108 protein-coding genes and 6 pseudogenes (2 of these 114 running past the window's edge) are annotated in these 110,908 nt (G+C 69.7%); 60 read left to right on the forward strand and 54 right to left on the reverse strand.

Annotated elements, in window-relative coordinates:
• From ACIRQH_RS12065 to ACIRQH_RS12075, 3 genes and pseudogenes are all read left to right on the forward strand, one after another.
• Positions 1–196, forward strand: the 3' portion of a protein-coding gene (locus ACIRQH_RS12065) for an SDR family NAD(P)-dependent oxidoreductase (protein WP_404225496.1). Its footprint begins 518 nt before the window's first position; the window shows 196 of its 714 coding nt (coding positions 519–714); its start codon lies off the left edge, out of view; its stop codon occupies positions 194–196.
• Positions 197–308: 112 nt separating this feature from the next.
• Positions 309–677 (forward strand): YybH family protein, encoded by a 369-nt coding sequence (locus ACIRQH_RS12070; RefSeq protein ID WP_404225726.1) that lies wholly within the window; start codon positions 309–311, stop codon positions 675–677.
• Positions 678–731: 54 nt separating this feature from the next.
• A pseudogene (locus ACIRQH_RS12075) lies at positions 732–1,136 on the forward strand (DUF6884 domain-containing protein); the annotation flags it as partial.
• A gap of 458 nt (positions 1,137–1,594) precedes the next feature.
• Here the strand turns inward: ACIRQH_RS12075 and ACIRQH_RS12080 are convergent.
• Positions 1,595–2,857: a TDT family transporter gene (locus ACIRQH_RS12080; protein ID WP_404225498.1), complete on the reverse strand. Its 1,263-nt coding sequence runs from the start codon at positions 2,855–2,857 to the stop codon at positions 1,595–1,597.
• A gap of 939 nt (positions 2,858–3,796) precedes the next feature.
• Here ACIRQH_RS12080 and ACIRQH_RS12085 point away from each other — a divergent pair.
• From ACIRQH_RS12085 to ACIRQH_RS12095, 3 genes are all read left to right on the forward strand, one after another.
• The gene (locus tag ACIRQH_RS12085) at positions 3,797–5,356 is read left to right on the forward strand and encodes an alpha-L-arabinofuranosidase B (RefSeq protein ID WP_388878212.1); all 1,560 of its coding nucleotides are present in this window, start codon (positions 3,797–3,799) and stop codon (positions 5,354–5,356) included.
• A gap of 190 nt (positions 5,357–5,546) precedes the next feature.
• The gene (locus ACIRQH_RS12090; protein WP_388878215.1) at positions 5,547–6,713 is read left to right on the forward strand and encodes a serine hydrolase domain-containing protein; all 1,167 of its coding nucleotides are present in this window, start codon (positions 5,547–5,549) and stop codon (positions 6,711–6,713) included.
• A gap of 239 nt (positions 6,714–6,952) precedes the next feature.
• Positions 6,953–7,324, forward strand: coding sequence for a GNAT family N-acetyltransferase (locus ACIRQH_RS12095; protein ID WP_404225501.1), 372 nt, complete (start codon positions 6,953–6,955; stop codon positions 7,322–7,324).
• 49 nt (positions 7,325–7,373) lie between these two features.
• On the opposite strand, the gene ACIRQH_RS12100 is transcribed toward ACIRQH_RS12095, so the two are convergent.
• The 5 genes from ACIRQH_RS12100 to ACIRQH_RS12120 all read right to left on the reverse strand — a co-directional run bounded on the left by ACIRQH_RS12100 (position 7,374) and on the right by ACIRQH_RS12120 (position 12,646).
• A complete protein-coding gene (locus ACIRQH_RS12100) occupies positions 7,374–8,264 on the reverse strand; it encodes an STM4011 family radical SAM protein (protein ID WP_404225503.1) in 891 nt (296 codons plus the stop codon).
• Between the two features lie 7 nt (positions 8,265–8,271).
• A complete protein-coding gene (locus ACIRQH_RS12105) occupies positions 8,272–9,627 on the reverse strand; it encodes an STM4012 family radical SAM protein (RefSeq protein ID WP_404225505.1) in 1,356 nt (451 codons plus the stop codon).
• Positions 9,624–10,430: an STM4013/SEN3800 family hydrolase gene (locus ACIRQH_RS12110; RefSeq protein WP_388878382.1), complete on the reverse strand. Its 807-nt coding sequence runs from the start codon at positions 10,428–10,430 to the stop codon at positions 9,624–9,626. Before ACIRQH_RS12110 ends, ACIRQH_RS12105 begins: the two co-directional genes overlap by 4 nt.
• Positions 10,431–10,491: 61 nt before the next feature.
• Positions 10,492–11,649, reverse strand: coding sequence for an STM4014 family protein (locus ACIRQH_RS12115; RefSeq protein WP_404225728.1), 1,158 nt, complete (start codon positions 11,647–11,649; stop codon positions 10,492–10,494).
• 34 nt (positions 11,650–11,683) lie between these two features.
• Positions 11,684–12,646, reverse strand: coding sequence for an STM4015 family protein (locus ACIRQH_RS12120; protein ID WP_388878231.1), 963 nt, complete (start codon positions 12,644–12,646; stop codon positions 11,684–11,686).
• A 296-nt stretch (positions 12,647–12,942) separates the two neighbouring features.
• Between ACIRQH_RS12120 and ACIRQH_RS12125 the strand changes: the two genes are divergently transcribed.
• The gene (locus tag ACIRQH_RS12125; protein ID WP_358818565.1) at positions 12,943–13,269 is read left to right on the forward strand and encodes a hypothetical protein; all 327 of its coding nucleotides are present in this window, start codon (positions 12,943–12,945) and stop codon (positions 13,267–13,269) included.
• A gap of 127 nt (positions 13,270–13,396) precedes the next feature.
• Positions 13,397–14,425 (forward strand): DUF6745 domain-containing protein, encoded by a 1,029-nt coding sequence (locus ACIRQH_RS12130; RefSeq protein WP_404225509.1) that lies wholly within the window; start codon positions 13,397–13,399, stop codon positions 14,423–14,425.
• A gap of 197 nt (positions 14,426–14,622) precedes the next feature.
• Here the strand turns inward: ACIRQH_RS12130 and ACIRQH_RS12135 are convergent, their stop codons facing one another.
• Positions 14,623–15,237: a dihydrofolate reductase family protein gene (locus tag ACIRQH_RS12135; RefSeq protein WP_404225511.1), complete on the reverse strand. Its 615-nt coding sequence runs from the start codon at positions 15,235–15,237 to the stop codon at positions 14,623–14,625.
• Between the two features lie 339 nt (positions 15,238–15,576).
• On the opposite strand from ACIRQH_RS12135, the gene ACIRQH_RS12140 reads away from it, so the two are divergent.
• A complete protein-coding gene (locus tag ACIRQH_RS12140) occupies positions 15,577–15,867 on the forward strand; it encodes a cupin domain-containing protein (protein ID WP_404225513.1) in 291 nt (96 codons plus the stop codon).
• 58 nt (positions 15,868–15,925) lie between these two features.
• On the forward strand, positions 15,926–16,534 hold the full coding sequence (locus ACIRQH_RS12145) for a GNAT family N-acetyltransferase (RefSeq protein ID WP_404225515.1): 609 nt from the start codon (positions 15,926–15,928) through the stop codon (positions 16,532–16,534).
• 35 nt (positions 16,535–16,569) lie between these two features.
• Here the strand turns inward: ACIRQH_RS12145 and ACIRQH_RS12150 are convergent, their stop codons facing one another.
• On the reverse strand, positions 16,570–17,463 hold the full coding sequence (locus ACIRQH_RS12150; protein ID WP_404225517.1) for an alpha/beta fold hydrolase: 894 nt from the start codon (positions 17,461–17,463) through the stop codon (positions 16,570–16,572).
• 84 nt (positions 17,464–17,547) lie between these two features.
• On the opposite strand from ACIRQH_RS12150, the gene ACIRQH_RS12155 reads away from it, so the two are divergent.
• Positions 17,548–18,126: a CGNR zinc finger domain-containing protein gene (locus ACIRQH_RS12155; protein ID WP_388878253.1), complete on the forward strand. Its 579-nt coding sequence runs from the start codon at positions 17,548–17,550 to the stop codon at positions 18,124–18,126.
• A 249-nt stretch (positions 18,127–18,375) separates the two neighbouring features.
• Here ACIRQH_RS12155 and ACIRQH_RS12160 read toward each other — a convergent pair whose 3' ends face one another.
• Positions 18,376–18,879, reverse strand: a complete 504-nt coding sequence (locus ACIRQH_RS12160) for a hypothetical protein (RefSeq protein WP_388878256.1) — start codon at positions 18,877–18,879, stop codon at positions 18,376–18,378.
• A 343-nt stretch (positions 18,880–19,222) separates the two neighbouring features.
• Here ACIRQH_RS12160 and ACIRQH_RS12165 point away from each other — a divergent pair, with 343 nt between their 5' ends.
• Complete coding sequence (locus ACIRQH_RS12165; RefSeq protein ID WP_404225519.1) at positions 19,223–20,101, forward strand: SDR family oxidoreductase; 879 nt, start codon at positions 19,223–19,225, stop codon at positions 20,099–20,101.
• A 117-nt stretch (positions 20,102–20,218) separates the two neighbouring features.
• Positions 20,219–21,346 carry a low-specificity L-threonine aldolase gene (gene ltaE / locus ACIRQH_RS12170; RefSeq protein WP_404225521.1) on the forward strand — a complete coding sequence of 376 codons (1,128 nt, stop codon included), beginning with the start codon at positions 20,219–20,221 and terminating at the stop codon, positions 21,344–21,346.
• Between the two features lie 186 nt (positions 21,347–21,532).
• On the opposite strand, the gene ACIRQH_RS12175 is transcribed toward ltaE, so the two are convergent.
• A complete protein-coding gene (locus tag ACIRQH_RS12175) occupies positions 21,533–21,832 on the reverse strand; it encodes a helix-turn-helix domain-containing protein (protein ID WP_388878265.1) in 300 nt (99 codons plus the stop codon).
• Between the two features lie 65 nt (positions 21,833–21,897).
• On the opposite strand from ACIRQH_RS12175, the gene map reads away from it, so the two are divergent.
• On the forward strand, positions 21,898–22,668 hold the full coding sequence (gene map / locus ACIRQH_RS12180) for a type I methionyl aminopeptidase (protein WP_358818553.1): 771 nt from the start codon (positions 21,898–21,900) through the stop codon (positions 22,666–22,668).
• 148 nt (positions 22,669–22,816) lie between these two features.
• Positions 22,817–23,410, forward strand: coding sequence for an MBL fold metallo-hydrolase (locus ACIRQH_RS12185; RefSeq protein ID WP_404225523.1), 594 nt, complete (start codon positions 22,817–22,819; stop codon positions 23,408–23,410).
• 155 nt (positions 23,411–23,565) lie between these two features.
• On the opposite strand, the gene ACIRQH_RS12190 is transcribed toward ACIRQH_RS12185, so the two are convergent.
• The 4 genes from ACIRQH_RS12190 to ACIRQH_RS12205 form a co-directional block, all read right to left on the reverse strand.
• Positions 23,566–23,946, reverse strand: a complete 381-nt coding sequence (locus ACIRQH_RS12190) for a VOC family protein (RefSeq protein WP_388878273.1) — start codon at positions 23,944–23,946, stop codon at positions 23,566–23,568.
• A gap of 232 nt (positions 23,947–24,178) precedes the next feature.
• On the reverse strand, positions 24,179–25,084 hold the full coding sequence (locus tag ACIRQH_RS12195) for a GNAT family N-acetyltransferase (RefSeq protein WP_388932705.1): 906 nt from the start codon (positions 25,082–25,084) through the stop codon (positions 24,179–24,181).
• A 245-nt stretch (positions 25,085–25,329) separates the two neighbouring features.
• Positions 25,330–25,653, reverse strand: coding sequence for a hypothetical protein (locus tag ACIRQH_RS12200; RefSeq protein WP_388878278.1), 324 nt, complete (start codon positions 25,651–25,653; stop codon positions 25,330–25,332).
• Positions 25,654–25,938: 285 nt separating this feature from the next.
• Complete coding sequence (locus ACIRQH_RS12205; protein ID WP_404225526.1) at positions 25,939–26,517, reverse strand: dihydrofolate reductase family protein; 579 nt, start codon at positions 26,515–26,517, stop codon at positions 25,939–25,941.
• A 303-nt stretch (positions 26,518–26,820) separates the two neighbouring features.
• Here ACIRQH_RS12205 and ACIRQH_RS12210 point away from each other — a divergent pair, with 303 nt between their 5' ends.
• Complete coding sequence (locus ACIRQH_RS12210; protein ID WP_404225528.1) at positions 26,821–29,163, forward strand: helix-turn-helix domain-containing protein; 2,343 nt, start codon at positions 26,821–26,823, stop codon at positions 29,161–29,163.
• A 40-nt stretch (positions 29,164–29,203) separates the two neighbouring features.
• Here ACIRQH_RS12210 and ACIRQH_RS12215 read toward each other — a convergent pair whose 3' ends face one another.
• The 4 genes from ACIRQH_RS12215 to ACIRQH_RS12230 all read right to left on the reverse strand — a co-directional run bounded on the left by ACIRQH_RS12215 (position 29,204) and on the right by ACIRQH_RS12230 (position 32,741).
• A complete protein-coding gene (locus ACIRQH_RS12215) occupies positions 29,204–30,184 on the reverse strand; it encodes a helix-turn-helix domain-containing protein (protein ID WP_388878286.1) in 981 nt (326 codons plus the stop codon).
• 165 nt (positions 30,185–30,349) lie between these two features.
• Positions 30,350–31,069, reverse strand: a complete 720-nt coding sequence (locus ACIRQH_RS12220) for an alpha/beta fold hydrolase (RefSeq protein ID WP_404225530.1) — start codon at positions 31,067–31,069, stop codon at positions 30,350–30,352.
• Between the two features lie 22 nt (positions 31,070–31,091).
• Complete coding sequence (locus tag ACIRQH_RS12225) at positions 31,092–32,054, reverse strand: alpha/beta hydrolase (protein ID WP_404225532.1); 963 nt, start codon at positions 32,052–32,054, stop codon at positions 31,092–31,094.
• Positions 32,055–32,270: 216 nt separating this feature from the next.
• Positions 32,271–32,741, reverse strand: coding sequence for an MSMEG_6728 family protein (locus tag ACIRQH_RS12230; RefSeq protein WP_404225534.1), 471 nt, complete (start codon positions 32,739–32,741; stop codon positions 32,271–32,273).
• Positions 32,742–32,984: 243 nt separating this feature from the next.
• Here ACIRQH_RS12230 and ACIRQH_RS12235 point away from each other — a divergent pair, with 243 nt between their 5' ends.
• Complete coding sequence (locus tag ACIRQH_RS12235) at positions 32,985–33,407, forward strand: hypothetical protein (RefSeq protein WP_388878298.1); 423 nt, start codon at positions 32,985–32,987, stop codon at positions 33,405–33,407.
• A 45-nt stretch (positions 33,408–33,452) separates the two neighbouring features.
• Here the strand turns inward: ACIRQH_RS12235 and ACIRQH_RS12240 are convergent, their stop codons facing one another.
• The gene (locus ACIRQH_RS12240; RefSeq protein WP_404225536.1) at positions 33,453–34,085 is read right to left on the reverse strand and encodes a TetR/AcrR family transcriptional regulator; all 633 of its coding nucleotides are present in this window, start codon (positions 34,083–34,085) and stop codon (positions 33,453–33,455) included.
• A gap of 146 nt (positions 34,086–34,231) precedes the next feature.
• Here ACIRQH_RS12240 and ACIRQH_RS12245 point away from each other — a divergent pair, with 146 nt between their 5' ends.
• Positions 34,232–34,981 carry an SDR family oxidoreductase gene (locus ACIRQH_RS12245; protein ID WP_388878304.1) on the forward strand — a complete coding sequence of 250 codons (750 nt, stop codon included), beginning with the start codon at positions 34,232–34,234 and terminating at the stop codon, positions 34,979–34,981.
• 26 nt (positions 34,982–35,007) lie between these two features.
• Here ACIRQH_RS12245 and ACIRQH_RS12250 read toward each other — a convergent pair whose 3' ends face one another.
• From ACIRQH_RS12250 to ACIRQH_RS12265, 4 genes are all read right to left on the reverse strand, one after another.
• A complete protein-coding gene (locus ACIRQH_RS12250) occupies positions 35,008–35,415 on the reverse strand; it encodes a GNAT family N-acetyltransferase (RefSeq protein WP_358818539.1) in 408 nt (135 codons plus the stop codon).
• Positions 35,412–36,575: an acyltransferase family protein gene (locus tag ACIRQH_RS12255; RefSeq protein ID WP_404225539.1), complete on the reverse strand. Its 1,164-nt coding sequence runs from the start codon at positions 36,573–36,575 to the stop codon at positions 35,412–35,414. The genes ACIRQH_RS12250 and ACIRQH_RS12255 overlap by 4 nt, the downstream gene beginning before the upstream one ends.
• 364 nt (positions 36,576–36,939) lie before the next feature.
• Positions 36,940–37,557, reverse strand: coding sequence for a VOC family protein (locus ACIRQH_RS12260; protein ID WP_388878309.1), 618 nt, complete (start codon positions 37,555–37,557; stop codon positions 36,940–36,942).
• A 113-nt stretch (positions 37,558–37,670) separates the two neighbouring features.
• Entirely contained in the window at positions 37,671–38,441 is a 771-nt protein-coding gene (locus ACIRQH_RS12265; RefSeq protein WP_404225541.1) for an SDR family oxidoreductase, read from the reverse strand.
• 390 nt (positions 38,442–38,831) lie between these two features.
• Here ACIRQH_RS12265 and ACIRQH_RS12270 point away from each other — a divergent pair, with 390 nt between their 5' ends.
• The 3 genes from ACIRQH_RS12270 (at position 38,832) to ACIRQH_RS12280 (ending at position 40,856) form a co-directional block, all read left to right on the forward strand.
• Positions 38,832–39,434 carry a GPP34 family phosphoprotein gene (locus ACIRQH_RS12270; protein ID WP_404225543.1) on the forward strand — a complete coding sequence of 201 codons (603 nt, stop codon included), beginning with the start codon at positions 38,832–38,834 and terminating at the stop codon, positions 39,432–39,434.
• Positions 39,435–39,477: 43 nt separating this feature from the next.
• On the forward strand, positions 39,478–39,927 hold the full coding sequence (locus ACIRQH_RS12275) for an SRPBCC family protein (RefSeq protein WP_358818534.1): 450 nt from the start codon (positions 39,478–39,480) through the stop codon (positions 39,925–39,927).
• Between the two features lie 68 nt (positions 39,928–39,995).
• Complete coding sequence (locus ACIRQH_RS12280) at positions 39,996–40,856, forward strand: endonuclease/exonuclease/phosphatase family protein (protein WP_388878320.1); 861 nt, start codon at positions 39,996–39,998, stop codon at positions 40,854–40,856.
• Positions 40,857–40,877: 21 nt separating this feature from the next.
• Here the strand turns inward: ACIRQH_RS12280 and ACIRQH_RS12285 are convergent, their stop codons facing one another.
• Positions 40,878–42,041: an FAD-dependent oxidoreductase gene (locus tag ACIRQH_RS12285; RefSeq protein ID WP_404225546.1), complete on the reverse strand. Its 1,164-nt coding sequence runs from the start codon at positions 42,039–42,041 to the stop codon at positions 40,878–40,880.
• A gap of 112 nt (positions 42,042–42,153) precedes the next feature.
• On the opposite strand from ACIRQH_RS12285, the gene ACIRQH_RS12290 reads away from it, so the two are divergent.
• Complete coding sequence (locus ACIRQH_RS12290) at positions 42,154–42,855, forward strand: TetR/AcrR family transcriptional regulator (RefSeq protein ID WP_388932722.1); 702 nt, start codon at positions 42,154–42,156, stop codon at positions 42,853–42,855.
• A 34-nt stretch (positions 42,856–42,889) separates the two neighbouring features.
• Here the strand turns inward: ACIRQH_RS12290 and ACIRQH_RS12295 are convergent, their stop codons facing one another.
• Entirely contained in the window at positions 42,890–43,444 is a 555-nt protein-coding gene (locus tag ACIRQH_RS12295; RefSeq protein WP_388878329.1) for an STAS domain-containing protein, read from the reverse strand.
• Between the two features lie 211 nt (positions 43,445–43,655).
• Here ACIRQH_RS12295 and ACIRQH_RS12300 point away from each other — a divergent pair, with 211 nt between their 5' ends.
• The 3 genes from ACIRQH_RS12300 (at position 43,656) to ACIRQH_RS12310 (ending at position 49,487) form a co-directional block, all read left to right on the forward strand.
• A complete protein-coding gene (locus ACIRQH_RS12300) occupies positions 43,656–47,834 on the forward strand; it encodes a SpoIIE family protein phosphatase (protein ID WP_404225548.1) in 4,179 nt (1,392 codons plus the stop codon).
• Positions 47,834–48,121 (forward strand): STAS domain-containing protein, encoded by a 288-nt coding sequence (locus tag ACIRQH_RS12305; RefSeq protein ID WP_358818528.1) that lies wholly within the window; start codon positions 47,834–47,836, stop codon positions 48,119–48,121. Before ACIRQH_RS12300 ends, ACIRQH_RS12305 begins: the two co-directional genes overlap by 1 nt.
• A 208-nt stretch (positions 48,122–48,329) precedes the next feature.
• Positions 48,330–49,487 (forward strand): N(5)-(carboxyethyl)ornithine synthase, encoded by a 1,158-nt coding sequence (locus ACIRQH_RS12310; protein WP_388878336.1) that lies wholly within the window; start codon positions 48,330–48,332, stop codon positions 49,485–49,487.
• Between the two features lie 72 nt (positions 49,488–49,559).
• Here ACIRQH_RS12310 and ACIRQH_RS12315 read toward each other — a convergent pair whose 3' ends face one another.
• The 3 genes from ACIRQH_RS12315 to ACIRQH_RS12325 all read right to left on the reverse strand — a co-directional run bounded on the left by ACIRQH_RS12315 (position 49,560) and on the right by ACIRQH_RS12325 (position 53,340).
• The gene (locus ACIRQH_RS12315; RefSeq protein WP_404225551.1) at positions 49,560–51,752 is read right to left on the reverse strand and encodes an MMPL family transporter; all 2,193 of its coding nucleotides are present in this window, start codon (positions 51,750–51,752) and stop codon (positions 49,560–49,562) included.
• A 231-nt stretch (positions 51,753–51,983) separates the two neighbouring features.
• Complete coding sequence (locus ACIRQH_RS12320) at positions 51,984–53,099, reverse strand: methyltransferase domain-containing protein (RefSeq protein ID WP_388878343.1); 1,116 nt, start codon at positions 53,097–53,099, stop codon at positions 51,984–51,986.
• A gap of 34 nt (positions 53,100–53,133) precedes the next feature.
• Positions 53,134–53,340: a hypothetical protein gene (locus ACIRQH_RS12325; RefSeq protein WP_404225553.1), complete on the reverse strand. Its 207-nt coding sequence runs from the start codon at positions 53,338–53,340 to the stop codon at positions 53,134–53,136.
• Between the two features lie 605 nt (positions 53,341–53,945).
• Here ACIRQH_RS12325 and ACIRQH_RS12330 point away from each other — a divergent pair.
• Positions 53,946–55,562 (forward strand): hypothetical protein, encoded by a 1,617-nt coding sequence (locus ACIRQH_RS12330; protein ID WP_404225555.1) that lies wholly within the window; start codon positions 53,946–53,948, stop codon positions 55,560–55,562.
• Between the two features lie 64 nt (positions 55,563–55,626).
• Entirely contained in the window at positions 55,627–57,084 is a 1,458-nt protein-coding gene (locus ACIRQH_RS12335) for an amidase (protein WP_404225558.1), read from the forward strand.
• 99 nt (positions 57,085–57,183) lie between these two features.
• Here the strand turns inward: ACIRQH_RS12335 and ACIRQH_RS12340 are convergent.
• Positions 57,184–57,486 (reverse strand): annotated as a pseudogene (locus tag ACIRQH_RS12340) (2-phosphosulfolactate phosphatase); the annotation flags it as partial.
• Between the two features lie 238 nt (positions 57,487–57,724).
• On the opposite strand from ACIRQH_RS12340, the gene ACIRQH_RS12345 reads away from it, so the two are divergent.
• The 3 genes from ACIRQH_RS12345 to ACIRQH_RS12355 all read left to right on the forward strand — a co-directional run bounded on the left by ACIRQH_RS12345 (position 57,725) and on the right by ACIRQH_RS12355 (position 59,388).
• Positions 57,725–58,468: a VOC family protein gene (locus ACIRQH_RS12345; protein ID WP_388878366.1), complete on the forward strand. Its 744-nt coding sequence runs from the start codon at positions 57,725–57,727 to the stop codon at positions 58,466–58,468.
• Between the two features lie 183 nt (positions 58,469–58,651).
• Complete coding sequence (locus ACIRQH_RS12350) at positions 58,652–58,867, forward strand: hypothetical protein (RefSeq protein WP_388932737.1); 216 nt, start codon at positions 58,652–58,654, stop codon at positions 58,865–58,867.
• A gap of 137 nt (positions 58,868–59,004) precedes the next feature.
• The gene (locus ACIRQH_RS12355; protein ID WP_388878372.1) at positions 59,005–59,388 is read left to right on the forward strand and encodes a DUF488 domain-containing protein; all 384 of its coding nucleotides are present in this window, start codon (positions 59,005–59,007) and stop codon (positions 59,386–59,388) included.
• Positions 59,389–59,490: 102 nt separating this feature from the next.
• Here the strand turns inward: ACIRQH_RS12355 and ACIRQH_RS12360 are convergent, their stop codons facing one another.
• Positions 59,491–60,468 (reverse strand): RimK family alpha-L-glutamate ligase, encoded by a 978-nt coding sequence (locus tag ACIRQH_RS12360; protein ID WP_404225560.1) that lies wholly within the window; start codon positions 60,466–60,468, stop codon positions 59,491–59,493.
• Between the two features lie 87 nt (positions 60,469–60,555).
• Complete coding sequence (locus ACIRQH_RS12365) at positions 60,556–61,866, reverse strand: MFS transporter (protein ID WP_388932742.1); 1,311 nt, start codon at positions 61,864–61,866, stop codon at positions 60,556–60,558.
• A 751-nt stretch (positions 61,867–62,617) separates the two neighbouring features.
• Here ACIRQH_RS12365 and ACIRQH_RS12370 point away from each other — a divergent pair.
• A complete protein-coding gene (locus tag ACIRQH_RS12370) occupies positions 62,618–63,808 on the forward strand; it encodes a GNAT family N-acetyltransferase (protein WP_404225562.1) in 1,191 nt (396 codons plus the stop codon).
• Between the two features lie 17 nt (positions 63,809–63,825).
• Here the strand turns inward: ACIRQH_RS12370 and bla are convergent, their stop codons facing one another.
• Positions 63,826–64,704, reverse strand: coding sequence for a class A beta-lactamase (gene bla / locus ACIRQH_RS12375; protein WP_404225564.1), 879 nt, complete (start codon positions 64,702–64,704; stop codon positions 63,826–63,828).
• A 138-nt stretch (positions 64,705–64,842) separates the two neighbouring features.
• Here bla and ACIRQH_RS12380 point away from each other — a divergent pair, with 138 nt between their 5' ends.
• Together ACIRQH_RS12380 and ACIRQH_RS12385 are read left to right on the forward strand one after the other, a co-directional pair.
• The gene (locus ACIRQH_RS12380) at positions 64,843–65,391 is read left to right on the forward strand and encodes a GNAT family N-acetyltransferase (RefSeq protein WP_404225566.1); all 549 of its coding nucleotides are present in this window, start codon (positions 64,843–64,845) and stop codon (positions 65,389–65,391) included.
• A gap of 213 nt (positions 65,392–65,604) precedes the next feature.
• On the forward strand, positions 65,605–65,868 hold the full coding sequence (locus ACIRQH_RS12385) for a hypothetical protein (protein ID WP_388932746.1): 264 nt from the start codon (positions 65,605–65,607) through the stop codon (positions 65,866–65,868).
• An 11-nt stretch (positions 65,869–65,879) separates the two neighbouring features.
• Here the strand turns inward: ACIRQH_RS12385 and ACIRQH_RS12390 are convergent, their stop codons facing one another.
• Positions 65,880–66,560: a TetR/AcrR family transcriptional regulator gene (locus ACIRQH_RS12390; RefSeq protein WP_404225568.1), complete on the reverse strand. Its 681-nt coding sequence runs from the start codon at positions 66,558–66,560 to the stop codon at positions 65,880–65,882.
• Between the two features lie 51 nt (positions 66,561–66,611).
• On the opposite strand from ACIRQH_RS12390, the gene ACIRQH_RS12395 reads away from it, so the two are divergent.
• Both ACIRQH_RS12395 and ACIRQH_RS12400 read left to right on the forward strand, forming a co-directional pair.
• Positions 66,612–67,484: an SDR family NAD(P)-dependent oxidoreductase gene (locus ACIRQH_RS12395; protein ID WP_388882715.1), complete on the forward strand. Its 873-nt coding sequence runs from the start codon at positions 66,612–66,614 to the stop codon at positions 67,482–67,484.
• 137 nt (positions 67,485–67,621) lie between these two features.
• Positions 67,622–68,128 carry a hypothetical protein gene (locus ACIRQH_RS12400; protein WP_358818507.1) on the forward strand — a complete coding sequence of 169 codons (507 nt, stop codon included), beginning with the start codon at positions 67,622–67,624 and terminating at the stop codon, positions 68,126–68,128.
• Between the two features lie 131 nt (positions 68,129–68,259).
• On the opposite strand, the gene ACIRQH_RS12405 is transcribed toward ACIRQH_RS12400, so the two are convergent.
• The 3 genes from ACIRQH_RS12405 to ACIRQH_RS12415 form a co-directional block, all read right to left on the reverse strand.
• Entirely contained in the window at positions 68,260–68,844 is a 585-nt protein-coding gene (locus ACIRQH_RS12405) for a hypothetical protein (RefSeq protein WP_404225570.1), read from the reverse strand.
• 393 nt (positions 68,845–69,237) lie between these two features.
• Positions 69,238–70,044, reverse strand: coding sequence for a thioesterase family protein (locus ACIRQH_RS12410; RefSeq protein WP_404225572.1), 807 nt, complete (start codon positions 70,042–70,044; stop codon positions 69,238–69,240).
• Positions 70,045–70,327: 283 nt separating this feature from the next.
• Positions 70,328–70,675, reverse strand: coding sequence for an immunity 53 family protein (locus ACIRQH_RS12415; RefSeq protein ID WP_404225574.1), 348 nt, complete (start codon positions 70,673–70,675; stop codon positions 70,328–70,330).
• Between the two features lie 218 nt (positions 70,676–70,893).
• Here ACIRQH_RS12415 and ACIRQH_RS12420 point away from each other — a divergent pair, with 218 nt between their 5' ends.
• The 3 genes from ACIRQH_RS12420 to ACIRQH_RS12430 all read left to right on the forward strand — a co-directional run bounded on the left by ACIRQH_RS12420 (position 70,894) and on the right by ACIRQH_RS12430 (position 74,326).
• Complete coding sequence (locus tag ACIRQH_RS12420; protein ID WP_404225576.1) at positions 70,894–71,655, forward strand: L,D-transpeptidase family protein; 762 nt, start codon at positions 70,894–70,896, stop codon at positions 71,653–71,655.
• A 131-nt stretch (positions 71,656–71,786) separates the two neighbouring features.
• Positions 71,787–72,485 carry a response regulator transcription factor gene (locus ACIRQH_RS12425; protein ID WP_358818502.1) on the forward strand — a complete coding sequence of 233 codons (699 nt, stop codon included), beginning with the start codon at positions 71,787–71,789 and terminating at the stop codon, positions 72,483–72,485.
• Entirely contained in the window at positions 72,482–74,326 is a 1,845-nt protein-coding gene (locus ACIRQH_RS12430; protein ID WP_404225578.1) for a sensor histidine kinase, read from the forward strand. The genes ACIRQH_RS12425 and ACIRQH_RS12430 overlap by 4 nt, the downstream gene beginning before the upstream one ends.
• Positions 74,327–74,376: 50 nt before the next feature.
• Here the strand turns inward: ACIRQH_RS12430 and ACIRQH_RS12435 are convergent, their stop codons facing one another.
• On the reverse strand, positions 74,377–75,315 hold the full coding sequence (locus tag ACIRQH_RS12435) for an RNA polymerase sigma-70 factor (protein WP_404225580.1): 939 nt from the start codon (positions 75,313–75,315) through the stop codon (positions 74,377–74,379).
• 165 nt (positions 75,316–75,480) lie between these two features.
• On the opposite strand from ACIRQH_RS12435, the gene ACIRQH_RS12440 reads away from it, so the two are divergent.
• Entirely contained in the window at positions 75,481–75,966 is a 486-nt protein-coding gene (locus ACIRQH_RS12440; protein ID WP_358818598.1) for a carboxymuconolactone decarboxylase family protein, read from the forward strand.
• A 105-nt stretch (positions 75,967–76,071) separates the two neighbouring features.
• Positions 76,072–76,473 (forward strand): DUF6234 family protein, encoded by a 402-nt coding sequence (locus tag ACIRQH_RS12445; RefSeq protein WP_404225582.1) that lies wholly within the window; start codon positions 76,072–76,074, stop codon positions 76,471–76,473.
• 45 nt (positions 76,474–76,518) lie between these two features.
• Here the strand turns inward: ACIRQH_RS12445 and ACIRQH_RS12450 are convergent, their stop codons facing one another.
• Positions 76,519–77,007: a GNAT family N-acetyltransferase gene (locus tag ACIRQH_RS12450; RefSeq protein ID WP_404225584.1), complete on the reverse strand. Its 489-nt coding sequence runs from the start codon at positions 77,005–77,007 to the stop codon at positions 76,519–76,521.
• A gap of 174 nt (positions 77,008–77,181) precedes the next feature.
• Here ACIRQH_RS12450 and ACIRQH_RS12455 point away from each other — a divergent pair, with 174 nt between their 5' ends.
• From ACIRQH_RS12455 to ACIRQH_RS12475, 5 genes are all read left to right on the forward strand, one after another.
• Positions 77,182–77,628, forward strand: a complete 447-nt coding sequence (locus ACIRQH_RS12455; protein ID WP_404225586.1) for a MarR family winged helix-turn-helix transcriptional regulator — start codon at positions 77,182–77,184, stop codon at positions 77,626–77,628.
• Between the two features lie 44 nt (positions 77,629–77,672).
• The gene (locus tag ACIRQH_RS12460; RefSeq protein ID WP_404225588.1) at positions 77,673–79,436 is read left to right on the forward strand and encodes an MFS transporter; all 1,764 of its coding nucleotides are present in this window, start codon (positions 77,673–77,675) and stop codon (positions 79,434–79,436) included.
• A 58-nt stretch (positions 79,437–79,494) separates the two neighbouring features.
• The gene (locus tag ACIRQH_RS12465) at positions 79,495–80,061 is read left to right on the forward strand and encodes an isochorismatase family protein (RefSeq protein ID WP_404225590.1); all 567 of its coding nucleotides are present in this window, start codon (positions 79,495–79,497) and stop codon (positions 80,059–80,061) included.
• Positions 80,058–80,630 carry a YbhB/YbcL family Raf kinase inhibitor-like protein gene (locus ACIRQH_RS12470; protein ID WP_404225592.1) on the forward strand — a complete coding sequence of 191 codons (573 nt, stop codon included), beginning with the start codon at positions 80,058–80,060 and terminating at the stop codon, positions 80,628–80,630. Before ACIRQH_RS12465 ends, ACIRQH_RS12470 begins: the two co-directional genes overlap by 4 nt.
• Positions 80,631–80,834: 204 nt before the next feature.
• Positions 80,835–81,773 (forward strand): hypothetical protein, encoded by a 939-nt coding sequence (locus tag ACIRQH_RS12475; protein WP_404225730.1) that lies wholly within the window; start codon positions 80,835–80,837, stop codon positions 81,771–81,773.
• Between the two features lie 108 nt (positions 81,774–81,881).
• On the opposite strand, the gene ACIRQH_RS12480 is transcribed toward ACIRQH_RS12475, so the two are convergent.
• Positions 81,882–82,532 carry a TetR/AcrR family transcriptional regulator gene (locus ACIRQH_RS12480; protein WP_404225594.1) on the reverse strand — a complete coding sequence of 217 codons (651 nt, stop codon included), beginning with the start codon at positions 82,530–82,532 and terminating at the stop codon, positions 81,882–81,884.
• A 185-nt stretch (positions 82,533–82,717) separates the two neighbouring features.
• On the opposite strand from ACIRQH_RS12480, the gene ACIRQH_RS12485 reads away from it, so the two are divergent.
• Positions 82,718–83,836, forward strand: coding sequence for a serine hydrolase domain-containing protein (locus ACIRQH_RS12485; RefSeq protein WP_404225596.1), 1,119 nt, complete (start codon positions 82,718–82,720; stop codon positions 83,834–83,836).
• 90 nt (positions 83,837–83,926) lie between these two features.
• Positions 83,927–84,040 (forward strand): annotated as a pseudogene (locus ACIRQH_RS12490) (dihydrofolate reductase); the annotation flags it as partial.
• A 143-nt stretch (positions 84,041–84,183) separates the two neighbouring features.
• Here the strand turns inward: ACIRQH_RS12490 and ACIRQH_RS12495 are convergent.
• Positions 84,184–85,626: an MFS transporter gene (locus ACIRQH_RS12495; RefSeq protein ID WP_404225598.1), complete on the reverse strand. Its 1,443-nt coding sequence runs from the start codon at positions 85,624–85,626 to the stop codon at positions 84,184–84,186.
• 114 nt (positions 85,627–85,740) lie between these two features.
• Between ACIRQH_RS12495 and ACIRQH_RS12500 the strand changes: the two genes are divergently transcribed.
• Positions 85,741–86,370 (forward strand): TetR/AcrR family transcriptional regulator, encoded by a 630-nt coding sequence (locus tag ACIRQH_RS12500; RefSeq protein ID WP_404225600.1) that lies wholly within the window; start codon positions 85,741–85,743, stop codon positions 86,368–86,370.
• A gap of 9 nt (positions 86,371–86,379) precedes the next feature.
• Here the strand turns inward: ACIRQH_RS12500 and ACIRQH_RS12505 are convergent, their stop codons facing one another.
• Positions 86,380–87,783: a glycoside hydrolase family 76 protein gene (locus ACIRQH_RS12505; RefSeq protein ID WP_404225602.1), complete on the reverse strand. Its 1,404-nt coding sequence runs from the start codon at positions 87,781–87,783 to the stop codon at positions 86,380–86,382.
• 251 nt (positions 87,784–88,034) lie between these two features.
• Between ACIRQH_RS12505 and ACIRQH_RS12510 the strand changes: the two are divergent.
• A pseudogene (locus ACIRQH_RS12510) lies at positions 88,035–88,174 on the forward strand (DUF664 domain-containing protein); the annotation flags it as partial.
• Between the two features lie 15 nt (positions 88,175–88,189).
• On the opposite strand, the gene ACIRQH_RS12515 reads toward ACIRQH_RS12510, so the two are convergent.
• From ACIRQH_RS12515 to ACIRQH_RS12525, 3 genes are all read right to left on the reverse strand, one after another.
• Positions 88,190–88,834, reverse strand: a complete 645-nt coding sequence (locus tag ACIRQH_RS12515) for a GAP family protein (RefSeq protein WP_388882557.1) — start codon at positions 88,832–88,834, stop codon at positions 88,190–88,192.
• A gap of 617 nt (positions 88,835–89,451) precedes the next feature.
• Positions 89,452–89,754: a hypothetical protein gene (locus ACIRQH_RS12520; RefSeq protein ID WP_404225605.1), complete on the reverse strand. Its 303-nt coding sequence runs from the start codon at positions 89,752–89,754 to the stop codon at positions 89,452–89,454.
• Between the two features lie 142 nt (positions 89,755–89,896).
• Entirely contained in the window at positions 89,897–90,289 is a 393-nt protein-coding gene (locus ACIRQH_RS12525; RefSeq protein WP_388879213.1) for a hypothetical protein, read from the reverse strand.
• Positions 90,290–90,646: 357 nt separating this feature from the next.
• Between ACIRQH_RS12525 and ACIRQH_RS12530 the strand changes: the two genes are divergently transcribed.
• Positions 90,647–91,000, forward strand: a complete 354-nt coding sequence (locus tag ACIRQH_RS12530; RefSeq protein WP_358818490.1) for a DUF805 domain-containing protein — start codon at positions 90,647–90,649, stop codon at positions 90,998–91,000.
• A 197-nt stretch (positions 91,001–91,197) separates the two neighbouring features.
• Here the strand turns inward: ACIRQH_RS12530 and ACIRQH_RS12535 are convergent, their stop codons facing one another.
• The gene (locus ACIRQH_RS12535) at positions 91,198–91,746 is read right to left on the reverse strand and encodes a GNAT family N-acetyltransferase (protein ID WP_404225608.1); all 549 of its coding nucleotides are present in this window, start codon (positions 91,744–91,746) and stop codon (positions 91,198–91,200) included.
• 55 nt (positions 91,747–91,801) lie between these two features.
• A complete protein-coding gene (gene sigJ / locus ACIRQH_RS12540) occupies positions 91,802–92,707 on the reverse strand; it encodes an RNA polymerase sigma factor SigJ (RefSeq protein ID WP_404225610.1) in 906 nt (301 codons plus the stop codon).
• A 100-nt stretch (positions 92,708–92,807) separates the two neighbouring features.
• Here sigJ and ACIRQH_RS12545 point away from each other — a divergent pair, with 100 nt between their 5' ends.
• Together ACIRQH_RS12545 and ACIRQH_RS12550 are read left to right on the forward strand one after the other, a co-directional pair.
• Entirely contained in the window at positions 92,808–93,170 is a 363-nt protein-coding gene (locus tag ACIRQH_RS12545; RefSeq protein WP_358821094.1) for a hypothetical protein, read from the forward strand.
• A gap of 511 nt (positions 93,171–93,681) precedes the next feature.
• Complete coding sequence (locus ACIRQH_RS12550; RefSeq protein ID WP_404225612.1) at positions 93,682–94,902, forward strand: GNAT family N-acetyltransferase; 1,221 nt, start codon at positions 93,682–93,684, stop codon at positions 94,900–94,902.
• Between the two features lie 62 nt (positions 94,903–94,964).
• Here ACIRQH_RS12550 and ACIRQH_RS12555 read toward each other — a convergent pair.
• Positions 94,965–95,126, reverse strand: a pseudogene (locus tag ACIRQH_RS12555) (transcriptional regulator); the annotation flags it as partial.
• Positions 95,127–95,178: 52 nt separating this feature from the next.
• Here ACIRQH_RS12555 and ACIRQH_RS12560 point away from each other — a divergent pair.
• The 3 genes from ACIRQH_RS12560 (at position 95,179) to ACIRQH_RS12570 (ending at position 96,839) form a co-directional block, all read left to right on the forward strand.
• A complete protein-coding gene (locus ACIRQH_RS12560) occupies positions 95,179–95,640 on the forward strand; it encodes a hypothetical protein (RefSeq protein ID WP_404225614.1) in 462 nt (153 codons plus the stop codon).
• 155 nt (positions 95,641–95,795) lie between these two features.
• Complete coding sequence (locus ACIRQH_RS12565) at positions 95,796–95,978, forward strand: hypothetical protein (RefSeq protein ID WP_358821098.1); 183 nt, start codon at positions 95,796–95,798, stop codon at positions 95,976–95,978.
• Between the two features lie 51 nt (positions 95,979–96,029).
• Positions 96,030–96,839, forward strand: a complete 810-nt coding sequence (locus ACIRQH_RS12570; protein WP_358821099.1) for an inositol monophosphatase family protein — start codon at positions 96,030–96,032, stop codon at positions 96,837–96,839.
• A gap of 125 nt (positions 96,840–96,964) precedes the next feature.
• Here ACIRQH_RS12570 and ACIRQH_RS12575 read toward each other — a convergent pair whose 3' ends face one another.
• A complete protein-coding gene (locus ACIRQH_RS12575; RefSeq protein WP_404225617.1) occupies positions 96,965–97,708 on the reverse strand; it encodes a nucleotidyltransferase domain-containing protein in 744 nt (247 codons plus the stop codon).
• 70 nt (positions 97,709–97,778) lie between these two features.
• The gene (locus tag ACIRQH_RS12580; protein ID WP_404225619.1) at positions 97,779–98,291 is read right to left on the reverse strand and encodes a MarR family winged helix-turn-helix transcriptional regulator; all 513 of its coding nucleotides are present in this window, start codon (positions 98,289–98,291) and stop codon (positions 97,779–97,781) included.
• 39 nt (positions 98,292–98,330) lie between these two features.
• On the opposite strand from ACIRQH_RS12580, the gene ACIRQH_RS12585 reads away from it, so the two are divergent.
• The 4 genes and pseudogenes from ACIRQH_RS12585 (at position 98,331) to ACIRQH_RS12600 (ending at position 102,054) form a co-directional block, all read left to right on the forward strand.
• Positions 98,331–99,311: a DMT family transporter gene (locus tag ACIRQH_RS12585; protein ID WP_404225621.1), complete on the forward strand. Its 981-nt coding sequence runs from the start codon at positions 98,331–98,333 to the stop codon at positions 99,309–99,311.
• Positions 99,312–99,584: 273 nt separating this feature from the next.
• Positions 99,585–100,260 (forward strand): annotated as a pseudogene (locus ACIRQH_RS12590) (hypothetical protein).
• Between the two features lie 289 nt (positions 100,261–100,549).
• Positions 100,550–101,014 carry a hypothetical protein gene (locus ACIRQH_RS12595; protein WP_404225623.1) on the forward strand — a complete coding sequence of 155 codons (465 nt, stop codon included), beginning with the start codon at positions 100,550–100,552 and terminating at the stop codon, positions 101,012–101,014.
• 101 nt (positions 101,015–101,115) lie between these two features.
• Positions 101,116–102,054, forward strand: coding sequence for a hypothetical protein (locus ACIRQH_RS12600; protein WP_404225625.1), 939 nt, complete (start codon positions 101,116–101,118; stop codon positions 102,052–102,054).
• Positions 102,055–102,100: 46 nt separating this feature from the next.
• Here the strand turns inward: ACIRQH_RS12600 and sbnA are convergent, their stop codons facing one another.
• From sbnA to ACIRQH_RS12625, 5 genes are all read right to left on the reverse strand, one after another.
• A complete protein-coding gene (sbnA, locus tag ACIRQH_RS12605) occupies positions 102,101–103,102 on the reverse strand; it encodes a 2,3-diaminopropionate biosynthesis protein SbnA (protein ID WP_404225627.1) in 1,002 nt (333 codons plus the stop codon).
• Between the two features lie 93 nt (positions 103,103–103,195).
• The gene (gene sbnB, locus ACIRQH_RS12610; RefSeq protein WP_404225629.1) at positions 103,196–104,266 is read right to left on the reverse strand and encodes a 2,3-diaminopropionate biosynthesis protein SbnB; all 1,071 of its coding nucleotides are present in this window, start codon (positions 104,264–104,266) and stop codon (positions 103,196–103,198) included.
• A complete protein-coding gene (locus ACIRQH_RS12615) occupies positions 104,263–105,270 on the reverse strand; it encodes a TauD/TfdA family dioxygenase (protein ID WP_404225631.1) in 1,008 nt (335 codons plus the stop codon). The genes sbnB and ACIRQH_RS12615 overlap by 4 nt, the downstream gene beginning before the upstream one ends.
• Positions 105,271–105,294: 24 nt before the next feature.
• Entirely contained in the window at positions 105,295–107,772 is a 2,478-nt protein-coding gene (locus tag ACIRQH_RS12620; protein WP_404225633.1) for an amino acid adenylation domain-containing protein, read from the reverse strand.
• Positions 107,769–110,309, reverse strand: a complete 2,541-nt coding sequence (locus ACIRQH_RS12625) for a Pls/PosA family non-ribosomal peptide synthetase (protein WP_404225635.1) — start codon at positions 110,307–110,309, stop codon at positions 107,769–107,771. Before ACIRQH_RS12625 ends, ACIRQH_RS12620 begins: the two co-directional genes overlap by 4 nt.
• 479 nt (positions 110,310–110,788) lie before the next feature.
• On the opposite strand from ACIRQH_RS12625, the gene ACIRQH_RS12630 reads away from it, so the two are divergent.
• On the forward strand, positions 110,789–110,908 hold the 5' end (the start) of the coding sequence (locus ACIRQH_RS12630) for an SRPBCC family protein (RefSeq protein WP_388879268.1). Its footprint extends 327 nt past the window's final position; the window shows 120 of its 447 coding nt (coding positions 1–120); its start codon is at positions 110,789–110,791; the stop codon falls past the right edge of the window.

Here is a 110,908-nt window from a genome sequence, read left to right on the forward strand (position 1 = left end):
CAACGCGGTCGCGCCGGGCACCATCAAGACCCCCATGCACCCCGAGGACACCCATGAGGCCCTCGCGGGGCTGCACCCGGTCCGCCGTATGGGCGAGTCCTCCGACATCGTCGACGCGGTGATGTATCTGCAGCACGCGCCGTTCGTCACGGGCGAGATCCTCCATGTGGACGGCGGGATGAGCGCCGGTCACTGACCCGGCGGGTCCACCCTTGGAGGTGTGGGGTGTCCCTGGTGGCGCACCCCACACCGTCCACCACACCGGCAGGCCTCAGGCCCCGATTACCAGGAGCACCCTGATGGACACCATGAAGACCAAGGACGACGAAGCGGTCCTGCGTGACGTCCTGGACCGGTGGAAGTCCGGCGTCGACGCCCACGAGCCCCAGCAGGTCGCCGCGCAGTTCACCGACGACGCCATTTTCCAGGGCCTGCACCCCTACAGCACCGGGAGGCGAGGTGTCGCCGCCTACTACGACTCGCAGCCCCTGGGTATGGAGGCCGCGTACCAGGTGCTCGAGACCAGACGGCTCTCCGAGGACCTCGTCCTCGGCTACCTGGCCGTCGACTTCTCCTTCACCGACCGCCCCACCGTCGGCGTCAATCTCAGTGTCCTCGTACGTCGGACGGCCGAGGACTGGCAGATCGCCCACTACCACGTGTCCCGCCTCCCGTAGGGACCGTCGGCTCCTACCGGCCACCACGCCACACACTGGAAGAGGACGACAGGCATGACAGCGAACGGCCATCTCGACTGCTTCGAACCCGAGCTGGTCGTCATCCCGTGCGGTAGCCGCAAACTGGGCCGGCGCGCACCGGCGGGGGACCTGTACGTGGGTTCTTACCATCGTGCGTGCCGGAGGGCGGCGGAGGCGCTGGAGCCCGGCCGGCTGCTCATCCTCTCCGCGCGGTACGGTCTGCTCGACCTCGACGACGTCATCGAGCCGTACGACACTCCCCACGGTGCTGCCGACTCCATCACGGCCGACGCCCTCTTGGAGCAGGCGCGGCAACGCGGCGTCGTCCTCCGCGGGCCTGTCGTGGCCCTCGGAGGCGCCCGGCACGTGAGCCTCGTCCGCGCGATCTGGCCGGAGGCCTTGACCCCCCTGGCCGGGACGCGCGGCATGGGGGAGCAGATGGCTCGACTCGCGGCGTTGCGCACGGCGAGGGCGGGCAGCCGCAGCTACTCGGCGGATCGTGAGTCGGTCACGCCCGTGAACGGGACGATCGAACAGCCCCTTGCACGTCCCACCGGGCGGATGACGGGGCCAACTCATCCCAAGGCGTTACAGCGGCGTCAGCACGACGACCATCGCCAACGGCGGCGGCCACGGGGCTGCCCACCTCCCCCAAACGCGCCAGGTGCGCAGCGGTGGTTGGAGCGGAGACACCAGGCGGTGCCTCCCTCGGGACGCGCCACGCTGCGACCGAGCAGGGGCATCGGCCGGCCCTCCACGCACCGACCGAGTTCGCCCACACCGACCAGACAACGACCGACTCGGTTCCCGTCGATCTCGGCAGGGGGATCGTACGAAAGCCACGATGGGCCTGCTCCCACGCTCGGAGCAGGCCCATCATCAACTTTCGGGGGCCGTCAGCCCTCCTCGTCGGCGGTCAGGGTGACGCAGACGGACTCGCCCGCAGGGTCGAGAGGAGTCACCCGGGCCTCGGCGACAGCAAGTCCGCGGGCGCGGACGGTTCCCGTGAGCGGGGCGGTCCCGTCGACGCGAGTCGCCGCCCCGACGGCAGGACGGCGCCCATGTCCTGCGACGATCCTGCGGCACATGTGGTCGACGGCATGGAGTGCGGAGCGCCCGGCCACGACGATCCAGGCGAGGACGAGAAGCCCGTAGGACGCCACGGCGATCCACTTGAACGCATCCGAACCCGACTGTGCGGCAAGGGTGTTGGTGGCCGTCACGCAGGCACCGACCGGAAAGATGAACGACCACCAGGTGGCCGCGAAGGGCAACCCGATCCGGATCGTCCGTACCGTCAGCCCCGCGGCGAGCGTGAGCCACAGCATGGCGAAGCCCCACACCCCGAGCCCGCCCAGCAGTGCGAACACCGCGGTCCCTTGTGCGTAGGGCGCGGGGAGCACGCCCGGCGACGCCGCGGCCAGCGCGCCGAGCGCCGCCACGGACTGCCCCAGGGCACCTGCTCCGATCCACACCGTGGGCACCACTGCTCCGGTGGGTGCCTCGTGATGGATCAGGCGGCCGTAGATGAGGGTTATCACCAGCAGTGCCGCGACGAGACCGAGTCCGAGCATCGCGTAGCAGCCCAGTAGCAGAGCGAGGCGTAGCTGCCCCGCCGGTGCGTGGGGGATGAGCAGCGCGCCTGTCGCGGCCGAGACCATCGGCGGCACCACGGGCATCAGCCAGCCCCCGAACGCCGCGTCCGGCGCGAAGCGGTGCCGCGTGACCATCAGGTACGGGATCGTGCAGGCCGTGACAAGACCGAGCACCGTTCCGAGTGACCACAGCACCCAGTCCACGCTCAGTGCCGCCTCGCTTCCGATCAGCGGGCGGCCGAGCAGCAGTGTCCCGGCGCCCACCGTGAGCAGGGCCACCGGGGGCGCGCCCAGGAACTGCGCCATCACCGGATCACCGGCGTGAAGCCGCAGGGCTCGCTGCCGGAGGTAACCGGCAGCGAGGAGGACCAGCAGGAGCGCGGCGCCCAGCCAGACCACCATGGCGCCGGTTCGCAGCCCGGGGAAGGTCCATGGCAGCGTGACCGCGGCGTTGGCGACGATGCCGGTGCCCATCACGGCAGCGAACCAACTGGGACCGAGGGGTGGACGCGTCGTCCTGTTTGCCGCAGGCGCCATGGGAGGGGCGGACGGGGAGGAATTCATTTCTCGAACCCTATGGGCGGGTTGAGGCAGGGCAGTCGCTGATGTCCTGATGTGAGCGCTGTACGGCACACACTGAGGGCGGGCATAGATCCCGTCCGAGCTTGAGGTCGTCGGGTGCCGCTCGGGGGCTGGATCATCGGTCCGGTCGACGCCAGGAGGGTGGGGCCTCCAACGCTCCGGCGGGTCGTTCCGCGACTGGGTGCCGAGCCGGGGCGAGCCTGGACCCGTAGGTCCCGACGGGAAACTCCCGACCGTGCGGAGGACGCTGAACGGCGCTGATTTCAGGCGCACTTCGGAGGAGTTGGAAGAAACTCTTGCGCACCCCACGGACGCGGTTTAGCGTCTGTGCCACTTGAGCACCCACCCCTCCTGCTCGACATTGCAGCAGATTGTTAGCGCTAACAAAGCGGTTCGGGAGCCTCGCGTGGGACGACGCGAGGCCCGTTCCGTCTGGCAGAGCCTGACGACCGCTCTCCGCCCGACCGGGGCCCCGCCGGGGTGCTCTCCCCGTTCTCGGCGGTGACCTGCCTTGCCCGGGCCGACCCATGAACATGTGCGGCACGACCATGTCGCCGTAGCGGCATCACCAGAACGGCTGCCCCCCAGACGCCGGATGGGCCCCACCCACCTGACGGCGTACCACGCATGCTGCCGGACCGTATCCACGGCCGGTCGTCACTCGCGCCCTCCGGGGGCGCGACGTAGGCACAAGCGCGGAACAGCACCCGAAAGTCGGACGGACCGGGGCGTACCTCACCTTGCGGTCGACCAGCACGGTCGACCGTTGCCCGCAAACGTCAAGCCCTGCCCTGCCTTGCCGTCCCCTGCCCCTGCCCTGAGCTGTGCGGTCGCGACCATCGGCCTGCCCGGACGGGAGCCCGATCCAAGCCATCCGGTGCACGGGAATCTCCGGAAACCACCCAGGAATCGAGGACACAGATGAGAGGACTTCGGTCCGTTCTTCGCCGCCGTGCCGCCACCCTGACGGCAACCCTTGCCGCCGTGCTCGTCGCGGGGGCCCTCACGGGAACGACGGCCTCCCAGGCCGCGACGTCCCAGCCCTGCGACCTGTACGCCGCCGGGGGCACCCCGTGCGTGGCCGCCCACAGCACGACCCGCGCCCTGTACGGCGCCTACAACGGGGCGCTGTACCAGGTGCGCCGTGCCTCGGACAACGCCACGCGCGACATCGGGGTCCTCAGCGCGGGCGGATACGCCAACGCCACGGCACAGGACTCGTTCTGCGCCGGAACGAGCTGCGTCATCACCGTCATCTACGACCAGACCGGCCGGAACAACCGGCTCACCCAGGCACCCCCGGGCGGATTCAACGGGCCGGCCGCGGGCGGCTACGACAAGCTCGCCAACGCCACGATGGCGCCGGTCACCCTCAACGGCAACCGTGCCTACGGTGTCTTCGTCTCACCCGGAACCGGCTACCGCAACAACGCGACCAACGGAATCGCGACAGGTGACCGGCCCGAGGGCATGTACGCGCTCTTCGACGGCACGCACTACAACGACGGTTGCTGCTTCGACTACGGCAATGCCGAGACCAACAGCCGCGACAACGGCAACGGCACGATGGAGACCGTCTACTTCGGCAACAGCCGAGGGTGGGGATCCGGCGCCGGCAACGGCCCCTGGGTCATGGCCGACCTGGAGAACGGCCTGTTCTCCGGAGTCAACCCCGGCAACAACGCGAACGACCCGACCGTGAACCACCGCTTCCTCACCGCGATCGTCAAGGGCGAGCCGAACCACTGGGCCATCCGTGCCGGAAACGCCCAGTCGGGCGGACTGTCCACCTATTACAACGGAGTCCGGCCGAACGCCTCCGGCTACAACCCGATGAAGAAGGAGGGCGCGATCATCCTCGGCATCGGCGGCGACAACAGCAACAGCTCCGCCGGAACCTTCTACGAGGGCGTCATGACCTCCGGCTATCCCTCGGACGCCACCGAGAACGCCGTCCAGGCCAACATCGTGGCGGCCGGCTACGCACAGGGCTCAGGCGGCGGGACCGCGCTCAACTCCGGTTCGACGATTTCGCTCCGCGCGACCACCGCCTGCTGCACCAGCAGCTTCCTCAGCCACTCCGGCGCGAGCGTCGCCACCGCGGTGGTCACCTCCGCCGGCGCGGCGACCGACAAGGCCAACGCCTCCTGGATCGTGCGGCCCGGCCTGGCCAACAGCGCCTGCCGCTCCTTCGAGTCGAAGAACACACCGGGCAACTATCTGCGGCACCAGAACTTCCAGCTCTACCTGCACCCCAACGACGGCAGCGCCCTGTTCGCCAACGACGCCACCTTCTGCTCGCAGGCCGGTGTGAACGGGCAGGGCAACTCGCTCGTCTCCTACAACTTCGCCGACCGATACATCCGCCACTACGCCAGCACCGGATACGTCGCCTCCAACGGCGGTTCCAACACCTTCGACGCCACGGCCCTCTGGCCCGACGACGTCAGCTGGGCAGTCGCCGCTCCCTGGACCCCCTGATCCCCGGGCGGGGCTGGCCGTCCCCGTCAGGGCGTTCACCCCCGCCCGCACCCCCAGCACCGGCGTTCGTGCCGCCTGCCGCGCCACGGACCGGCGCGGGCTGATGACCCATCGCGCCGGGGGCTATCCCCACGCGGCTCCGGGGGTGCGCCGGATGCCCCTCTCCGTCGGGTGAACCTAGCGTTCGGCCATGACCTCGACTCCGCGCAAGCACCTCGCCCTGGCGCTAGGCATCGCCGCGCTGCTCGCCGCCGAGGTGGGCACCGCCGCCGCCCAGCCCCAGAGTTCCTCCTCCGCACGGCAGTTACGCCAGGACACCCAGGCGATCCACACCCTCGGCGTCAGCGGTGTCCAGGCCCGCATGATCGAACCCGACGGCCGGCAGACCGTCGCGATCAGCGGAACCGCCGACCTGAACACAGGTCACCCGGTCCCCGCCGACGGGTACTTCCGCATGGCCAGCACCTCCAAGACGCTGGTCGCCACTGTCATCCTCCAACTGGAGGCCGAGAGGCGGCTGTCCCTGGACGACACCGTCGATCACTGGCTGCCGGGAGTGGTGCACGGCAACGGCAACTATGGCAGCCGGATCACCATCCGGCAGCTCCTCCAGCACACCAGCGGCCTTCACGACGACCTGCCCGGCTACAGCACGCCGCAGGAGTACTACGAGCAGCGCCACTACGTCTACAGCTCACGGCAGTTGGTCGCCCGCGCCATGGAGCACGCGCCGGACTTCCCTCCGGGTGAGGGCTGGCAGTACTCCAACACGGGTTACATCCTGCTCGGCACGATCATCCGCCAGGCCACTGGCCACCCCGCCCACCGGGAGATCGAACACCGCGTCCTGCGCCCGCTCGGTCTTGCCCGGACCCGGTGGGGCGGCACCGCGTCATCCCTTCCCCGACCGCACGCCGAGGCCTACCAGCTGTTCGGCCCCCGATCACGGGTGGACGTCACGGACCAGGTCCCCGTGGACCACGAGAACCTCTCGTTCGTCACGACCACACGGGACGAGAACCGCTTCCTCCGCGCGCTGCTGGGAGGCCGCCTCCTGCCGCGCCGGCAACTGGCCGAGATGAGGCGGACCGTCGCCGTGAACGCGGAGGTCCAACAACTCTGGCCCGGCGGCCGATACGGGCTCGGGCTGGTCGAACGCCCCCTGAGCTGCGGAGGGACCTACTGGAGCCATGAGGGCGGCGACGGCGGCTACATCACGCTCAACGGCGTCACGGCGGGCGGAAGGCGAAGTGTCGTGGTCTCCATGTCCGAGGCGCGCGGCGACAGCCTGGAGCACATCCTGGAACAGGAGCGGGCAGCCAGTGGCCTCGTGGACCACGCACTGTGCGGCCCCTGAATCAGCTCGACGGTCCTGCGGGGCCCTGACACAGTGACGCGGTATGGCGAACTTCGAGCTGGTGACCGCCGAGGACGTGCAACTCATGCAGGGGCTGGCGCAACGTGTCACGGCGACTCGTCCGGACCTGGTGAACGCCGAAGCCACCTATGGTGAGTTGGCCTGGAACTGGGGCAAGGGGTACGCCGGGGCGGGTGCGACCTGGCCGCGTCGGCTGTGGTTCTCCGACGGGATCCCGCTTGGACGCCTGGGCCCCGTCGACGTACACGGCAGAGGCCCACGAAGGCGTTCGGCAGACCGTGGGGTACCGCGGCGACCTGCACGTCCTGGTGCAGGCGCCGGACGGAACGATGGAGGCCTCGACCATCATGTGGCTGGACGAGGTGAACAGCACCGCCGAGTTCGAGCCGGTCGGGACCCATCCGGACCACCGACGTCTGGGACTGGGCACGGTGATGATTCTCCACGGCATGCTGCTCGCGCGCACGGCGGGGGCCGTGCACGCGACGGTCCCCTGCCTCGGCGCGCCGGGGCATCCGAGGGCACGCGGTCTGTTCCACAGCGTCGGGTTCTGGGAACTCTCCCGGGACGCCCCGCTCGTCAAGGTCTGAACCGCGTGATCCAGAAGTTGCCTGAAGACGGGGCGCGGTGGTGCTCGGTTCAGACCGACCGGCGTGCCGAGATCACCGGCAGAAGGTCCCGGTCCGACAGCATTCGGGGCACGCGTTCCAGTACACCGCCCGCGAAGACGTCGTACAGCGGCAGCGTCTCCAGATGCACATAGCCGATGTGGCAGTCGCACTCGGTCAGCGGACAGGGGCGTGGCGCGAGCGCGGTCCGGTAGGAACCGTCGTACAGGTTGCCCAGTTCGCTGCGCACGAAGTGGCAGCGGCGGACGACTCCGTCGCCGTCCACCGAGATGACGGACTCTCCGGTGCGACAGGGCAGGCCGGCCGAGCGGTGCGGGTGACGGCTGAAGGAGAAGAGCGGGTCGAGCGCGGTCCACTCGGCGGCCCGCTCGTCCGAGTAGGTGTGCCCTTCCGCGGCGTTCACCCACAGGTACACCTGCTCCGGGAGCTGCTCGCGCAACCGTCGTGCCGGTTCCAGATGCTCGGGCAGGCCGACGATGCCGACACTGAAACGCACGCCCAGGGAGGCGAGTTGGCGTGTCTTGGCGAGGAAGCGTTCGTGTGGCGTCTGCCCTGGGTGGTACGTGCACCACAGCGCCACCGTGTCCCGGTCCGCTTCCTCGAGCCAGTCGGTCCGGCAGCTCAGGTTCGTCTGGATCGCGACACGCTGGATGTGGGGTCGGTGGGACAGCTCCACGAGAGCACGGCGGTACCAGGACCGGACCAGGCCCTCGCCCCACGGGGTGAGGAGCACCGACAGCCGGTCCCCCCGCTGCTCGCCCGCCCACGTGGTGAACCGCTGCAACGCCGCGCGGTCGGCGCGTAGTTGGGCTGTTGTGTCCCGGCGCTTGGCGAACGGGCAGTACGGGCAGTCGTAGTCGCAGGAGGCCAGCGGGCCGCGGTACAGAATCGTCAGGTCCACGGCGGTCTCACTTCAGTTCGTAGGCGGTCATGGCGTCCCGCACGGCCGGGGAGAAGAACTCGGGGCCGATCGCGTCCGAATGGGCGAGCCCTGCGGGTGACAGGCGCAGCCGACCGTCGCCGGGAGGCGTGAGCCATCCCCGTGCGGCGAGGGTGTCCAGTTCGGAACGGAAGTGGTCCGAGGGATCGGAGCCGAAGCGGCGACGATAGTCCGCCACGGACAGTCCCTCGGCCTGGAGCAGGGACTGAAGCAGGTGTCTGCGCCGGGCCTCGTCCTCGTCGACGCGGCGGCCGTGCAGGACACGGGAGAAGTCCTCGGTGGCGGTGTAGTCGTCGATGATGCCGCGGATCTCCCGCATCGACACGGCGTAGTCGAAGGAGTAGTGCAGCGTCGAGGTGTACGACCGGGCGCCGCAGCCCAGGCCGATCATGCCGTCGGTCTGGCAGGCGTAGTCGTCCGGTCCCTGGGGTGGTGCGTCCGCGCGGCGGAACATGCGCATCGACACCTGTTCGTAGCCGTGTGCCAGCAGGTGTTCGCGCCCTTCCCGGTACCGGCGCAGCCGCTGTTCGTCCCACTCCCGGTCGGCGCTGTGCGGGCCGGTGTGCCGGCCGAGGCCGGTGAGAGGGCGGATGTAGAGCGGGTAGAGGTAGATCTCTTCCGGCTGCCAGGCCAGGGCGGCGTCCAGGGAGTGACGCCAACTGGCCGCCGTCTGGCCGTCGATGCCGTAGATCAGGTCGATGTTGAGGACCGGTACCGCTGCCTCGCGGATCCGCGCGAGTGCCGCTTCCACCTCGGAGCGGCGCTGCGGCCGTGCCGCCGCGCGGGACTCCTCCTCGATGAAGCTCTGCACTCCCAGGCTGAGACGCGTGGTGCCACGCGCGACCAGCACGGCCAGCCGGTCGGCGGTGGCGGTGGAGGGAGAGGCCTCGACGGACAGGGGGATCGAGCGGAGGTCGGCTCCCATCTCCTGCTCGGCGATGTCGCACAGCCGCTCCAGTTCGCCGGCGTCGAGGAAGGTGGGTGTTCCACCACCGAACGCGGCGTTGGCGAAGCGCGGAGCCTCGTCGTCGCCGAGTGCCTCGCGTACCGCCACGGCCTGGCGTCGCACCGCGTCCAGGTAGCGTCCGGTCAGATCGTCGGGCGCCCCGATCCGGGTGAACAGGTTGCAGAACCCGCAGCGGACCTCGCAGAACGGTATGTGCACGTACAGCGAGAGGGAACTCCGGGACTCGCCCGCCCACAGGTCCTTCAGCGCGGGGCGCGGGGTCAGGGGACGGTAGGCGGTCTTGTGGGGGTAGGCATAGGTGTAGCTCTGGTAGGGGCGCGGTGTCTCGGTCGTGGCGGCCACGGGAATGAGGGTCATACGGTCGGCTCCAGGAAGAAGTGGCTGTAGGGCACGGTCCACACGCAGTCGTGGCCGAGGCGGTGGCCCGTGTAGCCGTCGTCTCCGTAGGCGGTGCCGTGGTCGGAGCAGACGATGGCGAAGCAACGGCGCCGGGAGCTCATGGCGGCGAACAGTCGGCCGACGTGCCGGTCGACGTACTCCAGGGCTGCCGCGTGGGTGGCCCGGTTGTCGCCGGTCTCACGGGTCGCGCCGGGCTGGTGGAACCAGTTCGGCTGGTGCAGTGCCGACACGTTCAGGAACAGGAACAGCCGCTGCTGGGGCGGAAGTTCGGCGACCGTCTTCTCGGCCTGCGCGACCTGGGCCTCGAACGAGGTCGGAGAGGCCACCGAGAACTCCGGCTCCCAGTGGCTCTCCTGGAAGAGGCCGGGCAGTACGTTCCCGAGCGCGCCCTGCTTGTTGAAGAAGCCGACACCGCCGACGCACACCGTGCGGTAGCCCCGGGCGGCGAGGCCGGACACCAGGTCCGGGGTGTCGAAGACGAACGTGCGGCCCGCTGTTGTCTCGCTGCCCGCGAACCGTGCCGCGAACAACCGCGGATGCTGTCCCGGGGAGGCAGGCGTGGGGAGGAATCCAGCGAACATCGCCTGGTGGGAGGCGTAGGTGAAGTTGCCCGGCGCGTGCCGTCGCTCCCAGGTGCCCCCGGGCAGATGGGCCGCGAGGTTCGGAAGGCGGCCGGCGGCGGCGAGTTCGACGGCCACGTCGTGGCGCAGGGTGTCGAGCGTGAGCAGGAGCAGGTCGTCGCGGCCCACCACCTCGTTCATGTCCGGCGTGTCGGCCGCACCGGGGGTGGAGGGCGTCTCGTGCGCGGTGGCCCGGTCGGAGTCAGTCGGGATCATGTGCTGTCCTCGGTGGTGCGTCGAGCGGGCGAGCGGGGCGTGCGGGGAAGCGGTCGGGTGAGACGGACTGGACCGCCGCGACCTGGGCCGCATACGTGTCCAGGCCCTCAGCGCCACTGCCGGGCAGTCCGGTCAGGCGGGGGAGCAGGTCACCGAAGGCGTTGACCTCACCGACGGTGAAACGGCGCCAGCCGATCGCGGGAAGCAGATCGACGCCCACACACAGGGTCCCGGGGAAGCAGGCGGCGGCGCGCTCGCTGATGTCGAGCGCCCACGCCCACCGGTCGCCCGCCAGAGCGCGTACGGCCGCGAGATCACCGCGCGCCCCGCCCAGATGCAGATTGGTGAGGGGAGAGCGACTCGTCCTGACCACGGCGTGGGTGGCGCGCCCCGCCACGACCACGACCCGCAGATCGGCGGACCGGTCTCCGAGCGAGGCCTTCGGCAGCCAGCGCTCGATGTGCAGCCCGTCCGGCGCGAGCGTGTCCACGATCGCCGCGACCTCCGCCTCGTCCGTGTAGCGACGGATCCGCAGGGAGTTGTGGAGACCACCGTCCGCCGTGCGCTCCACCGAGGTGGTCGCCCGGACCCGGCCGGTGGCGCTCGTCTCGACGGCCAGCACCCCCGAAGCGGACGAACCGTGAGCGAGTTTGACGAACGCCCGCCGCAGGCCGGCCTCCTCCATGCGGACCCGCACGTCGCTCCAGCTCTCGACGGGCCGCTGGACACCGGAGGTGGGCGACTGCGGCACCGGCACGCCCGCCGCGTCGAGACGGGCGTGGCACAGCCGCTTGTCGAAGAGCACGGCCAGATCCGCGGGGTCGTCGAGGCGCCGGCCGCCGCGCAGCGACCGCACGCCGTTCAGGAAGCCCGCGTACCAGCGGGCGGAACCCTCGACCCGGGTCGGCTCGTCGGTGCCGCGCAGCAGGCGGTCCACCTCCGCGTTCTCGCCGGGGGAGTCGAGCCGGACCATCTCGTCATCGGCGAAGTCGTGCCCACCGTCCCGCAGGACGTCGAGCCATTCGACGACGCGGGGCGTACCGCAGCCCGCCTTCTCGACCGCTGCCGTGAACAGGTCCACCCGTCGGTTCTCCCCGTTCGCGACGACCGCCCACTTCACCGGCGCTCCCGGCTTCTCGCCCATCGTTCTACCTCGTCGCGCGTCGCGGCGGTCGGTGTCACTCACCCACCGCGACGAAACGCCAGACGGTCCCGTCCTCCTCCTCGTCGGACTCCGCGTCACCCTGACCCGCGTCGACCTGCACGCCGGCGGGCTCCAGCGTCTCAAGGAGGCGGGTACGAAGCGCCGAACTGAGGTAGTTGTGGTGGAGATCGAGCGTCTTGAGGTGCGTCAGCGGCTGGCCCGACAGCAGCGCTGTCGCGCCGTCGTCGGTGAGCACGCCCATGGAGACGTCGAGATCCTCCAGGCGCGCCACGACGGGGGCCGAGGCCAGTGCCCGGCACACGTCGTCCTGGATCTCGCTGTTGCGCAGGCCCAGGCGGATCAGACCGGGCAGCCGGTCACCCGCGAAGAACGGCTCCAGGTCGGAGACGTCGGCATCGCCTCCGTACTCCGAGGTGCCCAGCCACAGGTCGAGTGCCACGAGGGCCGGCAGGTCGCTGCCGGCGATACCGCGCACCACCTCGACGGGCATACCGCCCGTCTCGACGACCAGACTGCGCAGCCGCTCGTGCCGGACGGCCGGGAAGATCAGCTGATTGCCACCCCGGACGCCGAACTGCTCCAGGGCGGGGAAGGCCTGGAGGAGGGGAGAGACGTCCCCTTGGACGATCCAGGAGATCTCACACTCCTCCATGACGATGTCGCCGAGGAACAGACCGCGCAGCGCGGGCAGTTGGTCCCGCGCTGCCACCAGGGCCCCGATCACCGCGTCCGGAGCCGTGTCGTACACCTCGCTCCACGCGCCGACGATCAGCGCCCGCACCTGCCGTGTGTCCACGGTCGCCAGGAAGCGGGCGAAGGCGTCCTGCCACTCCTCCTGACTGTCGTAGGAGTCCACGCCGATGCGCCAGGCGACGGAATCGGGAGCGGGAAGCGACGCCGATGACGAGTCGTCGGCGTCGGGGAAGGTGAAGGCCGGCAGGCCGTGGAACTCCTTGAGGTGGCTACCGATGGTCATGCGGACCCGCTCCTTCGTACTGCTTCCGGTGGATCGACGATCGTGGTGAGTCCCGCTCCGCGGACCGCACCCAGGTAGAGGAGTTCTACCAAGTCCCACTGACATCGCGGCCAACAGGGGTCGCCACTCGGGGGCGGAAGGGCGACGAAAGCGGTGGGCGGCGGTTCGAAGGCGTACCAGGACCGTATTGATGCCCGCTCGACGGTGAGCTGTGCACACGCCGGAGGCCGATTGTCAGTGGTCACCCCTACCGTTTTCTCCACGGCACATCCCGTGCCGCGTCGGGAGGGAGACCCATGTTCCGCCAAGGAGACGTGCTGATCGTGCCGTTGGACGAGGAAGCGGTGCCGGAACACGCCCTCGCGGCGCCGTCCGAACCACGGGACGGCCGAGGGCGGCTCGTCCTGGCACTCGGTGAAGTCACCGGCCACGCCCACGCCGTGGTCGGACCGGGGCGGCTGATCCGGGAAGCCGGAGTGTTCGGCCCGATGCTGCTGCACGTTCCCGACGGCGCACGGGTCGTCCATGAGGAACACGGGCCGATCTCGCTGCACAAGGGCTGGTACCGGGTGATCCGTCAGCGGGAGTACGTGCCGGGCTCGGTACGGATCGTCGCCGACTGACACCTCGGGGGCGGTGTGTGCGGCCGACGCGGATGGGCTCGCAGGAGCGCGTGGACATCCCCTCGGTGGCGGAACCCATCAGCTCCGCGTGCAGGGCGGGCACGGAGACACCTCGGAGAGGAACGGCGTGATGGAGCAAGCAAGTTGGCGGAGCGCGGCAACCCGAACGGGAGCGGGGGACCGGACCGCTGCCGAGGAAGGCGTCCGGCTCGCCTACCGGCAGGCCGGGCTGGACGCGCCCGCGCGTATCGTCTGGGTGCGCTCGCCCCATGAGGCCGTACGCATCCTCATGGGGGCCGCGCCCGCCGAGGGTGCGGGCCTGGGTGACACCGGCCCCAGCATGCGTGAGACGGTCGTCGGCCGGCCCTGGGCCGCGGCACGCGATCGTGCCCACCGACAACTCGGCCCCGAAGGATGGAGCGGTCACTGGCGAGCCACCGGAGCCGCTCTGTGGGAGTCGACCCGCACCCTGACCGAGCGCGTACGGTCGGGGATCGTCGAGGACCTCGCGACCGACCGGCGCGAGGAGAGCCGGATCCGGCTGCTGCTCCTGGACGCGACCCTGGGCCAGCACGACGCGCCTTGGCTCAGCGCCTTCGATTCCGACGACACCGACCCCCTTGCCGGAATCGCGGCGGTGGCCCGCAATGCGGGCTGGTGGTGGCCGTACGAGAAGGTGGCCGTCATCAGCGAACGACCGCTGAGCCTGCACCGCGACGAGGCCGGCCGCCTGGACAGAGGAGACGGCCCGGCACTGCGCTACGGCGACGGCTTCGCGCTGTACGCGTGGCGTGGAATGCCCGTCCCCGCCACCTTCCTCGACGAACTCACCGCGCTGACACCTGAACGGATCCGCGGCGAGGAGAACGCCGAACTCCGTCGCGTGATGCTGGAGCACTACGGCTACGACCGCTACCTCGATGAGTCGGGCGCCGTCCCGGTGCACCGCGACGAAACCGGCGTACTGTGGCGCGTCGAACTGCTCGGCGACGAGGACGTGGTGATGGTGGAGGTCGTCAACTCCACCCCCGAACCGGACGGCACGAGTCGCACCTACTGGCTCCGCGTCCCACCCTCGACCCGCACGGCTCGAGAGGGCGTGGCCTGGACGTTCGGACTCGCCGCGGAAGTGTATGAATTGGCCCGGCAGACGTGACGGCGGGTGGTGGGCGGGGCGCGCAGTGAGGCCACCCCGTCAAGGAAGGGCCACTCAGCGGCCGGCGAGTGCCTTCTGCGCTCCGTCCCCGGTCGGGGCGATGACAGGAGTGCTGCCAGGAGCACCGGCGATCGCGCTGATCTGACCGTCGCACGCGTGCTGCCCGGCTGCGCCGTGTCACCTGTGCGGCGGCAGCGTCAGCTGATGTCGTACGTCAGGTGCGTGGCGGTCGACGTCACGATCACGCTTCGCTGTGTCAGGGTCAGCGGTGCTCCGCCCGTGAACAGGGGCGTCCCGGCACCGAGTACGACCGGCGAGAGGTGGAGCGTCAGCTCGTCGATCAGACCCGCGTCGAGTGCCGAGCCGATCGTGGCGCCACCTCCCATGAGGACGACGTCCAGGTCCCGGCCGCGTTCCTTCGACGCCGCCTCGGCACGGGCGCGTGCGGTGCTGACGGCGTCCGAGAGACCTGTCGTGACGAACGTCCAGTCGAGGCCGGTGAGCCTCACCGATTCCGGCGGCGAGCCGGTCACGACGACGAACGCGGGCTTGCCCACCTCGCGGGCGCCGTAGCCGGTGGCGTCGTCCCAGCCGTTCGGTCCGTCGACGATGTCGAAGAGGGCGCGGCCGAGGACGACGGCACCCGAGCGGGCGGTCGTCTCGCGCAGGACCTGGCGGTCGTCGGGGTCCTCGGAGAACACCCAGGTGTGGAGTGCCTCGCCGCCGGTGCCGAGGCCGTTGTCCGCGCCGGGGTCGGGTCCGGTGACGAAGCCGTCGAGAGAGACCGAGATATCAGCAATGATGCGCGTCATACCAGTGCAGACCGGATCCACGGGCCGAACTCATCGCTCACGCGTCGAGGACGGGCACGGCCTCTTCGGGTCGGCCCCGCCACCCGCGCCGTGCCTGGGTCACCAGATTCCCTTCGAGCAGCCCTTCTCGTTGGTGTACAGGTGGGTGACGCAGACACGGGAGCCCGCGTTCGTGCCGTTCCAGTGGTATCCGGTCTCGACCGTGCCGGAGCCGCACGGCCGGTGTCGGGATCTCCCCGGGTCGTAGCGTTCGGAAGGGCGGCAGCTAGCCTGCCACCCGGGATGTCGTGCCCGCCTGCCGCACACCGGGTGCGGCAGCCGATGACGAGGAGATGTCCGATGACGACCACCGCCCGCGCGAGCGTGCAGCACGAGGACGAGCGGGTACGCGTCACCCGCTGGGACTTCGAGCCCGGGGAGAGTACGGGCCGCCACGTCCACGCGTACGACTACGTCGTCGTCCCCGTCACCGACGGCCGGACCGACGTCATCACCCCCGACGGCACCACCACCGCCTCGGAGCTGCGGGCGGGAGTGTCCTACGCGCGCCAGGCGGGCGGGGAACACGAGGTCGTCAACGCCGGCAGCTCGGCCCTGGCCTTCGTCGAGATCGAACTCAAGTTGAAGTAGCCCCCGCACGACGAAATCCGTCGAGCGCCCGGCGGCCGAGCGCGGTTACGGTACGGCGATGACCAGCGAGCACAGTCCCGTACCCGCGCGGGCGGCCACTCCCGCGGACATCGACGCCATGGTCGCCACACTGACGACCGCCTTCTTCGACGACCCGCTGTGGGGCCCGGCCTTCCCCGACGCGTCACAGCGCGCCGCGCAGGCGGCTGCCATGTGGCGCCTCCACGTCACCTCCGCCTTGCGCTACCGCTGGACGCTCGTGACACCGGGCGTGGAGGCCACGGCCGTGTGGATCCCGCCGGGCGGCGTCGAACTCACCGCCCCGGAAGAGGAGGGACTGGAGGAGCTGCTGACGCAGGCCGCCGGCCCTGACGACGCCAAGGCGATCCTGGCGATCTACGACCAGTTCGAGGCCGCTCGTCCCAGCGAGCCGTGCTTCTACCTCACGCTGCTCGGTGTCCACGACGATCACCGCGGAAAGGGCCTGGGCATGGGCCTGCTGGCCCACAGCCTCGACCGCATCGACACGCTCGGCGCTCCGGCCTATCTGGAGTCGTCCAACCCCGTGAACATCGCCCGCTATGAGGGCGTGGGCTTCAGCCCCCGCGACACGTTCACCGTCGTCACGGGGCATGTGGTCACCACCATGTGGCGCCCGGCCCGCTGACCGGACGGGTGGGTAGCCCGGCCGGGAACAGCGACTCATGCAGGGAGCTTGTCGAGGAAGTCGGCGATCAGCGGGGCGATCTCGGGCAGGTGGTCCTCCAGAGCGAAGTGCCCGGTGGGGAACAGGTGCACCTCGGCGCCAGGTACGTCCCGCATGTAGGCGCGGGCACCGGCCTCGACGAAGAACTGGTCGCCCGTGCCCCACGCGACCAGCATGGGGGGCTGCTGTTCGCGCAGCCATGCCTGCCACGCCGGGTAGGCGGCGACGTTGCTCTTGTAGTCGTAGGCCAGGGCGAGTTGGGCTCGCTTGCGGCCCGGCTGATCGAGGAAGTGCTGGTCCAGCAGCCAGCCGTCGGGCGCGATCAGCTCGGGGCGCGCGGTTCCGGTCTCGTACTGCGCCCGGGTGGCTCCCAGGGTGAACAGATCGAGGATCGTCTGTTCGGCGTCGGGGGTGTCCGGGGTGAGCGCGGTGAAGGCGCGGGCCATGTCCGACAGGCCCTCCTCGTAGGCGTTTCCGTTCTGGACGATCAGTCCGGTGATCCGTTCCGGATGGCGCAGCGCGTGGCGAAGCCCGACGGGTGCGCCGAAGTCGAACACGTAGAGCGCGTACCGGCTCAGGCCGAGGACGTCGGTGAAACCGTCGAGAACATCGGCAAGGCGGTCGAACGTGTAGACGAAGTCCGCGGGGGCTTCGGTGTGACCGAAACCGGGGTGGTCGGGGGCGATGAGCCGGTAGTGCCGCCCCAAGGTGTCCATGAGGCGACGGAACTGGTGCGAGCCGGACGGGAAGCCGTGCAGGAGCAGCAGTACGGGCGCGTCGGCGCTCCGGGGGAGTGACTCCCGGTAGAAGACGTCCACGTCTCCGACAGTGACGCGGCGGTGGGCGGTCGGGGCAGGGAGGGCCGGCGGGAGCGAGCTTCGGGATGTCACGTCACATGCCTCCTTGGCGGGATGATGCATTAGTTCTAGTCGTAGAGCTCTAATGCGTCAATGACCTCATGTAGCATTAGCCTCATGGATGATCGCGGAGCCCTGATCGGCGAACCGCTCGCTCTCGACCTGATCAACACGCGTCCGATCGATCCGAGCGGGCGGGCCGACCTGATCGCCACCCCTCGACGACTGGCCGCGTGGCTGGCGCTGCAGGATGACCGGATGCCGACCGCGGCCCGCGGCCTCACGCCGGGGCCGGCCGACCTCGCCGCGCTCCACGCGGTGCGCGCCGCCGCCGAAGCGGTGGTGCGGGCGCTCCTGGACGACGACGAACCCCCACGGTCGGCCTTGCGTGAGCTGACCGCTGCCCAGCGCGCGGCGCCGTCCGTCCGTGAACTCGCCTGGGACGGAAGCGCGGTGACGGCCGAGCCGTGCCGCGCGGGTCCACCCGAGGCGATCCTCGCGGCGGTCTTCGCCGAGGCTGTGACAGATCTCCTCACCGGCTCCGGCCTGGAGAAGGTCCGAGAGTGCGAGGCCGCGGACTGCGTCATGCTCTTCCGGCCGGCCCACCCGCGGCGCCGCTGGTGCTCCCCGACCCGCTGCGGCAACCGCGCCCGCGTGGCTCGCTACTACCAGCGGCACAAGCCCCCGGTCGGATAGTCCGCGGGATCTCTTGGCGGGCCCGGTCGCGCGGCGGAGTCGCGAGGGAATGCGACCGAACGTGAACGGTGAAGGAAACATCGGGCCACCGCCGGCAACGCCCGAAATGCAGCTTCGTCCCGGAAATCCAGGCCGGACGAGCGCGGTGCCGAATGCGAAAGCGAGACAAAGAGACACGGTGCAGGGCGAGCGCCCGGAGCGCCGTTGATTCCCGGCCCTCCGGGCGCGCGGCCCGTGCGTGCGACCCCGTCAGCCAGCCGGCTGAAGGTCGGTGATCTTGCGCGTCTGGAGGTCCGTCTGCACCTTGATCTTGGTGACTTCCGGGTTCTGGCCGTCGCTCCAGGTCAATGTGACCAACGACGTGGCGTGTCCGGCGCCGGAACCGGTGTAGGCGACGCTCCACTTCACCGGCACGTTCTGGGCGAACAGGATTCCGTCGGCGTGCTCCTTCGCTTCGAAGGCGGCGACCTTCTTCTGTTCCGCCGCGCTCAGGTAGAACTGCCGCAGCGCCTTGGCGTTCGCGGACGCCGCCGGGTCCTCGTTGTCCCAGACGGAGTCGATGTAGGCACCGTAGAAGTTGGAGACACGTGTGGTGGCCGCGCGAGGGTCGCCTTGGGTGGTCGTGGACGCCGCCGCACTCTGCGTGCCCGTCTGCTGAGTGGTACCGGCAAGGGCGGGGGTGATCGCGCCGAGCGAAAGGGCGGCGGCGATACCGACGGCGGCGAACAGTGTGGAGTGGGCACGAGTGCGCATTTGAATGAAAACCTTCCCCGTAATTCAGTCCCGATGAATCCCGCGACATTCCGGCGGGCGCTTGGTCACCCTCTAAGAGCGCTGAAGCGATGGAAAGGTTGCGCACTGGCGATGCCGTTTTTGCTCAACAGCGAATTCGGCAAGGGTTGTAGGCGCTTGGGGAAAGGAACTGCAAAAAGGGGCTGGGGGGGGTGAAACGTGAGCTGGACGCGCGCCGGGTGTGCCCCATGGCGCCCCTTGTCGCGGGATGACCGATGGCCGGTCGGTGACCGATCATGAGGCATCGGGCCGAGCCCGGTGCCGGGGGCGGGACTGGAGCGTCACGAACGCGACGGGGGGATCCATGGTGCGACGGTGGCTGGTGACGGGGTGTTCGTCGGGACTGGGGCAGGCGTTGGCCGAAGCGGCGGCGCGGGCCGGAGACATGGTGGCGGTGACCGCTCGTAGTGTCACCAGGCTGGAGGACCTGCGCAGCGCGTGGCCCGGGCAGATCGTCCCGATCCCCCTGGAACTGCGCGACGCCGGCCAGTGCGAGGAGGCGGTTCGGACAGCCGCCGACCGGCTGGGCGGCATCGATGTGCTCGTGAACAACGCTGGGGCGGGCCTTTTCGGCGCGGTCGAGGAAGTCTCGGATGCCGAAGTGCGCGACCAACTGGAGACGCTGGTCGTCGCACCCTGGCGTCTCGTGCGGCTGGTCCTCCCGTTCATGCGGGCCCAGGGCCACGGACACATCGTCAATGTCTCGTCCCTGACCGGCCGGATCGCGTTTCCCGGACTGGGCGCGTACGCGGCGGGAAAGTACGCCTTGGAGGGCATGAGCCAGGCGCTGGCAGCGGAGGTGGCCGCCGACGGCATTCGGATCACGGTCGTCGAACCCGGCTGCTTCGCCACCCACTATGGAACGACCGTGTCCGAGTCTGAGCGCCGCTTGTCCGCCTACACGGACACGATCTCCGGCACGCTCGACGGCCTGCGCGGGATGGCGGACGATCCCGCCACCGGACGCCCGGAGGACTACGCCGCCCGCGTTCTCGACATCGTCACCGGTGACGGACCCAGTCCCTTGCGCATCCCGATCGGCGACGACGCCTACGCATACCTGGAAGCGGCGGAGCTGGCTTCCCGCGAGGAGCTTGCCGCCGCTCGCGCTCTCGTACAGGGGGCGCCGGTCCAGCCCGTACCGGAGTCGGCAGAGGCTCGGTCGGCGGAGCGTGCCGCCTGAGCCTCCCGGAAGCGCGGGGACGGGCATCCTCCGGCCGAAGTCCGGAGCGGGCCATGCGCTCCGGACCGTCGGCCACCCCGACGGCCGAGGCACCTCCCGGCGTGGCAGAGTGTGCGTGTGCCGACCACTGATCCCGCCCGCGCGACCGACGCCGTCGATGTCCCCCACGCCGCGAACGAGGCGGGCGCGGCCCACGACGTGTCCGGTCACCCCATCGATCTGCGCAGCGACACCGTCACCCGGCCCGGCGAGGCGATGCGGCGGGCCATGGCCGAGGCCGAGGTGGGAGACGACGTTTTCGGTGACGATCCCACTGTCAACGCGCTGCAGGAGCGGATCGCCGGGCTCCTCGGCTTCGAGGCCGCGCTGTTCGTCTCCTCGGGGACGCAGAGCAACCTGTGCGCTCTGCTGACCCACTGCGGCCGCGGGGACGAGTACATCGCCGGCCAGATGGCCCACCTGTACCGGTGGGAGGGTGGTGGCGCCGCGGTGCTCGGAGGCATTCAGCCCCAGCCGCTCCCGCACCGGGCGGACGGGACACTGGACCCGCAGGACATCGCGGCCGCCGTGAAGCCGGACGACCCGCACTTCGCCCGCACCCGTCTTCTCTGCCTGGAGAACACCATCGGCGGCCGGGCGGTGTCCCCGGACTACCTGAAGGCCGCCACGCGGCTCGCCCGCGATCACGGACTCGCCACGCATCTCGACGGGGCGCGGCTGTTCAACGCCGCGGTGGCCGGCGGGGACGACCCGTACGAGCAGGCACGACTGATCGCCGGACACTTCGACAGTGTCTCGGTCTGCTTCAGCAAGGGCCTGGGCGCGCCGGTCGGCTCGGCGCTCCTGGGGTCCCGGGAGTTCGTGAACGGGGCACGGCGCTGGCGCAAGGTCCTGGGTGGCGCGATGCGGCAGGCCGGCGTGCTGGCGGCAGGGGCACTCCACGCGCTCGACCACCACGTGACACGACTCGCGGACGACCACGCGCACGCGGCACTGTTCGCCGAGGGCCTGAAGGGTCTGGAAGGCCTGATCGTGGAGCCCACCGGCACCCACATGGTCTTCGCGACGTCCGCTCCCGGCCTCGACGTCGACGACCTGAGCGACCGACTGGCGCGTCGTGGCCTGCTGTGTGCGGGGTACCCGGGACAGCTGCGCTTCGTGTTCCACCTCGACGTGACCCGCGCCGATACGGAACGCGCGGTGCGGATCGTCCGCGAGACCTTCGCCGAGACGGCAACTCACTGATTCTGTAGAGCTGTTGGCTCATACGTTCCCCCCCCGCTGCCTTCGTGGGGGCGTTGACGGGGGCGGGGCTCGGCATGCGGCCAACGGCTGACGCCCGGCATGGTCGGTACGCCCTTGCCGGGCCCACGTCCTACCTCGCCGAGGCATTCGACCGCGTTGTCGGCGTGAGGCCCGCAGCGTGGGGGCTTACGAGGTCAGTTGCTCCCGCGCGCTGTGCCCGATGTGCGGGCTGACGCCACATTCCGGCTCGCTGATCTCGGTCCACACCGCGTCGAGGGAGAGGCCGAGGACCTCGGCGATCGCCGCGATGGTCGAGAAGGCGGGAGTCGCCACGCGGCCCGTCTCGATCTTCCGGAGGGTCTCCGGTGAGACGCGAGCGTCGAGTGCGGTGGCGAGCATCGAGCGGTTTCCCCTGGCCCGGCGCAGGAGAGCGCCGAGGCGCTGTCCACGTGCGACCTCTGCGGGAGTGAGCGGCGTCCTGACCATGAGGCGATTCTAGTACCGGTATAGTTCAACCGGTATTGTTATTGGTTACGTGAGAAGGGCGTCGCATGATCGAGATCCTGAACCCCACCCTGCTGACCCGGGCGAGAGTCACCGGTGCCCTGGTCGCCGACATCCTGCAGACGCTGAAGAGCCGTTGCGTGATCGGCACGAACCTTCTGGACGTCGACCGGTGGGCCAAGGCCATGATCCTCGACGCCGGGGCGCAGTCCTGCTACGTCGACTACGAACCCTCCTTCGGCCGCGGTCCGTTCGGCCACTACATCTGCACCGCCGTCAATGACGCCGTGCTCCACGGTCGTCCGTACGACTACACCCTTGCCGACGGTGATCTGCTGACACTCGACCTCGCCGTCTCCCAGAGCGGCGTCGCCGCGGACGCTGCCATCAGCTTCCTCGTGGGCGATGTGAAGCCCCCGGAGAGTGTCGCGATGATCAGTGCCACCGAACGCGCGCTGGCCGCAGGGATCGCCGCTGCCGGGCCGGGGGCTCGCATCGGCGACCTCTCCCACGCGATCGGCACGGTGCTGAGCGAGGCGGGATACCCGATCAACACCGAGTTCGGCGGTCACGGCATCGGGTCGACCATGCACCAGGACCCGCATGTTGCGAACACCGGCCGCCCCGGCCGGGGATACAAGCTGCGCCCGGGACTGCTGCTGGCACTGGAGCCGTGGGTCATGGCGGACACCGCCGAACTCGTCACCGACGACGACGGGTGGACGCTCCGAAGCGCGACCGGCTGCCGGACGGCGCACAGTGAACACACGATCGCCATCACCGACGACGGAGCCGAGATCCTCACCCTGCCGAGGTAGTCGAAGCCGCGAGGAGGTCGCGGTGCGATGCCGGGAGCGGTGCCGTGCACCGCATCGAGGGCCGGGTCAGGCCGGTGGATGACCGCGTGCGCGCCGAGTCGGGGAACGGTGGGCGCCGTGTGGCGCGGCCGCAGTAGGTTGGGCTGCCATGCGGATCACGAAGTACACCCACGCTTGTGTACGGCTGGAGCACGAGGGCAGGGTCGTGGTCATCGATCCGGGTGTGTGGAGCGAGCCGGCCGCCTTGGCCGGTGCGGACGCCGTGCTGGTGACCCACGAGCACGCAGATCACATCGACGTCCTGCGCCTGGCCGGTCTGGGTGTGCCGGTCTACGCCCCTGCTGACGCGAACATCGCGGGGCTGGAGACCGTAGGGGTGACCGCAGGTGCCGACCTCACCGTCGCGGACTTCCGCGTACGGACGGTCGGCGGACGCCATGCGTTCGTCTACGGCGGCCGGCCGGACTGCGCGAACCTCGGCTACATCCTCGACGAGGGGATCTACCATCCCGGTGACTCGTTGCACGTGCCCGATCGACCGGTCGAGACGCTCCTCGTCCCGGCGCAAGGGTCGTGGGTGAAGACGGCCGAGGTGATCGACTTCGTCAAGGCGATCAATCCGCAGAGATCGTTCGCGATCCACGACGCCCAGGTCAACGAGCGCGGCCTCAGCAGCGTCAACGGCTGGCTCGCGGAGGAGACGGACGGCTACCGGTATCTGAGCCCGGGCGAGTCGCTCTGAGGGGTGTGCGGGTCCAGTCGGCCGGGTGTGGACGCGTGGCTACCCGTTCGGGTATGCCGACGGTTGAGCCGGCGCGTGAACACGGGCTCAGGGAAGAGTGGTTGCGGTCGGTCCACTTGCGTCGATCGCAGGTGCCGGGGACGGTGCGGCGGGGATCAGAGGGGATTGAGGCGGGCCTTGAGCAGGCAGAACTCGTTGCCCTCGGGGTCGGCGAGGACGTGCCACTGCTCGTCGCCGGTCTGACCGATGTCGGCGGGACGGGCGCCGAGCTTGAGAAGGCGTTCGAGTTCGGCGTCCTGATCGCGGTCGGTGGCGTTGACGTCGATGTGCAGCCGGGACTTCCCCTTCTCCGGCTCGTCCCTGCGACTGAGGAAGATCGTCGGCTGCGCACCGCCGAACCCCTCGCGGGGACCGATCTCCATCGAGCCGTCCTCCTCGCGATCGAGGACGACGAAGTCCAGGACCTCGCACCAGAACCGTGCCAGTACCTCGGGGTCCCGGCAACCGAGCACGAGCTCGCTGATGCGACACGCCATTGACGAAAACCTACTCTCAGCCCGGGAGCTGCCGGCAAGCCCCAGAGTGATGCGCATGGCTCCCGGCAGCGAAGACAATCCCGCGACCGTACCGGACGGGACGAGCACGGGCGAAGGGATTTCGCCCACGTCCCTGTCCGGCCTGTCCGGCCTGCGCGGCTGGGCCGCTGCGGCCCTCGCGAGACCTTCCGGTCAATCGCAGGGCCCCCTGTCGCCGAGCCGCGTGCCGAGTTCACGTACCTCGTCGGGTGTCTTCCGGCCCGGCCGTGGAGGAAAACCTGTACCCCGTGAAGTCGGCGAGATGGACGTAACCGATGCGCTGGTAGAGGGCGTTGCTCGTCGGGTTGTCGGGGTCCGCGAACAGGACGACGTCCGTCGCGCCCGCCGCCAGCGCGGTGCTGCTCACCTCGACCGTCACCGCGCCCGCGTAGCCGCGGCCCCGGAAGCGGGCCGGGGTGGAGACGGGGTCGACCCGGACCATCCCGCCGATCATCGAGGTCGAGCCCGCCAAGGAGACGGGAGCGCCGTCCGGGGTCTCCCAGAACGTGAAGTGCTTGTCCGCGAAGCGGGTGTCGGCCCAGGAGCCGGCGTCAATGGCGTCGATGGAAGGTCGCTCGTCGACGGCGACACAGAACTCCCGGCACCAGCGCACGACTTGTTCATGGTCCGCCGTGCTCGCGACACGACCCCGGCCCTCCGGGCGTGGTCGCGGTGGAGTGGGCGTGCCGAGACGGTAGAGATGCGTCCGCCAGAAGGGCGACGGCACGGCGGCGGTGTGCCGTTGCCATGCCTCGGCGAATGCGGTGGCGGTGTCGTGGTCCGCGATGACGGTGGCGGGGGCGTGTCCGAGGCCTGCCAGATGTGCGGCCAGGCCCTCGGCCTGCTCGGCGGAGAGGGGAGTGAGACCCAGGCGGCCGCGCGGCGTGCAGTAGAAGACGGCACGGACTTCGCCTGCCGACATGAGGCGGCCGAAGACGGGGGTGAACTCGGCACCGCGCGGGTCCCCGCCGCGTGTTCGCAGCTTCTCGATGTCCGTGAGCGCTGTGTTGTGCATGGCCGCGCGCGAGCGCAGGAAGTCAGCGGCTCGGGCGAGGAAGTCGTCCATGTCTTGGGTGAGTTGCCAGTCATCCGGGAGCATGCGTCATGATCTCGGAGGTGCTCGCCCTGGGGGAAGCCCTTGCTCGGAGACGAGCAGTCCCCGTCACTGGAGCCACGTCTTCAGCCATGTGACGAGACCGTTCCGGGGTCTCTGCCGCGAGGGCCGTCGGGCTGCCGACGAGGTGCCGACGAGGTGCAAACAGGATGCCGGGCCGGGCGTCCGGTCCAGCTGTCGCCGGACCGGACGCCCACAGCCTCGGGCCACCCACTGCCCCTAAGAGTCCGCTATGACACCGGGTGGCCTTCCAACTCCCGCTGCCGGGCGACCAATGCCCTCTTCAACACCTTCGCCCGGTACGGATTCGCGACGTCGAGCGCCGTCGCCACTGCCACCGCCTCGTCGAACAGGGCCAGCCGTCGCTCCGGCAGTTCGCTGACCAGAGGAGAGCCGCCGGCCTCCACCAGGACGTACGCCAGCTTCGACCCGTACACCTCCGGTTCGACCTGGGTGAGAAGACGATAGATCCACAGCCCCTCCGTACCGCGCACCACCCGTCGGTTGGCACTGAGCAGCCTGACTCTCGCCAGCAAAACCATGTCCTGATCCACCCATCCCCCTTCGTTCCCCACTCCCGAGCCGCACCGCCGCGCGACGGGACAGCACAGCGAACGCACCGGCAGCCGAGAACGGATGCCGGAACGAACGCCGGAGAGTGGATGACGACGAGTCTGGGGGTGAACCACCACCGGCGACAAGCCCGAACGGACGTGCGCTCCGTCCTACCGGAACAGCCTCCGAACAGGCATGATGGACCTGACACTCACCAAGATGCGGCCCGCGGACAGCCCGACCCCGACGGCGCACCTCCCGCGGAGCACCTGCTCGGTCCCGATTCAGACATGCAGGGTGGGCCGGTAGATGAGCTCTTGGATGTGGCCGTCGAGCGTGCGGTGCTCGATCAGTTCGAGGTCGAAGTCGGACGCACCCTGGAAGATCGGTTCCAGTCCGGACTGACCGGTGATGACGGGGAAGAGCGTCACCTGGACGCGGTCCACCAGGCCGGCGGCCATCAGCGCCCTGTTCATCGACAGACTGCCGTGCGAGCGCAGCGGCACGTCGGAGTCCTTCTTGAGCCGGGCGACGACATCGACGGCGTCGCCGCTCGCAATCGTCGCGTCCGGCCAGTCGAGGGGCCCCTCCAGCGTGCTCGACACCACCGTCGTCGGCAGGTTCCTCATCCGCGTGACCCATGGATCACGGACGTCGGAATCCTCCGTACTGGCCGCCAGCATCCGCGCGAACGCGCGATAGGTGTTGGCCCCGAAGACCATCCGCTGCTCCTCGTCGTACAGGGCGAGGCGGTGGTCCAAGAGCTCCGGCCCCTGCTTGCCCCAGTAGCCGGTCCAGTCTCCGTTGGCTGCGCCGAATCCGTCGAGACTGGAAAAGACGTCGAAAGTGTAGGTCGCGGTCACGATGGCCTCCTCGGGTGCGGTTGCTCGCGTGCTGTGAATACAGACTGGCAAAAGCGGTGAGACTCATCGCCGTCCGACTCGCGAGTCGGATCTCCCCCGTCGGACATTCGGGCATGGCCCCGGATTCCTGCGGTGGAAAGAGCGGAAGGTCGGCGTGGCCGGTGGGACGCCGGCCCGGGACGGTCCCGGCGCCGGGTCCGACGAAGAACCGCGACCACCTGAGAATTGAATGAATGGACGGAACACCGCGCAGAGTAAGATGAAACGACAAATATGTGTGGGTAGTGCCGACGGCGGGGTGTGGTGGAAAGCAGTAGCGGGACGCCATTCGGCCGTCGGCTGCGGGAGCTGCGTCAGGGGCGCGGTCTGACGCTGGAGGAGTTGGCCGAGGCGTCCGGTGTCTCGGGCCGCGCCATAGGCGACATGGAGCGAGGGCGGAGTCTTCGTCCTCGACGCGGGACGATCGCCGCCCTTGCCCAGGGCTTGGGACTGGACGAGTCGATCCACGCAGACCTGTTGTCGATCGCCCGGGCCTCCCGTCCGGCCGGGAGCTCCTCCGATGCCGTCGTCCCCCCACATCAGCTGCCCCGGGGTGTCCGTGACTTCGTCGGGAGGCGCGCCGAACTGGACCTGCTGCGTGCCGTCGCCCATCGCCACCTCGAAGACGCCGGCGCTCCGGACCAGGGTCGGTACGCCGTCGCACCCCCGGTGGCCGTGGTGTTCGGCTGTCCCGGAAGCGGGAAGACCACCCTGGCGATCCGGCTGGCCGAAGAGTGCCGAACGTCCTTCACGGACGGGGCGTTCCTGGTGGACATGCGCGGCTTGGACGCCCACCCTCTCTCGGTGGACGACGCGGTGGTGCGTCTGCTCGGAGCCTGGGGCGTCGGTGACCTCGACGTGGCGCAGCTGAACGGCGAAGAACGTCTGGCGCGCTACCACGCGTTGGCCGCGGATCTCCGCGCCCTCGTGATCCTGGACAACGCCGGCAGCGAGTCTCAGGTACGCCCACTCCTGCCGCGCACGGGCCGACTGCTGATGGTGGTGACCAGCCGTCGCACCCTGGCGGGCCTGGAAGGAGTCCAGCGTGTCGAACTGGGCGCCCTGAGCGAGCCGGAGTCCGCCTCTCTGCTGCGAGCGGTGGTGGGCGCCGGACGCGTCGATGCGGAGCCGGAAGCCGCGCGCTCGGTGACTGAGCTGTGCGGTCACCTTCCCCTCGCGCTGCGCGTTGCCGCCAACTGGGCGGCCACACGCTCGAACTGGAGCCTCCAACGTCTGGCCACCCGTCTCAACGACGAGAACCGCAGACTGGACCTGCTCAGCGCCGGCGACCTGCGCGTGAACTCGGCGTTCTCCCTCTCGTACTCGCGTCTCGCGCCGGGGGCGGCAAGGATGTTCCGGCTGCTCTCGCTCGTACCCGGAGGCGATTTCAGCGTCCCGTCGGCCGCCGTGCTCGCCGACACGACGATTCCTGAGGCCGAGGACGTACTGGAGGAGCTGCTGGAGGCCGGACTGCTCGCGACGCGCCACGAGGACCGGTACCGCCTCCACGATCTGCTGCGGCTGTACGCGAGGTCACGGCACCAACTGGAGGACAGCCCCCAGGAGTCGGCCGCCGACGCGGCACGGCTGAGGACCTGGCTGCTCGATACGGCCGTCCTCGCCGGCCGCTGGTACGAACCCGGTTACGGTGCGCCCGCGCCGGATCCGCTGCGTCCGGTCGCCCTGGACAGCCGCCGGCAGGCGCTTCAGTGGATCAAGGCGGAGAGCGACAACTGGTCGGCCGCCTTCCACGCGGCCGCCGCGGACGGCGAACACACCAGGGTGGTCGAGGTCGCCGAGGCCATGCACTGGTTCTCCGACAACTGGGTCTCGTCGGGGCTCTGGGTCGACATCTACGAGCGTGCGGCCGAGGCGTCCGCCTCTCTCGTTGATCCCGTCCTCGAAGCCACCCACCGCAACTATCTCTCGTGGGCCTACTGGGCCTGCGAACGCCGCCACGACGACGCGGTCGCCGCCGCCGAGCTTGCCCTGGATCTTGCCGGCACAGCGGGAGACGTCATCCAGGAGGCGTGGGCTCACACCTATCTCGCCTCCCTTCTGAGCCGCGTCGGCGATCTGTCCCGCGCCGCGGACAGCGCACGCCGAGCCATGGACCTGTTCTCCAAGGCCGACGAGATCAACGGATACCTCCAGGCCTGCAACGTGGCCATCGACAGCCTGACTGCGGCCGACCGGACCGACGGGGCCATCGAGACCTACGGGGAGGTCATGGCCGTACTCGCCGACGCCCGGAATCTCGACCGCATCCCGTCGAACGTACGTGACGTCACGGCTCTGATCGCCGCCTACCACGTCTCGTTCGCCTATCTCGCCCAGGAGCGCTGGCAGGACGTCGTCGACGTTCTCCGTCCGATCGGTGGGCTGTTCGAGGCTCTCGGATGGGACAAGCAGGAAGGCAAGGTCCACCTGTACCTGGCCCGCGCCTTGACCCGTCTGAATGAACTCGCCGCTGCCGCAGCCGAGTTGCGGTGCGTGCTCGTGCTGGAAGGCCGTATCCCGCCGGAGTTGGTGGAAGAGGGGCGCTCCCGCCTCGAGGCCCTGACGGAGGGCGGGTCCTCATCCGTCGGCGCCGATCCGAGCTCCTGACGGCCGACGCGTTCACGGCGCGCGGGCGACATCATGCCGCTCAAAGCTCCCGAGTGGGGTGCTGTCCACCCGTCAGACCTGCGGCCAGCCAGTCCCGTGGCGCCATTCCGTACGCCGCGCGGAAGGCACGGCTGAAATGGCTGGCGCTCACGAAGCCCCAGCGGTGAGCGATCGCCGCCACGCCCTGGTCCCCGGCCCGGGGCCGCAGGAGATCTCGGCGGCACCGTTCCAGCCGTTGCGCCCGAATCCATCCACTCACTGTCGTGCCTTCGAGCTGGAACAGCCTGTGCACGTATCGGACGGACATGAAGTTCGCCTCGGCGATCTTGGACGGCGAGAGATCGCGGTCGGAAAGGTTCCCCGCGATGTGCTCTTTCACGCGAACAAGTGATGCAGCCGCATTCTGCGTCGCGTCGGGAACGAAGCGTCCGCATCGCTCGTCGATGAGCAGGACCAGCAGGTCGAGGGCCGTGGCGGCGACACGGCTCCCGACGCCCTGGTCGAAGGCCGCTGCGTCGCGGGCGGCCTGAGCCAGGTACGTGGCGAGCAGCGCCGACGTGCCCGCGGTGCCGGTGAAGGAGGTCGCGGTCACGGCCCGCAGATCCTCGTCCCGGACACGCAGCTCGTCGCGCGGGAACTGGAAGGACGTGAAGCTGAAGCCGTCGGCGAGCTTCTTCCTGAACGGCCGGGACGAGTCGCTGAGGGAGAAGCCGCCCGGTGCTATCCGGGACTCCCGGCCGTCTTGTTCCTTCAAGGCGGTGCCACAGTTCTGAAGGCTGAGGATCACCGTCTCCCGGCTGTCCCGCGAGATCAGACGCTTGTCGCGCCTCACCACCTGCGGTCCGGCCTGGACGGTGGAGATCCGCAGCGGACCGAGCCGATGGCTGACGATCGATCCGGGCGACGGCTCGCGTTCGAGGAGTTCGACATCCAGGGGTACGAAGGTGCGGTTGACCGCTTCGTGCCAGCGTGCCGTCCGTTCCGAGGCGGACAGGGGTGCGGTCGACAGGACGGTGGACACCAGGAACCTCCCACGGGCAGCGTGATCGCTCGGCAATGCAGCCTGTACCGCAATCACACAGCGTTGACGTGGGAGAGACCAGGAAGAGACGGAGGAAGTTTCGCGGCGCGGCCCCCGCGGACGCTCTGGAGCGGACGCCTCCGCGGGGCCGCCTCGACTACGGGGTCAGCTCGTCGCGCGGACCGCGTCGCGGATCAAGCCGGCTACTTCCTCGGGCCGCGACACGGCGACGGCGTGCGAGGCGCCCTCGATCTCGATGGTGGTCGCGCCGGCCCGCTTGGCGCCGAAGCGCTCGACCTCGGGGTTGATCGCCTGGTCCGCTCCGGCGACGAGGGCCCAGGCGGGCTTCGTCCTCCAGGCGGCCGTCGAGGCGGTCTCCGTGAACGACGCCGCGGCCAGCGGGCGTTGGCTGACCGCCAGGACCTTGGTGACGTCGGCCGGCACGTCGGCTGCGAAGACGTTCGGGAAGGCGTGCGCCTCGATGGTCACCTCGGCGGCGGCCCCGCCGCCCTCGACGGGATACGTCGACTGCTTCAGGCTGCTCGCGAGCGGTGAGTCGGCGAAGCGGCCCTGGAGTTCGCCCAGGCTCTCGCCCTCTTCGAGAACGTAGGCGGCGACGTAGACGAGCCCTACGACGTTGTCCGCCGCACCGGCCACGGTGATGACCGCTCCGCCGTAGGAGTGACCGACGAGGACGACGGGACCGTCGATCTGGGCTGCCACGGACGCCACGTACGCGGCGTCGGCGGCGAGCCCGCGCAGGGGGTTCGGCGGTGCGACCACGGGAATGCCGTGGTTCTGCAGTTCGGTGATGACTCCGGACCAGCCGGCGGCGTCCGCGAACGCGCCGTGGACGAGGACGACGGTGGGTGTGGAGGTGGTCATGTGCAGTTTCTCCCCGTGGGTGTCAGACGGTCTTCAGTGCCGAGCGCAGCGTGCCGATGGCCTGGGTGATCGCGGCCTCGGCGGCGTGGGTCTCGCGCAGGGCGTTGAGCATCACGAAGTCGTGGATGATGCCCTGGTAGCGGACGGCCGTGACGGGGACGCCGGCCTCGCGGAGCTTGTTGGCGTACGCCTCGCCCTCGTCGCGCAGGACATCGGCCTCGCCGGTGATGACGAGGGCCGGGGGCAGCCCGGTGAGCTGATCGGTCGTGGCGCGCAGCGGGGAGGCCGTGATCTCGGCGCGCTGGCTCTCGTCGGTCGTGTACTGGTCCCAGAACCACTGCATGCCGTCACGGCGCAGGAAGTACCCCGTCGCGAACTGGTGGTAGGAGCCCGTCTCGAAGTTCGCGTCCGTGACCGGGTAGAAGAGCACCTGTGCCACGAGCGGGACGTCGCCCCGTTCCTTCGCCATCAGGGTCAGCGCGGCGGTCATGTTGCCGCCCACGGAGTCACCGGCCACCGCGATCCGAGAGGCGTCCAGGCCCTTGGCCGCGCCCTGTTCGACGATCCAGCGGGCGACGGTGTAGTTCTGCTCGATGGCGACGGGGTAGCGGGCCTCGGGCGAGAGGTCGTACTCGGGGAAGACCACGGCGGCCCGGGCGCCGACGGCCAGTTCACGCACCAGGCGGTCGTGTGTGTGGGCGTTGCCGAACACCCATCCGGCGCCGTGGATGTAGAGGATCACGGGAAGGGTGTCCATCGCGCCCGCGGGCCTGATGAGGCGAGCGCGGACGCTCCCCGTCGGCCCGCCGGAGACGGTGATCCACTCCTCGTCGACGGCAGGCTTCGTGATGTCGCCGGCCTGCACCTCGTCGACCGCCTTGCGGCCCTCGGCGGGGGCCAGGTCGAAGAGGTACGGCGGATTGGCGGTGGCCGCGGCGAAGGCGGCAGCCGCGGGTTCCAGCACCGGTTTGATGGCGTCAGCCATGAGAATCTCCTGGAGTCTCGCTCATACGCCGGTCCGTCCGGCGTGACGACGGCGAAGGTCTGTGCCAGGGGCCGTCCACGCCGTCACTCGTCACGCTAGATCCGCCCAGCGGCCCGCATTTGCCCATGCCTGCAGCGGTACTTGCCCGACAGCGCACGGACGCGTGCGGGCGACCGAGCCCGCCCCGAGCGGAGCGCGGGGGTGCCGCCATCTGTTCTACGAAGCGGCCCGGTCGGACGTCGGCCAGACATAGGGCAGGTCGTCGGGAACGTCCGGGAAGGACGAGGCGTAGACCTCGGGCGCCTTGCGGAGCAGAGCGGACTGGTGGCTCTGATGGAAGGCGGGGTCTCCGAGCCAGGGCGGCAGCTCACCGGCGTCGGCGAGCCGCTGTTGGTCACGTACGGCGGTGCCGGGTCGATGCCTGGCGAAGTCGGTGGTGAGCGTGGCCGCACACGTGTCGGCGTGTCCGCTCCTCACCCACACCGCGCACACGTCCAGGCCGTAGCGTACGAGAGCCTCCTCGTAGCCGGTCCACATGCGGACCGCGGGATGGTGCCGCCACCCGTAGCCGGGCACGGTCAGGCCGCGCAGCACCTGGAGCGCTTCGACCCGCTGCTTGCCCAGACGGGCCTGATCCAGGACTTGGGCCGACCGCGTGAACTCGGGATACGGAAGAAAGGTCTGCACGAAGGATGACTACCGTGGCCGGTCTCTTCCTACGCGGGCGAGCCGAGTACGGAGGCCCCGGCCCTCGCGCCCCGGTGGTGACGCACGCCCTGCGGGGGACCCTCTCTATGCGACAGGAGCTGTGCTGTCCCGGGTTTCCTCGAAGAACCACGACATCCAAGGAACTGGTGCGATGTTTCCGGCATGGTTAGGACAACACTCGCGCCCCTCATCGGCGTTCTGCTCGGCGGACTTGTCTCGTGGGTGGCCCAGCACGCGTTGGGACGTGCGACGGAGCGGGCCGAGACGCGGAGAAGTGTTCGTGAACGTGCCGAAGCACGTCGGAGCGAGCGCCTGACCCAGCTCATCGATTTCCTGCGGACGGTGCAGGAGGGGGAGCGGGTCGCGGTGGATCACTATCACCACCATGTGGCCGACGAGCAGTGGCAGGCGCGGGCTCGGCAGACCATCGACAGGATGTGGGTCGCGCAGAAGACGATTCACATGCTGTGCGCGCCGGAGGTGAACGAAGCGGCACGGAGGCTCGCGTTCGCTGTGCAGAACGTGATCAGGGACGGGCCCAGCGGTGCCGGTGATCCCGGAGAGTCCAAGGACGAGCAGGTCTGGGCTTCCATCCGGCCGAGCCGGCGGACGTTCCTGGACGTGGTGCGCGACCACGTCAGCTGAGGGCCTTCACGTGGAGTCTCCCGCCCGTGGCCGAGCGGCCGCGGACTACGGCGCCGGGTCGGGAGAGGCCGGCGCGACACCATGGAAGAGATTGGCGATCAGTCGATCGACGAACTCCGCGGTCAACGGCTGCGCCGGCATCAGCAACCGGTGGTAGACGGCGCCCCAGAGCTGGTCGACGATCGTCTCCAGGTCGACCCCTTCGCGGATCTGACCGGCCTGCCGCGCGAGCGTCAGGCGTTCGACGGCGAGGGCGCGACGCTGCGTGACGTAGTGCGTGGAGAGCGCCTGCGCCAGGTCGGGGTCGCCCTGGGCGGCTCCGATGATCCCGGCGATGACGGAGCCGTTGCGGTCGAGGAGATCGACGAAACTGCGCAACTGCGTCGTCAGATCACGCCTGATGTCGCCCGTGTCGGGGAAGGTGAGGGTCTCCCTGGACGTGTTGAAGTAGGCGTCGAAGGCCAGGGCGCCGGGGGAGGGCCACCACTTGTAGAGGGTCATCTTGCTGACGCCCGCGCGAGCTGCGACCTTCGAGAAGGTCAGGGCGTGCACTCCCTCGGTGAGCAGGAGCTCGGCTGCTGTGGTCAGTACCGCGTGGCGGACGTCCTCCGCCCGGCGGCGCCCACGGCCCGGCTTCAGCGCGCCGGTTCCGGCTCCCTCGGTGTCTCCGCGCTCCACGCGTCGCCTCCTCGTCCAGCTCGGCCGGCCGGGGCGGCGCGACATCCACCGAGAACTATATGGACCCGAGGGCCATATGTATATGGACCATCGGTCTACATACTGCTAATGTACTCATCGTCCACAAAAACGCGAGGGAGATCATCATGACCACGAATGAGCAGCCCGCCGCCCGGGTGGCGATCGTGACCGGAGGTTCGGGCGGGATCGGCAGCGCGGTCGCGCAGACGCTGGCCGCCGACGGCATGTCCGTGGTCGTGCACTACTCCGGTAGAGCCGAGCGTGCCGAAGAGGTCGTCGCCTCGATCCGGAAGGCGGGCGGCGCGGCAGTCGCCGTCTCCGGCGACGTCGCGGACGAGACGGCGATGACGGCCCTGTACGACGCGGCCGAGGAACACTTCGGCGGGGTCGACGTGGTGGTCAACACCGCCGGGATCATGGTGCTGGCCCCGCTGGCGGACATGGATCTCGACGCCTTCGACCGGATGCACCGGGTCAACGTCCGCGGCACGTTCGTCGTGTCCCAGCTCGCGGCCCGCCGGCTGCGGCCCGGCGGAGCGCTGGTGAACTTCTCCACCTCCGTCACCCGGCTCCAGCAGCCGACGTACGCGGCCTACGCGGCGACCAAGGGCGCGGTCGAGGCGATGACCCTGATCCTCGCCCGCGAGCTGCGCGGCCGGGACGTCACCGTCAACGCCGTCGCTCCCGGGCCGACCGCCACCCCGCTCTTCCTCGAAGGCAAGAGCCCCGAACTGGTCGAGCGGATCGCCGCGGTCTCCCCCCTGGAGCGGCTCGGCACGCCGGAGGACATCGCGAAGGCGGTCGCGTTCCTGGCCGGACCGGGCGGCCGGTGGGTCAACGGTCAGGTCCTGTTCGCCAACGGTGGCGTCGCCTGACCGCCGCAATCCTGTCCCCGGCGGGTCTACGGGCGGTGCTGGGTGAGCAGGCCGCGCAGGAGCCCCGGACGATGCGCGGAGAGCATGTGCGTGCATCCTGCGGCGCCTGCTGGGAACGCCAGGCCCGTCTCCTCCTGCATGGCCGCGAAGAAGCGGCGGCCCTCGGACGTCTGCCGTGACGTGGACCAGGCGTAGCCCATGCACGGACCCAGAGCCGCCTGGATGGCCCGTCTCCCGACGCCCTGGCCCTGCCAGTGGGCTGCGACGACGATGCTCTCCACGTAACCCAGCCCGCAGCAGTGGCAGACCTGAAAGTCGACGCGTCCGGCCGCCCGTCCCTCGACGTCGCGTACGAGGACGGCCTGAAGGCCCGCCGGTGTCGACGCGGCGACGCGCTCGCAGTGAACCGCGGGTGGTCTGGCCGGCCCGGTCATCCCGATCGCCGGGCCTTGGCGGCATCGACGGCGTCGTGCCGGAACGCCCACCTCATCTTCGGTTCCATGACGAAGCGGAAACTCCGCTGCACGGGTGGGGTGCACAGCAGGGTCATCGCCGCGGCGGCGACGACGGTGACAGCGATCTCGCCGAGCGGCCGGTGGATCCAGGCGTGGTCGTACCAGTTCCAGAAGCGGGAGCCCTTGGCGAGGAAGCCGTGCAGCAGATAGCCGTACAGGGTCCCGGCGCCGAGCGCGGTGAACCACATCGTGCGCCGCGGGACCCAGGCGAAGAAGCAGGCGACCAGGATCACGGAGCAGGCGAAGAGGGCCAAGGTCATGGCGGCGCCGGTCCAGCCGGGGGCGGCCAGTTCCTGCGCACTGTCGCGGCGGTAGAACCAGGCCGCGTTCATCCGGGGCGCCGCCCAGTAGGCGACGGCCAGTGCGATCGCGAAGACGGGCACGGACAGGATGCGCGCTTCGCGTCGGCGCACCAGTTGGAAGTGCTCCGGCTTCAGAAGGAGCCCGAGGACGAAGAACGGCAGAAACTGCAGGACACGCTGCAGGTCGAGGTCGTCACCGATGTCGGGGGACGCCGCCGCGAGCGCCGCGACGCCGAGTGCCAGGGGCAGGGGCCGGCGCACGGCCTTCCACACCGGAGTGGTCAGCCGCCATATGAGCAGGGCACCCAGGAACCAGGTCAGATACCAGGGATCCAGCAGACTGATCGCGAAGCCAGGGTCGTCGTCCGCCCACCTCTTGAACAGCGAGTACGCCACCTCGAAGACCACGTACGGAACGGCGACGCCGGTCACCAGGCGCCTGATCCGGTGCGGACGCGCGTCGAAGTTCCGCGAGAAGTAGCCGGAGACGATGATGAACGCCGGCATGTGGAAGGTGTAGACCGTGATGTAGAGAGCCGCTGCCGCCCGGCTGTCGCCCCGCAGCGGTTCCCAGGCGTGGCCCATGGCGACCAGCACGATCGCCAGGTACTTCGCGTTGTCGAAGAAGGCCTCACGCTGTGCTGTCCGCTTCGGTCGGGCATCCTCGCCGGACGGCTCTCGGGGCTCTTCACCGCCGGCTGTCCCCTGGGGGGCGCCTTCGTGCGGTGGACGGGCGCGAGCCTCTTGTCGGCTCGAGCGTTGCAGCGCCTCCCTCACGAGCACCCCCTCATCGGAATCCCGTCAGACTTCTCAGCGTGTTGCCTGATTCGCGCGAGTCATGCGGGCGCGATACCTCGCAGGCACCGTAGCCACCCCCGGAGCGCCTCGTGGCCCGAACAACCACACTCACCACACGGCGAAGGCGACGATCCTGGCGTACTCGCGAAGCGCGAGTGACGTACAGGAACGTCGCCTCTGAGCCGGTCGGCCCCACCCCACCGCATCGGGCGGGGAGCGAACTGCCGCTACGGGCACCTCCGTTGAGCGGGTCTGGCTCACGCGATCAGCAGGTAACCGGCGGGAGATGCGAACGCGAGAGTCTTCGACAGTGAGGGCGTCGACGGACCGTGGGTCCGACCGCTCACGTGGGCGGCTCCGTCCCGGCCTGTTCACTGACCATGTACCGCGCGTACCAGTCCGGCCAGTCCGGATCCTCCGCGCCGGTGCGTGCCTCGTGCTCACCGTGCGCGGCCGCGGCCCGCCGCAGTGCGCTCGCCAGGTCGTCGGACGAGGAGTACGCGGTGGTCGTGGGATCCAGTCGGCCCGGAAGCCGTGTGGTGATCTCCTGGAGAAGCCAGCCGTTGCCGTCCGGGTCGCTGAACGACAGGAAGGATCCGTAGCTGCCGCGTTCCGGAGCGGGGCCGGGCACCCGGGCGTCGGTGCCCGCGTGGTGGAAGACGCCGCCGGCGTCGTGGAACACCTCGCTCGGGTCTGCGCCGCCCTGCCGCAGTTCTCCGCGGGCCGCCTCGATGTCGTCGACGATCAGGTGCAGTCCGCGCGCGGAGCCCGGGGCCTGATCGGTGACCGACGTGCCGAAGATGACCGACGCCGGAGAGCCGGGAGGGGTCATCTGGACCACCCGGAAGTCCTCGCCGGTCGGGACGTCCGCGTCGAGCCGCCAGCCCAGCCCCGAGTAGAAGTCCTTGGCGCGGTCGACGTCGGACACCGGCACGACGACGACCTCGAGTTTCATGTCCATCGTTTGTTCCTCTCGTCTCGGACGCGAAGGCAGACACGGATGACGACCTGCTCACCGAACGGCGCCGGACCGCGCTCCACGGCCGGCCGCGGTCCGAACCCCGGGCCATGGCGTCAGTGCGCTACGAGCTGCTGACCGCCGTCGATGTCGTATGTGGCCCCGGTGAGTGCGCTGTTGACCATGATGTGCAGCGCGAGAGCGGCGACATCCTCAGGTCCGACCACTCGCCCGATCGGTAGCGTCTTCCTCAACTCTTCGCGCCGTGCGTCGAGTTGGTCGCCGAGGAGGGAGGCCGACAACGGAGTGTCCACGAACCCGGCAGCGATGAGGTTGACCCGGACAGGCGCGATCTCCAGCGCCAGGTTGGCGGTCAGAGCAGGGAGCGCCGCGGTGACGGCACCCGTCACGGCCATCCCCAGCGCGGGGCGCCTACCGCCGGTACCGCCGATGAACAGCAGTGTTCCCCCCGGCCTGACCTTCTCCCGGCTCGCCCGCGCCACGGCCAGGACCATCGCGATACGCCCGCCGAAGTCGGCTCCTGCCTTGGCCAGGTCGAGTTCGGCGATCGGGGTGTACGACGGGCTGCCCGCCGTGACCAACACGTGGTCGACCTGCCCGGGGAGTTCTCCGATGAAGTGCTCCAGGCGCTCGACGTCCCGGGCGTCGAACGCGGCGGTGCTCAAGGGGTTCAGCTGGTCCGCCGCCCGCTTGAGGCGCCCGGGGTCGCGCGCCACGAGGACCAGGTCACCGCCGGCCGCCCTCACCTGGCGCGCGGTCTCCAGACCGATGCCCGCGCTGCCTCCCACCACCACGACTGTTTGCCCGGCAAGCCGTCCAGGTGCTCCGTCGGCTGCTCCATCGGTCCCACTCACAGGGGTCACCACTCTCAGTACGCGGATTTCGTGCGATCCCCCACGGCGTGACGTGTCGGCTTCGGGCCCTGCCGAAAGGGTGGGCAAGGCGCCACTCCGCTCGACCGGCTGCGCGGCCGACTCGATTTTCAGTCTGTCACTCGTTGGACAGGACGGCATCCGCTCCGGGCTGTGCCACGGATCAGGCCTCGGCGATGGTCCCGCCAGGCACGCGCTCGGCACCGAGCGCGAGGCGGGATGCAGGGGTGGTGCACGCTGCGTAAGATCGGAGGCGGATGTGCTCAGACTTGCTTGTAGAGGGCGCCGGTTGCACCGGCAGGCTGACCCACGTCCGGCGTTCGGAGTGACCTCCGAGTCCCTCAACAACGTTCCGTTGCCGACGCATTGGACGTGACACCGCCCATGAGCACGCCGCAGGACCTGCTGATCGTCGCCCTCGATGCCGAGGGGACCCGACCGGTGCGGTCCGGCGAGCTGTCCCTCGCCCTCGCCGGGGCCGAACTGCTCGATCTGTCGAAGAGCCGGGCCATTCGCCTGGACGGCGACCGGATGGTCCCGGGTGACCTGACCGCGCCGACGGATCGCCTCCTGAAGGAAGCCGTGGCCTCCCTCGTGGTGGCCGAACCGTTCGAATCGGTCGGCGATTGGCTGTGGCGCAGAGGAAGAGATCTGGCCGCGACGTACATGGCCGCCTTCGAGTCGGAAGGCTTGGTTCAGAAGCAGGGAGGACGGCACTTCCGCGGCGGACACACCGCCCTGGTCGACTCGGTCCCCCGTCGTCGGGCGGCGGAGCGCTGGTCCTCCGCCGAGCCCGTCCTTCGCACGCTTGCCGAGGGACTCGGGATCACCGCGGAGCCGGCCGGGGAGATCCAGGAGATCGCGGACGACGCCGCGGAAACGGTACTGGCCGCTGTCAACGGTGCGCTCCAGGAACTGGAGGCCGAAAGGCAGCGGCGCAGTATCGAGGAGGCCGCGTACGACAACGTGTGGCGCAGCCCCGAATGACCCTTGCTCTCGTTCAGGGGTCGCACTCTTCAAGGAGAGGCGTATGAGCACCCGGGTTGAGGTGACCGTCGACATCGACCGGCCTATCAATGACGTCTACACCTACCTCGCCGACGGACTTCACGACCCTGAATTCAATCCGCGGGTACTCGTCATGGACCGAAGCCCCTACGGTGAGACAGAACTCGGAACCGTATTTCACAGCACGGTCAAGAACGCCGGTCTGAAGACGCACCGAGAATTCGAGATCGTCGATGTGGCCGCTCCGAACCGTATCCGCTGGCACGAGACGTCCTATCACTCCATCACCGCCAGTGAGGGCGGGTACGACCTCGAACCGACCGCCGACGGCGGGACCCGGGTTCACCTCTTCAACATCCTCGAAGGCCGGGACATCGGGAGACTTCTGCTTCCTTTGGTCGGCGGGCGCGCACGCAAGGACGCTCCGGCGCTCGGCCGGCGGATGAAGGCCGCGGTCGAGGGATCGATCTGATCGAGCGGTGGCTGTGGAGCCCGGCCGGCCTCCCTTTATCCTCGTGCGAGGAGACTCGCACGTCATGGATGTCCGCTGTGAGGGGGCCGCTGGTGTTCAAGGGGCGCACGCAACTGCTCGCGGGCGCCTTGATCGTGGCGTGCATGGTGCTCATCGGCCCTACTGCGCCCAGTGGTTCGCCCTTCGTCAGGTCGGGGGCCGTCGAGTCCGCCGTCGATGTCGTACCGAACCGCGTCATGACGTGGAACCTCTGCAACCCCTGCGAGGGGAGCAACGTCGACCGGGCGGCGGAGATCGCCGCGTATGCCCCTCAGGTCATCGGGCTGCAAGAGGCGTGCGTGCCGGACGTCGAGAGGATCGTGGACTACCTGGAGGATCTGTACGGGCTGACCTACCAGGTCAAGTACGGTTCCGTTCTTCGGAATTGGGGCCGTTGCGGGGGAGCGCCGTGGAGTCCGGGAGGTTACGGCCAGGCGATTCTCTCGGCGGCACCCATGAGGGATCTCGTCACCGCGGAGTACCCCGACGGGGGATCCGAGGACCGTGGGTACATGGCGGTCACCACCACGGTGGACGGCCGGCCCCTGCGGGTCTTCAACACCCACCTTGCGGAGCGACGCCAAGAGACGGTCCGAGCGGGTCAGACGCGCGTACTCGCCGCTGAAGTCGTACGGCACGAGCGCGCCGTCGTCCTCGGTGACTTCAACGCCGTACCCGATGCTCCCGAACTCGCCCCGATGTGGAGATCGGCCACGGACGTGGACCCCCGGTGCGGTCCCTCGTCGACCGGCAACTGCGAGCCGACGACCGACTGGCAGAGCACGTTCGACTACGTCTTCCTCCGAGGCCTCGTGCCGCTGGAGCATGCCGTGCGCCCGTCGTCGTACTCGGACCACCACATGCTGTACGGCGACCTGGACGCCTCTTGAGAGCGACTGTCCGAGAAGGATTCAGTGCTGCCCCTGAGCCCTGTCCCCGCTCTGGGGAACACCGTTGAAGAGGTCGATGAGTCCGAACGGCGCGCGGTCGCCCAGGCAGAGGTCCAAGATCTCGTGGGCGTCGGCGTAGAAGGCCTCGGTACGGGCGAACAGCGTCGTCTCGTAGGTGGTGAGGGCCGCTTCGAGGTCCGCGCCGTGTGAGGCGATCGCCTTGGCGAGTTCGGCGCCGTCGAACATCGCCAGGTTCGCGCCGTCGCCCGACGGCGGCATCAGGTGCGCGGCATCGCCGAGGAGCGTTACCCCGGGCGCACGGTCCCAGCGGTGGCCGTCCGGGAGGGTGTGGATCATGCGCGCGACCGGAGCGGTCTCACCGTCGGTGATCAGCGCGGTGAGTTCCGGTGCCCATCCGTCGAACTCGGCCGCCACTCGGGCGGTCGCGGTGGCGGCATCGGTGAAGTCGATGCCGGCGATCCATTCGGCGGGGCGGTTCAGCTCGATGTACGTGTGCAGGACGTTCCCCGCCTCGCGGTGCGCGATGATCCCCTTGCCCGGGGTCAGTGCGTACATGGCGCCGACACCGACCGCCTCGGCCGTCGCGGTGTGCTTCTCGTCGACGTCGTAGAGGTAGGTGTCGATGAACGTCGTGCCGATGTACCGGGGCGTGGCGTCGGAGAGCAGGGGACGGACCTTGGACCAGGCGCCGTCGGCGCCGACGAGCAGACCGCTCGTCATGGTCGTGCCGTCGGCGAAGGTCAGCTCGTGCCGGCCGTCGCCGAGCGACTGGACGTCGGTGACCTTGCGTCCCCACTGGACGGTCCGGTCCGGCAGGGAGTCGAGCAGGATCCGGCGCAGGTCTCCGCGCAGCACCTCGGGTCGCCGCGTCATGCCGTCGTCGGGCTCGTCGTGCAGCAGCTTTCCGTTCTGGTCGAGCACGCGCAGCGCCTCGGCGCCTTCGTGAATGATCGCGCGGAACGCGTCGGTGAGGCCGGCGTCGGCGAGCGCGCGCTGCCCGTCGTCCTCGTGGATGTCGAGCTGGCCCCCCTGCGTGCGGGACGCGGCCGAGGGATCGGCCTCAAGAACCGTCGCGGGGATGCCGTGGACGTGCAGGACCCGGGCGAGGGTCAGGCCCCCGAGGCCGGCACCCACGATGACGATCGGGTGGTGGTTGGTGGTCATGGCTTCCTCGTTCCCGTGCCCGCGGAGCGCTGGGCGGCCGCCGGGCAACATTATGGATCGGTGTTCCATAACCAATATGGAACACCGATCCAGGGTGTGTCAAAATGTGCTCATGCCGCGCACACGAGGAAGAGCACCCGACGGGAAGGGGCGCCCCGACGCCCTGTCACAAGAGATCATCGTGAGCGCGGCCGTCGCCCTCCTGGACGAGCACGGTGAGCGGGGACTGACCTTCCGGCTGCTGGCCAAGCGGCTCGACACCGGACCCGGCGCCCTGTACTGGCATGTGGCGAACAAGGACGAACTCGTCGCTCTCGCCGCGGATCAGGTGCTCGGCCACGCCTTCGCCGCGGACCCGCGCGTCGAGGGGGACGCCGTCGCCGGGCTGCGCGCGCTCGCCGTCGCCGTATTCGACGCCCTCGACCGACACCCGTGGGCGGCGTCCCACGTCACCGCGCCGGCCACGCTGGAGAACGCCCTGCGTCTGCTCGACCGCATCGGCACCCTCGTCGCACGGACGGGGCTGCCCGCCGAACGGCACTTCGCCGTCTCCACCGCGATCTCGTACTACATCACCGGCGTCAGCGCCGAGATCATCGCCCCGGGCGTCACCGTCGGCACGGCCACCGGCCGCGCCGCGTTCCTCACCCGGACCGCCGAACACTGGGCCACACTCGACCCCGCCGAGTACCCCTTCCTCACGGGCACGACAACGGACCTGCGCGACCACGACGACCGCGACCAGTTCACCACCGGTCTCGACCTGCTTCTGGACGGCCTGAGCGCGACCGCGGGTCGGCGACCGCTCGCGTGATGCCGCGCTTCAGGCACCCTGCTCAGATCGCTGTCTAGGCGAGGAGGGCGTCGATGGCGTCCTCGACGGTGGGCTGGAACGTGAAGAGCTGATCGAGGCCCACGATGCGGAAGAGATGCGTCATGTCGGAGGTCATCCCGACCAGGAGCAGACGCGATTCGGCCTTGAGCGCGCGGTCGTAGGCGCTGACGAACACGGTGAGCCCGGTGGAGTCGCAGTAAGTCAGTTCGGAGACGTCCATCAGCAGGGGGACGTCCGGGCTGAAGGGTGTCTCCTGGACGACCCGGGCGAGGTCCGGCGCGGTGTGGTGGTCGAGTTCACCGGCTACGGTCAGCACCGTGGCGCCGCTGGCGTGGTGGTGACAAGTGGCGGTCAGAGTGCGGTCGTTCACCGGTTCTCCTGGGCAGGTGGGCGTGTGGGGCGGGACGGACAGGGCGAGCAGCGCGGCGTCGTCGCTCGGTCCGGTTCCCGGATCGCTGAGGAGGCTTGCGGCGATGCGCGGGTCGGTGAGTGCCTCGGTGACGACGTACGGGTGGGCCGTCGCCGCCTCGTTCGTGTCCTGGTGAACGGTGTGGAGGGACCACGTCATGGCCCGTCCCTCCCCTCCCGTCGGCCGTGCCTGTTGGTACGCGGCGTGGCTGCCCTATCCTACGGAGCGCGTCAACGAGCTTCGTCCGGGTGCTTCCTCAGTCGCGCGGTTCTCACCGTTATGGTGACCCTTGCGCGCGGAGGGGACCGCACAGTGGACACCGACAGACCGCCCCTCGGGCATCGGCCTGTCGTGAAGGAAGGGGTGGACTGTGACGCGTTCCGAGGATGCCGTGCCGGAAGCGGAAGCGGAGGCAGCGGCTGGCGGCGGTGTGTTCGCCGCGGACGTGGCGGTCGGCCGGGACCTGGCACTGGTGGACTGGGCGGGGACCACCTCGCTCGGCGACCCGGAGAGCTGGCCGCAGAGCTTGAAGACCGCCGTCAGCATCCTTCTGTCGTCGAAGTTCTCGATGTGGATGGCCTGGGGGCCGGAACTCACCTTCTTCTGCAACGCCGCGTACCGGCGCGACACCCTCGGCCGGAAGTATCCGTGGGCTCTGGGACGGCCGGCGGGCGAGGTCTGGGCGGAGATCTGGGACGACATCGGTCCCCGTATCGACACGGTCCTCGTCACCGGCGAAGCGACCTGGGACCAGGCGCTGCTGCTCTTCGTGGAACGCTCGGGGTACCCGGAGGAGAGCTACCACACCTTCTCCTACAGCCCGTTGCGCGACGATGCCGACCAGGTCGTCGGGATGCTGTGCGTGGTCAGCGAGGAGACCGAACGCGTCATCGGCGAACGACGGATGACCACCCTCCGCGACCTCGGCTCCGACCCCAGTGTGGTGCGTACCGAGCAGGAGATGCTCGACTTCGCCCGCCGGCAACTGAGCCGCAACCCGCAGGATCTGCCCTTCACGCTGACCTACCTCTTCCAGGACGACGGCAGCGCCGCCCTGGCGGCGGTCACCGGAGTGGAGAGCGGTCACCCCGCCGCTGTGGAGTTGCTCCCTCCGGGCTCCGAGACGGTGTGGCCGACGGCCGCCGCGGCCCTCGGCGAACCTGCGCTCGTGCCGTTGGAAGGCGCCCCCTTCGTGAATCTGCCGGCGGGGGAGTGGCCTCAACCGCCCGTCCAGGCACTGGTGGTGCCGCTGAAGCAGCAGGGAGGCTCCCCGTACGGATTCATGGTGGTCGGCCTGAACCGCTACCGCGCCCTGGACGAGGGGTACCGCGGCTTCGTCGAACTCGTCGCCGGCCATGTCGCCACCGGAGTCGCCAGTGCCCGCAGTTACCAGGCGCAGCAGCGGCGCGCGGAGGAACTCGCGGAACTGGACCGGGCGAAGACGACGTTCTTCTCCAACATCAGCCACGAGTTCCGTACGCCCCTGACCCTGATCATGGGGCCCGTGGACGAACTGCGCGACAAGCTCGCGGGCGCGGATCCGGGCGTGCGGGAGGAACTGGACGTCATCCACCGAAACGGCCTGCGCCTCGGCAAGTTGGTCAACACACTGCTGGACTTCTCCCGCATCGAGGCCGGCCGGATGCAGGCGCGCTACGAACCGGTGGACCTGGCCGCGGTCACCGGTGAACTCGCCAGCGTTTTCCGTTCCGCCGTCGACAGGGCCGGCCTGGACTTCCAGGTCGACTGCGTCCCGCTGCCCGAACCGGTCCACGTCGACCGGAACATGTGGGAGAAGGTCGTCCTCAACCTGCTCAGCAACGCGCTGAAGTTCACCTTCGAGGGCTCGATACGCGTCACCGTGGACGCCGAGGACGGCCGGGCCGTCGTCACGGTCGACGACACCGGCATCGGCGTCGCCGCAGACGAGATGCCCCGGCTGTTCGAGCGGTTTCACCGGATCGAGAACGCCCGTTCCCGCTCCAACGAGGGCAGTGGCATCGGCCTGGCCCTGGTGAAGGAACTCGTCGGACTGCACGGCGGCGACATCACGGCCACCTCCGCGGAAGGCCGAGGCACCCGGTTCACCATCCGGCTGCCGTTCGGCTCCGCGCACCTGCCGGACGAGGCCGTCCATCCGGAGCCGGCCACCGGCTCCGCCTCCACGACGACCGACCCCTTCGTACAGGAGGCCCTTCGCTGGCTGCCCGGCGAACGGGCCGGGACGGAGCCCGTCGAGGCCGCGAGCACCCCCGACGGGGGAGCCGACGGTTCCGGCACCGGCTCCGCGCTCCCCGCCCGGGTACTGGTCGCCGACGACAACGCCGACATGCGCGGATACCTCATCCGACTGCTGCGCGGCGCCGGGTACGCGGTCAGCGCGGTCGACGACGGCCGGGAGGCCCTGGCGGCGATACGCACGAACGCCTACGACCTGGTGGTCAGCGACGTGATGATGCCGCACCTGGACGGCCTCGCCCTGGTCGCGGCACTGCGCTCCGACCCGCGCACCGCCTCGCTCCCGGTGCTGCTGCTGTCCGCCCGCGCCGGACAGGAAGCGTCCATCGAAGGACTCCGGGCCGGTGCCGACGACTACCTCGTGAAACCGTTCGCGGCCGCCGAACTCCTCGCCCGGGTGCGCGCGAACATCGAGCTGGCGCGGCTGCGCAGCCACCACGCCCGCTGGCGCACCGCACTGGTGGACTCCCTGCAGGAGGCCTTCTTCGTCTGCGACGAGGAAGGCGCCGTCATCGAGATCAACGCGGCGTTCACCGACATCCTCGGCTACGGGCCCGAAGGCCTGCCGTACCGGCCGGTCCACCCCTGGTGGCCCGACGCCGCCACCGACTCCGCGGCGTATGAGCAAGTCAGTGAGGCCTTCGCCCTGCTGCTCGGCAACACCAGGGGCTCGTACACCATCCCGATCACCCACCGGGACGGGCGACGTCTGTGGGCCACGGCCACCTTCAACCAGGTCGACGACCCCGACACCGGACGCCGCGTCACCGTCGGTACCTTCCGCGACGTCACCGCCGACCACTACGCCATCCAGCGTGAAAGCGCCCTGGCAGCCCTGGGTACCTGCCTGTCCCGGGCCACCAGCCTCCCCGAGGCGCTGACCGGCGCGCTGGACGAGCTGAAGAAACTGTGGCGCGCCCGGTCGGTCCTGGCAGCGGTGTTCGACCACGGCGACGAACCCACCCTGACCTCGACCAGCGCGTCACCCAGCTGGGCGGGACTCCCCGCCGAACGCCGTGAGCGGCTCGGCGCCCTGCGCCAGGGGCCGATTCTGACCCCGGTGGCCGACCGCACCGGGGCAGGCATACTCCTGGAGTTCCCCAACGGGCCCCTCGCGCTGTGGATCGACCTCGGCGAGAACCGGCCCTTCACCGGAGAGGACCAGCTGTTGCTGTCCCTCCTGGCCGGCCACCTCGCCCAGGGTCTGCAGCGGGCACACCAGATCGACCAGCAGCGTGAGACCGCCATCGCCCTGCAACGCGCCATCCTCGGCCCGGCCCGGCTCCCCGACGGATTCGCCGTCCGCTACGAGCCCGCCACGCAGCCCCTGGAGGTCGGCGGCGACTGGTACGACACCGTCACCCTGCCCGATGGGCGGATCGGCATCGTCGTCGGTGACTGCGTCGGCCGGGGTCTCGAAGCCGCCAGCGTCATGGGCCAACTGCGCAGCGCCTGCCGCGCCCTGATGCTGCAGGACGCCAGTCCTGCCCGGACTTTGATGGCCCTAGACCAGTTCGCCGCCGGAGTTCCGGGCGCGGCCTGCACCACCGTCTTCTGCGGCGTCCTCGACACCGACACCGGACAGCTGACGTACTCCAGTGCCGGCCACCCGCCCGGCATCCTTGTCCAGCCCGAAGGCACCACCCGGCTCCTCGAGGACGGACGCTCCCTGCCCCTCGCCGTCCGTCCCGGCAAGGAGCGGCCCGAAGGTGCCTGCACCATCCCGGCCCGGTCGACCCTGCTGCTGTACACCGACGGGCTCGTCGAACGTCGTCGCCGCCCGCTCAGCGCGGGCATCGACCAGGCCGGCGAAGCACTTCAGGACGGGCGGGGCACCGCGGTCGACGAGCTGGCCACCCACGTCATGGCCCGGCTCGCCCCCGTCGACGGCTACGACGACGACGTCGCCCTGCTGCTCTACCGCCACCCGGCCCCGCTGGAGATGTCCTTCCCCGCGGAGTCCTCCCAGCTCGCCCCCGTCCGCAAGTCACTGCGCAGCTGGCTCGACCAGTGCGATCTGCCGCCCACCACCGTGCAGAACGTCCTGGTGGCGGCAGGCGAGGCGTGCGCGAACGCCATCGAGCACGGCCACCGCGACGCCCCCGGTGACGCCATCCACATCCGAGCCGAGGCATTCGTCGACAACCTGCACCTGACCATCGCCGACACCGGCCGCTGGAAAGCGCCGCAGCCGGAACTCAACACCCACCGCGGTCGCGGGATGGGTCTGATGCATGCCCTCATGCAGCAGGTGACCATCACCCCCGGCCCGTCCGGCACCACCGTCGACATGCATACGAGGATCGCCTGATGACCACTTCCCTGACCCTCACCCGCGGACGACGGCCCGACGGCATCGCGCTCCTGACGGCCGTCGGCGAGATCGACATGAGCAACACCGAGGAACTGGCCGACGCCCTCACGGACATGACCGGACCTCTGGTGCTCGACCTCACCGGTGTCGAATACCTCGACAGCGCCGGACTCAGCGTGCTCTTCCCCCACGCCGACCGCCTCGAACTGGTCACCAATGCGCTCCTGGAACCCGTCCTGACCATCTCGGGCCTCACCGACCTGACCACCGTCCACCCCACATAACCGCACGTGGTCGTAGCGGGCGAGCGGCGTCGGGTGCGGTGGACCCGCGCGTCGGCGCAGGACGATCATGAGCGTTGGGAGGCGACGGGACGGGAGTACGGTGGCGGTACCGAGCGCACCTCGCACGCCGTCATCCGTTTCGGCGTCGCCCTCGGGGAACGGCAATGGCCGGAGCACACCGCGTCCGGTCGGAGATGAGCCGCCCCACATGAGTCTGATGAGTCTCGGAGTACTCGCTTCCTCCCGCAAGGAGAACGAGTTCCGTCTGCCCCTGCACCCCCGACACCTCGACCGGATCGCTCCGGACATACGCGAGCGCATCTTCCTCGAACAGGGCTACGGCGAACGGTTCGGCGTCGCCGACGACGCCCTACGACCACTCGTGGCAGGTCTGCGCACCCGTGAGCAACTCCTCGCCGAGTGCGACGTCCTGCTGCTGCCCAAACCGATGCACGAGGATGTCGCCGAGCTGCGCGAGGGGCAGGTGCTGTGGGGATGGCCGCACTGCGTCCAGGACGAGAAGATGACGCAGATCGGTATCGACCGACGGCTGACCTTCATCGCCTGGGAAGCCATGAATCACTGGACGTCCAGAGGCGCCTTCAGCGTCCACGTGTTCCACAAGAACAATGAGCTCGCCGGCTACTGCTCGGTGCTGCACGCCCTTCAGCTCGGCGGGCTGACCGGCAGCTACGGGCGCCGGCTGCGGGCGGTGGTCATCAGCTTCGGCGCCACGGCGCGCGGGGCGGTCACGGGCCTGGGCGCCATGGGGATCTCCGACGTCACGGTGCTCACGCAGCGCGCCGCCGCAGCGGTGGCTTCGCCGATGCCCTCGGTCGTGATGGGCCACTTCGCGGAGCGGGAGGACGATCCCTCGCAGCTGGAGGCCGTCACCGCGAACGGTTCCGTGCCGCTGGCGGAGTACCTGGCCGGGTTCGACGTCATCGTCAACTGCGTCCTGCAGGACACGGACGCGCCTCTCATGTTCGTCACCGAGGAGGAGCTCGCCCTGTTCCGCCCCGAGACCTTCTTCGTCGACGTCGCCTGCGACGAGGGCATGGGCTTCGAATGGGCCCGCCCGACCACGTTCGGCGAGCCCATGCACTCCGTGGGTCCGGGTTGCCACTACTACGCGGTGGATCACAGCCCGTCCCACCTGTGGAACTCCGCCACCTGGGAGATCAGCGAGGCGCTGCTTCCCTACTTGCGCAAGGTCTTGAGCGGCCCCACCGCATGGGACTCGGACGTCACGCTCAGAAAGGCCATCGAGATCCGCGACGGAGTCGTCCAGAACCCGAAGATCCTCTCCTTCCAGCACCGGTCGGCCGCCTACCCGCACGCGGCCGAGGTTCCCGCGGTCCGCTGAGCCGAGAGGCAGTTCGGCAGGTCTGCCGGGCCGCGTGTTGCCGGCCCGGCAGACCTGCCGACTGTACGGATGCTAGCCGCGCCGTCCCGAGGGATCGTCGGCGAAGACGTCCTGGTCCTCGTCGGTGACCGGTCCGGTGCCGACGGCGTCGGCTCCGGTGCCGGCCGGCTCCTCGTGGGCCCGGTCCGCGTGGCCCGGCCACCATGCCGCGTGGCCGATCAGGGCGGTGAGGCTCGGCGTGAAGAACATCGCCATCACGAAGGCGGCGACCGCGATGCCGAACGAGACCGCGAATCCCATCTCCGTGAGCAGTGCGTTGCCCGCCAGCATCATCGTGGCGAACGTCGCCGCGAGGATGAAGCCGGCCGCGGCAACCGTCGGGCCGGCGTGCCGTAGCGCCATGCCGGCCGCTTCACGTGGATCTCGGCCTTCGCGGGCCTCCTCACGAAGCCGGGCGATCATGAGGATGTTGTAGTCCGTGCCGATGGCGACCACGAACAGGTACATGATCACGGGCAGCATGAACATCAGGCCCGAGTGCCCCTGCCCATCCTGGAAGATCCACACGGTGGCGCCGAGGGTCGCGCCGAACCCGAGCCCCACCGAGGCCATCAGGTACAAGGGCGCGACCACACTGCGCAGCAGGAGTCCCAGGATGATCATGATCAGGATCGCGGCGACGGGGAAGACCGTCCGGTAGTCGTGGTTGACCGCCGCGTCGATGTCCTTGTAGATCGAGGACATGCCACCGACGAGGGCCTCGGTGCCCTCGGGCGCGTCGGCGTGTGCGACGTCCCGCACCCTGCCCACCGTGTCGATCGCCTGGTCCGTCGACGCCTCGTACTTGAGCGTGACCGTGAAGTCGGCGGTCGTGCCGGCCTTGTTCACCTGGGTCATGCTCGCGCTGGCGACACCGTCGACCCCGCCGAGGCTCTTCTCGTAGGCGGGGAAGGCGGCCCTGTCCAGCGGCTTGCCGTCGGTGCTCGACAAGTAGACGTCGGTGGGTGCGGCGGCGCCCGCCGAGTACGCCTTCTGCATCTCGTCCTGGACGACCATGGACTCCTTGGTCTTGGGCATGGAGCCCGACGCCAGGTCGAACGTGGCGTTGTATCCGAACACGCCGAGGGACAGGGCGACCAGGACGAGACCGGAGAGTGCGGCGGTCAGTGCCGGGCGGCGCTGCACACCGCGGCCGAGGGCGGCGAACCGGGCGTTCTCCGGCTCCTGTTGCCAGGACTTCGAGGGCCAGAAGACCTTGGGTCCGATGAGCGAGACCACGGCCGGGGCCAGGGTCAGACCCGCGACCAGGGTGACAGCCACCGAGATGGCGAGTGCCGGACCCATCTGCTTGAGGAAGCCCAGCGTGGACAGCACCAGCGCCAGGAAGGCGATGATGACGGCGCCCGCCGCCGAGGCGATGGCCTCACCGACCCGGCCCACCGCGTTGATCATCGCCTCCTTCGACTCGTCTCCTGCCCGCAGGCGTTCGCGGTAGCGGAAAATCAGGAACAGGAAGTAGTCCGTGCCCACGCCGAACAGCACGACGATGAGGATCGAGGACACCGAACTGTTGGCCTGGAGGTCGAAGAGCTTGGTGGCGTAGGCGATCAGCCCGTTGGCGATGGCGGCCACCACGCCGATCAGGATCAGGGGGAGTACGGCCAGGATCGGCGCCCTGAAGATGATCAGCATGGTCACCAGGATGATCAGGAAGGTGCCGATCCCGATCAGGGCCTGACCGCGCTTGGACGAGTCCTGTTGGTCGAGCGCCTGCGCGGCGGAGCCGCCGAGCTTGACGTCGAGATCCGTGCCCTTGGCCAGTTGCTTGACGTCGTCCCGCAACACCTTGGCCGCGTCGGCCTGTTTGGGCTGGCCGGCGTTCTTGCTGTCCATCTGGACCAGGGTGAGGTCGTACCTGCCGTCCTTGGACGGCTGGCCGGGGACGACCTTCTGCACCTGGTCGATGTTCTTCTTGCCCAGCTCGGTGGTGATCCGGGCGACGTCCTTCTTGTCGGCGGCGGTGAGCTTGCCGCCGTCGGTGCGCTGGTACAGCGCGATCGCTGACGGGGTGAAGGCACCGGGGAACGCCTTCGCCTGGAGATCCGCAGCTTTGATGGACTCGTAACTCTTGGGCAGGAAACTGCTTTCGTCACTGTTCGAAGGCAGGCCCGGAGCCGTGGCGACGATCGCCACGGCCGCGATGAGCCATGCCACGATCGTCCAGACGGGATGTCGGACGACGGTGATCCCAATACGTCGAAACATGCGGGGGGTCCTCCTGGGCAGGAAGATCACCACAGCCCGGGGGCGGACCCCGGCATCGGCGACCCTGACCGGCCTTCCCATCGAGCCGGTCGAATGGTTGTCTTGGGCTCTGATCGTAGTGACCGCAGTCCTCGCTCGCCGCATCGGGCCGTTACTGGGGTGAGTCTCGTGTCGGTGGAGGGTGTCGGGGCCACGCGACGCTCCTCGTGCGGTGTCCTCGCACATGGCGGATCAGGCTACGAGGAGGCGAAGGCCGAGTTCGGCAGCGTCGAGAGCGACGAGGTCGCGGTTGCGCTCGGCCCACCGGCCCGAGGAGAGGTCGTCGCGCAGTCTGTCCACCGCCCGCCGCTCCGCCTGGGGGCCGACTCGGGTCCAGACCGACACCGCGCGGCGCACGGGTTCGTCCAAGTAGGCCTCGGGCCGCCGCCAATGGGCCTCGAAGAAACCGTCGGCGCAGTCCCACGGCACGAGCACCGGCTCCGCGCGCCCCCCGATCGCGCGGGTCAGGTCGGCCAGCGAGGGCCAGTCGACAAGAAGGTCGGCGAACTCGGGCAGGTAGTCGCGGGTGAGCCAGAACCTCTCACGCCGGCCGGTGTCACCGGCGTCGTATGTGAACACCACCACGCGGCGGGCCACGCGCCGCATCTCCCGCAGGCCCGCGATCGGGTCCCGCCAGTGATGAACGGTGCTGAAGGCCATCGCCGCGTCGAAGGACTTGTCCTCGAACGGGAGGCTCTCCGCCGCGGCGGCCACGCACGGCGCCGCGTCCGCGGGACGCTGCGACCGCATGACCGCCGACGGCTCCACCGCGACGACGTCGCGATCGGGCGGCTCGTACGAGCCGGTGCCGGCTCCGACGTTCAGCACTGTCCGCGCGTCCCCGAGCGCGTCCCAGACTCGCGCGGCGATCCGCGGCTCGGTTCGCCGCGTCGCCGGGTAGGCGGACCCGATGGCATCGTACAACTGTGCTCCGAACACGTTGAGTTGCTCCTCCGGCGTCGTCCTGATCCCCATCGCCCGTGCCCCCAGTTCCCTGTCGATCGCCGTCACCATGGCGACAGCACGGTCGCTCTGTTCCAGCAGCAGGCCGCGCAGTCGGCGCAGGTGAGCGACCGCGTCGGTGGCCGGGTCGTCGACCAGGTCCGCGATCTCGCGTAGCCCGAAACCCAGTCGCCGATAGGCCAGCACCTCCCGCAGCCGCTCCACATCGCCCGCCGCATAGGCCCGATAACCGGCCCCGGTTCGCGCCGACGGACGCACGAGGCCGATCTCGTCATAGTGATGCAGCGTGCGGACGCTCACGCCGCCCAGCGCCGCCACCCGTCCCACCGTCAGATGCTCCTCCACGCCGCCGACTATGCGGCATGACGCCACGTGAGGGTCAACGGCTCCGTGCTGGGCGGCTCCGGTGCAGGGTCTCGTCGTGCGTGCACACAGGTTCGGGATCCTGGGCGAGGCAGAGGGTGAACACCTGCCCGTCCTTCCTCGTGACGGCGATGAAGGTGCACATGTCGTCCTTGCCGTCCACGGCGATCATGCCGCCTCGTGTGAGGGACTCGTCGGTGAAGGAGGAACCCGAGTCGTTCATGGGCCCGAAGAACTCCCAATGGCCCTTCGTCGCCGCTGGGCATGAGCCCGGCTCGGCGCCCGGGGCGTGATCGAGCCCGACCCCCCTCAGCGTGTGATCGCCGGCGAAGTCGATCCGCACACCCTCGTCGTTGGCCCATTTCGCGACCAGCGACGCCTGGCTGATGGGCGGAGGCGGCGGTCCGACGCCGCATGCCACCCCGACGCAGCCCAGCACGCCGACCAAGGTCGCGATCCGCCGGCACCTGACAGTTCCCCGCATCGTGTTCACCCTCCCCAGATTTTGAACGTGTTCAGAATAGTCCTCTCGGTGTCGCCGGCCGGAAACGGGGGTGCGCCCGCGCGACGCCCGGGCGTTCGGGCGGAGGTGAGCGGATGACAGGACGCTCTCGGATGTCCTGTCGGCCCTCGACCTGGTCGAGGCAACGGACCGGACGAGCGCAAAGGGGCGCCAATGCTGTCCGGGCCTCAGCGAGATGCCCGTCGGGCGGGCAGTGCTGAAATCGCAACGATCCGGAGCGCAACCATCCCTTCCCGTGGCGAGTCCAGCCATCCGAACGACACGTGTGTGCGTTCCGGACGGCGCGGGTGAGACGGGTGTGGGGTATGGGACAGGTACGGCGATGGACTCGACCGGCGGCACTGCTGATCGGAGCGGCCGGACTCGGTGTGGCGGTGCTGCCGGGAACGGCGAACGCGGCCGACACGAAGCTGTCGATCGACGCCCAGGAGACGTACTACGCCTACCAGTACGGCGAGGGCCCGCCCGGTGACGGTGATCTGTTCCTGCTCGACCTGAACCTGAGCGCCCCCGAGGGCACCGAGCCGCTGGCCAAGAACGTCAAGCTCACCATCGACGCCACCGACCTGGAGGGCAAGGCCCTCATCACGGGCGACGGCGGAGCCTGCTCGCGTTCGGGGTACGTCTACACCTGCACGTACACCTCGATCGACGGCCTGACCAGCGTCCAGCCCTTCTACATCAAGGGCGCCAAAGGCGTGAAGGCCGGTGCCTCCGGCGACATCCGCTACACCGCCGTCTCCAGCGACGCGGGCACGGCCACCGCCACGACGCACGCGATCATCGGTGGCCCCAAGCTGCTCACCCAGCGGGAGAAGAAGGTCACCGGCGTCGCGCCCGGAGGAAGCTTCGACATCACCCCGGCCATCGCCAACACCGGCCCGCTGGCGGCGCCCCAGGGCATCGGCGTGAAGTTGTTCGGCGAGGAGGGACTGAAGGTCGCCGAACAGTACAGCAACTGCCGGTACCGGCCGATGCCGCAGCCCACCGCGTACTGCACCTTCGACACCCCCATCGAGCCCGGGACGGCGTACGCGTTCGACAAGCCGTGGCACTTCACCGCGTCGGACGACCTGATGTACGCCACCATCAGCTACCTCACCTGGCCGCTCGGCAGCGGCAACCCGTGGCAGTACGACAATCCGGCGGACTACACCGTCACCGGCAGCGGACCGGCGCTCGGCCTCAAGCCCGTCTCCGCCTCCGGTTTCCCCGACTTCGGCGGCTTCGTCGAGGTGTCCACCACCCAGCGCGCCGACTACCAGGCGCTGGGTGGTCAGGTCACCGGCGAGGTGGGCCAGACGGTGCCGGTGACCCTGGGCGTGAAGAACGGCGGCCCGGGCTCCATGAACCTCTACAGCCGCCCCGGCCAGGGCTCCGGCGTCTACCGCGTCACCCCGCCCGAGGGCACCGTGATCACCAAGATCCCCTTCCCCGGCGAGGACGACGACCACGCCTGCGGATCGCCGATCAAGGGCACCCTCACCTACGAGTGCGGGATATCGGACACCTTCCCGGCCGGCGACACCGACCAACTCACCTTCTACGTGCGCATCCAGAAGGCGGTCGCACACCCGAAGGCCGGTTCCATCGAGGTCATGGGCCGCACCGACTTCCCCAATCGCGACGATCGGCCGGGCAACGACTCCGCACCGGTCACCCTGAAGGTCACCGGCGGCGCCTCGTCCGCCTCGCCCTCCCCGTCCCCGTCCGCCTCGGCATCCGCCGGTACCGGCGCAGGCACCGGCGGTTCCGCCTCGACGTCCGGCGGCACCAGCACGACCGGCGGGGCGGACCCGCAGAGCGGCTCGATGGCCGCCACCGGTGCGGGCGGACTGCTGTGGATCGAGGCCGCGGCGGCTGCGGCGCTGGGGACCGGCGCGGTGGGCGTGGCGGTGTCGCGCCGCCGGGCACGCCGATAGCTCCATCCCCGTTGCGCGAAGCGGCATTTCATGGCCTGAACGGGGGGCAGGTACGTTCCGCGGCATGGACGAGAATCTTCAGACGGCCGAACAACTCGCGGCCGCTTTGCGTGCCGGCGAAGTGACCTCGGCGGAACTGACCGACGAGGCGATCGCCCGTATCGAGCGGGACGACACCGCGATCAACGCGATCTGCGTGCGGGACTTCGACCGTGCGCGGATCGCCGCGCGTGGTGCCGACGACGCGCGTGCCCGCGGAGAGGACCGCGCGCTGCTCGGCATCCCGGTGACGGTCAAGGAGTCGTACAACGTGGCCGGGCTGTCCACGACGTGGGGGATCCCGATACACCGGAACCACCTTCCGGCCGAGGATGCCGTGCAGGTGTCACGGCTCAAGGCCGCCGGGGCGGTGGTGCTCGGCAAGACCAACGTGCCCTTGGGGCTGCAAGATGTGCAGACCTTCAACGGGATCTACGGCACCACCAACAACCCCTGGGATCCCCGTCGTACGCCGGGTGGATCATCCGGCGGATCGGCGGCGGCCCTGGCATCCGGATTCGGCGCGCTGTCCATCGGCTCCGACCTCGCGGGTTCGTTGCGGACCCCAGCACACTTCTGCGGCATCTACGCGCACAAGCCGACACTCGGGCTGGCGGCGACGCGCGGAATGGTCCCGCCTCTCGCCCCGGCACTGCCGGACGCACACGATCTCGCCGTCGTCGGTCCGATGGCACGCTCCGCCCGAGATCTCACGCTCCTGCTCGACGTCATGGCGGGACCGGACCCTCTCACGCTCGGTGTGGCCTACGACGTGACGCTGCCGCCCGCGCGCCACGAACGGCTCCGCGACTTCCGGGTCCTGGTCCTTGACGAGCATCCGCTCATTCCGACGGGGGGCGCCGTGCGGGCGGGCGTGAAGCGGGTTGCCGACGTGCTCGTCGACGCGGGCGCCCGCGTCGAACGGCACAGCTCGTCGCTGCCCGACCTGACCGAAGCCGCCTTGCTCTACACGCAGTTGCTGTTCTCGGGCTCCGTGGCACAGTTTCCCGTCGAAGCGTACGAGCAGTTGAGGACTCGCGCCGCGCGACTGAGCGCGGACGACCGGAGTCTCGACGCGGCGCGACTGCGTGGCATGGCGTTCAGCCACCGCGACTGGATCGAGGCGAACGGCCGTCGAGAGTTCCACCGGCAGGGCTGGCGGCAGTTCTTCGCCGAGTTCGACGTCGTCGTGTGTCCCATCACGCCTACTCCCGCGTTCCCGCACGACCACCACCCCAATCCGATGGAGCGCCGGATCGACATCGACGGCGTCGAGTACCCGTACTTCGACCAGCTCGCCTGGGCCGGTCTGGCCACCATGCCCGGCCTGCCCGCCACTGCCGTACCGGCGGGCCGATCTCCCGACGGACTGCCGGTGGGAGTTCAGCTCGTCGGTCCGATGCTGGAGGACCGCACCCCCTTGCGGCTGGCCGAACTGCTGGAGGAGACGATGGGCGGCTTCCAGGCACCGAAGAAGGGCTGACCACTGTCCGTCTCCCTGCTCTCGCCGGGGCCACGGTGAAGCCGGAGTAGGCCGGGCACCACCCGGTCGTCGCGTCGGTGCGGGTGGTGGCCGGCGAACTCAGTCGGTCAGTGAGGGAACGGCGTGCGGGCGGAGCACCATGAGCGGGTCTTCCAGGGTCGCCACCATGGCAAAGGGGAACCGGTCGAGCTCAAGACAGAGCGCGACGTCATCGGGGTGGACGCCTTGACGCACGCCGTGCGCCAGCTCGGCGGCGGCGCGCGACTCACCGGCGCGGCGGAGGAACGCGGCGGAGTCCGTACCCGTCTCGGTGGCCCTCCGGGCGATGTACTCGGCGCACGCCAGATCTTCGTCGGCGAGCCCGTCCTCGCCGGTGACGACGAACGTGACCTGGTCAGAGCCTTCTTCGACGGAACGCGCGCCGGTCTCCCCGCCCTGGTCCTCACGGCCTGGATCGTCATCGGGGTCGCCTTCGTGCTCCTCGCCGACCGGCGCGGGCGCCGCTCCGCGGTGTCGCAGTCGGACGCCACCGACTCGACCGAGGCCGCCGATGCCTCGCATCCCGCGTCCGTCTCGCCCTGACCTGTTCGGAGGCAACGCCTGCTGACGCCGTCGCGGAGCGGTGCATAGGATCGGCGGCATGGCTCTGCGACCCGTGCAGGTGAACGTGAAGGCTGTTGATGTCTCGGCGGTCGGCCGGTTCTGGGCGGAGGCGCTCGACTGGCACGTCTCCAGCGGGGAATCCGGCGTGACCCGCCTCGTGGCGCCCGCCGGTTTCGTCTGGCCGGACCCGGACGTCGTCGGTGTCGACGTCGTTCCTGTCCCGGAACCCAAGACGGCAGCGAAGAACCGTGTGCACCTCGATCTCGCCACCACCTCCGCGGCCCATCAGACGGAGTTGGTCGCGCGCCTCCAGGCCCTCGGGGCGACGCCCGCCGACGTGGGCCAGGGCGACGTGCCCTGGACGGTCCTCGCCGACCCGGAGGGCAACGAGTTCTGCGTCCTGGAGCCTCGGGAGATCTACCGGGACACCGGTCCGATCGCCGCGGTGGTCGTCGACTGCGCGGATCCGCGGGCCATGGCCCGGTTCTGGGACGCGGCGATGGACTGGACTCCGCACGAGGTGAGCGACGATCACGCGTCGTTGCGCTCCGCCCGGGGCACCGGTCCGTATCTCGAGTTCCTTCGGACGCCAGAAGCGACGGCTGGGGAGGACCGCGTCCACCTCGACCTGCTGCCGTACCCCGGCGACGACAAAGAGGCGGAGGTCGCCCGGCTGCGGGCTCTTGGCGCCACCGACCTCGACCTCGGGCAGGGCGACGTCCCGTGGACGTGCCTGAGCGACCCGGAAGGCCATGCTTTCTGCGTCCTCGCGCTGTCCTGACGCGGAGTCGCGTCGTCGAGGCGCGGCCCGTGTACCGAGGGACGAGCAGGGTCCGCGGATGCCGACGGTCATCGGGAGTCGGGGCCATCCGAGTGTGCCGCGGCTGTGTCGGGCAGCGGTCGCCGGGTCGATTGACCATGCTGAGCCGGGATCCACACCACACCCGGCGATGAGAGGCCAAGCATGCCGAACGACTCGGTCGCACGCTTCCTGGCAGCACTGACCCCGGAGGACAGGGAGGCCGTCACCGCCAGACCCGGGGAGGAGCAGGAGAGGCTCGCTGCCGCCTGGGAAGAGGAGTTGGAGGGCGACGACGAACTCGACACCCTCGACGAGGTGTCCCCGCCGGCGGCCGAAGCCGAGGCCGCCCGCCGTGTCCTGGGCAAGGAATCCGACTAGCAACCGGGTGGAGTCCGCCCACCGGGCGTCGGCACGCAGCCGCAGCCACCTACCAGTCGGGCGGTCAGGCTGCGGAGCGGCGGCCCACGGGTCGGGATGGGTCCGTTGCCCTGACACACCGTCCGAGAGGAGACGAGATGGAGTCGGATTCGGGGTTCCGAGTGCGCCGGGTCTACGACCCGCCGGAGACGGCGGACGGTCGACGGATCCTGGTGGACCGCCTGTGGCCACGCGGGCTGTCGAAGGAGAGGGCGAGTCTCGACGAGTGGCTCAAGGACGTCGCGCCCTCGAACGGCCTGCGCGTGGCCTACCACGCCGGTGAGTTGGACTTCGCCGCCTTCCGAGGCCACTACCAGGCGGAGCTCGACGACCCTGAGCACGCCGCCGCGGTCGAGCACCTCCTCGACCTGGACGGCGAGGAGACCGTCACCCTCGTCACCGCTGTGAAGGAGCCGGAGAACAGCCACGTAGGGGTTCTCATCGCTCACCTGGTTGAGCAGGGGCGCAAGCCGCGCCGGTGAGGTGCCCTGGACGCCGACACGGCGTCGCGCGTACGGCCACGGGCAGGTCGTACGGGGCCGTCCGGGGCGGCCCCGTCGGGGCGACGCCCCGGACGGCAGTCGTCAGGAGCCCGCCGCGATCCGGTCCCGCACATAGGTGACGAGTGCCGCCGCCACTCGGGAGCGGTGCGGCTCCGGCAGGTCCTCGTAGGCGGCCGAGACGGTCATCCACTCGTTGAAGACAGGTCCCCCGCGGGTGAGGAGCCAGTCCACGCACAGGTAGTCCGCGTCGACTCCCGCGGCCAGCCGTTCGCTGAGCGTGCGCACGCGGTCGTCCCCCTCGAAGGAGGCGCCGGACCCACCCTCACTCACGTTGGCGAGGTACGAGCCCGCCTTCGGGCGGCGCAGCATCACGGCGACCGCTTTCCCTCGGTGCACGTACACCCGTACGTCGCCGTCGTTCTCCTGGAACGGCTGCACCACCGCGCCCAGCGCCGCCGGGGCGAGGAGGTCGACCGCGGCGGTCAGTTGCTCGGGGCCCTCGGTCTTGAGCACCCCGAAGCCCATGGCCATGGCGCGGGGCTTGACCACGTAGGGGCCGGGGCCCAACTCCCGGTCGACCACGGTCAGTACCCGGCGGGCGTACCGTCCGAAGGGCACCGCGACCGTGGGCGGGACCGGGATGCCGAGTGCTGCCGCCGTGTGGCACATGGCGAGCTTGTCCGATCCCAGGGACTCGGCGTCCCGGATGCCGTCGTTGAGGAGCACGCGACCGGCCGCCCTGATGGTCCGCGTGATGGCCTGGACGTGGCGCCCGATACCCGCGTCCCACGTCCAGTCCGACAGCAGGAAGGCGTGACCGCCGTCGAGCAGGTCCTCCTCGTCCAGGTACAGGCGCGGAGCTCCGCCGGACCAGGCCGGTACGAGGTCCCCGGAGTGCACCACGCGCACCGGCAGACCGTTGCGCTCGAAGAGGTTCACGCGGTCGGAGCCCTCCTTCTGCAGCAGGAGGTGGCGTCGCGGGTCGTAGTTGTCCGGATTGGTGATCCACACGATCGCGGGGGCGCGGGGCTCGTCGGTCCGGGAGAGTGCGTCGGTCACGGCAGGGGTTCCGTTCGTCGGGCGGACGGGTGGGAGGGCAAGAGCAGCGGTGATCGGCCATGGTGGGGCGGGCAGGGGCGGCGCTGATCAGGTGGCCGCCAGGGGTTCGCCGGCGGGGGCGCCGGTCGGCAGGGTCCGCATCCGGCGCAGCGGGGAGAGGAAGAGCCAGAGGAAGGCGAGCGAGGTGCCGACCGCCCCGGTGAGCACGGCACCGCGCGCACCGAACACCTCGGCCAGCACACCGCCGCAGAGGCTGCCGACGGGGCGTGCCCCCCAGGCGAAGAACCGCACGGTGGCGTTGACCCGGCCCAGCCGGTCGGGCGGCACGGCACGCTGGCGGAAGCTGACCTGGGCCACGTTGTAGACCACGAGCGCGGCCCCCAGCCCGAACAGCGAGACGCTGACCAGCGCGAGTCGCCACCCGGGCTGGACGAGGGCCGCGAGCAGGGTGAGCGGGGCGCCGCACGCCACGCTGTACTTCACCGCCGTCGCGTCCCCCAGCGTCTCGATGAGCCGGCGCACCACGAGTGTGGCGAGGACGCCTCCGAGGCTTCCCGCCGTGAGGAGCAGACCCACGGTGGTGGCGGGTACGGCGAGATCGCGGGCGAGCAGGACCAGGAGCATCGCGTAGGACATGCTCCAGAACAGGGTCAGCGTCGTGGAGCACAGGACGATGGGCCGGAGCAGCGCGTCCCGTGTCACCAGCCGCACGCCCTCGGCGATCCCCCTGACGAGTTGGGGACGGTCCTTGCGGGACGGGAGCGGCTCCGGCCGCCGGATCAGGGCGACGCACAAGGCGGACCACACGTACCCGAACGCCGTCGCGACGATGGCGAGCGGTGCGCTCGCCAGTTGGATGAGCAGACCGCCGGCGCTCGGGCCGACCACGCCGGCCACCTCCTCCACGCCGGTGAGCCGGGCGTTGGCGGTCACGAGGCGGTCGCCACTGACCACGTGCGGGAGATAGCTCTGCTCGGCGACGTCGAAGAAGACGGTGAGGACGCCGGTGACGAGCGAGACCGCGCACAGGTGGACCACGTCGAGGGTGCCCAGGGTCCACGCCACCGGAATGCTGCCCAGTGCGGCGGCGCGGCCGAGATCGCAGGCGACCATCACCGGTCGCTTGCGCATCCGGTCGACCCATACGCCCGCGGGCAGTCCGACGACGAGGAACGCCACCGTCTGGCAGGCCGCGACGGCACTGACCTCGAACGCGGAGGCGTGCAGCGTCGTGGTGGCGAGGATCGGCATCGCCAATCCGAGGAGTCGGAAACCGAGTTGGCTCAGCGCCTGCGCGGTCAGCAGCAGGCGCAGGGCGCCCACCTCGCCCGCGCCGGCGGTGGAACGGGGTGGTCCGACCATCACCAGGCCTTTCCAGAGGGCGTGGTCCCGTGCCATCACGGAACCGCGGCGCTGCGCACACCGAAGGCGGGGCCCGTGGACGACGGTCTCCGGAGGACGGATCGCAGCCGCCCGGGTCCCGCCGGGGAGCGCGACGACGCTAGAGGCGGCACGGGGGTGCCGCAAGCGGCGGAGAGGCGAAGGAGAGCGGGCGGAGAGACGTGAAACGGCCCGAGGCATAAGGGAGTTGGGGATACCTCGCGAACCTCCCCGCATCACTGCAGGTCATCATCCCCCATCGGTTTTCCGCCGATTTTCGCCGACGAGCCGCGACAATGGCGGAGACGTCCCTTCAGTGGCATACGAGTGCTTGCGTCGCAGGGGGCGTTGACCTACGTTGTCCTCGCCGCCGCGCCGCGGGTGACGGCACGACCACCCCCGCCGCGGTTCGTACCGCTCCGCACCCCTGATCCCGGCCCTCCCGCCGTGTGCCGGTGCGATGCTCCTCCCCGCCCGCCGGACGTGACACCCCCTCCACTCCTGTGCTGTGCCCTGCCCGCGACGGTTCCGCCCGCTCCCGCACACCTCGTGCGGCGGCTCGGCCCGTCAGGGCGCTGCGCAGGCACGGGTTTGCGGCATGCCGCTGTGGGAGGGGTCTGACGAAACGGCACCATCGACCAGCACAGAAGACTCCGTCAGAAGCACTGGCCGACGGGAGCCTCCGACGGCTCCGGAAGCCCGGCCGGCCGCCGGACCCGCACACGACGGCACCATCACCGGCCGCCGTGACGCCGATCAGGAGAGCACCGTGCAGATTCCGGACGTGGACATCAGGGCCACCGAACGCGCCCGACTCAGACCGCCGTTACCGCGCCCGATGGACGAACAGCCCCTGACCGTCGGCACGTCCGGCCTTCCTCCCGCTCTCGGGGTCGTCCGGCACGCCGCGCATCTTCCCCGGGCGTCCTGGGACCGTCTCGCCGGCCCCGACGCCGCCTACCTGGCGACCCGTTGGCTCGACGTGGCGGAGGACACCTCCGGCGCGGCCATGCGCTACATCACCCTCACCGACGGCCAGGGCCTGGCCGGTGCGCTCGCCACCGCGGTCGCCGACACGAACGCCCCATGGCTCGCGGGCCGCCCCGACACCGTGGTGCGGTTCTGCGCGGCGGAGGGACGGCAAGGCGCGGGGGAGCTGGCGGGCGACCTGCCCGACGACCTCGCCGACGCTCTGCTGCCGGGTCTCGTCTGTGGGGGCCGGCACCTCGGCCGCACCACTCTGCTGAGCCGCGACGGTCACGAAGGCGTCGGCGAGAGGCTGTTGGGTGCCGCCGAGCGTCTCGCGGACGAGGAGGGGCTGCGCAGCGTGGCCTTCCTCCATGTCGACGAGCACGACACCGCGCTGCGGACCCTGCTGGCCGGCCGCGGCTACCGCTCCTTCCACTCCGAGGACTATCACTGGCTGCCGGTGCCGCAGGGCGGCTTCGCGGAGTACGCCGCCGGTTTCTCCGCTCACCGCCGTCGCCGGATCGGCGCCGAACGCCGGGCAGTGCGCGACGCCGGTGTCCAGATCGCCTCTGCGCCACTCGATCCCGCCGACATCCCCCGCTTCGCGGAATTGGAGACCACGCTTCTCGGCAAGTACGGGATGAACGCCTGGACCCCCTCGCGGTCGGCGGCCATCCTGGAGCGCGCGCTCGGCGCCTGCGGTCCTGACGCGCTGGCGGCCACCGCTCGTCTCGACGGCGAGATCATCGGCTTCGCGCTGATCGTGGTCCACCGCGACCGCTGGTTCGCACACCGTGCTGGTTTCGACTACGCCGCCCAACGCGGGCTGCCGCTCTATTTCGAGCTCCTCTACTACCACCTGGTCGAGGCCGCGGCCCGAGCCGGTGCCACCGTCATCCACTACGGCACGGGCAGCGGCGCCGCCAAGACCTCACGTGGATGCCTCGGTTCACGGCAGTACGCCTACCTCCGTACGCCCGCCCTCGTCTGACGGACGGGCGGCACCGCTCACCCGCGCGAGGTGGCGACGACGATCTCGGTGGCACGGGCGATGAGCTGGTCGTCGTAGGGCGCGTCCTGGGTGGTGCGGCTGGAGAGCACCGCGAGGACGATCGGGGCGGCGTCGGGGGGACGGACGATGCCGATGTCGTTGCGTGTGCCATAGCTCGCGTTGCCCGTCTTGTCGCCGACCTTCCAATGAGCGGGGACTCCGCCGCGGATCAGCGCGTCGCCGGTGGTGTTGCGCCCGAGCCAGTCGATCAGCAGCGCGCGCCTCCCGGCGTCCAGGACGCCTCCGAGGGTGTAGGCGCGCAGGGTTGAGGCCAGGGCGCGGGGAGTGCTGGTGTCGCGCGGGTCGCCCGGGGTGGCTTCGTTCAGAGCGGGTTCGTACCGGTCGGCCTGGGTGGTGGTGTCGCCCCGGCCGGCGAGTTCGGTCTGGAAACCCTTGGGGCCGCCGAGTTCGTCGAAGAGCAGGTTCCCGGCGGTGTTGTCGCTGTAGCGGATGGCGGCATCGCACAACGCGCGCAACGACATGCCGGACTCCATATGCCTTTCGGTGACGGGGGAGTGGGCGACCAGATCGGCATGCGTGTAGCGGACGACTCTCTCCAACCCTGCCGGCGTGTTCTTCCTCAGTACCGCTCCAGCGGCCAGCGCCTTGTAGGTGGAAGCGAAGGCGAACCGCTCGTCCGCCCGGTACGCGACACTCTTTCCATTGCCGGTGTCCACGGCGTAGACGCCCAGCCGGGCATCGAATTCCCGCTCCAACTCGGCGAAGGCGGGCGCCGAGTTCGCAGGCGCAGCCATGGCGCGTTGCGCGGCGCCGAACAGGGGGACGGTCGCAAGCCCGGTCAGCGCGGCGAGCGAACCACGACGAGTAAGTGCCATCAGTTCATCCTGTTCGTTCGACTTTGAGTTGCTATTGCCGATCTTGTATACCCGACGTCACCCTCCGTACGGCCCTACTGGCGTGGCGGAGCGGGAGCCACGGTGCGGGCCGACCTGGCACCGGGGCAGGATGGGCGGATGGAACAACCCCTTGACGTGCCCGAACTCGATGCCCGTGGCGGATTCACACTCCGGCCGTGGCGTCTTTCGGATCTTCCGCTCGTCCATGAAGCATCCGAGGACGACTACATCCCGTTGATCACGACGGTGCCGTCGCCCTACTCCGACGCCGCCGGTGTCGCGTTCATCGAACGGCAGTGGAGCCGGGCGACCACGAGAGCCGGCTACCCGTTCGTCATCGTGACCTCCGACGATCGGCCGGTCGGTCAGGTGGGGCTGTGGCTGAAGGATCTGTCACAGGGGCGTGCGTCGATGGGTTACTGGGTCGCCGGATCGGCGCGTGGTCAGGGCGCGGCGGTGGCTGCCGTGGACGCGGTGGCCCACTGGGCCCTGCGCACCCTGCGAATTCCCCGCCTCGAACTGTGGATGGAGCCCGAGAACTCGGCATCCCTACGCACTGCGGAGCGCGCGGGGTTCCAACGTGAGGGACTGCTGCGGAAATGGCAGCAAGTGGGAGACGAACGCAGGGACATGTTCATGTACGCGCTGCTGAATGATGGGCTGTGATGGCGGATGTACTGATCCACCTGCGCGCTCCGGCCTCGGGGTTCCGGTCGGGGGCCATCGCCCGGGCGTCCCTGTCGCAGCGCGTGCGGCCACCACGGACCGGTTCGTGGTGCGACCGCGTCTCGTCGGGGATTCGTCCAGGCGCCGACCAAGACCGCTGTCCGGAAATCAGCCGGCAGGGTAGTTTGCCCTGATTTGGGGTACGCGGCATTCATGATTGCCGAAACGCACACGGTATTGGCCTTCTCGTCCGCCGGGGTCTTGTGGGTCACGGTGGCGGGCGTTTTCGTAGTCGCGATCCTGCTCGCGGCATTCGTTCTCGGTAGTCGGCGCACCGCCGAGCGCCGGGTGTCCGCCCCCGCGCCGCCCGCGCCTCAGGCGGCAGAGGTGCGCCGCCAGATGGAGGACCCGCCACGCAGCGGGGCCGACTGGAGCACTCCCGACGACGACCCCGAGCAGGGACGACCTCATCGCTGAGGGGCCGACGATCACCCCTCGTCGGTAGCGTTCCGGGGCTGCCATGTCGTTTCGCGGGCGTTCGCGACCATGCGTACGAGGGTGTCGACGAGTTCGTCCGCAGAGGTGCCCAGACTGTCTGTGTCGAGGTGGCCGCTGAGTTCCATGTCCGCGATGCCGTGCGCGCCGGCCAGCAGAAGGGCGCCGTACCGGCGTGCGTCCTGCTTCCCGACGAGGTCGGCGACGATGGTCATGAATTCGCCCTGGAAACGTCCGGCCGCCCGCATCCGGTCCGCGACCGGGTCGCCCGACGGATCGCACAGCTGACGCCGGACGTGATCGAGTCCCTCCCCGAGTTCCTCGGGGCGGTGTCCGGGCCGTCTGAACAGCATCTGGTACAGGTGTGGCCGGTCCCGGCCGACGGTGAGGAGGCCGCGGAGCGTGCCCCGCAGCCTGTCGGAAGCCGACAGGTCCGCATCGGTCCGCAGGGCGTGGACCTCGTCGGCGATACGTTCCCAGCTCTCGGTGGCGACAGCGGTCAGCAAGCTGTCCTTGCCCGTGAAGTGCCGGTACGGCGCTCCCCGTGACACGCCCGCTCGCGCGCCCACCTCGCGCAGGGTGACCGCTTCGGGGCCGCCGAGATCGAGGAGCTCGGAGGCCGCGTCGAGCAGCGCGCGACGGGTGGCGGCGGCGGATTCCGCGCGGGTGACCATGGCGTCCATCATACAGTTGACAGTGTCATCCGAACCGGTAACGTGGTTAAGGTGACAACGTCATCTGAAATGCAGAAGCTGGTCGTCGTAACCGGAGCCTCCACCGGCCTGGGTGCGTCGACCGCCCGCGAACTCGCCCGCAGGGGCTTTCACGTCCTGGCCGGCGTACGACGCGACCGCGACGCCGACGCCATCCGATCGGCCGGCATCGAACCTGTCATCCTCGACATCACCGAGCCCGAGCAGGTGAAGGCCGTGGCCGCGCGGGTCGCCGCCGACTCCCGCGCCCTGCACGCACTGGTCAACAACGCCGGTGTCCAGGTGAACGCCCCGGTCGAAGCCCTGCCCATGGCCCAGTGGCGGCGGGTGTTCGAGATCAACCTGTTCGGCCACATCGCCGTCACCCAGGCGCTCCTGCCCGCACTGCTGCGCAGCAAGGGCCGAGTGATCAACATCAGCTCGATCGGCGGCAAGTACGCCATGGCCACGTACGGCGCGTACGCGGGGGCGAAGTTCGCCCTGGAGGCAGTCAGTGACTCACTCCGCCGGGAGGTCGCGCCGCTGGGCGTCCAGGTCGTCGTGGTCGAGCCCGGCGGCGTCCGCACGGAGATCGCGGCCCGCGGGATCGCGACAGCGAACGACCTGGCCGCGCAGATGACACCGGAGCAGGACGAGCGCTACGGCGGCCTGGTCCAGGCGAACAACAGGTTGATGGCCTCGGGCACGGAGTCGGGCCTGACCGCCGATGCCGCAGCCCAAGTCATCGCCAGAGCCGTGACGACCCGCAGACCGCGCACCCGCTACACCGCAGGCCGGGATGCCGCCCTGATCATGCGTCTCGGCCGGTTCCTCTCCGACCGCACACTCGACCGCATCCTCGCCGCCAACCTGCGCCGCCACTACCCGAAGGAAGCCACGGCGTGACCGCCGGGACCGAGGTGACGCGCGGCTGGTGACCCGGGCGCGCTCCGCCAGCTCAGCGGCGCCGCGTCAGCCTTTCACCGGGGGGGGGAGAGAGAAATCGCGGTGCGTTGGAGCGGGCTGCCGGGCAGCATGGGCGGATGCCGGATCTGCTCTGGGACGACGTCAGGAACTTCTTCGATCCTGATCTGATGGGTGCTCTGCCGGATGTCTCGGTGCCGGGCACCTCGGTCGAGGAGTGGCAGGCGCTGTTCGACCTGGTCCGGTCGAGCCGATGGACCTGGCGCTATTCCGACGGAGGTGTGCCCGGGCCACTGCCTTCAGCCGTCGAGGTGCTGTCACGTCCACCTGATGCGGACGCGGTCGACCTGCGGGTCTGGCCGGCGCCGGACGTACTGGCGATCTTCTGTCCGACGTCTGCCGAAGGGATCTACTTCGACGTCGACCTGCGCGAGCTGCAGGGCCAGACAGGGGTGGACATCTTTTGCGGCTTCCTGGGGGCGATCGGCCGTCGACTCGGGAAGCCGGTGCTCATGACAGGCGAGGGCGACTACGACAATCCGGTCCTGGGGTTCGACCCCGTGGCCGACCGCGTGGTGCTGCTGGCAGATCCTCGCCTGATCGCGCTGGTCGCCCCTGGAGCGTGACCATCCGGCCAAGTCCGCCGAGTTCCGCCTCGAAACCGGGCCGGGGCATCAGCACGGGCTGGTGGCCTTGGGCCAGGTGGCGAGGCGGGCGAGGTGCCGGTGGGGGAGGGCCACGGGTGCCAACTGCCGGCTCACGCCTTGGGGACGGTCCATTCGACGGGGTCGCGCGAGTCGACGTCGTAGACGACGCCTGTCGGTGTGCTCCCGTGTTTCACCGAGAAGGTGATCTTTCCTCGGTAACAGGTGCCGGGTCTCACCACTGCACCGCCGACCGAGTAGACAGGTTCGGCGACTCCTTCGGCGCTGATCCTGGGGGCGGCGAGGCGGGTGCCGTCGGCGTAGCGGAGGCTCCAAGGCCCCTGAGCGACGATGACGTTGGTGCTGTCCGTGGCGGCGCAGACCTTGACGTCGAGGACCGCCCAGTCCGGGTGGGGGAGGCCGGAAGCCTCGTCGGGCAGGGAGACGCCTTGGGCGGGCTGGCGGTAGCCGATGACGGTGGTCGTGCCGCTGATGTGACTGCCGTCGGTGTCCGTGTCGCTCCAGTGGGATCCCGCGCCGAAGGCGAGCGCATCGGCAGCGGGAGACGAGGTCGGCTTGCCGCTGGACTTTGCTGCTGCGGCCGGTGCGTCGGCATTCGGTCCACTGCCGGCCGTGACGCTGCAGGCGGTGGCCGTGCAAGCGATGAGCAGGGCTGCGGCGGCTCTGCGGACGAGCATGGTCCCCCTGGGAAGTACTGGTGCTGAAAGGGAATCATGCGGTGCGCAAAGCCCGAGTGGGGCGGGTGTGTCCATCTTGTGATCTTGTGGGCGGCGAGCTGTTCGCCGGGCCTCGCAGACGCCGTACCCTGCGTGGGCACCGGTACATCCCGTTCGATTGCCGGTGCCGTCGGGCCGTGCTCATGAGAGCCGGGGCGAGGTCATGGGGCGGCCTGGCGCAGCGTCAGTCCCGTGAGCCAGTACGGCACGAGCTGTCTCGCCAACGGGCTTCTCCGTGAAGAGGAGCCCCGGGGATCCCGTTCCCGACGGCGTGACCGCATCCGGGTCCACGGCGTGGCGCCGGCCCGTCCTGTTCCCGCCGGAGCGCCGTGCCGGCGGATTCTCCCTCCGGCCCTACGCCAGCGGCGCGGGGCGAACCGTGAGGATCTGTTCGGCGCGACCGACCGGGCCATCGACGTCGTGAAGGACCGTGCTGGTGAGGCCCTGCCCCGTCGGGCCGAAGGCGACCGTGGTGTCGAGACCTGTCCACGCACCGTGCGGTTGGCGGTGCAGGTGGACGGTCAGGTCGACGTTGGGGAACATCCACTCAGTGGGCGACTGCCGGACGGCGATGCCGTTCGCCGTGTCGACGAGGGCGAGATATGACGCGAGGGGACTGACGGCGACACCGGCGACCAGATCAAGTGGCGTCGACACCCAGGCAGTTGTGCGGCCCGCCCGGGGCGGTGCGAGCGGGCGGACGTCCAAGGAGGCGATGTAGCCGCCGGGCCAGACCTCGGACATCGGCCACGCGGCGAGCGAATCGGGGTGGGGGAGAGGATCTCCGCCGCCGTCGGCGACGGCTGAGGTGTCTGCGGTGGCCAGAAACCAGGCGCGTGCACGGACGACCGGCCGATCAGCGATCCGCACGACCGCCTCCAGGAGTTCGATGGTCCGACCGGGACGGACGGTCTCCACCTCGATCGTGCACTCATCGAGAGCGAGGCTGCCGAGGATGTCGTAACTGACCCGGGCGAGCGCCAGTTCACGGCCCGGGCCTGCCGCCTGGTGGCGGTCGAGGGCGTGCACGATCAGCCCGCCCAGCGGACTGAAATGCTGCTCCTCCGGGTCCCAGGCACCGCCCGCGTGCGTGGTCGGTTTGTATCGGTGGTCATCGATGGCTTCGAAGTAGCTGCCTCGCGGACCCGTGGACACGGACAACGGCTGTCTCTCCCTACGCGTCATGGCCTTCCCGAGGGAAGAGCCGGCGTGACGTCAGCCGGCCGGCACGTCGGCGCCGGCCGATCGTCCCACCGAGGTGACAAAGTGTACGGCGCACATATTTTCCCGGCCCGGTGCCCTTCTCCCGCTGCCGAACCGGCCCGGTACGGCACGGAGTTTCTGGTGGCGGGGACCTTCACGTGCCGGATGCGAGGTGCGGTCGGCGCATTAGGCGAGAGCACGCGTGGAGGGCGCTTCGGCAACGTCGTAGACCACGAGTTGATCAGGACTGGCCCACCTCAGGAGCGATGGGAGAGTGCCGGTTCGTCTCCACTGAGGTGGCCCACTCTCGGAACAGGCCCAGCAGCTCGGAGAGGTTGAGCGGTCCGCAGGCAGCTTCAAAGACCTTGTCCGACACCTTCGTGATCACCCAGTCGGATTCACTGCGCCGGAGGTGGATCCCCGCGTAGGGCCGGCCGGCCAGAGACGTGTCTTCGAGATCGATGTCCACTGTCCAGCCCGGGTTGTCGAGAGTCGCGATCCGCACGCCCCACTCGTGTTCCCAGTCGCCGTCACACTGAGCTGCGTACCATCGCTGCAGCCAGTCGAGTTCCCCACCGGTGTCCGCCATGGTCGCTGATCCTATGAGGACATCCTCGACCGAGCTCGTGCCGATCGAGTCGGGCCCGGCAGACTGCCTGCCGGCTCCGAGCACCGCCCGCGGGGGGCCGACCACAAGCGTCCGATGATCAAGTCCCCGGATCATGGATGAAACGCCCCCGCCGAGGTACTCCACCGCATTGTGGATGACCTGACGAGTTCCTCATATGCCTGGGCCATGGTCGGAGCATGATCAACCCCGTACACCGCGTTCCGATCGCGATCGCCGCCGCTTCGTTTCTGCTTGCCGGGTGTGGCGCCGGCGCCGAGACCGACCGCCTGGGCACCGGAGTCGGCGGCCCTTCGGCGCGCCCTGACGTCGTGACGCTGGATCCGGCGTCCGCCGCCTCGCCGGATGCGACACCGCAGGACCTGCCGGGACTGGGGCCCAAGACCCGGTCCGCGGTTCCGGCCCGGAGTCGACAGGCCGTCGTGGTGACCGGCAGGGGCCAGGACTCCCCGCAGTCCACCGTGGTGCTGTACGAGCGCACGAAGGAGGGCTGGCGGGCGGGCCCGAGTATGCCCGGTCACAACGCCCTCAAGGGCTGGAGCGAGCACCACCATGGCGGTGATCTCCGGTCCCCCATCGGCGTCTTCACCCTGACGGATGCGGGGGGCCTGAGGCCGGACCCGGGAACCCGGCTCCCGTACGACCGCTCAAGTGGCTTCGTCTCGCCCGGCACCGGGTTCGAGGGCGAGTCGCTGTCCGGTTCCTTCGACTATGTGATCGCCATCAACTACAACCGCAAGCCCGGCACTTCACCCCTGGACTGGACCCGGCCGATGGGGGCGGACCGGGGCGGCGGCATATGGCTGCACGTCGACCACGGCGGCCCCACCCACGGATGTGTCAGCCTTCGCGAGGACGACCTGAGGCACCTGATGCGCGCACTGGATCCCGACCGGCACCCCGTCGTCGTCATGGGGGACGCGGCCGCGCTCGCACGCTGACAGCAACCGGGCGAGAACCAGGAGGAGGGGCTCCCGTCGTAGCCACGCAGAGGGCTGTGAGGAACGTGTCAGGGTGTGGGAAGCCCCTCTCACCGGCCGGTGCGCGGCCGGATGCGCATAGCATCGGCGCCGTGTGCGCACATGTGCTGGTCGCGGAGGACGACGAGAAGCAGGCCGAACTGATACGCCGGTCGCTGCTGGGGGAGGGGCACACGGCCACCGTCGTCCACGACGGCGGAGCCGCCCTCCAGGAAGCCCGGCGGCACCGCCCCGACCTCGTCGTCCTCGACCTGATGCTCCCGGTGGTCGACGGCTTCGAGGTGTGCAGGGAGCTGCGGAGAGACGACGACATCCCCGTCCTGATGTTGACCGCCCGCTCCACCGAGGACGATGTACTGCTCGGCCTCGAACTCGGCGCCGACGACTACATGACCAAGCCGTACAGCCCGCGCGAGCTGATGGCCCGGATCCGTGCGGTCCTGCGCCGCGGCGGACCGCTCGCGGCCGAGCAGCACAGTGATCCGACCCTGCGCGCCGCAGGGATCACGATGGACCCGGTGCGGCACACCGTCCGGTGCGACGGCACGCCGGTGGACTGCACTCCGGGCGAGTACGAGATCCTCCTCGCGATGGTGAGCGAACCCGAGAGGGTCTTCTCGCGACGACAGTTGCTGCACCACACCCGCGGCATCGACCGGGCCTCGACCGAACGCGCCATCGACGTCCACATCATGAACCTGCGCAAGAAGATCGAGGCGGACCCGCGCAGCCCCGTACGCCTGCTGACCGTGTTCGGCGTCGGCTACAAACTCAGCGGAGGCCGCGGGTGAGCCGTGCGCTGCCGCTGCGCAGAAGCCTTCTCGTACGGCTGTTGGTCACCTCCGTGCTCATCGCGGGATGCTCCGTGGCGGCGACAGCCTGGCTCGCCGTGCAGACCACGACCCGGGCCATCCAGGAGGAACAGGGACAGGTACTCGCCGACGACATGGACATCCTCCGACAGCTCAGCGGATACGCGGCCACCCATCCGGACTGGACGCACGTCGCCGGGACCCTGCGAGCGATCTCCCACCGGACCGGCCGCCGCATCGCCCTGACCACGACGGGCCGCATCCCCATCGCCGACTCCGCAGACCACAAGTCCTCCCTTCCCCTCAAGGCCGCGGCCACCGTCGATCCCCTGCGCACCGACACCGACACCGAGCCCGGGGCGCAGCTCTCCGGCGTCGATCCGCGCGCCGTGGGACCGTACCGGCTGCCGACGGCCGAACGCCTGAAGGTCGCGAAACTGGCCACCGTTCGCCAACAGTGCTTCGCCCGCAACGGTGTTCGCACCCGGATGGAACGACTGCCGAGCGGCCGGTCGTACCTCACGAACCTCGACCCGCGGGCAGAACCCGGCTACGTGCCCACGGAGTGCGCCGACGGGAAGCTCAACACCCCAACCGGGACCGAGCAAAAGGCCCTGGACACCCTCTCCGGACTCGCCCAGTCCTGCCTGGACCGGCACGACGTGCACCTCGACGCTCCCGTGGCCCTGACCGTGGACACCACGACCGGATCAGCCGCGGAGCCCTACTTCATGGGGAAGAGGCCGGTCGAAGAGCAGGGCGTCCAAGCCCGTACGGCGAAGGCCTGCGTCGACACCGCGCGCCGCCAACAGCTCACCCCCTACGTCGCACCGGCCGCGGAGCTCTTCCTCGGCACCGGTGACAGCGCCACCCCGCGCTTCAACATGTCCACCGCGAACAAGGTGAAGGTGGCCGGGGTCGCCGGACTCGTCCTCGCTCTCACGGTGGCCGCCACCGCGCTGATCGCCCTTCGCCTCGTACGTCCGCTCCGCGCCCTGACCGCGGCCGCACAGCAGCCACCGGAGCAGCACGTCCGTGTCCCGGTCACCACCCACGACGAGACAGGCGTGCTGGCCCTCGCGTTCAATGAACTCACCGAGCGCCGCGAACGCATGGAGGCACAGCGCAAGGCGATGGTCAGCGACATCGCCCACGAACTGCGTACCCCGCTCACCAACATTCGAGGCTGGCTGGAGGTGGCCCGGGACGGTCTCGTCGACCCCGACCCGGAACTGCTGTCCTCCCTGCACGACGAGGCGGTGATCCTCCAACGCGTCATCGACGACCTCCAGGAGCTCGCGGCCGCGGACGCCGGCACCCTGCGCCTGCACCGCGAGGAGATACGCGCCGACGAACTCCTCGAACAGGTCGCCGCGGCCCACCGCGTGCGCGCGGAGGACGCGGAGATCCGCCTTGTCGTCGACGTGGCAGGCACCCTGTGGCTGAACGCGGACCCCGTCCGGATGCGGCAGACCCTCGGCAACCTGATGTCCAACGCGATCCGGCACACACCGGCAGGCGGCACGATCACCCTGCGCGCCCGCCGCGAGGACGATCGGATCATCCTCGAAGTGACGGACACCGGGGCCGGCCTCGAACCCGAAGACCTGCCCCATGTCTTCGACCGCTTCTGGCGGGCGGAGAAATCCCGCAGTCGGCGTACCGGTGGCAGCGGCTTGGGCCTGGCCATCGTCCGGCAGCTCGTCACCGCCCACGGCGGAACCGTCACCGTCGCCAGCACGGCCGGCACCGGATCGGCCTTCGCCGTGCGACTTCCCCGCGTCGAGGGGCCCGCCGTTCCGACCGCGGCATCCGTCTGATGGCCCGACCTCCCTCCGATGGCTGCGGCACCCATGCGAGGACCCCCGCTTCAGCGGCGCAACGTGGTCTTGCGCCACAGACGCGACAGTTTCTCGGGGTTGCGCACGGAGTAGAGCCCGGTGATGAAGCCGTCGTCCATCCGCAGCGCCAACACCGTTTCGATCTGTCCGTCGAGCCGAAGGATCAGGGCGGGGCAGCCGTTGACCTGAGCCGACTCCATCGACCTCGCTGCCAGATTTCCGAGTCCCGCGGAGAGGACCGCCGCGACCGCCTCCGCGCCGACGACGGGCGCGAGCGCGGCTCGCGCGATGCCTCCGCCGTCGCCGAGGAACACGACATCCGGGGACAGGACGTCGAGCAGGTGCTGCAGATCCCCGGTGGCGACCGCTCGTTGGAACGCCGCGAGGGCGTTGCGGGTGTCCGCCGCTGACACGACTCCGCGCGGCCGGCGTGCCGCGACATGGGCCCGAGAGCGGTAGGCGAGCTGGCGGACCGCTGCCGGGGTCCTGCCGACCGCGTCGGAGATCTCCTCGTAGTCCAGCTCGAAGACCTCGCGCAGGACGAACACCGCGCGTTCGATCGGCGTGAGCGCTTCGAGGACCAGCAGCATGGCCATCGAGACGTGCTCGGCCAGTTCGACCTCGGTGGCCACGTCGGGGGACGTGAGCAGTGGTTCGGGCAGCCAGGGGCCGACGTAGGACTCCCTGCGGCGACGGAGCGTGCGCAGGCGGTCGAGCGCCTGGCGGGTGGTGATCCGGACCAGATAGGCGCGGTGATCCTGCACGATGTCGAGATCGACGGTGTTCCAGCGCAGCCAGGTCTCCTGCAGGACGTCCTCCGCGTCGGCCGCCGAGCCGAGCATCTCGTAGGCGACCGTGAACAGCAGATTCCGGTGGGCGACATACGCATCGGTGGCGGGGTCCGATGGACTTCGGCCGTTCCCGCCGATGCCGCGATCGTCAGGTGCGGGCTGCGCCGGTGCGGACATGGGTGCTCCTGTCTTCTTCCTTCTCCGTCACCCACCCGACGCCGGAGCCCCCTGTTCCGTAACACCGGACGGGCGTGGTCCGCCTCACATCGCACCGGTGTTACGCCGACGCGGGTGCCGTCGTCCTGTGCTCGTCCACTCACCATGGCAAGCGAGGAGCACATGATGGAACCCCGTTTCGACCTGAACGCGAACGCCCTCGGCGCGAAGATCGGCAAGCGGTTCGCGAACACCAGCGTGGCGATCGTGCAGTCGAGCCTGCCGAAGTCGCTGATCGAGCTGGTGGAGTTGCGCGCCAGTCAGATCAACGGCTGCGGCTACTGCGTCGACGCCCACACCAAGGAGCTCGCGGCGGCCGGCGAACCCGCGGTCCGGATCAATCTGGTCGCCGCCTGGCGCGAGTCCACGGTGTTCACCGAGGCCGAGCAGGCCGCGCTGGCGCTGGCCGAGGAGGGCACCCGCCTGGCCGACGCCCGGCACGGCGTCTCCGACGACACCTGGGCCCTAATCCGTAAGCACTACGACGACGACCAGATCGCCGCGCTGGTCTACCTGGTCGCCATGATCAATGCCGCGAACCGGCTCCTGCTGATCACCAAGACGAAGGGCGGTTCCTACCGGGCCGGAACCTTCGACACCGTGGCGAGCTGAACGGCAGCGTGACATCGGTCCGCCCGCGATCAACCGATGGCGGGCGGACCGGAGTTGAGTACGCGTGCTCATGTCCACCGCTCCCGACCGCGGCATCCCGCACCCATGACCGACACCCTTTCCGCCCCGGACAGCCGGCGCCCCTGGTCGCGCCGGACCCGCCTGGGCGTGGACCTCGCCTTCGCGGTCCCGTTGTTCTTGTCGGGGATCGCGTGGCTCGCGTTCGACTGGATATACGCCTTCGGGCTGGAGGTGTGGGCAGCGCAAGGAGACGAAGCACGGATCGACGCCGCAAGCCTCGCGCACATGGAGCGCCTGCGAACGCTCCTGATCGCCCTGCTCGTACCGGCGGTTCTTGCGGGAATCTTCCGTGCCCGCTGGACGGTGATCGCGCACCTGCTGATCGCCCTCCTGGCAGGAGGAGCGCTGACGGCCGCGCAGAACGAGTGGGACAGCGACCATGACCTCCCGACGGCCACGTGCGTCCGCTACAGCGCGAACTGTTGACCCCGACGACTCGCGGACCGGGCCGGGACGAAGGCGCTCGCGGCGTCAGACTCTCCTGGCGGTCCGCGCGCCCGGCGGGCGCACCATGAAGACGTCGACCGGATCCTCGGTGTCGACGACGAATCCGTGCCGCTCGTAGAGTCGACGGGCCGCACTGCCCTGCAGCACGTTCAGGCGCACGGTCGTGCCGTGTGCCTCGGCCCGCCGCAACACCGTGCGCAGGACGGCGGATCCGAGCCCTCGGCCTTGATGCCGCGGTGCCAGGTAGAAGTGCTCCAGCCACTGAGCGCCCTCGGCGGGCCGGACCGTGACGCAACCCATGACTTCGCCGTCGTTCGTGATGATCGACGTGTGGTCCGTGGAGAAGGAGTCCCGCAGACGCTGTCGTACGCGATGTTCGTCGTAGCGTCCGAGGCGTTCCAGATCCGCGCGCATCACCGTGGCCCGTAGCTCCGCGATCACCTCGATGTCCGCGACGACGGCAGGACGCAGCGTCCAACTCCCCCCGAGCGCCGAAGCGGTCTGCGCAGGCACTCCCACGTCCGATCGCGTCCGGCTCCGCGGTATCTCGGCATTCATGGCCGGAGTATCGCAGTGCGCCCGCTCCGACCCGGCACGCGGGCGCCCCGACGAGGGGCCGGCCGGGGCGGCGGAGCCGGTGATCCGGCGCGAATACACTAAGGCAAGTTTATAAGGTAGCCTTAGTATATGAACGAGGACCTGGATCCCGGCCCCGACGCGGTCGCCGCAGTCCTGCTGGCGAGCCTCAGCCTGCTCGTGCGACGGGTACGGCAAGTGCCGGTCGGTGGCGGACTCACCATGCCCGAGCGGAGCGCCCTGTCCCACCTGGAGCGCTCCGGCCCCACGACCTCCTCGGCGCTCGCCCGAGAGGCGCAGATCACCGCACAGGCCATGGGGGCGACGCTCGGCGCGCTGCGGGATCGTGGCTTGGTCGAACGGAGCCCGGATCCCGACGACGGCAGACGCGTGGTGCTGACGGTGACCGAAGCCGGGCGGCAGGCGCTGAAGGACAAGCGCAACGCGCGGACAGAACTCCTCGCGCAGGCGCTGACCGGCGGCGCCTTCACCTCGACGGAGCTGGAACGGCTCGCCTCGGCCGCGCCGCTGCTGGAGCGTCTGGCACGGAACATCTGACGACGCCGCGATATCGCGACACCGGACCATCGAGGAAGCGACTGATGCCGGTCATCTCCAATCCGCCCGTCCTGAACCGACCCCTCGGGGACCGGTACAAGTGGACGGCCCTGTCCAACACGACCGCCGCCGTCTTCATGTCCGCGCTGGACGGCTCCATCGTGCTGATCGCCCTCCCGGCGATCTTCCGCGGCGTGCACCTGGACCCGCTGGCCCCGGGCAACATCGCCTATCTGCTGTGGATGATCATGGGGTACCGGCTGGTCCAGGCCGTCCTCGTGGTCACCGTCGGCCGCCTGGGAGACATGTACGGCCGCGTCCGCATCTACAACGCCGGGTTCGCCGTCTTCACCTTCGCCTCGATCCTGCTGTCTTTCGACCCCTTCGACGGGGGCCACGGCGCGATGTGGCTGATCGCCTGGCGGGTGCTCCAGGCCGTCGGCGGATCGATGCTGACCGCGAACTCCGCCGCGATCCTCACCGACGCCTTCCCGGAGGAGCAGCGCGGCTTCGCCCTGGGCATCAACCAGGTGGCCGCCCTGGCCGGCATGTTCATCGGCCTGGTCGCGGGCGGACTGCTCGCGGCCTGGGACTGGCGGGCGGTGTTCTGGGTGAACGTGCCCGTCGGCGTGTTCTTCACGGTCTGGGCCTACCGCACCCTGCGCGAGACCGGCAAACGCGGCGGCGGCCGGATCGACTGGTGGGGCAACATCACCTTCGCGGTGGGGCTGAGCGCGGTCCTGATCGCCGTCACCTTCGGCCTCCAGCCCTACGGCGGCCACACCATGGGCTGGACCAACCCACTCGTCGACACACTCATCGCCGGGGGACTGGTTCTCCTGGCGGCGTTCGTAGCGATCGAGAAGCGCACCGCAGCGCCGATGATCCAACTGAGCCTCTTTCGCCAACGGGCCTTCACCTTCGGAAACCTCGCCGGTCTGGCCATCTCGATCGGTCGGGGCGGGATGCAGTTCGTGCTGATCATCTGGCTGCAGGGCATCTGGCTCCCGCTGCACGGCTACGACTACGCCGACACTCCGCTGTGGGCCGGCATCTTCATGCTCCCGCTCACCGCCGGTTTCCTCGCGGCCGGGCCGGTCTCCGGCTACCTCTCCGACCAGCTCGGCTCCCGGGGGCTGGCGACCGGCGGCGCGCTGCTGTTCGGGGCGAGCTTCCTCGGTCTGATGCTCCTGCCGATCGACTTCAGCTACTGGATCTTCGCGGTGCTGATCGCGCTCAACGGGATCGCCAGCGGTATGTTCGCCGCACCCAACTCCTCCTCGATCATGGGCAGTGTCCCGGCCCGACTCCGCGGAGTGGCCTCGGGTATGCGTGCCACCTTCCAGAACTCCGGAACCGCCGTCTCCATCGGTGTGTTCTTCTCCCTGATGATCGCCGGACTGGCGGGCAGCCTCCCGCACACCCTCAGCGCCGGACTCCAGCAACAGGGCGTATCCGCTCACGTCGCCGCCCAGATCGGCGGCCTGCCCCCGGTCGCGTCCCTGTTCGCCGCCCAACTGGGCGTCAACCCGGTCCAGCACCTTCTCCAGCCCAGCGGCGCCCTGACCCACCTGACCGTCGCGCAGCAACAGGCCCTGACGGGGCGTGAGTTCTTCCCGAGCCTGATAGCCGGGCCCTTCCACTCCGGCCTGGTCATCGTCTTCGCCTTCGGCGCCACCCTCGCCTTCCTCGCCGCGATCGCCTCCCTGTTGCGCGGGACCAACTCCGCCGCCGGGATCCTCAAGGCGCCCACGGCCGTCACCGGCGACGCCCAACCTCGTCGATCCGACAGGTCCACCAGCGGCTGAGGCCGGCCAACTGCCCGCCCCAGCAACCGACAAGCCGACCTCCGCAGGAGAGAAGACCATGGCACTGACGACCCTCGATCCCACGGCCGCACTGGTCGTGATCGACCTGCAGAAGGGGATCGTCTCGGCGCACGCCGACCCCGCGACCACCGCAGCCGTCGCGCAGGCCACCCGGCTGGCCGACGAGTTCCGGCGGCACGACCTTCCCGTGGTCCTGGTCAACGTCACCGGCCGCGCGCCAGGACGCACCGACACCGGCGGATCCGCGAGCGGCGGCGCGATGCCGGCCGGCTGGGCGGACCTCATCGAGGAGCTCGATGCCCGGCCGACCGACCACCTGATCACCAAGCGGCGGCGCAGCGCGTTCCACGACACCGGCCTCGACACCCTGCTGCGGGACCTGGGCGTCACCCAGGTGGTGCTCGCGGGCATCTCGACCAGCTCAGGCGTCGAGTCGACGGCACGCTCGGCCTCCGACCACGGCTACCACGTCGTCCTGGCCACCGACGCCATGAGCGACCCCGCCGTGGACGCTCACCGCCACAGCGTCGAACGCGTCTTCCCCAAGCTCGGCGAGACCGCCACCACCGCGGAGGTCGTCACGATGGTCGAGGCGACGCGATGAGCCTGCTGGGCCGACTCCTGATCAACCGCAGGGCGGGCGAGGCCCACACCGCGTGGAACCTGCCCAACCTCCAGGGCCCTGAGGTGGTCGCCCTCACCAGTCGCCACTTCGGCGACGGTGACGCCGTGCCCCTCGCCCACGCCGAGAAGTACGCCGGCGGGGACAACCTGTCACCTCACCTGGCGTGGACCCCGCCGCCGTCCGGGACGGCGCAACTCCTCCTGGTCGTCGAAGACATCGACGTCCCGGTCGGAAAGCCGGCCGTGCACTGCTTCGCGCTCGTGGACCCCGCATCCGGGCACCTGGAAGCCGGCGCACTCAACGCACGGGAACCGGTTCCCGGAGTGCGACTGCTCAAGTCCACCATCGGGCGGGGCTACCACGGCCCCGCGCCCGTCAAGGGGCACGGGCCACACCACTACATCTTCCAACTCTTCGCCCTCTCAGCCCCCGTGGACAGCGGATCCGGCGCCACATCGGTGGACCGGGCGCGACCGCGCACCCTCCTGCCGGCCATTACCGCACCCGTCCTCGCACGGGGCCGACTGACCGGCGTCTTCGAACGCTGACCGCAGGACCGAGGCGCAACGCAGCCCGCCCACTCGGGTTCCGCCTTCCTACGCGGTCGGAGAGCGGACGACCCGGCGCATGCAGGCACGGGAGGCGCCGTCGTACCGACGGCGTCTCCGCCCCTCTGAGGCACGTGCGCACCGGGAAGAGGGCCCGGCGCCGGTCGCGGCTATGATCCGCAGCGTCGAGAGGTGGGGATCTTGGTGGGGATATTCCGGCGCGGAGAACGTCGCAACGCGGAGGACCTCCCGCGCGACGGGGAGTTCGCCTTCCTGTCCGAGGCGGAGGCCGCCCGGCTGCGTACCTTCGTCCGCGAGGCCTTCGCCGAGCGCGGTATCGAGGTGACGGTCGAAGGAGGCCGCGTGACCTCGGGCGTCGGTCGCAGTTTCGGCCTCGCCAACCTCGCCGCCGTATGCCACAACGACATTCGGGGCCCCCGACGTTGGCGATCGCTCGTGGACGAACACGTGGACCGGGTCGTCCGATCGATGGGTGGACCGCAGGCTCTCAAGACCCTGTCGCGCGACCACATCCTGGCCCGGCTCCACCCTCGCTTCATTCCCGGTGAGCCCAAGCTCCTGAAGGCCTTCGGGTACGGCCCGCGGTCGGTCCCCGGACTGCTGGAGGTCCTCGCGCTCGACCTCCCCGAGACCGTCGACATGCTGACCGCGGACTCGCTGTCCGAACTGGGGGACATGGCAGCCCTCCGCGACCGCGCGTTCGCGAACCTGAGGGCCGTCCGCGTGGACAAGCACAAGGTGGTCCGGGACAAGGACGGTTCCCGTTTCGACGTGCTGATCGGTGGCTCGTACTTCATCGCGAGTCTTGCCCTGATCCTCGACGAAGTCGCCGGCCGTCACACCAAGGGCGCGGCGGCACCGGACGGCATCCTGGTCGCGCTGCCGCATCGGCACCAACTCGCCTTCCACGTCGTGCGCGACGGCGGCGTTGTCCCCTCGCTGCACACGATGGCCCGGTTCGCGGCGGCCGGATTCGCGGAGTCACCCGGCGCGTTGAGCCCGTCGGTGTTCTGGTGGCACGAGGGCAGCTTCACCGAGGTCGCCACCCAGCACGACACCGGCCTGCACGTCGAACTCACCCAGGAGGCCATGGATCTGGCCGCACGCCTTGCGGGTGGTTGACGAGCCCCGGCTCGACCGAAGCTCTCGGCGCTGACGAAGTAGCGCTTCCCGCGCGGAACGTGACCGGCACGGGAGCGCCGACCACGCCGCTGCGCTCGCGCGGGCCGGTCAGATCGAGGCCTCGACGTGGGCGAGGTGGGCGGCCAGGATCTCTTCGAACGCGGTGCCTCGGTCGACTCCCAGAGGGCGGACCTCCCGGGCGAAGTGGGCCAGAGCGGGGAAGCGTTCCGGGTCGGCGCCCAGCACCGCCACCCGGAACAGCTCCATGCCCTGTTCGTACTCCTCGGGGGTGATGGTGCTGAACCCCGCCTCGGAGGTGATCAACGAGGTGAGGAGGACCGCGATGCGGTGGTAGTGCGCCGGGATCTTCTCGTCGGGCAGTCCCGATGCCTGCAAGGCCTCCAGCACTTCTTCCATGATCAGCCGGGAGCCCGCGCCGCTCGACGCGTAGCGTCCCCAGACCGCGGCGAGCTGGGGTTGCTGCCCGAAGGCCTCTCTTACGCGCAGGGCCAGCGCGGTGATGCGCTGCTTCCAGTCACCCTCGGGCGAGTAGCCGTCCACGGCCGCGAGGAGGATCCGGTCGGCCACCGCGCGCAGCAGCTCCGTCTTGCTGCGGAAGTGTCGGTAGAGGCTCGACGAGTCCGTCCCGAGGGCAGCGGCGAGCTTGCGCACGCTGAACGACTCGGCGTCGCTCGTGCGCAGCAGTTCTGCCGCCGCGTCCAGGATCTCCTCGGTCGCCCAACGCCTTCGACCTGCCATGTCCGCTCCTCTCGCAGGGTCCCAGCCTAACCTATGCACTTGGTGTTGCACGCACCGCGTGCATAATGGGTACATGGCGTGCCGCGTGGCCCTAGACGAGGCGGCCCGGCGTGCCACTCATGCCCGGTCACCGGGTCGGGCGACCGACGTGGAGCCCACCCGGCGAGGACGAAAGGACGCATGTCGTGAGGAACTCACTGGATCCCGCGGAACTGAACGCCGCCATCAAGAACGTCCACCGGGCAGGGATGCCCGGCCTCTTCGCCGAGGTGCGTGACGGCGACGAGGTCTGGCGAGGCGCCGCCGGTGTCGCCGACAGCGTGACCGGCCACCCCGTCACCCCCGACATGCGGCACCGTGTCGGCAGCATCACCAAGACCTTCACCGCCGCCGCGGTGATGCAGCAGGTCGAGAGCGGTCGGATCGGCCTCGACACGCCGATCGGCAGGTACCTGCCGGGGCTGGTCCCCGGAGCGCGCGGCGACGCGATCACGGTCCGGATGCTGATCAACCACACCAGCGGCCTGGCCGAGTACCTCCCGTACGCCTATCCCTCCCTCAAGGCGTTCCCGGTCCTCGCCGACACCGGGCCCCAAAGCCTGGACGACAACCGGTTCACACGGTTCGACCCCACCGAACTGATCGAGATGGGGGTCACCGCACCGGCCGTCGGCCCGCCCGGCGGTACACCGGGGGTGTACTCCAACACCAACTACCTGCTCCTCGGCGAACTCCTCCAGCACGTGACCGGGACGCCGGCCGCGCGGTACATCGCCCGGAACGTCATCCAGCGCGCCGGACTCCGCGACACCGAGCTGCCCGTCGACCCGTACGTCAGCGGGCCGCACGCGCAGATCTACGAGGCCTGGTTCGGCATGATCGATCCGCCGCGCGACTTCAGCGTCTACGACATGTCGTGGGTGGGACCGGCAGCCGCGCTCATATCCACCGTCACGGACCTCAACCGCTTCTTCCGCAAGCTGCTCGCCGGCGAGATCGTCAGCCCGGCGTCGCTGACGGAGATGCGGCGCACCGTGCCCGTCGTCTCCCAAGAGGGAAAGGTGATCGACTACGGTCTCGGCCTGCACCCGATGGACGCCCCCGGCCAAAGCGCCTTCTGGGGCCACGGGGGCACGGTCTGGGGTGCTGGAGCCCTCTCCATGACCCGCGCGGACGGCAATCGGCAGATGAGTGTCGCGGTCAACCTGCAGCGGTGGAACAGGCTCGACTCCGCGGGCAGGCCGCAGCCCCATCCCATCGACGCCGCGCTCGCGGACTTCTACCGACTGGCGATGTACGGGTGACGGGGCCGGACTGAGCAGCCGGCGCGTCGCGGTCGGGCCTGCGGCGTCCGCCGGTCGCGGGGTCGACTCCGCGACCGAGGAGGACTCCTGATGCGCGGCGTCACGTATTCCATGGGCGTGTCACTCGACGGCTACATCGCCGGGCCGGACGGTGACTTCGGCCGGACCGCGCCCGACGAGGAGGTCTTCCGGTTCGTCACGGACCTTCGACTCGCGCGTCGTCCATCTCCGCCATCGCGCGGTGCGTCAGCCGGATCGGCCGTCGACCTTGCTGCGACGGGGCCGACCGGTGACGCCTCTCCGGTCGGCCGCGGCCCGTGTGTCGCGGCCGCGCCCGACCGGGCGGGTCAGACGGTCTCCACGACAGGCTGGGTGTGCTGCTGCGGAACCTTGGTGCGGGACGCGACCAGTCCGAGCAGTGCCGCGCCCACCGCGGCCACCGCGCAGATGACGAACAGCACGCGGTACGCCTTGAGCGACGGGATCTCGAAACTGCCGAGGGTCATGGTCATCGAGGCCAGGATGCTCCCGCCGGCAGCGCTGGCGAGGGTGCTCCCGAGCGATCGCGCGAGGGTGTTGATGCCGTTGGCGGCGGCGAGGTCGGTCGCCGGGGTATAGGTGTTGATCAGTGTCGGCAGCGTCGCGTAGCCGATTCCGGATCCGGCGCCGATGATGGCCGTTCCGACGACGATCTGCCACAGGGTGTCGACGAAGATGATCCTGGTGATGAGTCCGGCGGCGACGATGAGGCCCGCCAGGAACAGCACCCTGCCCGCTCCCCACAAGGTGCTGAGTTTCGCGGTGACCGGGGCGAGCAGCAGCATCAACAGACCACTGGGCAGCAGGCACAGGCCCGCGGTCAGGACCGAGGACCCGAACCCGTACCCGGTGGCGGTGGGCGCCTGGACGTAGTTGGCCGTGCCGACGAAGCTGGCGAAGAGGGCGAAGCCGAAGAACAGGCTCGCCACGTTCGTCATGGCGATCGGGGGATTCGCCAGCGCGCGCACGTTCACCACCGGCGCGGCCGACCTCGATTCGACCCGCACGAGCAGAGCCAGGAGAGCGACGGCGGCCACCAGGAGGCCGATCGTGCGCGGGGAACCCCAGCCCCAGGTACCGCCCTGGGACAACGGGAGAACAAGGCATACGAGCCCGGAGGTCAGCAGCGCGATGCCGGGCAGGTCTACGGACCGGGCGCTCGTGTGCCGGGGCTCGCCCACCAGCGTCAGGATCGCGACGAGGCTCAGCAGCGCGCCGGCCGCGCCGATCCAGAACAGCGCGTGATAGTCGACGTTGTCGGCGAGCAGGCCCGCCAGCGGGAGCCCCAGCGCACTGCCGATACCGAGCATGGCGCTGATGAGCGCGGTGGCGGACGACCGCCGGTCGACGGGGAGGACGGCGGCCAACAGGCTGATGCCCAACGGGATCGACGCGGCGGACAGCCCGGTGAGGGCCCGCCCGATGATCATCAGAGTGGTGTCGGTGGTCAGGGCGTCGATGAGGGACCCGAGGGCCAGGGCACCCAGGCTGAACACCAGCATCAGACGGCGCCCGACCATGTCGGCGAACCGGCCGACCACGGGCACGGACACCGCCGCGACCAGAAGCGTCGACGTGAGCAGCCACTGCGTCTGGGTCGTGGATGCCCCGATGTCCTTGGAGATCACCGGGAGTACGGGAATGACGAGCGTCTGCGTCAGCGACGCCATGAGCGCGCCCAGACCGACAGCGCCGATCTCCAGGTACGCGCGTACGGGTGACGTCTTCTCCGCGACCGACTCGTCGGTCATCGCGGCACGTTCCATCCGAACCCCTAAGTCAACGTTTGTTTACATCACCCTAGCGGCGGTCCGGCCGGGCATGCAAACAGTTGTTTACATGCCCGTGTGTAGGAGGATGGAGCCATGGATGCCGACGCTGCCGTTCCCGCCACCCGGCCCCGCGATGCCACCAGGACGCGGGCCGACCTGCTGCGTGCGGCGCGTCGGCGCTTCACGCTGATGGGATACGAACGCACGACGATGCGGGCCATCGCCGCGGACGCACGTGTCAACGTCGCCCTGATCAACCGCTACTTCGGGTCCAAGGACGGGCTCTTCGCGGCGGTGCTCGACGAATCGAACTCGCTGTTCGACGGTTCCGGTGAAGACGGCAGGCCGGTCGAGGAGTCCGCGTCCGAGGTGTTCGCCTCCATGCTCGCGGGCCTGAACGAGCGGGACTGGTCGGAGTACGGCGGCGAACACCCGATCATGCTGATGCTGCGTAACGCCGGCCCGGACCCGGTCGCCGAGCGACTCCGACGCGAGGGCCTGTTGATGGCCGTCGGCCGGTTGAGCAGGGCTCTGCGCGCCGACCGGGCCGAGACGTCCGAGGACGCCTCCGACCTCAGCTCCGAACTCGTCCTGTCGCTGTTCATCGGTGTCGTGATCCTTCGCCATCTGCTGCCGGACGAAAAGCTCGCCACCGCGAACGAACAGCTGCTCGACGAGGAGATGCTGCGCATCGTGCGCAACATCTCCCGATGCGACGACTGAGGCCGACGATCACCCGGCAGCGTTGAGCAGATCGAGCACGCTCGCCTGGCAGCCGTAGTCGCTGGTGCCCCCGCCACCTGCCCAGTGCGGGCCGTACTGGTCGAGCGCGTTGCGATCCTTGCTGTAGGCGGAGTTCGCCCAACCGCCGAGCGTCGACGCGTACGGGTGGCCGCTCAGCTGGTTGTTGAGCTTGCCCAGGCCGCGGACGTACGCGCCCTTGAAGGTCGGGTCGTCGCCCGTGCAGGTGTCGCCCTCGCCCGGTTCACGCAGCACGCCTCCCGACTGGAGTCTGACGGTGGAGGCGTCGGCCAGCGTGCGGGCCGAGTCGAGCAGGCTCGCGTCACCGGTCGCCTTGTACAGCTCGGTCAGGCCGCCCAGGACGACGCCCTGGTTGTATGTCCAGGCCGTCTGGCCGTTGTTGGCGCAGGAGTCGCCCAGTCCGTCGTTGATCATGTGTTCGCTGTTGATCATGCCGCTCTTCTGGAACCAGGACCACTCGTCCTTGGCCTTGTTCAGGTACGAGGTGTCACCGGCGATCCGGTTGTGCAGTGCCGAAGTCAGCGACAGGTAGAGCTCGTTGGTGATCGCGTTCTTGTAGTTGCCGTTCGTGTTCCAGCGCACACCGCCGCCGCAGGTGGAGTTCCAGTTCGCGTACATGTGGTCGGCGTCCGCGCGTGCGGTGGCGAGGTAGCGGCTGTCGCCCGTCATGTCGTACGCGTCCACCCAGGCCAGACCCCACCAACCGGTGTCGTCCAGGTACTCGTTGGTGAAGTCGCCGCCCTGAGCGTTGATGTTCTTGTTGTACGTGTCGGCGATCGTGTACTGGTAACTGCCCATGCCGCTGACCCGTGCGTTGTCGATGATCGCCGTCAACGCGTTGGCGCTGGTCCACCAGCCGTTCCCGCCGAAGAGTTTGGTGGTGCGGTCGAACGACATCATCAGCGCGGTGGCCGCGGCGGTCCGCCGGTCGCCTGCGTTCCACGTGGTCCGAGCCCAGCCCGTACAGGCGATGCTCCCGGCCACCTGCCCGCAGGCCCGCAGAGCGCCCACGCCCTGGGTGTTCCAGTCGTCGACGTTGTACATCAGCGTGCGCCAGCCGGAGTTGCCGCTCGGGACCCTGGTGTCGCCGAGCTTGCTGCCACTCGCCCACGTCCGGCCGCCGTCCATCGAGCGGTCGAGCCAGACCTCGTCACCCGCCGCACCGTTCGTGACGGACGCCCAGCCCATCGCGTCCGTGTCGTCGAAGTGGAGGGTGATCGAGCGGGACTGCAGGGCGACCGCGACGGGCTGCCGGTCCTGGCTGCTCAGGCTCGGATCCCGAGTGTCGCAGAACTTGTTGCACACCGCGGTTGCGGCGGCTGCGGGGCCGACTGCCGACAGATCGAGCGCCAGTCCTCCCGATAACGTTGTCATGGGGACGAGGAGTGCGGCGACGAATGCTCTGGTGCATTTCATGGGGGGATACTCCGTAACTCCGATACAGCGCTGTGTGCGATGTGAGTCGACTGAGAGCGCTCCCGAAAGTAGTCACGGTCCGCGAAGCAGTCAATGTCCCGCACGTCCCCGTACGACTGGCCAACCCTGTTGCGAACACTGGCGACTTCCGGAGCCCGCAGACCTCACTCCGACTGCGCGTCCAAGGAAGCGGGAACTCCACGCGTGAACCCAACCACCTCTTCGGCGAACCACACCCGCACACGCTGCGCGACGTCCTGCCGCACGCATCACCGAGACGGCATGCCACGCCGGCCACTTCGACGCGGCACGCGAGCTGATCGACGGTCGCCGTCGGCTGGTGCTGACGCCGCGGTCGTGGCGGTCAGACGACCAGTTCGTAGATGCTCCGGGCCATCAGCCACAGGCCAAGGAGGAGCGACAACGTGACGATCAACTGCTCCTGATGGTGCTCCAGCCAACCGCGCAGGGCGTTCAACCGGGCGTTCGCGGCCGTGGGCGCCCAGACCGTGTACATCTCCATGACGATGAGACTCAGCGTGGCCAGCAGGCAGTAGCCGGTCAGTGCGAGCCAGTCGGCGAGGGTGGAGAGGTCTGCGTCGACAGCGGTCGCGGCGCCGGCGCCGACGAGCGCCCAGGGTTGCAGGACCCAGGCAAGACCGGCCGCTGTGGCCGGGGAGGCGTCGTCGATGCGGGCGGCCCAGCGTGGTGGTCCGTGCGGGCGCGGAGGGCGGCGGCGCCTGTGTCCGCCGTAGAGCACGAGCGCCACACCGATGGCGAGCTTCGCGGCGACCGCGACGGTCGAGGGCGCGCTGTGACGGGCCGGTGGCTGACCGCCGGTCAGCAGCACCACACAGGCGATCACCGCAAGCAGATTGGCCAGCCACGACAACAGGAACGCGAGACCCTGGCGGGCGCCGCGCCGCGAGGACAGCAGCAGAATGAAGGCACTGTTGTGCAGGGGCCCCAGGCTGATGGCCGTACCGATCAGGAGCAGGTCGAGGACCATCGGATCAGTCGCTCCCGGAGATCGAGGCCGCCTTCCGGCATGGACGAGCAGGCCGGGAGGAACAGTCGGGCGGCGCTGCACCGGCGCCGCATCCCGACTGTGCAGGGGGCCGCCGGGCCGGTCAAGCAGGCCACGCCCGCGCCTCCGCACAGACGAAAGCTTCGCTCGTTCAGCCGTGCGTCGACTGCCTGCGGACGATGCCGCCAGTGAAATGTGCGGTCGGTCCTCCCGCCGACGGGACCGCGACATGTGGGACGCCGCGAGCACCGCGGGGGTGGGGGCCGTTGAGCGAGTGCCGCACCACTTCCGTGGGTCCGCCCTCACCGAGTGCTTCCACGCTCGGGCCGCGTCACCGGCGTAGGCCTTCCGCCACTTCGACATCGCCCCGCCCCCTTCGCACCGCTCGGCGACTGGATCCTCCATGGCGCCCCCATGCGCGACGGGCGGTCGGCCCGCCCACCTGATCGGCACTATCGCGGGCGAGCCCGTGTTGTCCGTCGAACCCACGGTGCACCGACGGTCGCACGACCACGTGCTTGAGCGAGCAGGGTGATCCCGTGCGGTTGCCATCGAGCGTCACGGTGTGGGCTGGTGGGCAGGGCCCGCCAAGACAGTCCCTAGTCCCGCTCCGGCGCCCCGGCACGCCGTTCGGCTGCCGCGACGCGTTCTTCGAGTGCCCGGATACGGTCGTAGAGGTCGACCAGCGTCTTGCCGTCGGCGACCACGCCGGGGCGCTGCCGATGCCTTCGTACGAAGTCCTCCCGGGTTTCCTGGGGTGACTGCCGGAAGCCTGTCGCGGTCACACCGGTCGAGGGCTTCGCCGATCGGGGTTCGGCGTGCCGGAGGGAAGCCTTCTGGAGCCTCAGCACCGCATAGGAACCGAGCACGATCACCACGAGCGCGGCGACGGGAATCAGCAACGATCAGTTGGCCGACATTCAGAATCCCCGTAGGCCGGCGCAGCCTATCGAATCGACGTCGTCCGGCCCCGACCACAGCAGGTGCTGGTTGTAGGCAAACCCTCTTGGCCGCAGCTCGGAACGAGGCGCGGCTTCGGTGGAGCTACGCGAAGACGACAGCGCTGTCGGTCAGGGGGGAGGCGAGGCCGAGCTGGGCCATGTCGCGGCCCAGCGCCTGGTCCAGTACCGCGGTGCAGTCGGCGCACAGGAACAGAGGTCCACCGGGGGTATCCGCGCACGGCCCACGCCCGTTGACGCATACGGCGCAGGGGCCGCCGCCCTCCTGGTGCTCGAAGGCCAGACAAGCCGCCTGCGGATATCCCTGGGCGTGACGCGTGACCCGAGCGTGCGCGTGGGTGACCGCGGAGCGCAGGGCGTCGTCGCGGCCGTCGACGTGCTCGCTGACGATGTGCCAACTGGTGCACCGATCGTGCTGATCCGGGCCCCTGCATACGGCAACGGAGTAGATCCACGTCGTGACGGGGTAATCGGGCACGAGCGAGTTCCTTCAGGCAGAGGTGACGTGCAGACTGTCTGATGCCCACTGTTCATCAGGTGATGCCGCAAACACCTTGGCAAAGATCCGGGCCGTGGCAATGGTCGACAGCGGATCGTGCTCGTTCCGCGACGATCTCGCGCCGGGGCCGGGCTCGCTGCGCCACCTCGATCGCCCCGACGGTTTCGTTCATCGAGCCTTCCGGGCCGTGCGAGCGTGCTGCGGGGACGGCATCGATCACTGAACGGCCGCAGCACGGTAACGGCTTGAACCGCGCACGCCAAGATCATGGCTTCCGGTCAGCGTGGCTGATTCGATGTACGTCAGCACCTACCTTGATTCCCTGGGGGACGAGAAATGAACTGGTACGTAGACGTACTGAAGAAGTACGCCGTGTTCAGCGGTCGCGCTCGGCGACAGGAATACTGGATGTTCTTCCTGTTCAACGTGATCATCGCGATCGTACTGGCGATCGTCGGCAAGGTCATCGGAACGACCCTCCTGAGCGTGATCTACTCGCTCGCGGTCCTGCTTCCCGGGCTTGGCGTGGCAGTCCGCCGCCTGCACGACACGGACCGCTCGGGCTGGTGGATCCTGATCGCCCTCATCCCCATCGTCGGCACGATCATCCTCATCGTGTTCCTCGCCAGCGAGGGCAAGCAGCAGCCGAACGAGTACGGCCCCAACCCGAAGTACGCGCCGGCCGTCTGAGTCGCTGCGGTATCTGAAGTCCCCGAGAAGGCCCGCCGGTTGCGTCCGGCGGGCCTTCTCGCTGTTCCGCGTCGCGTGCTCGGCGGTCACTGGCCGGCCGTCAGTCGGCTATCGGGGCCCGGCCGTCCCGCGCGGCCTGTTCGGACGAACACGGGAACTCGCTCGCGCGACGACAGTGAGAGCAGCCGTGGCACCGTTCAGCCGGATCTCGTGACCGGCGACCGCACGCCGAACCACTGCTCGGCGCCGTACTCCTCGAATCGTTCCACCTCGGTGAACCCCAGCTTCGCCGCGAGGCGCAGGGAACTGACGTTGGCGGTCTGGGTGGTGAGCACCACCGGCTCGCCAGGAAGTGCGTCCGTGAACCAGTCGAGTGCCGCTGTGCACGCCTCGGTGCCGTATCCCTGTCCCCACGCTTCCGGCAAGAACAGGTAGCCGAGTTCGGCCACCCCGGCATGCGACCGGACGTGCCCCAGACGTTCCGCGTCGCGCCGATCGAACGTGATCACGCCGATCATCGCTCCGTCGAGTTCGATCACGAAGAAACCAGTGCGCCGCCCGGAGACCTCAGGCACCTCACGTTCGAGCTCATCACGCGGTCGAGAGCCGCCGGTGTAGGTGCCCACCTCCGCCGATGCGAACAGCTCGATGAACCTCGGACGGTCCCGGGCCTCGGACTCGCGAAGCACGAGCCGTTCGGTCTTGATCGGGGCAGGTGGCCAGGTCACGGGTCCGAGTCCAGTCATGGCGGGCAACCTATCGCACGCCCGTGAGGGGCTCGGGACGTGAAGTCCTTTTGCCTCAAGGCCTGTTGTCCGACCCCCATGGTCGCAGTTTCTCAGGGTTGCGCACCGCCCAGATCCGGGTCACGCGCGTCTCCGTCACGTCGAAGGAGGCCACGGTCATCACGAGGCCCCCGCTTCGGGCGACCAGACCTGGCCGCCCGTTGACCGACCGCTCCAGCAGCTCCAGCCCCGGAGCCTTGTCGGCGATGGCGACCATGTACTGCGCGATGCGGGCGCCGCCTTCGATCGGACGCAGGACGGTGCCGACCAGGCCGCCACCGTCGGCGGTCATGATGGCGGCAGGGTCGAGCAGTTCGACGAGGGTGGCGATGTCCTTCGTCTCCCATGCCTCCTTCACCCGGCGCACCGCATCCGCCTGGACGGCCGCCGTGACCGAGGCGCGCGCGTCGCGCGCCCGCCGGCGGGCAGAGGCGGCGAGTTGCTTGCACGCCGCGGGGGTCCGGTCGAGGATCCCGCCGATCTCGGCGAAGGGGTACCGGAAGACGTCATGCAGGACGAACGCAACCCGCTCGGCCGGCGTCATCGACTCCAGGACCACGAGGAAGGCCATGGTCACGGACTCGTCCAGGACGATCCGGTCCGCGGGGTCGAGCACAGAGACGTGGTCCCACTCGGCACGGTCGGGCAGCGGATCGGGCAACCACGCGCCGACGTAGCGTTCCCGCCGTGCCCGCGCCGAGCCGAGCACGTCCAGGCAGACGCGGCCGGTCACCGTCGTCAGCCAGGCGCCGGGCGACACGATCTCTTCCTGCCGGCTTCGCGGCAGTGCGAACCAGCGCGCGTAGGCCTCCTGCACCGCGTCCTCGGACTCGGCGACCGAACCGAGCAACCGGTAGGCGATGTTCATCAGTTGGCGTCGCTCACCGGCCAGCTCGGCGATGTTCGCCCCTGCCGTCCCCATCCCCTGACCGCCCCCCGGCCTTACCTTTCGCGGTCCCGTGTCGTCGGGCTGGTGAGACCTTATCGATCGACCGCCCCCGGGGCGGAAAGGGGACCGAGGCATGGCCACCCAGGTGACGACACAGCACCGCTTCTCGCTTCTTCAGACCGCGATCGTTCTGCAGACCCTGACCATCTTCCTTCAGGCGATCTCCGCCGGACTACTGCTCACCGCGTCCTACGGAGAGACGCTGCACAGTGTCGGAGCCCGTGTGATGTACGGGGCGTCGATGCTGTACGTTCTCGCGGCGGTGCTGGCGTGGAAGCCGGGCGGCGGCTCACCCCGGCACGTTTGGCAGGCATCCGGCTTCCTCGCCCTCGCCTCGATCCAGGTCGTGCTGGGCATCGCGCACATCCCGTCGGTCCATCTCCCGCTGGGTGTCTTGATGTTCGGCCTGAGCGTCCTGGCGCTGGCGCGCCGCTGACGTCCGACGCGGGGGAGTGCCGGCGGTCGGCCCGGGGCTGCGGCGATGGGCCGTTGACGTGCTGCCTGCCTCAATTGCGCGGCACTGGCGGGGAGATGAAGGGAGATGGGAGGACCTGCTCGGTGGCGCCCTGAAGGCTGCCGGTTGGAGGACGGCTCGAACTTCCCGGTCCGGCGGACCGGCCCGCGTCGACAAGCGCGTATCCCCGCGCGGAGTGCACAGGTTCCTCACGGGTTCCGCAGGTGCACGGCCGCCGAACCGGGCAGTCGAAGAGCAGGCCGGTCAGGTGGCCTTCCCCCTCGGGGACTGGCCGGCTCAGGTTCCCCTGGTTCGGCCCTGTGTGCCGGGGGAACCGCCCACCACGGTGCGGAGTCGCCGGCGGGGAACGGACCGAACGGCGAACGGCTCCGCGAGCGGCCGCAATTCGATTGACCTGAGCGGTGTCCACCGCTCCACTGTTGCGGGACACGACGACGGGTGGTGTCGGTATGCCGGGGAGGCAGCAGTGGTCATGGAGATCCGTCCCACGACCGACCAGGACCTCGACGTCTTCGTCGACACACTCCATGCCGCGTTCGGGCGCTTCCCGGCGACCCCGGCCGAGGGCGGCGGAGTCTGGTGGGCAGCGCTGGAAATGGACCGTGGCCTGCTCGCGACGACGGAGGACGGTCGGCCCGTCGGCACCGCGGCCGCGTACTCCTTCGAACTCACCCTGCCCGGCGAGATCCTCGTCCCGGCCGCGGGGGTGACCGCCGTGGGTGTGGTGCCCTCGCACCGACGCCAAGGCCTGCTCAGCGCGATGATGCGGCACCAGCTCACCGAGCTGCGGGCGCGCGGGGAGTTCCTGTCGGTTCTGCTGGCCTCGGAGGCCGTGATCTACCGCAGGTTCGGCTACGGACCGGCCACCTACACGCGGCGGCTGACGGTTCCGCGCCACAAGGGCGCTCTTACCGGACCCCGGGCGCGCGGAACGGCCGACGCCGAATCGCCCGGCGGCATCGAGGTGGTGCGGCGTGCCGAATGCGGCCCGATCCTGGAAGAGATCTACGACCGCTACCGTCGCGCACAGCCGGGCGCGTTGTCCCGGCCGCACCGTTGGTGGGCCTCAGGAGCGGGGCAGCCGCCCATTGCCCCCGCGCCGCGCTACGTTGCCATCCACCGTGACGGCGACGGCGTCCCGGACGGATACGCCAGCTACTCGATCGGCGAAGCCGACACCTTGACGGTCGACGAGACCATCGCCACCGACGACGCCGTGTTCACAGCTCTGGCCCGGTTCCTGCTCGGGCATGACCTGGTGACGCAGATCGTGTTCAAGCACCTCCCGCCCGAGCACCCGCTGCGCTGGCAGCTTGACGACTTCCGCGCCGGCGAGGTGAGCCACGACACCGACTGGCTCTGGGTGCGGCTGCTGGACGTCCCGCGTGCGCTGACAACGCGCGGCTGGTTCACGGACGGGGAACTCGTCCTCGACGTCGACGACCCGTTCCTCGGCGAGCGGAACCGGTACTCGCTGACCGTCCGGGACGGCAAGGCGGACTGCGTCCCGACGGACCACGAGCCGGACCTGTCCCTGGACGTCAGCGACCTCGGTTCGATCTACCTCGGTGGCACCGCCCCGAGCACCCTCATTCGTGCCGGACACATCCGGGCCCACAGCCCGGGCGCGGGCGCGCTGGCCGACGTACTCTTCCACGCCGACCGCCCTCCGCACTGCCTCCACTGGTTCTGACCGCGTCCCTGTGAACCGGCGTCGGCTGCATCTCCGCGAGCCGGCGCCGGCCTCGGTGCTTCTCAGACGGGAGGGTTCCGGCGTGCTTCCGCGGCGGCGGCGAATCGGTCGGTACCCAGCACCGTGAGCAGGGCGAGCTTCTCGTGGCTCTCCGTGCCCGGGGTGGCGGTGAAGACGAGCAGGGACTGTCCCTGGTCGGGTTCGAGCAGGAGTTGGCAGTAGAGCTACCCCTTTCTGCTGACCGGCCTGCTCCTCGAGCACATCACCGACCGCTTCGTGCACGTCACCAGCGAACTTCACCGGCAGGGCAGGATCGATCTGTACGACCTCGACTGGCGCACGCGCAAATATCACGGGATGCAGGCCTACCAAGCCTCGAAGCTCGCTGTCGTCCTGTTCTCGCTGGAACTCCAACGCCGGCTGACCGCCGCCGGCAGCCCGGTGCGCTCCGTGCTCGCGAGCCCGGGCATCGCCCGGACCACACTGGCCGCCCACTCCCGGTCGAACGTCGTCAACCGGCTCACCTTCCTCACGAACACCCCCGAACGCGGAGCGCTGTCGCTGCTCTACGCCGCGACCCAGGACGTCCCCGGAAACTCCTACGTCGGCCCGGACGGGCTGGGTGGCCTCCGGGGCTCCCCGACCGTCCGCCGGCAGGGGAAGGCCGGCCTGGACGCGGCCACGGCCGGCCGCCTGTGGGAGGCAACCGCCGGGATGGTCGCGTCGGTCGCAAGATGATCGCCACGAGCGAACGGCTGCGCCACAACCGCCTGGCGTGCTGTTCGTGAGGCGACGGGTGCTCTACAGTCCTGCGCGGGAAAGGACAAAGCGACAAGACGACAGGGCGCGGACGAAGAGGTGAGGTTGTGCGAAGCCATTTGCGAGCCGGCAGGGTGCTCTCGTTCGACGCTGCGAGGGGCCTTGGGCTCATCGCTCCCTATGGCGGTGACGAGGATGTTCCGTTCCAGGCGCAGTCCCTCAAGTTCGTCGACCACCTGACGCAGGGCCAGACCGTCATCTATGCGATCGAGCAAGCGGACGCGGGTGTACGGGCGGTGGAGGTCCGTCCTGCCTAGCGCCGCGACCGGGACAGCCCGCCAGGCCGCCCGCCCGGTAGTTTGGACGCTGTGATCAACTCACCCGCGGGTTCTGATGATGCCGGCGTCGCCATAGCCGCGGCGCGAGCCGGCGCTGACGTGGTGCGCGCCCTGTACGGTCGACAGTTGACCCGTGTCGACAAGGGCGCCGGGGACTTCGCGACGGCCGCCGACATCGAGGCCGAGAAGGTCATCCTCGGTGTCGTCCGAGCTGCCCGGCCCGATGACGCCGTCCTCGGCGAGGAGGGCGGTCAGCAGGGCGCCTCGCAGACGGCTCGCAGGTGGCTGGTGGATCCCTTGTGCGGCACGCTGAACTACGCCGTCGGCAACATGGTGGTGGCGGTCAACGTGGCGTTGCGCAACGGGGCTGCCGCGGTGGCCGACCCGTTCAGCGGCGAGATCTTCCACACCGACGGTGAAACCGCCTGGGTACGGCGCGACGGTGCCGACGCCCGGTTGGTGCCGACGCCCGCCACAGCACTCGTGGACGTGAACCTGGACCCACCGTTCCCCAACGCGCCCGGCTTCCGGGCCGTCGACCTTTTGGGCCGGGCCGACTTCGTCGAACGATTCCGACCCCGGGTCGTGTCTTCGACGCTGGCCTTGGCCTGGGTCGCAGCGGGCAAGCGCGCCGCGTACGTCACGGACGGAGGCGACCTGTCGGCGAGTGTCCACTTCGCCGCCGGCATCGCTCTGTGCCGGGCCGCCGGCTGTGTGGTCACCGGGATCGACGGCGCCCCCTTGGGCCGGACAGGCCGAGGCCTCGTGGCGGCCGCCGACCCCGAGACCCACGCCCACCTGATGTCGATGATCCCGAACAAGGGCCGGCACCGACCCTGACAGGCCGCTCTCTGTCGTCGTGAAGCACGACCGCGGACTGCCTCGCCCCTTCAGGCCGGTCGGGATCGAGTACCGGGGCGACCGCAAGGTCGACCTCGCAGATCCGGCGCGCGGGACCCCGGCTTTCAGGATCGCCCTGCTGCGGACGACGGCCACCGGTGTGAGTAGCCCTCGCGCAGCGGGCCTCCGATCAGTTCCAGGAGTTCGTTCACGGCGGACGCCAACTGAGTCGGGTCCGCATGTTCTGCCACAGCCTGGTGGCCGTCCAGGAGTTTGGTGCCCAGCTCTGCGTCTGCCTCAACGAGCCGTCGTGGCAACCATTTACCGATTCCCGTCCAGGCGCCTCGGCGAGCCGTGAGGAGTTCGGCAGACTCCCGGAGGGCGTGGTCGGCGATGGCGAGCTGCTCGTGGCGTTTTGACGGCGCCGTGTCGACGAGGTCGTCGAAGTAGCAGGTCAGCACGTAACGACCGTGGCGCCATTGCTCCGTCGTCAAGGGCGGTGGTCCCAGCTTGACGATCTCTTCCGCCATCTGACGAGCACGTGCGACATGACCCTCCGAGTCGGCCAGTGCTGCCCCATGGGCGTAGACGAAGATCACGGTCGCTCGACGACGGGCGCGGTCCCATGCGAAGAACTCGGCCAGATCTTCGTTGGAGTTGAGGAACAGTTCTACGAGGCGCCCTTCGTGACGAAGGACTTCTCGGCCGCTTCCAGCGGAGGCCGGCAGAAGAATTCCGATGTCGAGGTCGCTTGTCGGAGTGGAACGGCCTTGCGCAGCCGACCCGCCGAGAACAGCCCCGAGCGCCTGTGGGAACAGTTCGGCCACGAGACGGGTGGCATGGGCGAACGCAGCCTCTTGATCAGTCATGGATGTTCATCGTGCCGCCCGACGCACTCAGGCGGGGCTCGTTCGCCGATCCTGAGGCCCTGCCCGAGTATCAGGGGGACTCCAGTCGTCCCAGCCAGTTCGTGAGGAGGGTTTCGAGGGTCGCGGCCTCGTCGGGGCCGAGGGTGCTCAGCAGGCGGTGCTCGTTGTGGATGTGGTCGGTGAAGGCGCGGTCGAAGAGCTCCTTGCCCGCAGTGGTCAGTGCGACGACTCGGCCTCTGCCGTCGTCTGCGGCGCGGCGGCGGGTGACCAGGCCCGACCGCTCCAGTCGGTCGATGCGCTTGGTCATGGCGCCGGTGGTGACCATCGTGTGGGCCGCCAGCTCTCCCGGCGCACGCTCGAACGGCTCACCGGCCCGGCGCAGCGCCGCCAGGACGTCGAAATCACCCTCGCCCAGCCCGTAGCGGCGATAGACGACGGACAGCTCCTCGGTGAGCAGTCCGGCCAGGCGATGCAGTCGGCCGATGACGGCCTGAGGGGTGACATCGAGGTCGGGCCGCTCGCGACGCCAGGCGGCTTGGATGCGGGCGACATGGTCAGGCGCTTTGGGACTGGCTTCTTCCACCACTGCACTATATCTTCCGGGGAAGCTATAGTGGCTTCCATGGAAGGTAATGTCCGGTGGGTTGCCCTGACGGCCGTGGCTCCGGTGGCCTGGGGCGCCAACTACTACGTCACGCGCGAGTTCCTGCCCGCCGGCCAGCCCCTCTGGGGTGCCGCACTGCGCGCTCTGCCCGCCGGCTGCCTGCTGCTCGTCCTGGCCCGTGAGCGACCGCGCGGGGCGTGGTGGGGTCGGTCGGCGGTCCTGGGGCTGCTGAACACCAGCGCGTTCTTCGTCCTCGTCTACATGGCCTCGCAGACTCTGCCCACCAGCACGGCCTCGATGGTCATGGCGCTCTCACCGCTCGTGCTCATGCTGGGCGCATGGGCTCTGCTCGGTGAGCGTCCGCGCCGTGCTCAGCTCATCGCGGCGGTGGTCGGCCTCGGAGGGGTCGCGCTGATGCTGGGAGGCCCGGGCGCCGAGGTCAGGCCGGTGGGTGTCCTCGCGTCCGTGGCTGCCCTGCTCGTCTCCGCCGTCGGATTCCTGTTGAGCAAACGATGGGATCTGGGGCCGAGCGTCCTGTCGGTCACGGCCTGGCAGCTCACCATCGGTGGCTTGATCCTCTTGGTCGCCGCCGCGGTGGCCGAGGGTGCGCCGCCTCCGACCGGCCCCGCCGCCATCGCCGCCTACGCCTACACCTCGGTGGTCGCCACGGCCCTGGCCTTCCTCGCCTGGTTCACCGGCCTGCGCCGCCTGCCCGCAGCCACCGTGGGCCTCGTCGGCCTGCTCAACCCGGTCACCGGCGTCCTCCTCGGCGTCACCTTGGCCGGGGAGGCGCTGACAGCACCGCAGGTGGCGGGCATGGTGCTCGTCGTCGCCGCGGTCCTTGGCGGTCGCACGACAGGGCGCGATGCCCGACTCGCGGCAGAGCGCCCAGACGAATCGGCGGCGACCGGCAAAGTTCCCGATCACCCCTCTCCGCGGCGTCCCGCGACCGCGGCGACTACCGCTACCGATACCGGCTCGACCGAAAGTGAGGGGTGATCGTGCCGCCGCGGGGCAGCATCCTTGTCACGCGCGAGGGCACCCGGCTCGGACCAGTAGAACTCGTGGACAGAGAAGGAGAGTTGGGGGCACCCGTCCCATGGCAGCGCACCGCTGCGAGGCGTTGAGCCGAGCGGTGTGCCGATTGTCCCGGCGCGACGTCCGGAGCGGACGCCACTGCGAACCAGCGCTGCCCGAAGAGGCGAGGGCAGGTTCCCCCGAGCTCGTCAACACCCATGGCTTCACCGGATGCAGGACCCCTAGGCTCAACGCATGTCCGATCACGGTCACGTCGATCCGCCCCACTCTCGGGGCACCGTGAGAGCCGACGATCTCGCCGAGGGCGTCCGACTCGTTGCCGCACTTCTGCGTCAGCGCGACGCACTCGCCGCTGACTGGAACGTGCCCGCCGGGTCTCTGGTGTGGAGTTGCTGGGAGACGGCCGAGCACCTGGCCGACGACCTCTTCTCGTATGCCGCCCAACTGGGGCCGCGGGTACCTCCGGCGGATACCCACCTGCCCTTCGTCTGGCGCAAGCAGGCGCCGGGCAAACCCGCCAACGTGATCTTCGCCGAGCGCGAGAGCGGTCCGACGGGAATGGTGCAGGTCCTCGAAGCGTGTGGCGCCCTCCATGTGGCGATGGTGCGGACGGCATCGCCACAGGCTCGCGCCTTCCACACCTTCGGAACGACGGATCCCGAGGGTTCCGCGGCCATGGGTCTGGTCGAGCTGTTCGCCCACGCCGAGGACCTCGCCCTGGGTCTCGGGCTCAACTGGCAGGCGCCCGGGGCGATCTGCGCCCGAGTGCTGAAGAGACTGTTCCCCGACGTGCCGGCAGCCAACGACACCCGATCCCTGGCCAACCCTGCTGTGGGCCACCGGCAGGGGTGACCTGCCGGGACGGGAGCGGCGGACCGGATGGCGGTGGGACAGTGCCCCGCGTTCGTAGCCGGAACGCCCGGCTCGTGCCGTAGCCGCGTCAGGGACTGCGTCAGGGACTGCGTCAGGGACTGCGTCAGGGACCCGTGCCTCGTACTTGACGGCCTTTCATGGCCGGGCGCCGAGCACGTTGACGTTGCCTGCGCCGGCTTGGCGCCGCGTAGCTCTGTCGCCCCCGACGGCCGGTTGACCGCCCTGCGCGTGCTGGGTGCGACATGCGTCGGATACCGGCCCGGGGTATCGTCCAAGGCGTGCCCGAGTGAGTGCGCATCCGAACGACGCGGGGAGATGGATCAGACGTGGCAGGTGCCGGACAGCAGAACAGGCGGGGCAGCAAGCGGCTGTTCACCCTGTGCGCGGTCCTGCTCGGGCTGTTCTTCATGCATGGAGCGCCGGCGACCGCCGCCGAGGGATGCCACGGCGCGATGCCCGCCGAGTCGATGCCCCAACGCCACGACCTCGTCGCCATGACGGCAACAGGCTCCGTGGACGGCATGGCGATGCGCTCCGCCGTATCGCCGACGTCGAGGCCAGCGGTGGCCCATCAGACTTCCGACGCGTCCGGGACGCACGGGACGACATGCGTCTCGACCCCCGCACGCGACCGGACACCCCTGCCGACGAGCACCCTGGCGGCCCTCGTCGCCGTACTGGCGGCCGCTCTCCTGGCCCGCCCCGTGTTCCTCGGATCGACGGGACGGCGTGGCCCACCCCCGCCGGGCGGGCGCCGCCTGCTGCTCCAGGTGTGCATCGCGCGGACCTGAGAGGACCGAGCCGACCTCCGGACCCTTGGAGTCGGCGACGTGTCCTGCTCACCAGCGCGCGCCCGCACGGCGTGGTGCGCCCACGCGGAAAGAACAACCTCATGTTCACAGCTCGTCCCGCCGTACGCCGACGCGCCCTCGCGGCACCCGGAACCGCCGTCGCCCTGGCCCTTGTCCTCGCGGCCTGCGGCTCCTCCGGCGGATCCTCCTCGATGCCGGGCATGGACCATGGCGCTACGGCGTCCACATCCCCGACGTCGAACGCCTCGCCGTCGAAGGACTCGTCGTCGAAGGGGCAGATGCCCGGCATGGACCACATGGCCGGTGGCAACGGCCTCGCGAGCGCCAAGGACGGCTACCGGCTCACGAGCCGCAACGCGAGCCTCGTGGCCGGCAAGCGGACCCCCTATCGGTTCACCGTCACCGGCCCGGACGCCAAGCCCGTCACCGCCTTCGCCGTCGACCAGACCAAGCGGATGCACTTCTACGCCATTCGGTCCGACCTGACCGGGTTCCAGCATCTCCACCCCACCATGGCGGCCGACGGAACCTGGACGGCCGATCTCTCCGAGCTCACGCCCGGATCCTGGCGGATGTTCGCCTCCTTCACCCCGGCCGGCGGGGCCGGAAAGGGCACGGCGTTCGTCCTCAGCCGCGGTGTCACCGTCCCCGGTTCCGGGAGGCAGGCTCCCGTTCCGGCCGCGGCCACGACCGCTCGCGTCGACGGATACACCGTCACCGTCCAGGGCCGGCCGATGGCCGGGATGTCCCACCCGCTGACCGTCTCCGTCACCAAGGCCGGCAGGCCCGTCACCACACTCCAGCCCTACCTCGACACCTACGCCCACCTGACCGCCTTCCACGAGGGCGACACCGCGTTCGCCCACCTGCACCCCACCACCCACGTCGACGGTGACCACGGCGGCCCGAAGCTGGCCTTCGACGCACGACTTCCGGCAGCCGGCAGCTGGCGGCTCTTCCTGCAGTTCCGGACCGGCGGGAAGCTGCACACCGCGGCCCTGACCCTCGAGGTCGGCTGAGATCCCCGTAGGGGTGCCGCTGTTCGGCGGCACCCCTGCGCCCGCTTCACCGCGTGCGTCGGTCCGCGACGGAGTGCGCCGGTGCGAGTTCGGCGTCGTCGAGCGGATCCCCGCCGTACAGGTCCTGGACCCAGTTGTCCTGGTAGATGGTGTCGAGGTAGCGCTCCCCGAGGTCCGGGGCGACGGCCACCGCAGTGAGTTCCCGCGCCCCGTGGTCGGCCAGCCAGCCGATCGACCCGCTCACCACGGTGCCGGTGGAGCCGCCGAAGAGGAAGCCGCGACGAGCCAGGCGACGGCAGGTACGGATGGTGTCGGCCTCCTCGACCCGTACGACCTCGTCGACGTAGGACTCGTCCAGGAGCGGCGGGCGCATGCTCATGCCCAAGCCCGGGATCATGCGGCGGCTGGGGGCGCCGCCGAAGGCCACCGAGCCGACGCTGTCCACGGCGATGATCCGCACCGGCCGGTCCTGTTCCCGGAAGTAGCGCGCGCAGCCCATCAGCGTTCCGGTGGTCCCCGTGCCCACGAACAGGACGTCGAGGTCGGGGAAGGCACGGCCGATCTCCGGGGCGGTGGTGCGGTAGTGCGCCCTCCAGTTGGCCTCGTTGGTGTACTGGCTCAGCCACACGCACCGGTCGTCGGTGGCGCACATGTGCCGGACGTGGTCCAGGCGCGCGCCGAGGAGCCCGCCGTTGGTCTCCTGGCCCGAGACGACATGCACCTCGCTGCCCAGTACCTCCATCATCAGCCGCGTCGCCAGATTGCAGCGCGAGTCCGTGACGCAGACGAACCGGTAGCCCTTGCTCGCCGCGATCATGCTCAGCGCCACGCCGAGATTGCCGGACGACGACTCGATCAGGATCGAGTCGGAGGTGAGGGAGCCGTCGCGCTCGGCCGACGCCACCATCTCGGCGGCGGCCTTGAGTTTGATCGAGCCCGCGAAGTTGAACCCCTCGCACTTGAGAAGCAGCGAGTGCCCGAAGATCGACTCCAGGTCGACAAAGAGCTCCTCCTCATTGAAGGCTTGAGGAACGGAGATGACCGACATGACGAGCTCCCCTTCGGTGTCGTGCTGGTTGCGGTTGCTGGGTTCTGCCCGGTGCGGGGCTCTTCTCGTGGCGCGCCGCCCGGCAGGGTTCCCCTATCCGTAGCGGCCTCGTTCGTGGAAGAAGTCATCGACGATCCGCAGTTCGCCCGAGCGGGCCACCTCGTCGTAGACGTAGCTCCCGACCGCGAGATCGAGCACGCCGAGGCCGAACGGCGAGAACACCACCGGGCGGTCCGCCGGGACATCCACGCGGCCGGCCAGCACGTCGCTCAGCGTGCCGTGGACGAAGTCCCGGTCTCCCGTGAGCTGTTCGGTCAGATGAGGCGAGGTGGCGGCCCTCAGGCAGTGCTCGACGTCGTCCACGATGTTGGTCGAGGCCAGTAGGACCTGGGGCGCGAGATCCCGCAACGACACATGCAGTACTACGGGGTTGTGGTCGAACCACGCCGGATCGCCGACATGCGGCTCGGCCGCCACGGTCGCGAAGACGACCAGGTCGCTGGCGCGGATCAGGTCCTCGGGCCTGCTGTGCGCGGTGACACGGGCGGCATCGTCGGACTGCTCCGCGTACGCGCGGAATCCGGCGGTGCTGTCGGGCGAGAGGTCGTACAGCCCGACGTCGTCGAACGACCAGCCCGAGCCCCGCAGGAAGGTGTGGATGTAGCGGGCGATCAGACCCGTGCCGAAGAACCCCACGCGGGTGGGCCGCGGGCGGTCCCGGCTGAGGCGGTCGGCGGCCGATGCCGCGGAGGCCGCGGTCCGGGTCGCGCTGATGATGGAACTCTCCAGGCACGCGAACGGGTATCCGGTGTCGGGGTCGTTGAGGATCAGGACGGCGGAGGCCCGCGGTATCCCGGACCGCACGTTCTCCGGGAAGCTGGAGATCCACTTCAGCCCGTCCACCGGCGACTCGCCTCCGAGAGAGGCCGGCAGGGCGATCATCCGGGAGGCCGGACGGTCCGGGAAGCGCAGGAACGAGGAGGGAGGGTTGACGGTCTCCCCGGCACCGTGCAGTCGATAGGTGGCCTCGACCACCTCGACGATCTCCTTCTCGCGGCCGGCCAGGGCACACCGGACCTGACCGCCCGGGATGACCGCGAAAGGCGGCACCGCGGCCTCACCGGCGCCGGCTGTGAGGGCGGCCGGGGCAGGTCCGGTGTTCATCGCAGCCCCCCTTCGGTCGCGAGAGGGGCGATGTCGGGGCGTGTCGGTGAGGCCATCGCGACGACTACGTTGCGGGGTCCCTCGTAGGCCTCCCTGCTGTGCGCGGTGCGGACGTTGTCGACGGCGAGCAGGTCGCCGGCCTGCCACGGGGCACGGACGGTGTGGTCCTCGTACGCCGAGTTGATGAGCCGGACGACCTCCTCGTCGAGGGGCTCGCCGTCGCCGTAGAACGTGTTGAAGGGCAGACCGCCGGCGCCGTACTCGTCGACCAGGTACTCCCGAACCTCGGGTGCGAGCGTCCATTCGTTCAGGAAGGCGATCTGGTTGAACCAGCAGCGCCGCCCGCTGACGGGATGGCGCACCACCGCGCGGCGGCGCTGCGTGGTGCGCAGACTGCCGTCGGGCTGCCAGGAGCAACTGATGTCCTGGGCATGGCAGTAGGCCTCGACGGCACTCCTGTCCGCGGTGCCGAATGCCTCGCTGAGCGTGGCCCCGATCTCGTCGTTGTAGGTGCGCGTGAGCAGCCATCCGGCGCGCTCGAATCGCTCGACGATGTCTCTGGGGAGCGCGTCGAGAACGCCAGCGGCGTCGGCGACGCAGGTCGCTCCGCCGACGGTGGGTTCGGACAGGCAGGCGAAGAGCATCAGCCCCGGGGGATCGAGGGTGTAACTCAGCTCGTGGTGCATGCACATCGGCTGGTTCGGCGGCCAGGGTGAGGCGGAGTACACGCCCGGGCCGTACGCCTCCCGCTGGGCGAAGGTCTCCTTCTCCGCCACCGGTTCGACTCCGAGCCGATCCAGGACGGCCGCCACATCGGTCACGTCGTGCAGCTCCAGCCCTCGGATCACGACCGCTCCGTGCTCGACGAGCGCGGACGCGAGATCCTGCCCGGCTTCGGCCGCCCAGCCGGCCGGGTCGTCGGCGCCCCGGACCCGCAACAGCGCGGGCCTGCCGGGCTCCAGTTCCAGGCCGAGCGGTGAGATGGTCGATTCGATGGAAGGCATGTCGTTCCTTACGTTGCGATCGGTTCAGGGCGTGGAACGCCGGTCGACCAGCGCGGCCAGATCGGTGAGGACGGGGTGGTGGACAAGGTCCTTGAGCGTGACCTCCCGGTCCAGGGAGATGGCCACCCGGACGGCTGACAGCGAGGTCCCGCCGCGGTCGAAGAAGTCGTCCCGCCGTCCCACACGGTCCTGCGGGACGCCGAGCACCTCGGCCCAGGCCGCGGCAAGGCGTCGCTCCGTGGGCGTGCGGGGTGTGTCGGTGCCGTTCTCGACGCGCGGATCGAACTCGGCGGCGAGCGCCGTCAGTTGATTCCGGTCGATCTTCCCGTTGCCGGTGAGCGGAAGGGACTCCTGCCGACTGAAGACGGACGGGACCATGTAGGCGGGCAGCATGTCCCCCAACTCCTGCTGGAGGTAGGCGGGTTCCAGTGAGCGCGGCCCTGTGTAGAAGGCGTGCAGGTGCCGGCCGCGCCCGGCCGCCTGGGCGACCACCACGGCTGCGCCATGCACGCCCGGTACGCGCAGGAGGCTCTCTTCGACCTCGCCGATCTCGATCCGGAATCCGAGGACCTTGACCTGACTGTCCCGGCGGCCCAGGAACTCCAGTTGCCCGTCGGGCAGCCAGCGCCCGTAGTCCCCTCCGAGATGAAGCCGCTCGCCCGGCCGATGGGGATCGGGCAGGAAGACCGCCCGGGTCCGCTCGGGATCGTTGATGTACCCGCGGCCGACACAGACTCCGGAGAAGGCGATGGCTCCCGGGGCGCCGAGCGGGACGGGGGAGAGGTGCTCGTCGACGAGATAGAGGCGCACGTTGTTGACCGGACGGCCCAGCGGCACCCCGTCGCCCTCCGGAACGCCGTCCAGGACCGCGTGGTTGGTGTCGTCCGACGTCTCGGTCAGCCCGTAGGCGTTGATCAGCCGGACACCGGGGCGGGCCCTGAACCAGCGCTCGACGAGATCCTTCTTCACCGCCTCGCCCGTGACCGACACGCAGCGCAGATGGGGCAGTTCGCGCGGGTTCCGTTCCAGGAAGGAGAGAAGCGCATCGAGATAGGACGGCACCACCTGGAGCACAGCGGCTCGGCCGTCGGCCAGCGTGTCGAGGAACCGGCGGACATCGAGGACCGCCTCCTGGCCGACCAGCAGGGTCCGCCCGCCGACGAGCAGCCCGGACAACAGCTGCCACAGGGAGATGTCGAAACACTGCGGCGCCGTCTGGGCGACCACGTCACCCTCGCCGATCCCCAAGTCGTCGATCTTGGCGTAGAGATGGTTGAGCAGCCCGGCGTGCTCGCACATGGCGCCCTTGGGTTCGCCGGTGGAGCCCGAGGTGAAGAAGACGTACGCGAGATCGCCGGACGCCACGGGGACGCCCGGATCGTCGTCGTCGCCACTCTGCTCGCAGAGCCGGTCGACGAACAACGCCCGTGTGACCGGCAGTTGGTCCACCGCCTGGTCGAGCGCGGCGGTGCTGCCGGATTCGGTGAGCACCAGCGCGCAGTCGGCGCGCTTCAGCATGCCGGTGACGCGTTCGGCCGGGAAGTGCGGCTCGACGGGCAGGTAGGCGCCGCCGGCCTTGAGGACGCCGATGACGCCGGCCGCCCATTCCAGGTTGCGTTCGGTCAGCACGGCGACGACATCCTCCCGGTGCAGCCCGGCGTCGAGAAGGGCGTGGGCGATCCGGTTGGCGTGGCTGTTGAGTTCCCGGTAGGTCCACCGCCGGTCGTTCTGCACGGCCGCGACGGCGTCCGGATGTCTGAACACCCGCTGCTCGAACAGCTCGTGGCAGCGCAGGTCGGGCAGTTCACGGTCGGGTCCGGCGAGGCCGTCGAGCTGGTGGCGGAGTTCGTCGTGCGGCAACAGGCTCTGTCGGCGGTGCGTCCTATCCGGATCCGCCGCGATCAGGCCGAGTGCGCAGAGGTGGTAGCCGGCGATCCTGGTGGCGGCCTCCTCGTCCAGGACATCGGTCCGGTAGCGAAGCCGGATGACGAGTCGGCCGCCGGGCCGCGTGAAGGCCACGTTCAGCACGGGGTCCGCGTCGGTCGCGCCGTCGCCCGTCGGATCGAACACCGTCTCAGGAACGAGGCCGGGGAGGCCCAACTCCTCGCGGAGTGCCTCAACAGGGAACCCTTGATGGGCCAGCAACTCCGCTTCGGTGGAGTGCGTGTGCAGGAGCAGGCTCCGCCACGACGCGGGGTCGGTCGTGAGGCGGCAGATCAGCGGTGCCGTACGGGCACCGGGGACGTACCCGGTGGTGACAGCGGATTCCCCGGTCAGGGCGGCGAGAACCTTGGCGTGGGCCGCCAGCATCACCGAGGCGAAGGAGACGCCCGTCGATGCCGCCAGACGGTCCAACTCCGCGACGAGAGCGTCGGGGACGGCCGCTTCGACCATCGCGGTGCCGGGCACCGGAGTGCGTGTCCACCGAGGCACCGAGGTGGAACCACCCGCGGTGAGCACGTCGCGCCAGTAGTCGGCGCCGGATCGTACGGACCCGTTCATCGCGACCCCTCCTCGTCCGTGGATCCGCCCGGGCGGATCTGGTGGGCCGGATTTCCGCCCCACCAGGCGTGCCGGGGGACCGATTCGCCCTTCATCAGGAAGGAGTCGGGCGCGAGCACCGCGTCGTCGGCGATGGTCACGCCGTAGTGCACGAACGCGCCGACCCCGAGGGTGCAGTGAGAACCCAGCCTGGAACGGTCGGACTTGAAGGTGCCGTCCTCCTGCGAGTGGCACTGGACGACACTGCCCGCGTTGAGGGTGGCGTCGTCCCCGATGGTGACCATCGTGCGTTCGGTCAGGTAGCAGCCGTCGTCGAAGACCCGGCGTCCGATCCGGACGCCCAGCAGGCGCCAGATCACACTCTTGAAGGGCGTTCCGTTGAAGACCTGGAGGTACGTCTCCGACGGCACCTTCCAGAAGCGCTCACGCCGCCAGAAGCGCCGGTCGTAGATCGAGCAGAACAGCGGGCCCGGCGGGTGGAGAGCGGTGACCGCGCGTTCCACGAGAACGAAGTACACGGCGCTGACGACCACGACGAGGACGTTGCCGAGCGCGATGGCCTCGGCCCCGATCGAGGTGTACAGCTCAGCGGCGCCCGACACGACCATGGTGACCACGAAGACGTAGAACCAACGCGCCAGCAGGTAGAGGATCATGGAGGTGGCGTTGTGCCGGTTCTTGGCCGCGAGGCCGGTACGAAGCGCCTCACCCTCGTACATCGGGTCGAAACTGCTGTCGCGTCGGACCGAGCGGGGAATCTCGAAGCTGGGTGAGCCGAGGAGTCCGACGTCCTGCCGGATCTCCCCGTCGACGGGGACCATGACCTTGGTGGCCAGCAGACAGTTGTCCCCGGTCCGGCCCCGCGAAGGGTAGGCGATCCGGTTGCCGAGGAAGTTGCGCGCTCCGATGGTGGCCCGGGACACGCGAAACGAGGTGCTGGAGAACTCGGCGTTGTTGATGGACAGCCCGTCGGCCACCATCGTCCCCGTCCCGACCGAACTCAGGTACGGCGTCTCGTGTTTGACCTCGGTGCCGAAGTTCGAGCCGGTCTGTTCGACAGGGGTCAGGTCGTAGCCGAGGAGTCGCAGGTAGGGCACGATCCCGGAGCTGTCCCCGAACAGCCTGGTCAGGAAACGCCGGTTGGTGAGCAGTGTGATCGCGCGGTGCACTCCGTAGTGGAAGCCGTAGAGCGGATACACCTTGTCCGGCTGGATGGTTCGGCTCAGCAGGCGGGGAATGGTCGCCAGCAGCAGGAACCCGAGCGGCGTGATCACGAAGAGCAGCAGGAAGGAGACCGCCAGGGCATCGCGGTAGAACGCCCAGGTCGTGAGGACCGTGGGTCCCGGCTCCAGCACGGCCGACAGCTGGGGCGCCTCGGCGAGGAGGATTCCGATCCCGCCGACGGCCAGCGGCAGGTACACCAGCAGCGCGCTCAACAACTGGGTGATGCTGTGCACCGACCTGCGGAGGGTGCCGCAGGCGGCCGGCGCCACCACTTCGTACGGCACCTCGGTGCGCAGCGCCGGTGATCCGTGCCAGTGCTCGCCGGCGGGCACCGCCTGACCGCTGTGCAGCGCGGAGGCATGGGCGAGCCGCGCTCCGTCACCCAGCGACGTCCCGATGTCGAGCACGGATGCTTCGGCGACCACGGTGTCGTTGCCCAGGGTCACGGTGCCGGTCTCGATCAGGCCGTCGCGGGCGCGGTAGCAGGCGAAGAAGGAGTCCTTGCGGATGACCGAGGAGTCCCCGATGGTGAGCAGGTCGGTACAGAGAGGAACGTTGCGGGAGAAGATCGCGACACCTGACCCGATGTGCGCGCCAAGCGCCCGGAGATAGAGCGTGTAGAGCGGCGATCCGACGAACAGGACCAGGGGATCCGAGCGGACGAGTGTCTTGACGATCCAGAGCCGGAAGTACGCCATGCTCCAGATGCGTATCCGCTGGGGCTGCCAGCGTCCGACGAGCACCCACTTGACCGCGACGGGCAGAGCGGACAGTCCCAGGAAGACGGCGGCACCGAATAGCACGGAGCGCAGGTACACGTCGAGCGCACCCGACCCGGCGGAGATCCACGCGTAGCCGTGGACGCTCAAGAACGCGACGATGCCCGAGTACGCGACGAACGCCAGGAGTTGCAGCATCCCGCACGCCACGTATCTGGCCTTGCCGGTGGGGAAGGCCGGGGGAGGGGCGGCCGGAGCGGAACCAGGCGAGTCCGTCACCGTGGCGGGAACGGGTGCCGCCATCGCGAGCGCCAGGGCGCCGATGGAGGGATGCGCGTACACGTCCTTCATCGACACCCGACCGAGGTCCGTCTGCTTTCTGACCCGAGCGCAGAAGTGAGCCATCACCAGGGAGTCGGCCCCGAGGTCGTTGAAGAAGTGACAGTCGGTCTCCACCTGGTCGAGGTGCATGACGTCGGCGAGCACCTGCGCCAGCGCTTCCTCGGTGCCCGCGGCGGACGGGTCGGTCACCGTGGCCTCGGCCACGGCACTTCGAGGACTCTGGGGCAAGGTGCCGACCGGCTTTCCCGTCATGGGAACTCCCTGGGAAGGATTCGATTCGACTCGACGGCCCTGGAGCGGCCCGGGCCGGAGGCGCTGTCGTCCACGCGGCCGGGGACCCGGGCCGGGCGAACACACGACACGTGGAACATCGGGCACGGACCGTGATCCGTCAGCGGTTGGGTGCCTCTGTGCCGAATGCACCCGGTGCCCGATGCCACGCGGACGTTCTGTGAGGTATTCGAGGCCGACGGGGGAACGGATGGACCCCGTGCGAAGAAATATGAGATTTGCGCCGTCGGTCCGGCCGGCGGTGGGCGGCCGCGCGACTCCGGCGCACGTTCCGGGCCCAGAGATCAGGGCACCTGAGTTGAGGACGGCCGCCTGTCGGCCGTCCTGCCGCTGCCCCCTGGCCTGCCGAGTTGGCGACCGTAGCGCAACGAAAGGTTGCGGATCACCGGGGCGGCGACTAGAGTCACATGCAACCGATGGTTGCACATGGGAGGCCTGTGATGGAGTTCGGAAAGCTGGAGCGTGAGATTCGTGTCGACGCGCCCCCGGAGATCGTGTTCGAGGTGGTGAGCCGACCCGAGCACATCAAGATGTGGTGGTCCGACGACGCGTCGTTCGAG

It is taken from the genome of Streptomyces sp. NPDC102279, from assembly GCF_044766365.1.
GTDB lineage: Bacteria > Actinomycetota > Actinomycetes > Streptomycetales > Streptomycetaceae > Streptomyces.

Excerpts from the sequence above, each read along its gene's own strand:
- ACIRQH_RS12070 (WP_404225726.1), top strand. The coding sequence starts at position 309 with ATGAAGACCAAGGACGACGAAGCGGTCCTGCGTGACGTCCTGGACCGG.
- ACIRQH_RS12080 (WP_404225498.1), bottom strand. The coding sequence starts at position 2,857 with ATGAATTCCTCCCCGTCCGCCCCTCCCATGGCGCCTGCGGCAAACAGG.
- ACIRQH_RS12085 (WP_388878212.1), top strand. The coding sequence starts at position 3,797 with ATGAGAGGACTTCGGTCCGTTCTTCGCCGCCGTGCCGCCACCCTGACG.
- ACIRQH_RS12090 (WP_388878215.1), top strand. The coding sequence starts at position 5,547 with ATGACCTCGACTCCGCGCAAGCACCTCGCCCTGGCGCTAGGCATCGCC.
- ACIRQH_RS12105 (WP_404225505.1), bottom strand. The coding sequence starts at position 9,627 with ATGACCCTCATTCCCGTGGCCGCCACGACCGAGACACCGCGCCCCTAC.
- ACIRQH_RS12110 (WP_388878382.1), bottom strand. The coding sequence starts at position 10,430 with ATGAACGAGGTGGTGGGCCGCGACGACCTGCTCCTGCTCACGCTCGAC.
- ACIRQH_RS12115 (WP_404225728.1), bottom strand. The coding sequence starts at position 11,649 with ATGGGCGAGAAGCCGGGAGCGCCGGTGAAGTGGGCGGTCGTCGCGAAC.
- ACIRQH_RS12120 (WP_388878231.1), bottom strand. The coding sequence starts at position 12,646 with ATGACCATCGGTAGCCACCTCAAGGAGTTCCACGGCCTGCCGGCCTTC.
- ACIRQH_RS12125 (WP_358818565.1), top strand. The coding sequence starts at position 12,943 with ATGTTCCGCCAAGGAGACGTGCTGATCGTGCCGTTGGACGAGGAAGCG.
- ACIRQH_RS12135 (WP_404225511.1), bottom strand. The coding sequence starts at position 15,237 with ATGACGCGCATCATTGCTGATATCTCGGTCTCTCTCGACGGCTTCGTC.
- ACIRQH_RS12140 (WP_404225513.1), top strand. The coding sequence starts at position 15,577 with ATGACGACCACCGCCCGCGCGAGCGTGCAGCACGAGGACGAGCGGGTA.
- ACIRQH_RS12145 (WP_404225515.1), top strand. The coding sequence starts at position 15,926 with ATGACCAGCGAGCACAGTCCCGTACCCGCGCGGGCGGCCACTCCCGCG.
- ACIRQH_RS12155 (WP_388878253.1), top strand. The coding sequence starts at position 17,548 with ATGGATGATCGCGGAGCCCTGATCGGCGAACCGCTCGCTCTCGACCTG.
- ACIRQH_RS12160 (WP_388878256.1), bottom strand. The coding sequence starts at position 18,879 with ATGCGCACTCGTGCCCACTCCACACTGTTCGCCGCCGTCGGTATCGCC.
- ACIRQH_RS12165 (WP_404225519.1), top strand. The coding sequence starts at position 19,223 with ATGGTGCGACGGTGGCTGGTGACGGGGTGTTCGTCGGGACTGGGGCAG.
- ACIRQH_RS12175 (WP_388878265.1), bottom strand. The coding sequence starts at position 21,832 with ATGGTCAGGACGCCGCTCACTCCCGCAGAGGTCGCACGTGGACAGCGC.
- map (WP_358818553.1), top strand. The coding sequence starts at position 21,898 with ATGATCGAGATCCTGAACCCCACCCTGCTGACCCGGGCGAGAGTCACC.
- ACIRQH_RS12185 (WP_404225523.1), top strand. The coding sequence starts at position 22,817 with ATGCGGATCACGAAGTACACCCACGCTTGTGTACGGCTGGAGCACGAG.
- ACIRQH_RS12190 (WP_388878273.1), bottom strand. The coding sequence starts at position 23,946 with ATGGCGTGTCGCATCAGCGAGCTCGTGCTCGGTTGCCGGGACCCCGAG.
- ACIRQH_RS12195 (WP_388932705.1), bottom strand. The coding sequence starts at position 25,084 with ATGCTCCCGGATGACTGGCAACTCACCCAAGACATGGACGACTTCCTC.
- ACIRQH_RS12220 (WP_404225530.1), bottom strand. The coding sequence starts at position 31,069 with ATGACCACCTCCACACCCACCGTCGTCCTCGTCCACGGCGCGTTCGCG.
- ACIRQH_RS12225 (WP_404225532.1), bottom strand. The coding sequence starts at position 32,054 with ATGGCTGACGCCATCAAACCGGTGCTGGAACCCGCGGCTGCCGCCTTC.
- ACIRQH_RS12245 (WP_388878304.1), top strand. The coding sequence starts at position 34,232 with ATGACCACGAATGAGCAGCCCGCCGCCCGGGTGGCGATCGTGACCGGA.
- ACIRQH_RS12250 (WP_358818539.1), bottom strand. The coding sequence starts at position 35,415 with ATGACCGGGCCGGCCAGACCACCCGCGGTTCACTGCGAGCGCGTCGCC.
- ACIRQH_RS12260 (WP_388878309.1), bottom strand. The coding sequence starts at position 37,557 with ATGGACATGAAACTCGAGGTCGTCGTCGTGCCGGTGTCCGACGTCGAC.
- ACIRQH_RS12270 (WP_404225543.1), top strand. The coding sequence starts at position 38,832 with ATGAGCACGCCGCAGGACCTGCTGATCGTCGCCCTCGATGCCGAGGGG.
- ACIRQH_RS12275 (WP_358818534.1), top strand. The coding sequence starts at position 39,478 with ATGAGCACCCGGGTTGAGGTGACCGTCGACATCGACCGGCCTATCAAT.
- ACIRQH_RS12280 (WP_388878320.1), top strand. The coding sequence starts at position 39,996 with ATGTCCGCTGTGAGGGGGCCGCTGGTGTTCAAGGGGCGCACGCAACTG.
- ACIRQH_RS12285 (WP_404225546.1), bottom strand. The coding sequence starts at position 42,041 with ATGACCACCAACCACCACCCGATCGTCATCGTGGGTGCCGGCCTCGGG.
- ACIRQH_RS12290 (WP_388932722.1), top strand. The coding sequence starts at position 42,154 with ATGCCGCGCACACGAGGAAGAGCACCCGACGGGAAGGGGCGCCCCGAC.
- ACIRQH_RS12295 (WP_388878329.1), bottom strand. The coding sequence starts at position 43,444 with ATGACGTGGTCCCTCCACACCGTTCACCAGGACACGAACGAGGCGGCG.
- ACIRQH_RS12305 (WP_358818528.1), top strand. The coding sequence starts at position 47,834 with ATGACCACTTCCCTGACCCTCACCCGCGGACGACGGCCCGACGGCATC.
- ACIRQH_RS12310 (WP_388878336.1), top strand. The coding sequence starts at position 48,330 with ATGAGTCTGATGAGTCTCGGAGTACTCGCTTCCTCCCGCAAGGAGAAC.
- ACIRQH_RS12315 (WP_404225551.1), bottom strand. The coding sequence starts at position 51,752 with ATGTTTCGACGTATTGGGATCACCGTCGTCCGACATCCCGTCTGGACG.
- ACIRQH_RS12325 (WP_404225553.1), bottom strand. The coding sequence starts at position 53,340 with ATGAACGACTCGGGTTCCTCCTTCACCGACGAGTCCCTCACACGAGGC.
- ACIRQH_RS12330 (WP_404225555.1), top strand. The coding sequence starts at position 53,946 with ATGGGACAGGTACGGCGATGGACTCGACCGGCGGCACTGCTGATCGGA.
- ACIRQH_RS12335 (WP_404225558.1), top strand. The coding sequence starts at position 55,627 with ATGGACGAGAATCTTCAGACGGCCGAACAACTCGCGGCCGCTTTGCGT.
- ACIRQH_RS12345 (WP_388878366.1), top strand. The coding sequence starts at position 57,725 with ATGGCTCTGCGACCCGTGCAGGTGAACGTGAAGGCTGTTGATGTCTCG.
- ACIRQH_RS12350 (WP_388932737.1), top strand. The coding sequence starts at position 58,652 with ATGCCGAACGACTCGGTCGCACGCTTCCTGGCAGCACTGACCCCGGAG.
- ACIRQH_RS12355 (WP_388878372.1), top strand. The coding sequence starts at position 59,005 with ATGGAGTCGGATTCGGGGTTCCGAGTGCGCCGGGTCTACGACCCGCCG.
- ACIRQH_RS12365 (WP_388932742.1), bottom strand. The coding sequence starts at position 61,866 with ATGGCACGGGACCACGCCCTCTGGAAAGGCCTGGTGATGGTCGGACCA.
- bla (WP_404225564.1), bottom strand. The coding sequence starts at position 64,704 with ATGGCACTTACTCGTCGTGGTTCGCTCGCCGCGCTGACCGGGCTTGCG.
- ACIRQH_RS12380 (WP_404225566.1), top strand. The coding sequence starts at position 64,843 with ATGGAACAACCCCTTGACGTGCCCGAACTCGATGCCCGTGGCGGATTC.
- ACIRQH_RS12385 (WP_388932746.1), top strand. The coding sequence starts at position 65,605 with ATGATTGCCGAAACGCACACGGTATTGGCCTTCTCGTCCGCCGGGGTC.
- ACIRQH_RS12390 (WP_404225568.1), bottom strand. The coding sequence starts at position 66,560 with ATGGTCACCCGCGCGGAATCCGCCGCCGCCACCCGTCGCGCGCTGCTC.
- ACIRQH_RS12400 (WP_358818507.1), top strand. The coding sequence starts at position 67,622 with ATGCCGGATCTGCTCTGGGACGACGTCAGGAACTTCTTCGATCCTGAT.
- ACIRQH_RS12405 (WP_404225570.1), bottom strand. The coding sequence starts at position 68,844 with ATGCTCGTCCGCAGAGCCGCCGCAGCCCTGCTCATCGCTTGCACGGCC.
- ACIRQH_RS12415 (WP_404225574.1), bottom strand. The coding sequence starts at position 70,675 with ATGGCGGACACCGGTGGGGAACTCGACTGGCTGCAGCGATGGTACGCA.
- ACIRQH_RS12420 (WP_404225576.1), top strand. The coding sequence starts at position 70,894 with ATGATCAACCCCGTACACCGCGTTCCGATCGCGATCGCCGCCGCTTCG.
- ACIRQH_RS12435 (WP_404225580.1), bottom strand. The coding sequence starts at position 75,315 with ATGTCCGCACCGGCGCAGCCCGCACCTGACGATCGCGGCATCGGCGGG.
- ACIRQH_RS12440 (WP_358818598.1), top strand. The coding sequence starts at position 75,481 with ATGGAACCCCGTTTCGACCTGAACGCGAACGCCCTCGGCGCGAAGATC.
- ACIRQH_RS12445 (WP_404225582.1), top strand. The coding sequence starts at position 76,072 with ATGACCGACACCCTTTCCGCCCCGGACAGCCGGCGCCCCTGGTCGCGC.
- ACIRQH_RS12455 (WP_404225586.1), top strand. The coding sequence starts at position 77,182 with ATGAACGAGGACCTGGATCCCGGCCCCGACGCGGTCGCCGCAGTCCTG.
- ACIRQH_RS12460 (WP_404225588.1), top strand. The coding sequence starts at position 77,673 with ATGCCGGTCATCTCCAATCCGCCCGTCCTGAACCGACCCCTCGGGGAC.
- ACIRQH_RS12465 (WP_404225590.1), top strand. The coding sequence starts at position 79,495 with ATGGCACTGACGACCCTCGATCCCACGGCCGCACTGGTCGTGATCGAC.
- ACIRQH_RS12470 (WP_404225592.1), top strand. The coding sequence starts at position 80,058 with ATGAGCCTGCTGGGCCGACTCCTGATCAACCGCAGGGCGGGCGAGGCC.
- ACIRQH_RS12480 (WP_404225594.1), bottom strand. The coding sequence starts at position 82,532 with ATGGCAGGTCGAAGGCGTTGGGCGACCGAGGAGATCCTGGACGCGGCG.
- ACIRQH_RS12495 (WP_404225598.1), bottom strand. The coding sequence starts at position 85,626 with ATGACCGACGAGTCGGTCGCGGAGAAGACGTCACCCGTACGCGCGTAC.
- ACIRQH_RS12500 (WP_404225600.1), top strand. The coding sequence starts at position 85,741 with ATGGATGCCGACGCTGCCGTTCCCGCCACCCGGCCCCGCGATGCCACC.
- ACIRQH_RS12505 (WP_404225602.1), bottom strand. The coding sequence starts at position 87,783 with ATGACAACGTTATCGGGAGGACTGGCGCTCGATCTGTCGGCAGTCGGC.
- ACIRQH_RS12515 (WP_388882557.1), bottom strand. The coding sequence starts at position 88,834 with ATGGTCCTCGACCTGCTCCTGATCGGTACGGCCATCAGCCTGGGGCCC.
- ACIRQH_RS12530 (WP_358818490.1), top strand. The coding sequence starts at position 90,647 with ATGAACTGGTACGTAGACGTACTGAAGAAGTACGCCGTGTTCAGCGGT.
- ACIRQH_RS12535 (WP_404225608.1), bottom strand. The coding sequence starts at position 91,746 with ATGACTGGACTCGGACCCGTGACCTGGCCACCTGCCCCGATCAAGACC.
- sigJ (WP_404225610.1), bottom strand. The coding sequence starts at position 92,707 with ATGGGGACGGCAGGGGCGAACATCGCCGAGCTGGCCGGTGAGCGACGC.
- ACIRQH_RS12545 (WP_358821094.1), top strand. The coding sequence starts at position 92,808 with ATGGCCACCCAGGTGACGACACAGCACCGCTTCTCGCTTCTTCAGACC.
- ACIRQH_RS12550 (WP_404225612.1), top strand. The coding sequence starts at position 93,682 with ATGGAGATCCGTCCCACGACCGACCAGGACCTCGACGTCTTCGTCGAC.
- ACIRQH_RS12575 (WP_404225617.1), bottom strand. The coding sequence starts at position 97,708 with ATGACTGATCAAGAGGCTGCGTTCGCCCATGCCACCCGTCTCGTGGCC.
- ACIRQH_RS12585 (WP_404225621.1), top strand. The coding sequence starts at position 98,331 with ATGGAAGGTAATGTCCGGTGGGTTGCCCTGACGGCCGTGGCTCCGGTG.
- ACIRQH_RS12600 (WP_404225625.1), top strand. The coding sequence starts at position 101,116 with ATGTTCACAGCTCGTCCCGCCGTACGCCGACGCGCCCTCGCGGCACCC.
- sbnA (WP_404225627.1), bottom strand. The coding sequence starts at position 103,102 with ATGTCGGTCATCTCCGTTCCTCAAGCCTTCAATGAGGAGGAGCTCTTT.
- sbnB (WP_404225629.1), bottom strand. The coding sequence starts at position 104,266 with ATGAACACCGGACCTGCCCCGGCCGCCCTCACAGCCGGCGCCGGTGAG.
- ACIRQH_RS12615 (WP_404225631.1), bottom strand. The coding sequence starts at position 105,270 with ATGCCTTCCATCGAATCGACCATCTCACCGCTCGGCCTGGAACTGGAG.
- ACIRQH_RS12620 (WP_404225633.1), bottom strand. The coding sequence starts at position 107,772 with ATGAACGGGTCCGTACGATCCGGCGCCGACTACTGGCGCGACGTGCTC.
- ACIRQH_RS12625 (WP_404225635.1), bottom strand. The coding sequence starts at position 110,309 with ATGACGGGAAAGCCGGTCGGCACCTTGCCCCAGAGTCCTCGAAGTGCC.